General features: G+C 61.5%; 106 protein-coding genes, 2 tRNA genes, 1 other RNA gene and 3 pseudogenes (2 of these 112 only partly in view). 51 read left to right on the top strand and 61 right to left on the bottom strand.

Annotated features, from left to right (window positions below; genetic code table 11):
* The 3 genes from gyrB to AC1U7K_RS17480 form a co-directional block, all read left to right on the top strand.
* On the top strand, window positions 1–2471 hold the 3' portion of the coding sequence (gene gyrB, locus AC1U7K_RS17490) for a DNA topoisomerase (ATP-hydrolyzing) subunit B (RefSeq protein WP_480253032.1). It extends 22 nt beyond the left edge of the window; 2471 of the gene's 2493 nt are visible here — the last part of the coding sequence; its start codon lies off the left edge, out of view; it ends in the stop codon at window positions 2469–2471.
* 300 nt (window positions 2472–2771) lie between these two features.
* The gene (gyrA, locus tag AC1U7K_RS17485) at window positions 2772–5249 is read left to right on the top strand and encodes a DNA gyrase subunit A (protein WP_480253031.1); all 2478 of its coding nucleotides are present in this window, start codon (window positions 2772–2774) and stop codon (window positions 5247–5249) included.
* A gap of 129 nt (window positions 5250–5378) precedes the next feature.
* On the top strand, window positions 5379–5984 hold the full coding sequence (locus tag AC1U7K_RS17480; RefSeq protein WP_480253029.1) for a hypothetical protein: 606 nt from the start codon (window positions 5379–5381) through the stop codon (window positions 5982–5984).
* Here the strand turns inward: AC1U7K_RS17480 and AC1U7K_RS17475 are convergent.
* Complete coding sequence (locus AC1U7K_RS17475) at window positions 5917–6408, bottom strand: DciA family protein (RefSeq protein WP_480253027.1); 492 nt, start codon at window positions 6406–6408, stop codon at window positions 5917–5919. The genes AC1U7K_RS17480 and AC1U7K_RS17475 overlap by 68 nt on opposite strands.
* A 77-nt stretch (window positions 6409–6485) precedes the next feature.
* Here AC1U7K_RS17475 and smpB point away from each other — a divergent pair, with 77 nt between their 5' ends.
* A complete protein-coding gene (gene smpB / locus AC1U7K_RS17470; RefSeq protein WP_480253081.1) occupies window positions 6486–6959 on the top strand; it encodes an SsrA-binding protein SmpB in 474 nt (157 codons plus the stop codon).
* A 74-nt stretch (window positions 6960–7033) separates the two neighbouring features.
* On the opposite strand, the gene AC1U7K_RS17465 is transcribed toward smpB, so the two are convergent.
* Window positions 7034–7444 (bottom strand): PilZ domain-containing protein, encoded by a 411-nt coding sequence (locus tag AC1U7K_RS17465; protein WP_480253025.1) that lies wholly within the window; start codon window positions 7442–7444, stop codon window positions 7034–7036.
* A 318-nt stretch (window positions 7445–7762) separates the two neighbouring features.
* On the opposite strand from AC1U7K_RS17465, the gene ssrA reads away from it, so the two are divergent.
* From ssrA to AC1U7K_RS17450, 3 genes are all read left to right on the top strand, one after another.
* Window positions 7763–8113: a transfer-messenger RNA gene (ssrA, locus tag AC1U7K_RS17460) on the top strand.
* A gap of 432 nt (window positions 8114–8545) precedes the next feature.
* Window positions 8546–10144: a tetratricopeptide repeat protein gene (locus AC1U7K_RS17455; RefSeq protein WP_480253024.1), complete on the top strand. Its 1599-nt coding sequence runs from the start codon at window positions 8546–8548 to the stop codon at window positions 10142–10144.
* Window positions 10145–10186: 42 nt separating this feature from the next.
* Window positions 10187–11047 (top strand): DUF4412 domain-containing protein, encoded by an 861-nt coding sequence (locus AC1U7K_RS17450; RefSeq protein WP_480253023.1) that lies wholly within the window; start codon window positions 10187–10189, stop codon window positions 11045–11047.
* Between the two features lie 14 nt (window positions 11048–11061).
* On the opposite strand, the gene AC1U7K_RS17445 is transcribed toward AC1U7K_RS17450, so the two are convergent.
* Window positions 11062–11508: a DUF3568 family protein gene (locus AC1U7K_RS17445; RefSeq protein ID WP_480253022.1), complete on the bottom strand. Its 447-nt coding sequence runs from the start codon at window positions 11506–11508 to the stop codon at window positions 11062–11064.
* Window positions 11495–11971, bottom strand: coding sequence for a hypothetical protein (locus tag AC1U7K_RS17440; protein WP_480253020.1), 477 nt, complete (start codon window positions 11969–11971; stop codon window positions 11495–11497). Before AC1U7K_RS17440 ends, AC1U7K_RS17445 begins: the two co-directional genes overlap by 14 nt.
* A 160-nt stretch (window positions 11972–12131) precedes the next feature.
* Between AC1U7K_RS17440 and AC1U7K_RS17435 the strand changes: the two genes are divergently transcribed.
* The 6 genes from AC1U7K_RS17435 to AC1U7K_RS17410 all read left to right on the top strand — a co-directional run bounded on the left by AC1U7K_RS17435 (window position 12132) and on the right by AC1U7K_RS17410 (window position 17523).
* Window positions 12132–13634 carry an ATPase domain-containing protein gene (locus tag AC1U7K_RS17435; RefSeq protein WP_480253019.1) on the top strand — a complete coding sequence of 501 codons (1503 nt, stop codon included), beginning with the start codon at window positions 12132–12134 and terminating at the stop codon, window positions 13632–13634.
* Window positions 13631–14263, top strand: a complete 633-nt coding sequence (locus AC1U7K_RS17430) for a hypothetical protein (protein WP_480253017.1) — start codon at window positions 13631–13633, stop codon at window positions 14261–14263. The genes AC1U7K_RS17435 and AC1U7K_RS17430 overlap by 4 nt, the downstream gene beginning before the upstream one ends.
* A gap of 160 nt (window positions 14264–14423) precedes the next feature.
* Window positions 14424–15350 (top strand): chromosome partitioning protein ParB, encoded by a 927-nt coding sequence (locus AC1U7K_RS17425; protein WP_480253015.1) that lies wholly within the window; start codon window positions 14424–14426, stop codon window positions 15348–15350.
* Window positions 15351–15499: 149 nt separating this feature from the next.
* A complete protein-coding gene (locus AC1U7K_RS17420; protein ID WP_480253014.1) occupies window positions 15500–15847 on the top strand; it encodes a 4a-hydroxytetrahydrobiopterin dehydratase in 348 nt (115 codons plus the stop codon).
* An 84-nt stretch (window positions 15848–15931) separates the two neighbouring features.
* Complete coding sequence (locus AC1U7K_RS17415) at window positions 15932–16531, top strand: hypothetical protein (protein WP_480253012.1); 600 nt, start codon at window positions 15932–15934, stop codon at window positions 16529–16531.
* A complete protein-coding gene (locus AC1U7K_RS17410) occupies window positions 16528–17523 on the top strand; it encodes an NAD-dependent epimerase/dehydratase family protein (RefSeq protein ID WP_480253010.1) in 996 nt (331 codons plus the stop codon). Before AC1U7K_RS17415 ends, AC1U7K_RS17410 begins: the two co-directional genes overlap by 4 nt.
* A gap of 16 nt (window positions 17524–17539) precedes the next feature.
* Here AC1U7K_RS17410 and arsS read toward each other — a convergent pair whose 3' ends face one another.
* The 3 genes from arsS to AC1U7K_RS17395 all read right to left on the bottom strand — a co-directional run bounded on the left by arsS (window position 17540) and on the right by AC1U7K_RS17395 (window position 19548).
* Window positions 17540–18589, bottom strand: coding sequence for an arsenosugar biosynthesis radical SAM (seleno)protein ArsS (gene arsS, locus AC1U7K_RS17405; RefSeq protein WP_480253008.1), 1050 nt, complete (start codon window positions 18587–18589; stop codon window positions 17540–17542).
* Window positions 18590–18870: 281 nt separating this feature from the next.
* Entirely contained in the window at window positions 18871–19203 is a 333-nt protein-coding gene (locus AC1U7K_RS17400) for an arsenosugar biosynthesis-associated peroxidase-like protein (protein WP_480253007.1), read from the bottom strand.
* Window positions 19204–19278: 75 nt separating this feature from the next.
* The gene (locus tag AC1U7K_RS17395; protein WP_480253006.1) at window positions 19279–19548 is read right to left on the bottom strand and encodes a hypothetical protein; all 270 of its coding nucleotides are present in this window, start codon (window positions 19546–19548) and stop codon (window positions 19279–19281) included.
* A 148-nt stretch (window positions 19549–19696) separates the two neighbouring features.
* Between AC1U7K_RS17395 and AC1U7K_RS17390 the strand changes: the two genes are divergently transcribed.
* On the top strand, window positions 19697–20578 hold the full coding sequence (locus AC1U7K_RS17390; protein ID WP_480253004.1) for a pirin family protein: 882 nt from the start codon (window positions 19697–19699) through the stop codon (window positions 20576–20578).
* Between the two features lie 37 nt (window positions 20579–20615).
* Here AC1U7K_RS17390 and AC1U7K_RS17385 read toward each other — a convergent pair whose 3' ends face one another.
* On the bottom strand, window positions 20616–21842 hold the full coding sequence (locus AC1U7K_RS17385; RefSeq protein WP_480253002.1) for an NAD(P)/FAD-dependent oxidoreductase: 1227 nt from the start codon (window positions 21840–21842) through the stop codon (window positions 20616–20618).
* A gap of 100 nt (window positions 21843–21942) precedes the next feature.
* Here AC1U7K_RS17385 and AC1U7K_RS17380 point away from each other — a divergent pair, with 100 nt between their 5' ends.
* From AC1U7K_RS17380 to AC1U7K_RS17370, 3 genes are all read left to right on the top strand, one after another.
* Entirely contained in the window at window positions 21943–22905 is a 963-nt protein-coding gene (locus AC1U7K_RS17380) for an NADPH:quinone reductase (protein ID WP_480253001.1), read from the top strand.
* Window positions 22906–22908: 3 nt separating this feature from the next.
* Window positions 22909–23913 carry an MDR family oxidoreductase gene (locus tag AC1U7K_RS17375; RefSeq protein WP_480252999.1) on the top strand — a complete coding sequence of 335 codons (1005 nt, stop codon included), beginning with the start codon at window positions 22909–22911 and terminating at the stop codon, window positions 23911–23913.
* Between the two features lie 126 nt (window positions 23914–24039).
* Window positions 24040–24762 carry a Crp/Fnr family transcriptional regulator gene (locus AC1U7K_RS17370; RefSeq protein WP_480252998.1) on the top strand — a complete coding sequence of 241 codons (723 nt, stop codon included), beginning with the start codon at window positions 24040–24042 and terminating at the stop codon, window positions 24760–24762.
* On the opposite strand, the gene AC1U7K_RS17365 is transcribed toward AC1U7K_RS17370, so the two are convergent.
* The 7 genes from AC1U7K_RS17365 to AC1U7K_RS17335 all read right to left on the bottom strand — a co-directional run bounded on the left by AC1U7K_RS17365 (window position 24759) and on the right by AC1U7K_RS17335 (window position 32212).
* Window positions 24759–25571, bottom strand: coding sequence for an inositol monophosphatase family protein (locus tag AC1U7K_RS17365; protein WP_480252996.1), 813 nt, complete (start codon window positions 25569–25571; stop codon window positions 24759–24761). The two genes, AC1U7K_RS17370 and AC1U7K_RS17365, sit on opposite strands and share 4 nt — an antisense overlap.
* A 38-nt stretch (window positions 25572–25609) precedes the next feature.
* Complete coding sequence (locus tag AC1U7K_RS17360) at window positions 25610–27202, bottom strand: hypothetical protein (RefSeq protein ID WP_480252995.1); 1593 nt, start codon at window positions 27200–27202, stop codon at window positions 25610–25612.
* Window positions 27199–28017 carry an outer membrane lipoprotein-sorting protein gene (locus AC1U7K_RS17355; protein ID WP_480252994.1) on the bottom strand — a complete coding sequence of 273 codons (819 nt, stop codon included), beginning with the start codon at window positions 28015–28017 and terminating at the stop codon, window positions 27199–27201. Before AC1U7K_RS17355 ends, AC1U7K_RS17360 begins: the two co-directional genes overlap by 4 nt.
* A gap of 31 nt (window positions 28018–28048) precedes the next feature.
* A complete protein-coding gene (locus AC1U7K_RS17350; RefSeq protein WP_480252992.1) occupies window positions 28049–30412 on the bottom strand; it encodes an efflux RND transporter permease subunit in 2364 nt (787 codons plus the stop codon).
* Window positions 30413–30544: 132 nt separating this feature from the next.
* Window positions 30545–31195 (bottom strand): response regulator, encoded by a 651-nt coding sequence (locus AC1U7K_RS17345; RefSeq protein ID WP_480252990.1) that lies wholly within the window; start codon window positions 31193–31195, stop codon window positions 30545–30547.
* The gene (locus AC1U7K_RS17340) at window positions 31192–31932 is read right to left on the bottom strand and encodes a sensor histidine kinase (RefSeq protein ID WP_480252989.1); all 741 of its coding nucleotides are present in this window, start codon (window positions 31930–31932) and stop codon (window positions 31192–31194) included. The genes AC1U7K_RS17345 and AC1U7K_RS17340 overlap by 4 nt, the downstream gene beginning before the upstream one ends.
* 10 nt (window positions 31933–31942) lie before the next feature.
* The gene (locus AC1U7K_RS17335) at window positions 31943–32212 is read right to left on the bottom strand and encodes a hypothetical protein (protein WP_480252987.1); all 270 of its coding nucleotides are present in this window, start codon (window positions 32210–32212) and stop codon (window positions 31943–31945) included.
* 187 nt (window positions 32213–32399) lie between these two features.
* Between AC1U7K_RS17335 and AC1U7K_RS17330 the strand changes: the two genes are divergently transcribed.
* A complete protein-coding gene (locus AC1U7K_RS17330) occupies window positions 32400–33089 on the top strand; it encodes an acyl-homoserine-lactone synthase (RefSeq protein ID WP_480252985.1) in 690 nt (229 codons plus the stop codon).
* Between the two features lie 428 nt (window positions 33090–33517).
* On the opposite strand, the gene AC1U7K_RS17325 is transcribed toward AC1U7K_RS17330, so the two are convergent.
* A complete protein-coding gene (locus AC1U7K_RS17325; RefSeq protein WP_480252984.1) occupies window positions 33518–34300 on the bottom strand; it encodes a helix-turn-helix transcriptional regulator in 783 nt (260 codons plus the stop codon).
* 79 nt (window positions 34301–34379) lie between these two features.
* Here AC1U7K_RS17325 and AC1U7K_RS17320 point away from each other — a divergent pair, with 79 nt between their 5' ends.
* Entirely contained in the window at window positions 34380–35873 is a 1494-nt protein-coding gene (locus AC1U7K_RS17320; RefSeq protein WP_480252982.1) for an OmpP1/FadL family transporter, read from the top strand.
* A complete protein-coding gene (locus tag AC1U7K_RS17315; RefSeq protein WP_480252980.1) occupies window positions 35873–36223 on the top strand; it encodes a hypothetical protein in 351 nt (116 codons plus the stop codon). Before AC1U7K_RS17320 ends, AC1U7K_RS17315 begins: the two co-directional genes overlap by 1 nt.
* Window positions 36224–36253: 30 nt before the next feature.
* Here the strand turns inward: AC1U7K_RS17315 and AC1U7K_RS17310 are convergent, their stop codons facing one another.
* Complete coding sequence (locus tag AC1U7K_RS17310; protein WP_480252978.1) at window positions 36254–36874, bottom strand: hypothetical protein; 621 nt, start codon at window positions 36872–36874, stop codon at window positions 36254–36256.
* Window positions 36875–37168: 294 nt separating this feature from the next.
* Here AC1U7K_RS17310 and AC1U7K_RS17305 point away from each other — a divergent pair, with 294 nt between their 5' ends.
* Window positions 37169–37825 (top strand): class I SAM-dependent methyltransferase, encoded by a 657-nt coding sequence (locus tag AC1U7K_RS17305; protein WP_480252976.1) that lies wholly within the window; start codon window positions 37169–37171, stop codon window positions 37823–37825.
* A gap of 31 nt (window positions 37826–37856) precedes the next feature.
* Here the strand turns inward: AC1U7K_RS17305 and AC1U7K_RS17300 are convergent, their stop codons facing one another.
* Window positions 37857–38687, bottom strand: coding sequence for a hypothetical protein (locus AC1U7K_RS17300; protein ID WP_480252975.1), 831 nt, complete (start codon window positions 38685–38687; stop codon window positions 37857–37859).
* Window positions 38688–38876: 189 nt separating this feature from the next.
* Here AC1U7K_RS17300 and AC1U7K_RS17295 point away from each other — a divergent pair, with 189 nt between their 5' ends.
* From AC1U7K_RS17295 to panC, 3 genes are read left to right on the top strand one after another with little or no spacing between them, the layout of a single operon-like run.
* On the top strand, window positions 38877–40052 hold the full coding sequence (locus AC1U7K_RS17295; protein ID WP_480252973.1) for an LL-diaminopimelate aminotransferase: 1176 nt from the start codon (window positions 38877–38879) through the stop codon (window positions 40050–40052).
* Window positions 40053–40068: 16 nt separating this feature from the next.
* Entirely contained in the window at window positions 40069–40626 is a 558-nt protein-coding gene (gene folK / locus AC1U7K_RS17290; RefSeq protein ID WP_480252971.1) for a 2-amino-4-hydroxy-6-hydroxymethyldihydropteridine diphosphokinase, read from the top strand.
* Window positions 40626–41471 (top strand): pantoate--beta-alanine ligase, encoded by an 846-nt coding sequence (gene panC / locus AC1U7K_RS17285; RefSeq protein ID WP_480252970.1) that lies wholly within the window; start codon window positions 40626–40628, stop codon window positions 41469–41471. Before folK ends, panC begins: the two co-directional genes overlap by 1 nt.
* 7 nt (window positions 41472–41478) lie before the next feature.
* On the opposite strand, the gene AC1U7K_RS17280 is transcribed toward panC, so the two are convergent.
* The 6 genes from AC1U7K_RS17280 to AC1U7K_RS17255 are packed head-to-tail and all read right to left on the bottom strand — an operon-like array spanning window position 41479 to window position 48888.
* Complete coding sequence (locus AC1U7K_RS17280) at window positions 41479–41979, bottom strand: PilZ domain-containing protein (protein WP_480252968.1); 501 nt, start codon at window positions 41977–41979, stop codon at window positions 41479–41481.
* A 37-nt stretch (window positions 41980–42016) separates the two neighbouring features.
* The gene (locus tag AC1U7K_RS17275; RefSeq protein WP_480252967.1) at window positions 42017–42394 is read right to left on the bottom strand and encodes a pyrophosphohydrolase domain-containing protein; all 378 of its coding nucleotides are present in this window, start codon (window positions 42392–42394) and stop codon (window positions 42017–42019) included.
* Window positions 42366–43796, bottom strand: coding sequence for a DNA recombination protein RmuC (locus AC1U7K_RS17270; protein WP_480252965.1), 1431 nt, complete (start codon window positions 43794–43796; stop codon window positions 42366–42368). The genes AC1U7K_RS17275 and AC1U7K_RS17270 overlap by 29 nt, the downstream gene beginning before the upstream one ends.
* Window positions 43797–43843: 47 nt before the next feature.
* Window positions 43844–46441, bottom strand: coding sequence for a PEP/pyruvate-binding domain-containing protein (locus tag AC1U7K_RS17265; RefSeq protein WP_480252964.1), 2598 nt, complete (start codon window positions 46439–46441; stop codon window positions 43844–43846).
* Between the two features lie 4 nt (window positions 46442–46445).
* Complete coding sequence (locus tag AC1U7K_RS17260; RefSeq protein ID WP_480252962.1) at window positions 46446–47783, bottom strand: glycerate kinase type-2 family protein; 1338 nt, start codon at window positions 47781–47783, stop codon at window positions 46446–46448.
* A gap of 1 nt (window position 47784) precedes the next feature.
* Window positions 47785–48888, bottom strand: coding sequence for a lytic transglycosylase domain-containing protein (locus tag AC1U7K_RS17255; RefSeq protein WP_480252961.1), 1104 nt, complete (start codon window positions 48886–48888; stop codon window positions 47785–47787).
* An 89-nt stretch (window positions 48889–48977) separates the two neighbouring features.
* Here AC1U7K_RS17255 and AC1U7K_RS17250 point away from each other — a divergent pair, with 89 nt between their 5' ends.
* Window positions 48978–49751, top strand: a complete 774-nt coding sequence (locus AC1U7K_RS17250) for a uracil-DNA glycosylase (protein ID WP_480252960.1) — start codon at window positions 48978–48980, stop codon at window positions 49749–49751.
* Here AC1U7K_RS17250 and fsa read toward each other — a convergent pair.
* Complete coding sequence (gene fsa, locus AC1U7K_RS17245; RefSeq protein ID WP_480252958.1) at window positions 49708–50355, bottom strand: fructose-6-phosphate aldolase; 648 nt, start codon at window positions 50353–50355, stop codon at window positions 49708–49710. The two genes, AC1U7K_RS17250 and fsa, sit on opposite strands and share 44 nt — an antisense overlap.
* Before the next feature lie 115 nt (window positions 50356–50470).
* Here fsa and AC1U7K_RS17240 point away from each other — a divergent pair, with 115 nt between their 5' ends.
* A complete protein-coding gene (locus tag AC1U7K_RS17240; RefSeq protein ID WP_480252956.1) occupies window positions 50471–50791 on the top strand; it encodes a hypothetical protein in 321 nt (106 codons plus the stop codon).
* Here AC1U7K_RS17240 and AC1U7K_RS17235 read toward each other — a convergent pair whose 3' ends face one another.
* The 11 genes from AC1U7K_RS17235 to AC1U7K_RS17185 form a co-directional block, all read right to left on the bottom strand.
* Window positions 50792–51040 (bottom strand): YHS domain-containing protein, encoded by a 249-nt coding sequence (locus tag AC1U7K_RS17235; RefSeq protein WP_480252954.1) that lies wholly within the window; start codon window positions 51038–51040, stop codon window positions 50792–50794. It lies immediately after the preceding gene.
* A 716-nt stretch (window positions 51041–51756) separates the two neighbouring features.
* The gene (dapB, locus tag AC1U7K_RS17230; RefSeq protein ID WP_480252953.1) at window positions 51757–52560 is read right to left on the bottom strand and encodes a 4-hydroxy-tetrahydrodipicolinate reductase; all 804 of its coding nucleotides are present in this window, start codon (window positions 52558–52560) and stop codon (window positions 51757–51759) included.
* Window positions 52561–52586: 26 nt separating this feature from the next.
* On the bottom strand, window positions 52587–53459 hold the full coding sequence (dapA, locus tag AC1U7K_RS17225; RefSeq protein ID WP_480252951.1) for a 4-hydroxy-tetrahydrodipicolinate synthase: 873 nt from the start codon (window positions 53457–53459) through the stop codon (window positions 52587–52589).
* A gap of 63 nt (window positions 53460–53522) precedes the next feature.
* Window positions 53523–54398 carry a diaminopimelate epimerase gene (gene dapF / locus AC1U7K_RS17220; RefSeq protein ID WP_480252949.1) on the bottom strand — a complete coding sequence of 292 codons (876 nt, stop codon included), beginning with the start codon at window positions 54396–54398 and terminating at the stop codon, window positions 53523–53525.
* A 26-nt stretch (window positions 54399–54424) separates the two neighbouring features.
* Window positions 54425–55687 (bottom strand): diaminopimelate decarboxylase, encoded by a 1263-nt coding sequence (gene lysA / locus AC1U7K_RS17215; protein ID WP_480252948.1) that lies wholly within the window; start codon window positions 55685–55687, stop codon window positions 54425–54427.
* Window positions 55680–57566: a radical SAM protein gene (locus tag AC1U7K_RS17210; RefSeq protein WP_480252946.1), complete on the bottom strand. Its 1887-nt coding sequence runs from the start codon at window positions 57564–57566 to the stop codon at window positions 55680–55682. The genes lysA and AC1U7K_RS17210 overlap by 8 nt, the downstream gene beginning before the upstream one ends.
* 64 nt (window positions 57567–57630) lie before the next feature.
* Window positions 57631–57927 carry a hypothetical protein gene (locus tag AC1U7K_RS17205; protein ID WP_480252944.1) on the bottom strand — a complete coding sequence of 99 codons (297 nt, stop codon included), beginning with the start codon at window positions 57925–57927 and terminating at the stop codon, window positions 57631–57633.
* On the bottom strand, window positions 57924–59336 hold the full coding sequence (gene argH / locus AC1U7K_RS17200) for an argininosuccinate lyase (protein WP_480252943.1): 1413 nt from the start codon (window positions 59334–59336) through the stop codon (window positions 57924–57926). Before argH ends, AC1U7K_RS17205 begins: the two co-directional genes overlap by 4 nt.
* Window positions 59337–59355: 19 nt before the next feature.
* Window positions 59356–60591, bottom strand: a complete 1236-nt coding sequence (locus AC1U7K_RS17195; protein WP_480252941.1) for an argininosuccinate synthase — start codon at window positions 60589–60591, stop codon at window positions 59356–59358.
* Window positions 60588–61580, bottom strand: a complete 993-nt coding sequence (argF, locus tag AC1U7K_RS17190; RefSeq protein WP_480252940.1) for an ornithine carbamoyltransferase — start codon at window positions 61578–61580, stop codon at window positions 60588–60590. The genes AC1U7K_RS17195 and argF overlap by 4 nt, the downstream gene beginning before the upstream one ends.
* Window positions 61581–61591: 11 nt before the next feature.
* The gene (locus AC1U7K_RS17185) at window positions 61592–62785 is read right to left on the bottom strand and encodes an acetylornithine transaminase (protein WP_480252938.1); all 1194 of its coding nucleotides are present in this window, start codon (window positions 62783–62785) and stop codon (window positions 61592–61594) included.
* 76 nt (window positions 62786–62861) lie between these two features.
* Between AC1U7K_RS17185 and AC1U7K_RS17180 the strand changes: the two genes are divergently transcribed.
* Entirely contained in the window at window positions 62862–63680 is an 819-nt protein-coding gene (locus AC1U7K_RS17180; RefSeq protein WP_480252937.1) for a zinc-ribbon domain-containing protein, read from the top strand.
* 46 nt (window positions 63681–63726) lie between these two features.
* Here AC1U7K_RS17180 and AC1U7K_RS17175 read toward each other — a convergent pair whose 3' ends face one another.
* Entirely contained in the window at window positions 63727–64551 is an 825-nt protein-coding gene (locus tag AC1U7K_RS17175; RefSeq protein ID WP_480252935.1) for a hypothetical protein, read from the bottom strand.
* Between the two features lie 171 nt (window positions 64552–64722).
* Here AC1U7K_RS17175 and AC1U7K_RS17170 point away from each other — a divergent pair, with 171 nt between their 5' ends.
* Window positions 64723–65328, top strand: a complete 606-nt coding sequence (locus tag AC1U7K_RS17170) for a 2,3-bisphosphoglycerate-dependent phosphoglycerate mutase (protein WP_480252934.1) — start codon at window positions 64723–64725, stop codon at window positions 65326–65328.
* Window positions 65329–65333: 5 nt separating this feature from the next.
* Here AC1U7K_RS17170 and AC1U7K_RS17165 read toward each other — a convergent pair whose 3' ends face one another.
* Window positions 65334–65849, bottom strand: coding sequence for a hypothetical protein (locus tag AC1U7K_RS17165; RefSeq protein WP_480252932.1), 516 nt, complete (start codon window positions 65847–65849; stop codon window positions 65334–65336).
* A 118-nt stretch (window positions 65850–65967) separates the two neighbouring features.
* Between AC1U7K_RS17165 and AC1U7K_RS17160 the strand changes: the two genes are divergently transcribed.
* Both AC1U7K_RS17160 and AC1U7K_RS17155 read left to right on the top strand, forming a co-directional pair.
* On the top strand, window positions 65968–66513 hold the full coding sequence (locus tag AC1U7K_RS17160) for a hypothetical protein (RefSeq protein WP_480252931.1): 546 nt from the start codon (window positions 65968–65970) through the stop codon (window positions 66511–66513).
* A 177-nt stretch (window positions 66514–66690) separates the two neighbouring features.
* Entirely contained in the window at window positions 66691–68700 is a 2010-nt protein-coding gene (locus AC1U7K_RS17155; RefSeq protein ID WP_480252930.1) for an OmpA family protein, read from the top strand.
* Window positions 68701–68971: 271 nt separating this feature from the next.
* Here AC1U7K_RS17155 and AC1U7K_RS17150 read toward each other — a convergent pair whose 3' ends face one another.
* Both AC1U7K_RS17150 and AC1U7K_RS17145 read right to left on the bottom strand, forming a co-directional pair.
* The gene (locus AC1U7K_RS17150) at window positions 68972–69766 is read right to left on the bottom strand and encodes a hypothetical protein (RefSeq protein WP_480252929.1); all 795 of its coding nucleotides are present in this window, start codon (window positions 69764–69766) and stop codon (window positions 68972–68974) included.
* 46 nt (window positions 69767–69812) lie between these two features.
* Window positions 69813–70181 (bottom strand): hypothetical protein, encoded by a 369-nt coding sequence (locus AC1U7K_RS17145; protein ID WP_480252928.1) that lies wholly within the window; start codon window positions 70179–70181, stop codon window positions 69813–69815.
* 322 nt (window positions 70182–70503) lie between these two features.
* Between AC1U7K_RS17145 and AC1U7K_RS17140 the strand changes: the two genes are divergently transcribed.
* A complete protein-coding gene (locus AC1U7K_RS17140) occupies window positions 70504–71943 on the top strand; it encodes a DUF4118 domain-containing protein (protein ID WP_480252926.1) in 1440 nt (479 codons plus the stop codon).
* 628 nt (window positions 71944–72571) lie between these two features.
* On the opposite strand, the gene AC1U7K_RS17135 is transcribed toward AC1U7K_RS17140, so the two are convergent.
* From AC1U7K_RS17135 to AC1U7K_RS17110, 6 genes are all read right to left on the bottom strand, one after another.
* Window positions 72572–72648 (bottom strand) — tRNA-Arg (locus AC1U7K_RS17135).
* 107 nt (window positions 72649–72755) lie between these two features.
* Window positions 72756–73061 carry an RNA recognition motif domain-containing protein gene (locus AC1U7K_RS17130; protein WP_480252924.1) on the bottom strand — a complete coding sequence of 102 codons (306 nt, stop codon included), beginning with the start codon at window positions 73059–73061 and terminating at the stop codon, window positions 72756–72758.
* A gap of 243 nt (window positions 73062–73304) precedes the next feature.
* Window positions 73305–73805, bottom strand: a complete 501-nt coding sequence (locus AC1U7K_RS17125) for a shikimate kinase (RefSeq protein ID WP_480252922.1) — start codon at window positions 73803–73805, stop codon at window positions 73305–73307.
* Entirely contained in the window at window positions 73802–74653 is an 852-nt protein-coding gene (locus AC1U7K_RS17120) for a shikimate dehydrogenase (RefSeq protein WP_480252921.1), read from the bottom strand. Before AC1U7K_RS17120 ends, AC1U7K_RS17125 begins: the two co-directional genes overlap by 4 nt.
* A gap of 33 nt (window positions 74654–74686) precedes the next feature.
* Complete coding sequence (locus AC1U7K_RS17115; protein WP_480252920.1) at window positions 74687–75439, bottom strand: SDR family NAD(P)-dependent oxidoreductase; 753 nt, start codon at window positions 75437–75439, stop codon at window positions 74687–74689.
* Window positions 75430–76314, bottom strand: a complete 885-nt coding sequence (locus AC1U7K_RS17110; protein ID WP_480252918.1) for a tRNA (adenine-N1)-methyltransferase — start codon at window positions 76312–76314, stop codon at window positions 75430–75432. Before AC1U7K_RS17110 ends, AC1U7K_RS17115 begins: the two co-directional genes overlap by 10 nt.
* Before the next feature lie 130 nt (window positions 76315–76444).
* Here AC1U7K_RS17110 and AC1U7K_RS17105 point away from each other — a divergent pair, with 130 nt between their 5' ends.
* The 7 genes from AC1U7K_RS17105 to AC1U7K_RS17075 all read left to right on the top strand — a co-directional run bounded on the left by AC1U7K_RS17105 (window position 76445) and on the right by AC1U7K_RS17075 (window position 83592).
* The gene (locus AC1U7K_RS17105) at window positions 76445–77752 is read left to right on the top strand and encodes an NfeD family protein (RefSeq protein WP_480252917.1); all 1308 of its coding nucleotides are present in this window, start codon (window positions 76445–76447) and stop codon (window positions 77750–77752) included.
* Between the two features lie 20 nt (window positions 77753–77772).
* On the top strand, window positions 77773–78525 hold the full coding sequence (locus tag AC1U7K_RS17100; RefSeq protein ID WP_480253079.1) for a slipin family protein: 753 nt from the start codon (window positions 77773–77775) through the stop codon (window positions 78523–78525).
* A 136-nt stretch (window positions 78526–78661) separates the two neighbouring features.
* Window positions 78662–79918 (top strand): sigma-70 family RNA polymerase sigma factor, encoded by a 1257-nt coding sequence (locus AC1U7K_RS17095; protein WP_480252916.1) that lies wholly within the window; start codon window positions 78662–78664, stop codon window positions 79916–79918.
* 311 nt (window positions 79919–80229) lie between these two features.
* Window positions 80230–81291 (top strand): S1C family serine protease, encoded by a 1062-nt coding sequence (locus AC1U7K_RS17090; RefSeq protein ID WP_480252914.1) that lies wholly within the window; start codon window positions 80230–80232, stop codon window positions 81289–81291.
* An 8-nt stretch (window positions 81292–81299) separates the two neighbouring features.
* Window positions 81300–81992: a lipoyl(octanoyl) transferase LipB gene (lipB, locus tag AC1U7K_RS17085; protein ID WP_480252912.1), complete on the top strand. Its 693-nt coding sequence runs from the start codon at window positions 81300–81302 to the stop codon at window positions 81990–81992.
* 21 nt (window positions 81993–82013) lie between these two features.
* Window positions 82014–83270, top strand: coding sequence for a Glu/Leu/Phe/Val family dehydrogenase (locus tag AC1U7K_RS17080; protein ID WP_480252910.1), 1257 nt, complete (start codon window positions 82014–82016; stop codon window positions 83268–83270).
* Window positions 83271–83283: 13 nt separating this feature from the next.
* A complete protein-coding gene (locus tag AC1U7K_RS17075; RefSeq protein WP_480252909.1) occupies window positions 83284–83592 on the top strand; it encodes a hypothetical protein in 309 nt (102 codons plus the stop codon).
* Between the two features lie 38 nt (window positions 83593–83630).
* Here AC1U7K_RS17075 and AC1U7K_RS17070 read toward each other — a convergent pair whose 3' ends face one another.
* Complete coding sequence (locus AC1U7K_RS17070) at window positions 83631–84080, bottom strand: group I truncated hemoglobin (protein ID WP_480252907.1); 450 nt, start codon at window positions 84078–84080, stop codon at window positions 83631–83633.
* A gap of 161 nt (window positions 84081–84241) precedes the next feature.
* On the opposite strand from AC1U7K_RS17070, the gene AC1U7K_RS17065 reads away from it, so the two are divergent.
* Complete coding sequence (locus AC1U7K_RS17065) at window positions 84242–85189, top strand: LysR substrate-binding domain-containing protein (RefSeq protein WP_480252906.1); 948 nt, start codon at window positions 84242–84244, stop codon at window positions 85187–85189.
* A gap of 69 nt (window positions 85190–85258) precedes the next feature.
* A tRNA-Gly gene (locus AC1U7K_RS17060) sits at window positions 85259–85333 on the top strand.
* A 116-nt stretch (window positions 85334–85449) separates the two neighbouring features.
* On the opposite strand, the gene AC1U7K_RS17055 is transcribed toward AC1U7K_RS17060, so the two are convergent.
* Both AC1U7K_RS17055 and AC1U7K_RS17050 read right to left on the bottom strand, forming a co-directional pair.
* The gene (locus AC1U7K_RS17055) at window positions 85450–85998 is read right to left on the bottom strand and encodes a hemerythrin domain-containing protein (RefSeq protein ID WP_480252905.1); all 549 of its coding nucleotides are present in this window, start codon (window positions 85996–85998) and stop codon (window positions 85450–85452) included.
* A gap of 66 nt (window positions 85999–86064) precedes the next feature.
* Window positions 86065–86523 carry a DUF4142 domain-containing protein gene (locus tag AC1U7K_RS17050; RefSeq protein ID WP_480252903.1) on the bottom strand — a complete coding sequence of 153 codons (459 nt, stop codon included), beginning with the start codon at window positions 86521–86523 and terminating at the stop codon, window positions 86065–86067.
* Window positions 86524–87020: 497 nt separating this feature from the next.
* Here AC1U7K_RS17050 and AC1U7K_RS17045 point away from each other — a divergent pair, with 497 nt between their 5' ends.
* Window positions 87021–87878, top strand: coding sequence for an MBL fold metallo-hydrolase (locus AC1U7K_RS17045; protein WP_480252902.1), 858 nt, complete (start codon window positions 87021–87023; stop codon window positions 87876–87878).
* Between the two features lie 127 nt (window positions 87879–88005).
* On the opposite strand, the gene AC1U7K_RS17040 is transcribed toward AC1U7K_RS17045, so the two are convergent.
* The 7 genes and pseudogenes from AC1U7K_RS17040 to AC1U7K_RS17010 form a co-directional block, all read right to left on the bottom strand.
* Window positions 88006–88257, bottom strand: coding sequence for a glycine zipper family protein (locus tag AC1U7K_RS17040; RefSeq protein WP_480252901.1), 252 nt, complete (start codon window positions 88255–88257; stop codon window positions 88006–88008).
* Between the two features lie 360 nt (window positions 88258–88617).
* On the bottom strand, window positions 88618–89352 hold the full coding sequence (locus AC1U7K_RS17035) for a hypothetical protein (protein WP_480252899.1): 735 nt from the start codon (window positions 89350–89352) through the stop codon (window positions 88618–88620).
* 105 nt (window positions 89353–89457) lie between these two features.
* The gene (locus AC1U7K_RS17030; RefSeq protein ID WP_480252898.1) at window positions 89458–90840 is read right to left on the bottom strand and encodes a TAXI family TRAP transporter solute-binding subunit; all 1383 of its coding nucleotides are present in this window, start codon (window positions 90838–90840) and stop codon (window positions 89458–89460) included.
* A 181-nt stretch (window positions 90841–91021) separates the two neighbouring features.
* Entirely contained in the window at window positions 91022–94147 is a 3126-nt protein-coding gene (locus AC1U7K_RS17025) for a multidrug efflux RND transporter permease subunit (protein WP_480252896.1), read from the bottom strand.
* Window positions 94144–97261: pseudogene (locus tag AC1U7K_RS17020) on the bottom strand (multidrug efflux RND transporter permease subunit). Before AC1U7K_RS17020 ends, AC1U7K_RS17025 begins: the two are co-directional and overlap by 4 nt.
* A gap of 214 nt (window positions 97262–97475) precedes the next feature.
* Window positions 97476–97712 (bottom strand): annotated as a pseudogene (locus tag AC1U7K_RS17015) (hypothetical protein); the annotation flags it as partial.
* A gap of 125 nt (window positions 97713–97837) precedes the next feature.
* Window positions 97838–98443, bottom strand: a pseudogene (locus AC1U7K_RS17010) (efflux RND transporter periplasmic adaptor subunit); the annotation flags it as partial.
* Between the two features lie 294 nt (window positions 98444–98737).
* Between AC1U7K_RS17010 and AC1U7K_RS17005 the strand changes: the two are divergent.
* From AC1U7K_RS17005 to AC1U7K_RS16995, 3 genes are read left to right on the top strand one after another with little or no spacing between them, the layout of a single operon-like run.
* The gene (locus AC1U7K_RS17005; protein WP_480252895.1) at window positions 98738–99361 is read left to right on the top strand and encodes an RNA polymerase sigma factor; all 624 of its coding nucleotides are present in this window, start codon (window positions 98738–98740) and stop codon (window positions 99359–99361) included.
* Window positions 99358–99669, top strand: a complete 312-nt coding sequence (locus AC1U7K_RS17000; RefSeq protein WP_480252893.1) for a hypothetical protein — start codon at window positions 99358–99360, stop codon at window positions 99667–99669. Before AC1U7K_RS17005 ends, AC1U7K_RS17000 begins: the two co-directional genes overlap by 4 nt.
* Entirely contained in the window at window positions 99666–100106 is a 441-nt protein-coding gene (locus AC1U7K_RS16995) for a hypothetical protein (protein ID WP_480252891.1), read from the top strand. The genes AC1U7K_RS17000 and AC1U7K_RS16995 overlap by 4 nt, the downstream gene beginning before the upstream one ends.
* 85 nt (window positions 100107–100191) lie before the next feature.
* Here the strand turns inward: AC1U7K_RS16995 and AC1U7K_RS16990 are convergent, their stop codons facing one another.
* Window positions 100192–101427, bottom strand: a complete 1236-nt coding sequence (locus AC1U7K_RS16990; protein WP_480252890.1) for a hypothetical protein — start codon at window positions 101425–101427, stop codon at window positions 100192–100194.
* Window positions 101428–101808: 381 nt separating this feature from the next.
* Here AC1U7K_RS16990 and AC1U7K_RS16985 point away from each other — a divergent pair, with 381 nt between their 5' ends.
* The 3 genes from AC1U7K_RS16985 to AC1U7K_RS16975 all read left to right on the top strand — a co-directional run bounded on the left by AC1U7K_RS16985 (window position 101809) and on the right by AC1U7K_RS16975 (window position 105227).
* A complete protein-coding gene (locus AC1U7K_RS16985) occupies window positions 101809–102483 on the top strand; it encodes an HAD family hydrolase (protein WP_480252888.1) in 675 nt (224 codons plus the stop codon).
* 168 nt (window positions 102484–102651) lie between these two features.
* Entirely contained in the window at window positions 102652–103101 is a 450-nt protein-coding gene (locus AC1U7K_RS16980; protein WP_480252886.1) for a hypothetical protein, read from the top strand.
* Complete coding sequence (locus tag AC1U7K_RS16975; RefSeq protein WP_480252885.1) at window positions 103098–105227, top strand: amylo-alpha-1,6-glucosidase; 2130 nt, start codon at window positions 103098–103100, stop codon at window positions 105225–105227. The genes AC1U7K_RS16980 and AC1U7K_RS16975 overlap by 4 nt, the downstream gene beginning before the upstream one ends.
* Before the next feature lie 282 nt (window positions 105228–105509).
* On the opposite strand, the gene AC1U7K_RS16970 is transcribed toward AC1U7K_RS16975, so the two are convergent.
* Window positions 105510–106061: a hypothetical protein gene (locus tag AC1U7K_RS16970; RefSeq protein WP_480252883.1), complete on the bottom strand. Its 552-nt coding sequence runs from the start codon at window positions 106059–106061 to the stop codon at window positions 105510–105512.
* 529 nt (window positions 106062–106590) lie between these two features.
* Between AC1U7K_RS16970 and AC1U7K_RS16965 the strand changes: the two genes are divergently transcribed.
* From AC1U7K_RS16965 to AC1U7K_RS16950, 4 genes are all read left to right on the top strand, one after another.
* Window positions 106591–107211 (top strand): cation efflux transmembrane domain-containing protein, encoded by a 621-nt coding sequence (locus tag AC1U7K_RS16965; protein ID WP_480252882.1) that lies wholly within the window; start codon window positions 106591–106593, stop codon window positions 107209–107211.
* 297 nt (window positions 107212–107508) lie between these two features.
* Window positions 107509–108117 (top strand): DedA family protein, encoded by a 609-nt coding sequence (locus AC1U7K_RS16960; protein ID WP_480252880.1) that lies wholly within the window; start codon window positions 107509–107511, stop codon window positions 108115–108117.
* A gap of 219 nt (window positions 108118–108336) precedes the next feature.
* Entirely contained in the window at window positions 108337–108789 is a 453-nt protein-coding gene (locus AC1U7K_RS16955) for an ankyrin repeat domain-containing protein (protein WP_480252879.1), read from the top strand.
* Window positions 108790–108999: 210 nt separating this feature from the next.
* Window positions 109000–109794 carry a hypothetical protein gene (locus AC1U7K_RS16950; protein WP_480252877.1) on the top strand — a complete coding sequence of 265 codons (795 nt, stop codon included), beginning with the start codon at window positions 109000–109002 and terminating at the stop codon, window positions 109792–109794.
* A 170-nt stretch (window positions 109795–109964) separates the two neighbouring features.
* Here the strand turns inward: AC1U7K_RS16950 and AC1U7K_RS16945 are convergent, their stop codons facing one another.
* From AC1U7K_RS16945 to AC1U7K_RS16935, 3 genes are all read right to left on the bottom strand, one after another.
* Window positions 109965–110309 carry a PilZ domain-containing protein gene (locus AC1U7K_RS16945; protein ID WP_480252876.1) on the bottom strand — a complete coding sequence of 115 codons (345 nt, stop codon included), beginning with the start codon at window positions 110307–110309 and terminating at the stop codon, window positions 109965–109967.
* A 260-nt stretch (window positions 110310–110569) separates the two neighbouring features.
* Window positions 110570–111649, bottom strand: a complete 1080-nt coding sequence (locus AC1U7K_RS16940; RefSeq protein WP_480252874.1) for a diguanylate cyclase domain-containing protein — start codon at window positions 111647–111649, stop codon at window positions 110570–110572.
* Between the two features lie 189 nt (window positions 111650–111838).
* Window positions 111839–112481, bottom strand: the final stretch of a protein-coding gene (locus tag AC1U7K_RS16935; RefSeq protein ID WP_480252872.1) for a transglutaminase TgpA family protein. 1496 nt of this gene lie beyond the right edge of the window; the window shows 643 of its 2139 coding nt (coding positions 1497–2139); its start codon lies beyond the right edge, outside the window; the stop codon is at window positions 111839–111841.

Raw genomic sequence — 112481 nt, 5'->3', positions numbered from 1 at the left:
GTCAGGAGAGCGAGGCGCCGAGGAAGTCGGAGAGCTACAGCGCCGATCAGATCAAGGTGCTGGAAGGTCTCGACGCAGTGCGCAAGCGGCCGGCGATGTACATCGGCAGTACCGGCCCCGAGGGACTGCACCATCTCGTCTACGAGGTCGTCGACAACAGCGTCGATGAGCACATGGCCGGGTTCGGCGAGGCGATCGAGGTGACGATCCACATCGATGGCAGCGTGACGGTGATCGACAACGGACGCGGGATTCCGACCGGCATGCATCCGACGCAAAAGAAATCGGCCGCCGAGGTCGCCCTCACCGTCCTCCACGCGGGCGGCAAGTTCGAGCAAGGCGCCTACACCGTCTCGGGCGGCCTCCACGGCGTCGGGATCTCGGTGGTCAACGCGCTTTCGGAATGGCTTGAGTTGGAGATCTGGCAGGACGGTCAGGTGTTCGAACAACGCTACGAGCGCGGGAAGCCCCTCGCACCCTTGAAAGCGACCGGCAAGACCAAACGGCGGGGCACGAAGGTGACCTTCAAGCCGGATGGGCAAATTTTCGAGACGCTGGAATTCAGCTACGACGTGCTCGCGCAGCGGCTTCGGGAGCTCGCGTTCCTCAATAAGGGGCTCGCGATCACGCTTCAGGATGCACGCAAGGAAAAAGAACAGACCTTCCGGTACAAGGGCGGCATCAAGGAATTCGTCGAGCATTTGAACGAGGCCAAGACGCCGCTGCACAAGCCGATCTTCGTCGAAGTCGAAAAGCCCGACATGATCCTGGAGGTCGCGCTCCAGTACAACGACGGATACGCCGAGAACCTCTTCTCGTTCGCGAACAACATCAACACGCGGGAAGGCGGTACGCATCTAGTCGGGTTCAAGGCGGCGTTGACGCGCACGATCAACAACTATGCGAGCGCGAACGATCTGCTGAAGAAGGACATGGAGTCGCTGACCGGCGACGATGTGCGGGAAGGGCTCACGGCCGTCATCAGCGTCAAGGTGCGGAATCCGCAGTTCGAAGGCCAAACCAAGGCCAAGCTGGGTAACAGCGAGGTCAAGGGCATTGTCGAGGCGGCGGTCAATGAGGCGCTCGGGACCTACTTCGAAGAGAACCCACCCGTCGCGCGCAAGATTATCCAGAAGGCGATCGACGCTGCGCGGGCGCGGGAAGCGGCGCGGAAAGCCAAGGAGTTGATCCGTCGCAAGAGCGCGCTAGACGCCGGCTCGCTGCCCGGCAAGCTGGCCGATTGCTCCGAGAAGGACCCGGCGCGCAGTGAGCTCTTTATCGTCGAGGGCGACTCGGCAGGTGGGTCCGCCAAGCAGGGCCGCGACCGAAAGTTCCAAGCGATCCTGCCGATCAAGGGCAAAATTTTGAACGTCGAACGGGCCCGGTTCGACAAGATGCTTTCGAGCGAAGAGATCCGCGTGCTGATCATGGCGCTCGGCACCGGGATCGGCCGCAAGCGCGAAGATGCCGCGCCCGGCAAGGACGACAAGGAAGCCTTCGATATTGCCAAGGCCCGCTATCACAAGATCATCTTGATGACGGACGCGGACGTGGACGGGAGCCACATTCGCACGCTGCTGCTGACCTTCTTCTATCGCCAAATGGCGGAGTTGATCGACCGCGGCTACGTCTACATCGCGCAGCCGCCGCTCTTTAAGGTGAAGAAGGGCAAGACGGAGCGCTACCTGAAGGATGAGCCCGCGCTCAACGAGTATCTGTCCGACCTGGCCGTCGAGGAAGTCCAAGTCTACCTGGCCTACGCCGACGGGTACGTGACCGGGCGGCGCCTGTTGCCGTTCTTGAAAAAGCTGATTGCGTTCGAGGGGCTCTTGGGCCGACTGGGCAAGAAACAGCATGAAACCGGAATCCTCCGCGCGTTCGTGGATGAGCCGACGTTGGACCGCGAGATGCTCAAGAATCCGACCGCGCTCAAGAAGGTCATTGCCAACGCGAAGAAGACACTCACGCTCGTCTACCCGAAGGCGAAGGACGCGATTCAGATCGACATGGCGCTCGAGGAAGAGCACCAGTCGCACAAGCTGGTGTGCCGCATCCCGAGCGGGGGCATGGTCCATAGCTTGGAGATCACGCACGACCTCGTCGGCTCCGCAGATTTCCGGGAGCTACAACGCTTGGCGCCGTCCGCGATCGGCGTCGGCAGTGCGCCGTACAAGATGAAGGTGGGCGACACCGAGACCGAGTATCGCGACACCGCCGAGCTGGTGCGCGCGATCTTGGAGACCGGCAAGAAGGGCATCGGCATTCAGCGCTACAAAGGTCTCGGCGAGATGAATCCCGATCAGCTCTGGCAGACCACAATGAACCCGGATACGCGGACGCTCTTACAAGTGAAGCTGGAAGACATTGCGGGCGTCGAGGACATCTTCTCGACGCTGATGGGCGACGAAGTGGAGCCGCGCCGAAACTTCATCCAGCAGCACGCGCTCGAAGTGAAAAATCTCGACGTATAATCGTGATTCGTTGAGTCCGTGGGGTCCGTTAGTTCCCTTTGGTCCGATAGATCCTCCCAATTCGCCAGAAAGGCTGCTCAAACTGGCCATCTAACAAGGCCGCAGCCGAAGTCAACACCGCGGGCGTCGTCCTTTCTCACCCGCCCAGCCCCGAGCCTGCCAAGACAGGCTCTGTTCCCGTGGGCGCATGTTGAGGATGTTGACGACGCGAGAACGAAGCCCGGGAAGGCGCACGTCTTGGCGTGCGCGGGGTAGGGAGGGTGTGCAATGTCGCCAGTTTCAGCAGCCGTGAGGGTATAGATGCCGCAAGATGAACGCCTGATCCAAATCAACATCGAAGACGAGATGCGCTCCTCCTACCTCGATTACGCGATGAGCGTGATCGTGGGACGGGCGCTCCCTGACGTGCGCGACGGATTGAAGCCGGTGCATCGCCGCATCTTGTTCGGCATGAATGAGATGGGGCTGGCCCACAACCGCTCGTACCGCAAGTCGGCCAAGATCGTCGGCGAGATCATGGGGAATTACCATCCCCACGGCGATTCCGCGATCTATGACACGCTTGTGCGGATGGCGCAGGACTTCAACATGCGCTACCCGCTCGTCGATGGCCAGGGAAACTACGGTTCCGTGGATGGCGATCCCCCGGCCGCCATGCGGTACACCGAGGCGCGGCTCACGAAGCTCGCCGAGGAGATGCTCGCCGACATCGATATGGATACCGTCGATTTCGGACCGAACTACGATGAGTCGCGGATGGAGCCGCTGGTCCTGCCCGCGAAAGTCCCGAATCTTCTGATCAACGGCGCGAATGGCATTGCGGTCGGCTACGCCACGAATATTCCCACGCACAACTTGGCCGAGGTGATCGACGGCCTGATGCTGCTCATCGACAATCCTGAGACGACGATCGAGCAGCTCATGAAGAAGATCCCGGGGCCGGACTTTCCAACCGCGGGGTTCATCTACGGCAAGCAAGGCATCAAGGACGCGTACAAGACGGGGCGGGGCCTGCTGACGTTGCGCGCGAAGGCGGCGATCGAAACTGACGAGCGGACCGACCGGGAGCGGATCATCGTGACGGAGATCCCCTTCCAGGTGAACAAGGCTCGCCTGATCGAGAAGATCGCCGAGCTCATTCAGGACAGGAAGATCGAGGGCATCTCCGACCTGCGCGATGAGTCGGATCGCGAGGGCACCCGTATCGTCATCGAGCTCAAGCGGGGAGAGATCCCGCTGGTCGTCCTGAACAATCTGTACAAGCACACGCAGCTTCAGACGACGTTCGGCGTCATCATGCTGGCGCTCGTCCGGAACCGGCCGGAGGTACTCAACCTCAAGCAGATTTTGGAGGCGTTCGTCGATCACCGCCGCGAGGTGGTGGTCCGCCGCACGGCCTTTGAGCTTCGCAAGGCCGAGGAGCGGGCCCATATCCTCGAAGGTCTCAAGATTGCGATCGAGCATCTCGATGCCGTCATCCAGCTCATCCGCCGCTCACAGTCACCCGACGTGGCGCGGACGGGGTTGATGCGGCAATTCCAACTGAGCGAACTGCAGGCCAACGCGATCCTCGACATGCGGCTCCAACGCCTGACCCAATTGGAGCGCAACAAGCTGATCGAGGAGTACCAGGAGATTCTGAAGCGCATCGAATATCTGCGGTCGGTGCTCGGCAGCGAAGCGCTCGTCCGCAAGATCATCAAAGACGAGCTCACGGCGATCCGCGAAGAGTACAAGGACGAGCGCCGCACGCAGATCGTCCCGGAGGAAGCGGAAATCAACCTCGAGGACCTGATCGCTGAAGAAGAAGTCGTCGTGACGGTGACACATGCCGGCTATATCAAGCGCAATCCCGTGTCGCTCTATCGCGCGCAGCGACGCGGCGGCAAGGGAAAGATCGGCATGGGCGTCAAGGAAGAGGATTTCGTCGAGAGCCTCTTTACCGCGTCCACGCACGACTATCTCCTGTTCTTCACGAGTGCCGGAAAGGTCTATTGGCTGAAGGTGCACGAGATTCCCGAAGCCGGTCGTGCGGCGAAGGGCAAGGCGATGGTGAACCTGCTCGCGTTGTCCGGTGATGAGAAGGTGACGGCCTGCGTGCCGGTGGAGGAGTTCCGCGACGACCGGTTCGTCGTGATGGCGACGCGTCAGGGCATCATCAAGAAGACCGAGCTGTCGGCCTACAGTAACCCGCGCGCCGGGGGGATCATTGCCATCTCGCTCGATGACGGAGACAAGCTGATCGGCGTACAGATCACGGATGGGACACGCGAAATCCTCCTCGGCACCCGACAGGGAATCGTGATCCGGTTCAAGGAGGACGAAGTCCGCCCGATGGGCCGCACGGCTCACGGCGTCCGCGGGATTACGCTGGAGGAAGGCAACGTCGTGATCGGGATGGAGACGATCACGCCCGATTCGACGACGGCCATCCTGACCGTGACGGAAGGGGGCTACGGCAAGCGCACGCCGGTCACCGAGTACCGCGTGCAGGGCCGCGGCGGCAAGGGCATCATCAGTGTGAAGACGACGGAGCGCAACGGGCCGGCGATCGGGTTCGTGCAGGTGCGCGGGGAAGACGAAATCATGATCATGTCGGCCAAAGGCAAGATCCTGCGTTGCAAGGTCGACGACATCCGTGAGGTGGGGCGCAACACGCAAGGCGTCCGGCTCTTGGAGATGGAAGAACCGGACGACCGGGTCGTCGGCGTGGCGCGCCTGGCCGATACGGGCGACCGCGACGAGGCGGGCAACGGGGCTGCCGAGGACGAAGCGTAGTACCAGCCGCGAGAGTTCGATTCGTTGAGCCGGCCTTGTCTCTGAGGCCGGCCCTCCCGTACAGTCACTATTCAATATGAGCATTGCGGGCCGGGCGCCGAGGAAAGGGCCGGGCCCGCGGCGTGTCGTATGGCGCACCAGAAGAAGAAACTCGACACGGTCGTCAAGATGGCGCTGGGCGTGTTTTTCGGCGCCTTTGCCTTGATCTGGGGAGGCATGTTCTTGACGCGACCCGATCGCTCGATCCCCCCGTACAGCATCGGGGCTCAAGAGGGGACTGCGGTCGCGGTCCACGTGCCGGTTTACACGAGCGACACCGAGTTGGAGGCCCTCATCACCCGCTTTCAAAAGATTGCCCGCGAGAAGGACTTCGGCAAAATGAAAATCCGCCCGACGACGCCCGACGACCCGCGAGGCCGCTACGAACGGGTGACCATTTATATTTTCACCCACGATGCGTGGGCGGAGGCGGAGATGCTACACCGGTATGTCGCCGAGGGCGGGTCTGATGCACCGGATGACCGGGCACTGCGTGAAGCGTTTGAGAAAGCGGTACGAGGATACTACCGGCTGGATGAGTCAGGGGAGGAAGGCCGCATCGGCCCGATCGACCAGGTCATGGCGGGAAGGGAGAGCCCGGCGACAGCGGCGTATTCCCGGCTACTGTTCAAGGGACCGATCGTCGATGCGAAGATGAACCACGCGGAGCGAGCGCCCGCGCCATCACGTCCGTAAACTGCCGTCGCAATTCTTCATCCCCAATGCCTTCCACATGATCGGCCGCCTCAGCCAGAAGCTCAGGTGAAGGAGGCGATGCGGGCCGCTCTTTGAGCTCCTCAGCCTGAGCCTCGACGTGCGGCTCCCCTACCTCACCGACGCGCAACGCGATATCGGTGATGAGCTCCTGGCCGCTCGCGGCATTCACCTTCGTGATCAGTTCCGGCTTCAAGAACGACAGTTGTTGTAGCCAGATCGAATTGCGGGCGATGAGATAGAGTTTCTTGAATCGGATGCTCTCGGGTCGCGTATGCGCGGCAATTTGTTCGCCGACAATTTGCGGCCACGCGCGCACCAGCCGCTGCTCGGCCAGCTTCGCGCTCAGCCCTAAGCGGTTCGCTACGCCGTCGAGTGCCGCCGCCAAAGATATAAAGGACGACATGGGCCGATCTTAGGCGTGGGCGCGCAACCCGTCAAGGTTACATAGTGACGGCCGGGCTCCCGTGTTATCATGGCCGCATGGCGAAAGATGCGAGCGAAAAAGTCGTGGCGACCAACCGCAAAGCCTTTCACGACTACCACGTTGAGGACAAGTTCGAGGCGGGGATCGTGCTCAAGGGGACTGAGGTGAAGTCGTTACGCGAGGGGAAGGTCAATCTGCGGGACAGCTACGCGAGCGTGGACCACGGCGAGGTCATGCTCCATCATTGCCACATCAGCCCGTACAGTCACGGCAATATCATGAATCACGATCCGGACCGATCGCGAAAGCTGCTGCTCCATCGGAAGGAGATCAACAAGCTCTTGGGCCGGACGCAGCAGCAAGGGCTCACGCTCGTTCCCCTGAGGATTTATTTCACTGAAAAGGGCAAGGCAAAGGTGGAGCTGGCGCTCGCCAAGGGCAAGAAGCAGTACGATCGCCGGGAAGCGATCAAGACGAGAGAAGCCGGTCGGGAAGTAGAGCGGGCGATCAAAGGGCAAGCGCGACGGTAAGAGGGTGCGGCCACGCATGCACGAAATTCGAGGCAAGCCGAATCGACCGAATCGAGCGCTACCTTGTGACCGCCTCACTGATTGTTGCTCACCCACTGAAGTAACCCTCGGAGACGTTCTCGCTCGCCCGACTCAACCGACACAAATTGGAGACCAAAGTCGGTTCCGTCTGCCCAACGGACAGCGGCTCGTTCAACGGCAATCGGTACTTCACTGCCGGGTACATGCAGCTGAAGCGCGACACGTTCTCCGCGCCTCACGGTGAGCCGGCCGTTGATGCGGCAGCCGCCGAGAGAAAGATTGTGCGTGAATGCCTTCACAGACTTTCTGCCATCGACCTCAACGGGCAACAGGAGAGTATGCCGACTAAATAGGCGGCGTTGTGTGCCGCTCGTCGGTTTGACCAGGAGCCACAGCATGAGAAGAGACACAATGATGATGCCTGACGTCGTCATCTGGGCGACGAGGTATGGCACGGAATTCATAAAGCCTCCTCAGGGCGGATTCAATGTTCCAACTCGGTCTCTTACGGCCGCGGAATTCCCAATGGCCACGCAATCGCTGAGCCACTTCGGCAACGCCGTGAAAGCATTCGGCCGAGATAGTCGGGTGCGACCGGGCAAGGTGTACAGAAGTGTCTGGGAGGGGCGGAATTTTGCGGTCGCTGACCGAGGAGGTCGTTGTGCCGATCAAAAGAGCGGCTATCAACGAAACGATAGCCTTGACCGCCGCTAGGGTGACGTTATCTAATAATACCGACCGTGATATTGAACAGCGTTCGCTCCATACAGCACTCAACGAAAGGGGGCGACCGGTTTCGACGGGGATCAAGAGGTCAACGGTGCATGCCGAGCTCTCGGGGACTCGTAAAACCTCCGGGAAACAAGCAACTGCCAACCAAGAACTGGCACTCGCGGCTTAAGTGACCGCGACGTCTCTCCGCCTGAGGCCTGCGGGGGTGGAAGGGGCGCGATGCAGCAGGCTGGTCCAAGGCCGGTGCTCAGCGGCTGAGGACGAGAATGCACTGGGCTAGCGGTCGTTCTAAGCCTGCCGATGGGCGTGGGCGATCGCGAAACCAAAACGATCGGCTAAGCATGTAGGTCCGTTGCGCCGAAGGTCTTCGGACAGGGGTTCAACTCCCCTCGCCTCCACCATACCAAACTTTGCTTGAATCGTTTGCCACCGTACTTGGTGTTATTTCAATGCCGGGCAAACGGATAGTTTTTCTCTCCGCTTTCCATACTGCACTTCGAGCCGCCGCGTTCGATCAAAACGCGGCGGAGATTCAATACCGCAAGTAATTTCCCCTTCGCGTGAGCCGTTTGCCACCTTGCTCTATTGCTTTCGGATGGTGGCAACGGATAGCTTCTTTCCGATCTTTATCTGCCTCTGCTCGCTCTTGCAGTCAACCGAGCACCTTGACAGCCCGCATTCCGTCGGCCTAGCCTAGCTCTGATTCCTCGGATCGATTCCTCCTAATTCAGGCCTCCATGAACCGCGCCGAGCGACGCCGACAGGACAGACTTCAAAGACCTCCGGGCCCGCGTTCCACTTCGGCGCTCATGCCGCTCCTCCAGGAGGCCGTCATGCTGCATCGAGCGGGGCAATACGGTGAGGCCGAAGGACGATATGAAAAAATCCTTGAGGCGGATCCGGATCATGCCGAAGCCCTCCATCTGCTCGGACTCATCGCCTATCAAACCGGTCGGCTCGGGCGCGCGGCCGATCTTTTGCGGCAGGCGACGGCGGTAAATCGGGCTGCGCCGACCTATTGGTTCAACTATGGAGTCGTGCTGCAGAAGCAGGGGAAGCCACGGGAGGCAGTCACCGCCTATGAGCAGGCGCTTAGCCTCAACGCCCGCTATCCGGAGGCGCTCAGCAATCTCGGGAACGCCTATCGCGAGGACGGCCGGCTCGGTGAGGCGATTCAGGCCTATCGGCGGGCCTTGGCGGTGCGCCCCGATTATGCCGAAGCGCAGAACAATCTGGGTGTCGCCCTCAAGGAGCAAGGTCTGCTCGGTGAGGCGCAGATGGCGTATGAGCAGGCACTGCGCCTTGCGCCGGGGTACCTGGAAGCCCACTGCAATCTCGGGGCGCTGTTCATGGACCAAGGCCGGCTCGAGGAAGCCAAGGCTTGTTTTGAACGGGCGTTACAGGTGCGATCCGACTACGTCAATGCCGTGTACCACCTCGCCTTCGTCTCTCTCTGGCAGGGCCAGCGGGATACGGCACTCGCGTACTTCCGCCGTGCCGCCGACCTGAAGCACAACCGAGGACAGGCGGTGACCGAGTCGACCGTCTCACGATCACGGATTCGCCATGATGCGGAGCAGATCCGCTATTTGTTGGAGCGCCATGCGGTCGGCGACTCGGCTGGGCCGTATCTCGACGCGCTGGTCCGCCTCACCAATGAGGCCGACAACCGACGGGATGCGCTGACGAGAATCGCCGTGGATCGAGAGGAGATGGCAGCCATCGCGCCCTCGTACAATCGCATCCTCCATTATGCCGATGCGGGCGAGATCCCAACGGGTGCAATCAACCCGGCGCTCGACGTGGCGGGGATCGAAGCGCGGTATCACGCGAAGCGGCCTGAAGTCACATACATCGACGCGCTCTTGACCACGGAGGCGCTCGCCTCTCTCCGCCGCTTCTGTCTGGAATCCACGATCTGGAAGCGGGATTACGAGAACGGCTATCTCGGCGCATTTATCGGCGATGGCTTCTCGTGCCCGTTGCTGTTACAGATTGCCGAGGAGCTGCGGACGACGTTTCCCGGAATCTTTCGGGAGCATCGCCTCACGCAAGCCTGGGCCTTCAAGTACGACAGCCGTCGCACGGGACTGAACCTTCATGCCGACGCGGCGGCGGTGAACGTGAATTTCTGGCTGACGCCGGATGAGGGGAATCTCGACCCCTCGTCAGGCGGGTTGATCGTGTGGGACAAAGAAGCGCCGCGGGAGTGGAACTTCAAGGACTACAACAGCACCAAGAACGAGCCCGCCGTGCGAGAGTTCTTGAGAGCCAGCGGTGCCAAGGCGATCAATGTGCCGTATCGCGCCAACCGAGCCATCCTCTTCAACTCGGATCTCTTTCACGAGACCGACCGGTTTCAATTCCAGGACGAATACGAGTATCGCCGCCTGAATGTCACGCTGTTGTATGGACGCCGAGGGCAGGGTTGATGGTCGGAGCGCTGCGTGTCGGCGGCCGAAAGGAGACAGATCATGGTGACGCTGTATCGTGCGATGGGAGTGATAACAGTCGCGATCGGATCGACCGGAGCCGCGTATGGTGCGGGCTTCGAGGGCGTCGTGCATGTCAAGAATACCCACGAGGCGTATTCCAACGAGATGGACTGGTACGCCAAAGGTGAGCAAGGGCGGATGGAAACCCAAACGCCCGACGGCCGGAAGGTGTATTGGATTGTGGACGGCAAGAACCGCCGGTGGATCTATCCCATTCCCGAGCAGAAGATGTACCACGAGATGTCGTTCGACGACGTCGGCGATGTGAGGGGCAGGGATGTCGAGGAGGAATCGAAGTACGAGTTTACGAGAACGGGGAAGAAGGAGACGGTCGCCGGCTATCCCTGTGAGATCGTTCTGACGAAAAACAAGGACACCGGCAAGACCAAAGCGGAGAGTTGCGTGGCGACGGGCATGGGTCACTTCTTCATGGGAAACCCGAATACGGCCAAGTCCGGGCAGCGTCGGGAGCACAGATGGATGAAAGAGCTGCGCGAGCACTTCAAGGAAGGGGCCTTCCCGCTGCGAACGGTCGTGTACAACGACGACGGGAAGGAAGAGATGCGGATGGAGGTGACGAAGATCGAGAAGAAGGCGCTCGACGATAGTCTGTTTGCGATCCCGGCCGGCTACAAGAAATTCGACATGAGCACGTTTATGCAGGGCAAGCAGATGCCGGCGTCTGCGGCCCCGAAGCCCGGCCAGACGCAAACGCCGAGGGGTGCGGACGGGTCTTCCGCCGGGACAGGTGCGACGAAACCCGAAGGCGAGGATGCGAATATCGATGCGCTGATGAAGGGCCTCGGCGATATGCTGAAGCAAGGGACCGGCAAGAAGTAAGGTCGGTCCGTCAATTAGGTTCGCGGTGACAGAAGGCGACGTTTGATCGCATCGAGAATCTGCCGCGACCGAGATTCGTCCCCCACGAGTCCGACGCGGATGGTGAGCTTCGAGCGTGCTGAGCCCCGCGAGTCGACGTCGATCCAAATGTGCCGCCCATCGGCGAGTTCCGATTCGACGTGAGCGGTGAGCTTATCGGCCCTGTCTTCCGAAGGCGTTAAATCGAGATCTTTGAGACCATTCAGAACCGCCTCGTGCACCGCCGGCACGGGGTGATCGAGTTCCTCCTGTAGCTTGCCCAGCACATACACGGCGCCCGCCGTCCCTCCGGCTGCACCGATGACGACGGCTGCGCAGCCGGTTGACAGGACTGCGGCGACACACAGGGCGGCGTGAACGGCAATAGCGACCCGCCTCGATAATCCGACATGGCCGCACGCAGACACCTTACCGCCGCTCATAGTCTTTTCGATAGCGATCCGCGTATTTCTTCATCTCGTCGGTGAGCGCCTGCCATTCCTCCCGCGTCAACTGCTCCTTCAGCTTGAAGCGCAAACCGAGGATCTTGGCTCCTGAGCGCATCGAGGTATTGTTCGATTCGTCGAGGATCTTCATGAACTCTTCAGGCGTCGCGTCATAATTGCCGTTCAGTTCGTAGAGCTTGCGATGGAATTCGCGATGCTGCGTATAGGACTGCTTCGCCTCGTCGATAATGTCGTGGACCAGACCCTTGGCCCGAGCCGCCCGGTCCGGGTCCTTCACCGTCTTGTCGATCAACCCACCAACCTCCTTCATGCCCCGATCGGTAGCGGCGTCCATGTCGTCATGGTGTCCGTACGTCATCCCTTCTCCATGGTGCCGAGCACAGCCGGCTGTCAGTACTACTGCAATGCCGAGCGCCGCTATCGCCGCCAATCCTCTCATAGACGCCTCCTGGTTGTGCGCATTGTAGACGGGTCCTACCGGAATGTCATGGTGGCGTCCGCGCAAGTCTTACGTATTGGAGGAGAGCCACCTATAGTCGCTCCTCTGTCGACAGTGATAGGGTCGTGCGCTTTTGCAGGCAGATGGACAGAGGTGGGTTATGGAATCCAAAGATCTGGTGCGATGTCGAACTGGAATTCGAGGACTGGACGATATTTTGGGCGGCGGCCTCCCGCGGCATCGTCTTTACCTGATCGAGGGAGATCCCGGCGTCGGCAAGACGACCCTCGCGCTTCAATTTCTCTTAGAGGGGGTGGTCCAGAAAGAAAAGGGTCTCTACATCACGCTCTCGGAGACAAAGGAAGAGCTGTGCGATATGGCGACGTCGCATGGATGGTCGTTGGACGGCATCACGATCGTCGAGTTGTCGGCCGTCGAGAAACAACTCGAAGCAGAGGCTCAGAACACGCTGTTCCATCCCTCCGAGGTCGAACTCCATGAGACGACCCAGATTTTGCTGAACGAAGTCGAGCGGGTCAAGCCGGCGCGGGTCGTCTTCGACTCGCTCGCCGAGATGCGCCTCCTGACACAGAGTCCACTCCGGTATCGGCGCCAAATGCTCGCATTGAAGCAATTTTTCGCCGGCCGCAAGTGCACCGTGCTCCTGCTGGACGATCACAGCTCGGAAGCCGCGGGCCTTCAAGTCAAGACCATCGCCCACGGCGTGATCTCGTTGGTGCAAGCGGCGCCGATCTACGGCACCGACCGTCGGCAGATCCGGCTCTTGAAACTGCGAGGAGCCTCATACCGCGGCGGTTATCACGACTTCTGCATTGAAACCGGCGGCCTTCGCGTATTCCCACGCTTGGTGGCCGCCGAACATCGCCGGACGTATACGGCCGGCGTACTGTCGAGCGGCATCCCCGCGCTCGATGAGCTGCTGGGGGGAGGCATCGACCAAGGCAGTAGCACGCTGATCATGGGACCGGCCGGAGCCGGGAAGACATCGCTTGCCATGCACTACGCGGTGAAGGCCTGCGAGGACGGCGCGCGCGTCGCCGCCTACATCTTCGATGAAAATCGCGAGCTCTTGTTGAGGCGCCGCGGACCCATGGGCGAGCGGATCGCCGAGCAAGCCCGAGCCGGATGGTTGTACGTCCAGCAGGTCGACCCGGCGGAGCTGTCACCCGGCGCGCTGACCTTTCAAATTCGGCAGCAAGTGGAGCAACAGAACGCCGGCGTGATCATCATCGACAGCTTGAACGGCTTTCTCAAATCGATGTCGGAGGAGAACTCGCTGATTCTGCAATTGCACGAACTGTTGACGTACCTCGGTCAACAAGGCGTGATCACCATTCTGGTGATGGCGCAGCACGGGTTGGTCGGACAGATGCAGGCGCCCGCCGATCTCACGTATCTGACGGACACGGTGGTCTTGTTGAGATTTTTTGAAGCCGGGGGGGAGGTGCGGCAAGCGGTGTCCGTGGTGAAGAAACGGACCGGGCCTCATGAACGGACGATCCGCGAATTCAAAGTCGAACCCGATGGCATTCGCGTGGGTCAGCCTTTGGCCACGTTCCATGGCGTGCTGACCGGCGTGCCGACGTACACGGGCAGAGTCGAGGCCATGCTGTCCGAACGTTCGACGGCGAGCACTCCATGAAGCGGGACAGTCGAGAAGACCGGATCCTGCTGTTGACGGCCACGGGGAAAGATGCGCAACTGGCCGTCGAGCTGTTGGCCCGCGCAGGGCTGGTCGGTTATCCGTGCCGAGACCTCCCCGATATGCTGCATGAGATGACCGCGGGAGCCGCGGCGCTGCTGTTGGCGCAAGAGGCGATCGAATTGGCCGATGTGGCGACCCTCCGAGCGGCGATGCTGTCGCAGCCGCCGTGGTCGGACCTGCCGATCGTGTTGGTGGCCGCCCCCGGCGATGCGTACGAAAGAAGTCACGGGATCGTGGAACGGTTGCGCCCCACGTGCAACCTGACACTCCTGGAACGGCCCCTTCAAAAGCTCACGCTGCTGACTGCCATGCAGGTCGCGCTTCGCAGCCGCCGCCGTCAATACGAGGTGCGTGATCTCCTCAAGAAGCTCGAAGCCTCTCGGCTCGAGTTGCATGACAAGATCGTCGATCTTCAGAAGTTTGAAGAAGTGGTGGTGGGCCGGGAGCTGCGCATGATCGCGCTGGAGAAGGAGGTCGCGGATTTGAAACGCGAACTGGAACGGGCCGGCTCTGACCATCGTGGCGCGGCCGGTGGCCGTGGGGAGACGCTGGTCACCCCATCGTAACGGCTCCAGACCCTGCCTCCGGATATTCCCCTCCCTGCGGCACATGGCCTTTTCTTTTCAGCGCCGGTTGCCTACCATACCCCCGGTGGTTGGCAAGACTCCGAAGAAGCCTCGTGCAACGACCGGCACGCGACGTCGCCGCAAGGTCCCCGGCGCCGCCGTGGCCTTAGCTGCGGCCGATCTACAAGCAGCCGCCCCACCGGGCGACGTCGCGGAGGTGCATCGCCACGTCGAGGCGGATGGCGGAAAGGTGCTGGCCGTGTACCGCGACCCGTACGGCGGGCGGTGGATGATGCTCGCCGCCCTACCGCTTGATCTCGTCGCCGCAACGCCCTACCAGCGCAATCTCTCCGATACGCATGTTCGGCGCCTAGAGACGGTCATCAGCAAGATCGGCCGCTTTCTCGATCCCATTATTGCGATCCGCGCACCGACACCCGAATCCGAGCCGGTGAAGTACTGGACGCCGAACGGCCATCATCGGCTCTCCGCCATGAAGACGCTTGGCGCGAAGAGCATCACCGCGATCCTCGTGCCGGAGGCCACCGTGGCGTACCAGATTCTGGCACTGAACACAGAGAAAGCGCACAACCTCCGAGAGAAGGCGCTCGAGGTGATCCGCATGTACCGAGAGTTTGCGCGCCTCGGCGATCAAAGCGAAGAGTCGTGCGCGCTCGAATTCGAAGAGCCGGCCTTGATCACCTTGGGCCTGTGCTATGAAGCCCGCCCACGGTTCAGCGGGGGCGCCTACCATCCGGTGCTCAAACGCGTAGATGGTTTTATGTCGTGCTCCTGCCGTGAGGCGTTGGAGACACGGGAGCGCCGCGCGCAGGCGCTGCTCGCGCTGGACGACCTCGTCATCGAAAAGGTCGAGGCGCTGAAGGCGCGCGGGCTGACGAGTCCCTACCTCAAGAGCTTCGTTGTCGCCCGGATCAATCCCATTCGGTTCAGGCCGAAAGACGCCGCGCCGCTGTCTTATGACGAGGCGCTCGACCGGATGAAAAAGGCAGTCGAGAAGTTCAATCCGGAAAAAGTAAGGACCGAGGACCTGGCAAAGAGCGGCGGGGCGCCTGAGGAGGGAGACTGACACCGTTCTGCTCTCAGCGCGCGATGATTCTGACCCGATCCGCCGAACATGCCCCAAGACTACCGCGGGAATCGCACGTGCGGCGGCTGTTGCGCATGATCTGGGCACGTTGCTAGACTTGGCTCCTTCTCGCACATAAGGAGGCCGTTATGAGTCTGGCGGACAATGCGTGCATTCCGTGCCGGGGCGGTGTGCCGCCGCTGGAGCCGGCGCGGGCTCAGGAGCTTCTCGCGCAGCTCGAGCGTGGCTGGGGCTTGAACAAGGACGGCCACCTCGAACGGCTGTACACCTTCAAGAACTTCGCCGAGGCATTGGCGTTCGTCAATAAAGTGGGCGCCATTGCGGAGGCGGAGGGTCACCATCCGGACTTCTATCTTGCTTGGGGCAAATGCAAGGTCGAGATCTGGACCCATAAGATTAACGGGCTGACCGAAAGCGACTTTTACTTGGCGGCAAAGGCTGATCGGGCGTTTGACTCGATGCGATCGGCGGCATAATGCCGCGTACTAAGGAGACGGGCGTGCGGCCGAACCGCAGCGCCCGTCCCGGCATCACACCATGAAGAGTTAACGGAGGAGACCATGGGAGAGATCGGACGCGTGTTCTTGATGGTCGTGTTGTGTCTGACTGTCGGCCTACCGGCGATGGCTGCCGAGAATGGCATGAAGAAGAAAACCAAAGACGTCAAGGCCATGTCGCAGGAGGAGCAGATCAAGCTCGCACAAAGCGGCGCCCCGGCCAGGATCTCGAACGATGCCACGATCATGGTGTTTGGAAACGACGGGCAGCTGACCGAAGCGAAGAAAGGCAACAACGGCTTCACCTGTATCCCAACGGTCAATTTTCGCGAGGAGCCGGATCCCATGTGCTTTGATGCCGCCGTCGGCCAATGGGTGGACGGGCTGATGAACAAGAAGGAGAAGCCGGAGAACACCGTCCCGGGCATTTCGTACATGGCGCGGGGTGGGTACCACTGGGAGAAGGACGGGAAAATTTTAATGGAAGAGCAGCCGGGGGCCAAACTCGTGAAGGAGCCGCCGCATTGGATGATCATGTGGCCGTTCAGTTCGGCCGATACGAAGCTGCCGACACACCCGAACGCGTCAGGTACCTACATCATGTTTGATGGCAATCCTTACGCGCACGTGATGATTTACCAGGACCCGAATAAGATGAAATGACGGCGCCGTCGCTCGTCATCGGGGCCACCGGTCTTCTGGGATCGAATCTGGTTCGCGCCCTGCTCGACCAGGGCGAGTCGGTGCGCGTGCTCATTCGCCCGACCAGTCCCGCCCACACGCTGAACGGTCTGCCGCTTGATCGTGTGTACGGCGATCTCTACGATCCGGCTTCGCTACATGAGGCGTGTCGGGGTGTTGGGACGGTCTATCAGGCCGCGAGTTACTATCCGACGGAGACGACTCCCGCGAAGACGGCGACCGCGCTTGCGTTGGAGCAGACGAACAATCTGCTCAACGCCGTGCAGCAGACCTCCGTCTCCCGCCTTGTCTTCACGAGCACCTTGACGACGATCGGGAACCCAAGTGAACCCGGCCGTCTGGCCAATGAGAACTGCCCGTTCGTGCCCCGGTTTCCAGACAATCCGTATTTGGTGGCGAAGGCGGCGATGGAAGCACGGGTGCTTGAGGCTGCGCACAGTGGAGTGCCGGCCGTGGTGATCAATCCCACGGCGTGCTATGGGCCGTACGACAGCAAGCCCACCAGCGGGACTCAGGTGCTGATGATCGCGAAGCGACTGGCTCCTGCCTATGTCCAAGCGCCGGTGAACGCGATCGACGTGCGCGATGTAGCGGTCGGCATGATCCGCGCAGCCCAGCGTGGCCGCGTCGGCGAGCGCTACATTCTCGGAAATTGGAACACGACCCAGAAAGAGTTAGGGGACTTGATCGCGGACGTCGCGGGCGTTCCGCCGCCGGGCATTCCGGTGCCCTTTACCGTGGCTCGCTATGGCGCAAAATTCGGTGAGTGGGCGTTTCGCACGTTGCTGCGGAAACCCGCCCCGATTCCCGGTTTCTTTGTCGAAGTGCTCGTGTCCATGCAGCAGTATGATTGCTCAAAGGCGATCCGTGAGTTGGAGTACCCGCGCCATTCGGTCGAACGAGCGATTCGTGATGCGCTGACCTGGTTTCGTGGGAACGGGTATCTGAAATAGCCGACGAGAGAAAAGGTTACTCAGTGACGGCTCCGCCACAGGAAGAGCCCGCGCCGGCTGTGCAGCCATAGCAATGATTGCGGGTCACGATCCGCCGCGTCGCCAGCGCCTCGAATGCTTCCGGTGTGAACTCACTGATGTGCCGGATCACGTCCTCGCCGACCGGTAAGCCGAGCATCTGATTGAAGTCACAATCGTACAAGGCCCCGTCCCAGCCCACCGATAAGGTATAGCGGCACATCACGCCCGCTGCCGCCGCCGGATTGAACGCCGTCGCGAGCCGCTGCATGTACCCGTCGTAATTGCCGCTTTCGAGCAAAAAATCCAGAAAGCGGCTGATCGGCATGTTGGTGATCGTATAGAGATGATTGAAGACGACGCCGTGGTGGCGCAGGAGTTCCCGGCGAAATTGGGCTTCGATCGCGTCTTGCTTGGGCGGCAGGAATGCGCCCACCGGATTGTAGACGAGATTGAGCGTCAGTCCGCTGCCCTCATGGCCATAGCCGAGGCGATTGAGCAGCCGAAGCGCCTGAATGGATTTATCGAAGACCCCGCCTCCCCGCTGGCTGTCCGTTTGTGCCCGCCGAAAATACGGAAGCGAGGCGATGACCTCGACGTGATGCCCGGCGAGGAATTCGCCTAGGCCCGCTTGCGAGGGTAGGAGCAGCACGCTGAGATTGCACCGATCCATCACATGGCGGCCGAGCGCCTTGGCCTCCTCGATCAACCACCGAAAATTCGGGTTCAATTCGGGCGCCCCGCCGGTGATGTCGAGCGTCGGAATCGGTGTGCGGCGCAGTACCTCGATGCACTGCTGCGCGGTCTCGCGCGTCATCTGTTCCTGCCGGTCAGGCCCCGCGTCCACATGGCAATGACGGCACGTTTGATTGCACAGTTTACCGACGTTGAGTTGAAGCACCGTGATGCCGGTGGCCCGCAGCGGGTCCAAGTTGATCGACCGCAACCGTTCGTCGAACGGCGAGCAGGCGCGCGTCTCGGCCAGCACGGCGAGCTGCCGGTCGGTCGAACTGAGGGGACTGTGGCGAGCCAGCAACGTCAGCGGCATGAGGATGCTGAAAAATGGCTTATTCTCACCCGCCACCCCAGGCGCGCCAAGACGCGCCCCTTCCCGAGCTTCGTTCTCGGACTGAAAAAATCCTCAACGTACCCCAGGCGGGTAGGAGCTGTCTTGGCAGACTCGGGGTCGCTGGGTGAGAACCAATACGCCTGCGGTTTTTTCTTCCTTGCGGCCTCGCAAGGGAAGCGGCGCGTCTTGGCGCGCTGGGATGGGCGGGTGCGATGATGCCCTTTTTGAGCATCCTCTGGGACTTCATAGGCAAGCAGCATTTACATCGAGAGTTTTTCGGACACATTCCGCATCTGCACGCCATGGACGAGCGAGGCGCCACCTCGAATTGCGCAAGCGACATGGACGGCTTCGGTCATTTCCTCGACGTTGGAACCTTTCTCTAGGCACGCCTGCGTGTAAGCGTCGATACAGTACGGACACTGAACCGCATGCGCGACACCGAGTGCAATGAGCGCCTTTTCCCGCTCGGTCAACGCGCCCTCGGCGAACACGGCGGTGTAATAGCTCAAAAACTTGTCCCAGAGTTCTTTGTTGCCCTTCCCGATGTCTGCAAATTTATGCAAGTCGGGAGGATGATAGTAGGTGTCCATCGCCGTCCCACGTTAAGGTTAAGATAAAAAATTGAGCGGAATGAACTGACGACGCCCCGCCTTGCCGCCCCTGCCCTAGGCCGTTCCCGGCTTATCGGGCTCGGCTTGCGATAAGACGTGCGCGAAGCGTTTGCCGACAATGCTCGTCACTTGAGTCATCAAGTCTTTGACTTCCGCGAGCTCCTCGGGTTTCAAGTCCTGCTTGAGTTGCGGATGCAGCGCCCACTGCGCGCTGACTTGCCTGCCTTCCCGCGACACGGAGACGTGAAGGAGCTCTACTTCGCGGACCGTCTTTGCATCCGATTGAGCTGGTTCTGTCTTCTGTGGTGGTATCCCTGTCGCCATCGTGATCCTCTCAAGCCTCCGCATCATACCGTATCGAAGAATCGACTGTCATGCGCCTTGCCAACGTCACCCATGGACATGGGCGGCACACCTCCAGTATGGTCTAGGGGACCATGAATAGGTGGCACGCGCACCGGAAAGGACGACCATGACGGCCACAACGACAGCACGCAAACGAGTGCAGGGCGTGTATCGGCCTGGATCGAGCCATATGGTGGGAGACGGCTTTCCCGTCCGCAACCTGTTTCCCTCGAATGACCTGGGACGGTCCATCAGTCCATTTCTTCTGCTGGATTATGCGGGCCCGCGCGACTTCCCGCCGACCGAGCAGCCCCGCGGCGTCGGCGAACATCCCCATCGCGGGTTCGAAACCGTGACGCTCATGTACCAGGGCGCCGTCGAGCATCGGGACTCGGCAGGCAACGCCGGGACGATCTTTCCCGGTGACGTGCAATGGATGACGGCGGCATCCGGCGTCGTCCATGAAGAAATGCACGAGCGGGAGTTCGCCCGGCGCGGTGGGACGTTCGAGGCGATCCAGTTGTGGGTGAATCTGCCGAAGGTGCTGAAGATGTCCCCGCCGCGGTACCAAACGCTGCTGAACGCCGACATCCCGGCGATCGAGTTGCCGGGTGGCGCCGGCACGGTGAGGGTGATCGCGGGCGAGTACCAGGGGGTCAGAGGGCCGGCTCAGACGTTCACGCCGGTCACGCTGTATGACCTGCGTCTTGCCGCCGGTGCTCACGTAGAGCTTGCGCTGCCCGCCGGCCGGACCTCGGCGCTGTTCGTGTTGACGGGTGAGATCGCCGCCAACGGCGCCGTCGGCAAGGAGGCGGAATTGATCGTGTTCGAAGAAGACGGCGAGGTGATTGTTGTCGATGTCCCACGAGCGGCAAAAGTCCTCGTGCTCCACGGGGAGCGAATCGAGGAGCCGGTTGCGAGCTACGGCCCGTTCGTGATGAATACCAAAGCGGAGCTGGTCCAAGCGATGGCGGACTACCAGGCCGGAAAGATGGGCCATTTGGCGTAGAGCCGACGGCGGCGCGACGAGGCGCCGCCGGGTTCGGCTACAACACGCTCTTGATCGGTATCGACGGATCTTCGAGCTGTGCCTCTTTACCGCTCAGATCCTTTTTCTGTTTGATCAATCGTTGAAGCGGCGGGAACTCGCGACTGCTCCCGTTGACGGCGAAGTAAGCGGTCAGCCGATGGTCCTTCAAGTACAGTAGAAAGAAGGACCGATCCTCCAGCCTCCCGCGCCGCAATACCTGATCGTGCTCGGTTTCATCGCCGGCAAACTCCAAGTGGAGATCGAAGATATCCGACCAGACATACGTGACGAGATCGTACGCCTTTCGCTGCCCCACCATATTCTCGGCGGCTAGCTGGCCGGTGTACTCGGCGTGCCCCCAGTGCTCGACCCGGCGGCGCTTGCCGAAGATCGGGTCGAGGTAGTTCGCGACGTCACCAGCGGCGTAGATGTCGGGATGAGAGGATTGCAAATACTCATCCACCACGATGCCGTTGTCGATGTTCAGGCCGGCCCCGCGTGCCAGCTCCACGCTGGGAAGGATCCCAATCCCAATACACACAAAGTCACACGGCACTGTGCCATCCGTCTGGAGAGTCACGTGCGTGATGCGGTCGCGGCCTTGGAAAGCCGTCACGTGTTCCCGCGTGCGAAACGTCACGCCTTTTGCCGTGCAATACTCTTGAATCATGCCGGCGAGCCCGGCCTCTGCGAACCGGGGCCAAATCCGCGGCTGCGTTTCGACCACGGTGACCTGCACGCCGCGTTGCGTGAGTGAGGCCGCGACTTCCACGCCGATGAAGCCCGCGCCGATCAAGACGGCCCGCGTGCCGGGTCGTGCCTCGGCGGACAGCGCGATCGCATCGTCCAGCGTTCGGAGATAGTGCACGCCGGGCAAGTGATGTCCCGGAATCCCAAGGGGAACGGGTCGGCCGCCGGTTGCGATCAACGCCTTGTCGAAGCGCAGCGCGCGTCCATTGGACAGCGTGACCGTGTGCGCGGTGGGATCGAGGTTGGTGACGGAGCAGCCGAGATGCACGTCGATGCGTTTGCCCGTCAGCGCATCAACCGGGTCGAAGAACAGCGCGTTTCTGGCTTTCTCGCCACGCAAAAACTCCTTGCTCAGCGGCGGACGGTCGTATGGCGGATACGGCTCGCTGCCAATGAGCGTGATGCTCGCCTGCCCGTCCAGCTCGCGTAATCGTTTCGCGGCTTGACTGGCGGCGAGCCCACCCCCGATGATGACGTAACGCGTCTGCTCCATGGGCCTCCTCCAGGTGATCACAGTACTATAAGCGCCGCGAGGGCCGAAACGCGACGGCAAAGTCGGACATTGAAGACTGGTGACGGCGAGAGGGAAGGTGATGAAGGCGATACGCGTCCATGAATTTGGCGCTCCTTCCGTCATGCGGCTGGAAGAGATTCCTGATCTTCCTGTCGGAGCCGATCAGGTCTTGCTGCGCATCCATGCCGTCGGCGTGAATCCGGTCGACACGTACATCAGAGCGGGGCTGTATGCCAATCGGCCGGCACTGCCCTACACGCCGGGCACCGATGCGGCCGGCAGCGTGGTGGCCGTGGGGCCGGGTATGACGGGCATGAAGCCGGGTGATCGCGTCTATACCGCCGGGACGCTGACCGGTGCATATGCCGACCACACGCTGTGTCGCGCGACGCAGGTCTATCCGCTCCCGCCGGCTGTCTCATATGAACAAGGGGCGGCTATAGCCATCCCGTACGCTACGGCGTACCGCGCGCTGTTTCACTACGCGCACGCGCGCCCGGGCGATGTGGTGCTTGTCCACGGCGCGAGCGGCGGCGTGGGCCTCGCCGCGCTGCAGATCGCCCGAGCGGCCGGGATGACGGTCATCGGCACGGCGGGATCCGAGCGCGGGCGTGAGCTGGTGCGCGAGCAAGGCGCGCACCACGTGATCGATCACCGCGGACCGAGGTATCACGATCGGATTCTCGAAATCACCGGTGGTCGCGGCGTTAACGTCGTGCTCGAAATGTTGGCCAACGTGAATTTGGCGCAGGACCTCGGGTTGCTCGTGACCAAGGGCTGCGTGGTCGTCATCGGGAGCCGGGGCTCGGTGTCGATCGATCCGCGCGAGGCGATGGTCCGCGATGCCCGGATCCTCGGGATGTTGTTGTTCAACGCGAGCGACGAGGAGATGCGGCGCACGCATGCGGGCTTGTACGCCGGATTGGAGAGCGGCGTGCTCCGCCCGGTCGTCGGTCGGACGCTCCCCCTGGCTCAGGCCGCTGAGGCGCATGAGCTGCTCATGCAGCCGGGCGCATACGGCAAGATCGTGCTCGTGCCCTAGTCCATGATGGGGAAAGACACATCGATCAAGGCCCTTGTCGTCGAATCCACAGGCAAGGGCGTAGAGGCAGCCATTCGGGATGTCACGACCGCAGACCTCCCCAAAGGTGAGGTGCTCGTGTCCGTCCGCTACTCCAGCCTGAACTACAAGGACGGCCTCGCGGTCACCGGAGGCGGGAAGGTGATCCGGCGCTATCCGATGGTGCCGGGGATCGATCTCGCGGGTGTCGTCGTTGAATCTCGGTCGGAGTCTTTCAAGCCCGGTGATGAAGTGATTGCGACGGGATGGGGACTCGGCGAAGAACATTGGGGGGGCTACGCCCAAGCCGCGCGTCTGCCTGGAGACTGGCTCTTGCCGCTGCCGGCCGGTCTCACGTTGAAGGATGTGATGGCGATTGGGACGGCGGGATTGACCGCCATGCTCAGCGTGATGGCGCTTGAAGCGCGGAGCATGCGCAAGACCGAGCGTCCCGTCCTCGTCACCGGCGCGGGCGGCGGCGTCGGGAGTCTCGCGATCGCGTGCCTTGCGGCGCGCGGGTATCGGGTGGCGGCGTCGACCGGCCGCCGCGAGCTGCACGAGTATCTCAAGGGATTGGGTGCCCAGGAGATTCTGGATCGCGCGGAGTTGTCCTCCTCCAGCAACAAGGGGTTGGAACACGAACGATGGAGTGGCGCCATCGACACGGTGGGCGGCGAGACGCTCGCCACGATTCTCCGAACGTTGGAACGCAGGGCCGGTGTGGCCGTGTGCGGCCTTGCGGGCGGCAGCGCGCTGCACACCACCGTCTTCCCATTCCTGCTCCGCGGCGTGGCGATGATCGGCATTGCCTCAAGTAGCACACCCCGAGAAGACCGACTCGCCGCCTGGCGCCGTCTCGCGGCCGAACTTCCTCGCGAGGTCCTCCGCACAATCACTCAAGTCGCCCCGCTGAGCGACGTGCCTCGATTGAGCCGCTCGATTTTGCACGGTCAGATTCGCGGACGCGTCGTCATCGATCTGAACGCGTGACGCCCTGTTCGGCCGCCTGCCGTAATTGCGTAATTGCGCTACGACGGTCAACGCGCCGCACGGCGCGGTTGTAATGGACCGAACAGACATTTTCCAACCCTTTAGCCTAAAGTGGCCTACTTTTTTATGGCACGGCACGACATCCCTCCGGTGGAACTCCGCAATCGCCTGCTCGCGGCCTTGGCCGTCCGGGGCGGAAAAGACTTCTTCCAGTACCTCGAAATCGTCTCGCTCGCCGACAACGCGGTGCTCTACGAACAAGGAGACCGAATTAAGTACGTCTACTTTCCTGCCTCGGCCGTCATCTCGATGATCAGCGTGATGGAAGACGGGGCGAGCGTGGAGATCGCCTCGATCGGTAATGAAGGCGTCGTCGGCATCCCGGTATTTTTGGGAGTCGATACGGCCGTTGCGAAAGGCGTGGTGCAGGCGGCCGGCCAGGCGTTGCGCATCGATTCCGAAGTCTTCAAAGCGGAGGCGGGCGAAGTCGGGCCGCTCCATACGCTGCTCACCCAGTACACTCACGCGCTGTTGACCCAAATCTCCCGCTCCGGTGCCTGCAACAGCCTGCATTCTGCCGAAAAGCGGTTTGCACGGTGGCTGCTCACCATGCAGGATCGGTCGCGGAGCAGTGAGTTTCTGTTCACGCAGGAGTTTCTCTCCGAAATGCTGGGCGTGCGCCGGCCGAGCGTGAGCTTCGTCACGCGGAAATTGCAGAATGCCGGCTTGATCGTCTACGGGCGCAAGAAGATCAAGATCATCGATCGCGCGGGACTCCAGGCCGTCTCCTGCGAGTGCTACAAGATTCTGAAGGAAGAGTACGATCGCGTCTTCGCCGACGTGGGTTAGTCCTCCTCGCGCTTGGTCAAAACCTCGACCATCGCCGCATGAATCGCGCCGTTGCTCGCGAGTAATTCCGTTCCATAGATCGAAAAAGGCCCGGCGTGAAAGTCCGTGACCCGGCCGCCTGCTTCCGTGACGATCAGCGTCCCCGCCGCCATGTCCCACGGATGTAGCTTCATCTCCCAAAAGCCGTCGAAGCGGCCCGCCGCGACGTAACAGAGATCCAACGCCGCCGCCCCCGTGCGCCGGACGCCCTGCGCGCGAAGCGCGAAGCGGGAGAAATAATCGAGATTGTTGTGCGTGCTGCGGCGGACGTCGTATGCGAACCCCGTGACCACGAGCGCGCCATTCAGCGCCTCGGTGGTGGAAACGTGGATTCGGTGCCCATTGAGGGTGGCGCCGCGCCCGTGCTCCCCCACGAAGAGTTCGTCGCGCGTGGGATCGTACACCACACCCAGAATCATCTCCCCTTGGTATTCCACCGCGATCGAGACGCAGTAGACGGGAAAGCGGTGGGCAAAGTTCGTCGTGCCGTCGAGCGGGTCGATGACCCATTGATAAGGCGACTCTCCCTTGTTCTCGCGCCCGCGTTCCTCGGCCAAGATGCGATGGGACGGATAGACGGCTCGGATGGCTTCGACGATCGCCTGTTCGGCCGCCCGATCGGCATCGGTGACCAGATTGACGACGTCCTTGTGGCTGACGCGAAACCCGGTCCGCGCGTAGTCTTGCACGATGGTCCCCGCCGCCGTGGCGGCAGAGATTGCCGTCGCCTTCAGGCGGTCGCGGTCACTATTGGGCAGGAGTGAGGCCATGGTCGCGCATGATAGCACAGCGCCGCCGGACAGCGGCCTTACAGTGTGGCGCGGAGTTCGACGAAAAAGGACGTCGTGGGCTCCAGGCGTCCGAAGAACGATTCGCGGCGCCCGTTGAAGATGTCCCAGCCGATGTAGCCCTTCCACACGTCGGTGAAGGCATAGGTGAGCGAAGGGCGCAGGAAAAAGTCGGTGCGATTGGCGTTGAACACTCCGAGCAATTCGCCTTCGAGCGTCTTGTTGAACCAGGTGGCTTTGAGGCGGCCGGTCAGGCCTTCCTGGTAGCGGTCCTGCTGTTGATTGAAGATCACGTTGAGCGTGGCGATGTTCCGGAGCAGCGGGTCTTGGATCTGAAAGCGGTCGTGCCAGTTGATGATGAGCCGTTGATAGGCCTGGATATTGATGTTCAGGTCGTCGGTGATGTCCCGGTCGATCCCGAGAACGTAATAGAAGAATGGGAACTTGATGATGGGATCCGTGCCCGAAAAATTTTGCGTCTGCACGTACGCGGCTTCGCCGCGAAGTCCGTAGCGCCCGATCGGCTTCGCGAAGTCGGCGCCGATGACGTTTAACCGATTGTGGATCAGCACGGCCTCGGTCGTGGTGACCGGCCGGCCAACGGGAAAGACATCCAAGCCCTGGTAGTAGCTGACGGACCAATCGAGGTCGCCGGCCGTGCGGTCCAGCTTGATGGCGAATCCTTGATCCGGCCCCGCTCCGCTGTTGCGTTTCTCTTCCGTAATCAGGAATCCCGGAGGCCGTGCGATCGGAATCGTGTTCGGATTGAACAGCGGGAGCCAGATCAACGAGAGCGTATAAGGCCCGCTGTAATAGTTGGTCTTGATCCCGAACGTGCCGGTGCGGCGGTCTTCCTCGTCGCGGGCAGAGAGCACCGTGAAGTCTTTGGGCGTGAGGTTGTCCGTCGGGTTCAAGGCGTCGGCGCGCCCCCACGGGATGATCTGCTTGCCGATGCGCACGTCCACCGATCCGAAGTAGAGGTTCGTGTATGCTTCCAAGAGCCGGCCTTGCCTGGGCTCGCGTCCGCTGCTGACATCCTGATCGGTGAAACGGCCTTCGATTTTCGCATCCCCCCAGGATCCGAACTTCGGCATCGCCTTCGGCTGCAGGGTGAAGCCCGGGAGGCTGTGATTGTTATCGAGGCGCTTGGAGGCCGAATAGTAGTCAAAGCGACCGTGGCCGCCGATTCCCGCTTCTTCGATCCAACGCCGCCAGCGCGAAGGCTCCTCACCGGACGGTGCGGCAATAGATTCAAGCTCGGCCTCGATCATCGGCGTTGCGGGGGCGGGCGTCTCGACCGATGGATCGTGTGTAGGCGTGGGCGGTCCCTGAATCTCGGGTGACGTGCTAGGTATCCCTTGTGAAGGCGATGCGGCTGCCGGTGCGGATGGCGGCGACGGGGCCGCCGGCGGAGGGGGCGGCGGCCCTTGGATTTCAGAAGGCGCCGGCTGCGCCGGCGATGCCGCGGGTGCTTGGGCAGGTGCGGACGGCTTTACCGGTGGCTTGGTCGAGCGCGAGGCGCCCATCGCAGGGATCGCCGCGAGAAGGAACAGCAGCGCGACAGCGAGTAACGGACCGATCGTCGGCCCCGCTCCGTAGCGGCGTCCATTCATTTCTCCCGTTCCAGATACCGAGGCGTAAAGAAATCGTCCGGCACCGGTTTGGTGGCATCGAGCCCTTCGAACGTTAAGGTCGTCCGATGGCCGGTTTGGTGGTTGATGACTTCTCGACGGAGCGCCCACCACCGGTGCAGTTCGGGGTCTACCTCCTTCACCTGCGGCACCACTTGGGTTTTCAGTGGACGTCCCGCGGCATCGTCGTAGTCCACTTTCTTCTCCATGAAATTGCTCTTCCGGATCCACGCGACGCGGCGGGCGTAGCCGTAATCTTTTTTGATCTGATCGGTCGAGGGAACCGACTCGACGACATAGCAGTCCTCGCCGTCGAGCGCCTCGCTGCGAAGAAGCCGGTGCTGATACGTATCGACGACCGGGAGCAGGATATCGCCGTATGAGAAATCCGAGCCCACGAAGCTGTCCTTCTTATTGTTCGCCACGAGGCGGCGCACTTTCTTGAGCGCCGGCAAAAAAATCCACATATCGTCCTCGCCGTCGGAATGCTGGATCTGCAAGTACCCCGTGCCCTGCACGTCGCCCGGATAGAGAAAGCGGATCATGAGCTTGCTGTCGATGCCGTTCGGCTGCAGCACCGACACGCTGCGCATTTTCCGGACCCGTTGCTGGCCCTTGTCGTTGATGAGCGTCATCGTGCTCTCATTGGTGAGGCGCCGGACCTTGGCGGCGTAAAAATTCTTCTCCATGATCTCGCGCCCGGTCGGTTGGCCCGTCTCTGCCTGACCGTGTGTCATGAGCATGAGGACGCTCAGGAGGGCGAGGGATGATGAGAGGGACATCGATGTGCGCCGCACGATTGCTCCTTTCCGTTACGGGGGCTCGCCGTCACGCCGGCGCGCCGGGCGGGGTCGCGCGTTCCAGACGGGTGCCGAAGAGGTGCGCGGAAGAGAACACGAACGCCGGACGCGTGAGCACGAGCATCGCGGGGAGGACCGCCACAGCGGCGAGGCAGCTCATGGCCATTGCGGTGGCCACCAGGAAGCCAAGTCGCGCGTGCATGCCGAACCCGGTCAACATCAAGACGGAATACCCCGCGCCAACGGACAGCGCGACGTAGACGACGGCTTTCCCCGCCGTCGCCAACGTCCTCTCGATCGCGGCGGGTTCATCGGGTTGCCGGCTCATCTCTTCCCGGAACCGGTAGATCACGTAAATCGCGTAGTCGGCCCCGACCCCTACCGCCATCGCCGAGACGGCCGACGTGCCAATGTCCAGCCGGATTCCCGTCAGGCCCATGATGCCGAAGTTCACGATGACGGCCAAGACCAGCGGGATCAGCACGAACAGGCCGGCGACGGCCGATTTCAGGACGAGCGACGAGATGACATAAATGCTGACGGCGATCACGCCGATGTTGAGCAGTTTCCCCGCGACCATGACATCGTTCAGCGCCGCCCCTTGCGCCATGCCGCCGCCGATACTCACCGTGTAGTCGGCCGGGAATTCTTGAGCGATGAACGGCCGAAGCTCGCGGATGATCGCTTCAATGGCGGCCGTGCTGTCCGTCTTCAGGTAGGCCCAGATGACCGCGGACCGATAGTCGTAATCCACATAGGTGTCGAAATCGCCGGGATCGCCGGACATGGAATAGAGCAACAGATACTGCGCCGTGAGGTCCCGGCTCTCAGGAAGCCGATCGAAGGCGGGATCATCGCTGTTCATCGCGCGATGCATTTTACGAAGGAAATCGACGAGCGACTGGGTTTTGCCGACGACCGCATACCGCGTTTCCAACCGACGTTGGACGGCTTCCATGGCCTGCAGCACCGCCGGCTCCTTGATGGCGTCCGGCTCCCGTCCCTGGACCAACAGATACAGCGTATTGGTGCCGCCCATCCCGCGGTTGAGCGGGACATCGTCGACGCGCACGGGGCTATCGGGCGAGAAATTCCCCTTCAAGCTGTTGTCGATCGTGATGAGCGGGAGACCGGCGATGAGCAGCGCCAACCCGGCGGTCAGCGTGCCGAAGAGAGGCGCCCATCGACGCTCACTGATGAGCCGGGCCAGGGCCAGCAGGCGGCGATCGAGCCAGTTCGCGCGGCGCTCCTGTTCCATTTCCAAACCGCGCGGCGCCGACAGGAAAGAGCGAAAGGCCGGGATGAAGCTCATTTCGAGGATCATCGCCGATAAGATGCCGATGGCCGTGAACACGCCGAAGACTCGGATCGTCAGCGTAGGAAAGGCGGTGAGCGCGAGAAAGCTCACGACGGCGATGCTGCCGGCCGTCACCATCACCGGGCCGATCTTCACGAACGATTCGATGACCGCCGCCTGGGCGTCGCGCAAGCGTCCGTACTCTTCGTAATACCGTTTGAGAATTTGCACCGAGTGCCCGGCCGCGACGGCCATGATCAGGATAGGGGTCGTGGCGTTGAAGGTATCCATCGGAATCGAGAGCAGCCCCATCACGCCCAGGCCCCAGATCACACTCATCAGCGAGGTGACGATCGGGACGAGCATCCCTTGAAACGAGCGGAATGAGGTATACAGGATGACCATGATGACGGCGAGGGCGGCAAAAAAGAGGACCCCCATGCGCTCGGAGTAAATTTCCAGCCACGCGAGGTTGATCGAGATGCCGCTCAGATAAATACGAACGGTGGGGTCGCGGAGCGGCTCGATCACCGATTCCACCCGCTCCTTGATCGCGCGATAGCCGTGGAGCTCCGGACCGAATTTGAAATCCGCGATGACGACGGCCATCCGACCATCCTTCGAGACGATGGAATCGACGTAGATCGGATTCGCGTAGAGGGCGCGCTTGAGTTCGGCGAGTTCCGCCGGGTCGCGCGGCGGCGTCTCCATGAGTGGCCGCACCTGCATGCCCTCCTCGGTGCCGACGATGTCCTTGGCTTTGCGGGCGGACAAGCTCATAACGTTGCTGCGAACGACGCCCGGGATTTCCAAGAGCCCGTCGGTGATGCGGGCAAGCTTGTCCAGCACCGGCGGCTGGAATACATCGCCGGAGACACTCTCGACGCCGATCACGACGAGATTCCGGCCGCCGAAGATGCGCTCGATCTCGTTTGTGGCGACGACGTAGGGATGTTCCTGCGGGAGGCTGTCGTTCGGATCGACGATGACCTTGAGATTGCCGATGCGCGTGGCAAAGAAGAGCGACAGGGCGACGGACGCGAGAATGACCAGAAGCCGGTGGCGGACGATCCAGGTGATGTAACGACGAAGCATGGCCGTGCGGGTCGGCCCAGAATAGCGAAGGCGGTGAGGGCGGTCAAGGCGAGGCTGGTGTCACTCGCACCGTGCGTCGGTGCATCGGTGGACGATGTCCCTCTCGGCCATGAGGGTCGCCGCCGTCCGGGCCTATTTGGCGGCTTTTAAGTAGACCGCGGTGGCCTGCGAACGGCGCGTGACGTGCAATTTGTCGAACACGTTGGCGAGATAATTCTTTACGGTCTTGTCGCTCAGCTTCAGAGTGGCGGCGATTTCCTTGTTCGTCTGCCCTTCGGCGACGAGCTTGAGCACCCGTTCCTCTTGCGGCGAGAGCGAGACTGCTTTCTGACGCCCTCCAACGCCGTAGCGCGCTCGGATGAATGACAATGTGTGCGCGGTCACTTGCGGGTCCAGCAACGATTTCCCCGCTGCCACGGTCTGGATGGCGTTGAGCAAGGCTTTGTTGCTGATATCCTTGACCACATACCCTTGCGCTCCCGCAAGCACCGCGTCGAGGACCGTCTCATCGTCGGCATAGCTCGTCAGGAAGAGGACGCGGGTGCCGGGCGCCGCCGAAATGATATGCCGGCAGAGGTCGACGCCGCTCATATCGGGCAGGCGAATGTCGAGCAACACCAGCTCAGGGTGGAGCCGTTGGACGACGGTCAGCGCGTCCGCGCCAGTTCCCGCTTCGCCTACGACCTGTAGACCGGGGACGAGTTCGAGCATGGTCCGGAGTCCGACCCGGACGATTTCATGATCATCGACGATCACGAGCGAGAGCGTTTTGTGTTTGATCATTGGGAAACCCCCGGCCATTCGAAGACCACGCGCGTCCCGCGCCACGGCGCTGAGACGATGCGGAGGCGGCCGCCGATATGTTCGGCGCGCGCAGTCAAATTCCGTAAGCCGAACCCCGGGCGCGTCCCTCGATGGAGCCGAAAGCCGGTGCCGTTATCTTGAACTTCAATCCGGAGACGGTCGTGCAGGACTTCGACCGTGAGGCGCAGATCGGTCGCCTGTGCGTGCCGGATGGTGTTGCTGATGGCTTCCCGTACGATGTGCAGCACCTCGCGGACATGTTGCCGTGGCAGAAGCTGTTCGGCGAGCGGATGGAACGAGAGGTGCGGCGTGACCCCGCTCGCGGCGGTCATCGAGAGCGCCAGGGACCGGAGCCCGCGCTCAAGCCCCGATTCCGCGACCCGGTCGTGCCTCAAATCGGCGCGCAGGAACCCTCGCAGCTCTTCCACGGCTTCGTCCAGCTGCGCGACCGCCTGCTCGAGGTGCTCAATCGCGCGGGTAGGAGCCTCAGGATTCAGCAGTTTGGACGCGCGCAGCTTCAACCCCACGGCATAGAGGGATTGCAGCACGCTGTCATGGAGATCGCGGCTGATCCGCTCGCGTTCCTCTTCCAGTTGATGCAGCCGTGCCTCCAGCGATGGTGCGGCGCGGTTGCGCCGAGGTGGACGGGTATGGTTCAACCGCGCCACACGGGGCGCAGGCGGTTCGGTGTGGAGCATCTGTACTCGTGTGGCCATGTAAAGACCTCTACCCTGTGTGATCAGATCGTCGCACCGTGTCATCCGTGAACAAGTCCAACGCGTGCCCGATTCGGGTTTCACGACACCAAGCTGAAATGGCGGCTTTGACGTCGGGACGGAGCAGGTAGTCGCCACAGGCGGCGACGAGCGCTTCGAGGTTCAGCATCCCCCTTGGTCCCGTGAGGGGGGTGAATTTGAGCCAGACTTCTCCCGCAGTGACGTGGACGCCGAGCCCCGGCGGCTGCCGACTGTTGCCATTGTTCATTTCGTCAATCATGTACGCCTTCCATCTGAAGATTCGGTGTGTCCTGATCTCGCGCTCTCTTGGACCGCTCCGTTCTGTCGCACAAACATAGCGCGAGTCCGCCCGAGCGGCACCTGGCGGATCCGCCAGGTGACACGCAGACGAAATCCGGGGGATTCTGCCCGCGACTTCTGCACCGGACCTTTTCGGGGAGGGAGAGATGGAAACGGCAATGGTGGAGACGGGAGCGAGAGAACGTGTCCAGTTTCAGGAGGGGCCGTATCTCATCAAGACGGTTGAGAGCGATGCGGAGCACCGAGCGGCGTTTCGATTGCGCCATCGGGTATTCGCAGAAGAACTGCGATGGGTGGCGTGCCGCGTGGATGGGTTAGAGATCGATGACTACGATCGCCGTGGCGTGACGATTGCTGTCTGGGGACAGGAATCCGAGCTTGTCGGCATGGCGCGGATCTTACCGGGGCCCGGACCGTTCATGCTCGAGCGGGAATTCCGGTGCTTCGTCAGCGAAGATCACGTGATCCGGACAGAGCCGGATACGATGGAAATTACCCGATTGGCGGTGGCGCCGGAACTTCGCCGGCGTGGTGAGTCGTTGTCGGTGATGCGAGCAATTTTCAAGGGTATGTATCAATGGTGTCTCAATCAGGATGTCCGGTATTGTTACTTGGAGGTCGAGCAAAATTTCTTGCGTGTCACCCGTATGTTGGGCTTTCCGTGCGTGCCGATCGGCCCCGCGGTCATCATGCCTCCCGGCAATACCGTGTCACGCGCCGCACTTCTTGATTTGGAGCACTTCCGATCGTTGAACGCGGTACAGCGGCCGGCGTTTCTCCATTGGATGACGACCACGGAGCCCGAACCACCACGCGAGGCGCCGGCGGCCGCATGACTTTAGCGCGACAGGAACCGCCATACGGCACACTCGCCACGGTGGCGCGCCAGAGTTACCGACCGGCAGTGCCGACGCACGCTGGAAGCGGTGTCGCGGGGCGCGACTTAGATCCTAATTTTTGGACGATAAAAAGACTGCGGCATGTGCCATGACGCGTAGTGCAGTGCTGCCTGGATGTTCCTATCTGGACAAAATTGTGTCGCGCCGCGCGACACTGCTTACGGCGTTGGTGGGCCAAGCCGGGTCGGTACTCCGGCGCGTCACGGTGGCGGGTCTGCCGGACAGATGTTTCTATCGCGCCAAAAACAGGAAGGGAAAGTCGCTTGCGCGACACTGCTTCCGGTGTACTCTGCCATGGCCGGTTGGTAGGTCTGGCGCGTCACCGTGGACGGTCTGCCGGCCGAATGTTTCTATCGCGCCAAAGACTAAGCGGGTAGGAGACCGAGTTCGATCGCGCAAGCGACGGCTTGCGCGCGGGCGGTCACGTCGAGTTTGACAAAGATCCGTTCGACATGGAATCGAACGGTCCGTTCCGAGATGCCCATGATCACCGCAATCTCCGCATTCGTCTTGCCGAGCTTCACCCAGTTCAATACGGTCAGCTCCCGTGATGTCAGCGGCGCGGTGACGTTCGGCGGATTGCTCGGCGCCAGATGGAGCAGCACTTCGTGAAGCTGATCGGTGAGATAGTGCACCAACGGGACGTATCGCTGTGGGACGCCTGCCTCGGCGCCCGCAAAAGAAAAGAAGCTGATCACGCCTTGATCAGCCGCGTGTTGGCTGACGCTCACGCCATTGTCCACCCCGAACCCTTTGGCTTCTTCGATGAAGGCGAGTTGCTTCGGCGCCTTGGCCCCCTCGTAGGTGTGTGCCCAGACATGGGCGCCGGGCGCCCGCATCAATGAGACGAAGATCGGGTCCACCTCGGCATAGCCGTTCTTGGCATAGACGTACAGCCAATCGTTGGGATAACTGATGTTGAGGATTTTCGTGTACTGCCGGAAGCGGCCCTGCGCGTCTACCTGGGCGAGACCGCCGATGACCTGGGGAAATTCGAAGGAGGTTCGGATCTTGTGCAAGACCAACGTGACATCGTCGACTGTCCGTGTGCGCGCAATGTAGTGGCTGATCTCAAGAACGTCACGCAGCTCTCGCTTGCTGAGCTCCTCGAAGATATGGTCAGGAAAGACGGCAGCAGAGGGATTCATGTTCAGCCCTCGTCCGGTAAATGGCGGCCCAGAATACCACTAATCGCGGGCTAAATCTACGGGGTTTTTCCAGGCCCAAGTGGCTCGGGTCAAAGCCGACCGTTCGACGCACTATCCCAACTCGTGCTACTATCCCGCCCCGATGCTGCCACGGCCGAATGGTCCGATCCGGAACCGCGAAGGTCGTCGATGCTGCCGACTGTCCTTTGCACTCCTCACCGCCCTCGCCGTTCTGCTCGTCAAGACCGGCATTGCCGAACCCTCGGCGTTCCGCCTCTATAACCAGGGCTCGGCAGCATCAGCCCAGGCGAACGCGTTTACCGCTCAGGCCGATGACCCCTCGGCGATCCATTACAATCCCGCTGGAATGACTCAGCTCCGCGGCGTGCAATTCTACGGCGGGGCCTGGTTCGTCGGCGGGTCGACCCAGTTCACGAGCCCCACCGGCGTGACGACGTCGGGAAACTTCGGTAACAGTGTTGCGTCTCCGGTGCCGTTCAATTTTTATGCAACGGCGAATCTCGGCGATGTCGCGACGTCACGGCTCAGCGGGTTCACGGCCGGCATCGGGGTCGCCGTTCCTTTCGGCCTCGTCTACCAGTATCCGACCACGAGCCCTTTCGCCACCGCGGTGACGATGGAGCAGCTCCCGTTGATCGACATCAAGCCGACCCTGGCGTATGAAGTACTCCCCGGGCTCTCGATCGGCCTGGGAGCGGACATCTATACGTTTACGGGGATACCCGGAAGCTCGGGCGCGTTCGTGCAGCAGCTCATCTCATCGGGCGGGCCGGGGCTGCCGCCGGCCGGCACTCCTCTGGAGCTGAACGGCAAAGACACCGCGGCGGGCTTTAACGTGAGTGTTCTCTATTCGCCAATTCGCAATGAGCAAGGCAAGCCGCTGGCAAATATCGGGTTCGTCTATCGCAGCCAGGCGACGCTTCATCTGACCGGGGACTTTCTGGCCAATGGAGGGCGGATCACGAGTGCATCGACAACGGCCGTATTGCCGCAGTCGTTCACCGGGGGATTCGCGGTCTGGCCCGTGCGCACGCGCGATCGTGAGTGGAAATTGGAATTGGACGTCGACTATACGGATTGGAAGTCCTTTCGGTCGACCGATGTGCATCTCGGCACCGGCACGACGATTCTGTTCCCGCAAAACTGGCGCGGCGGCTATACCGTGATGCTCGGGACCGAATGGAAATGGTTGGAGGTCCCGCAGCTCCCCGGATGGGAAGTCGCGTTACGCAGCGGGTATTGGCATGCACAGGCCGTCGTTCCGGATGCGTCGTATAATCCTGCCGTTCCTGATGCCGATCAACATCTGATCGCCGTCGGACTGGGGACACTGTGCAAGGGGAGCGGTCGTTTCTTCGCGGTTATCCCGTGTAGCGGCGGCCATCCCCTCGCCCCGAAGAGCATTGGTTTGGACTTGGCCTACCAAGTTGCCTTGTATGAGCCACGGACGGTCGCCGGCAATCAGAATCCTGTGGCCATCCCCGGGGCGATCAACGGAGCGTATCACTCGACTCACTATGTCGGGACCTTCAACATCCGTTTGATGTTTTGATGCGGATGGAACCCGGCGGCCGTAAAGAGGTCTCCGACATTTCTTCGGCGAGAGAGGACCTTCGCCATCAGCTCGAGCAGTTCTATGCCGCGCTCCATCTCGCTCCCCCGTACGATACCGTTGAAAAGGCGCTGCAGGCACTCGGCGGCACGTTACAGTCGATGGAGCCCGATGAACGGATGCGCGTCCTTAGCGACGAGTCACGTCGCTGGAAGGCCTACCTCAATGCCGTTCGCGCTGCCGGTCTCCATCTCAAGCACCGCGGCATTATTCTCGGGCTCATCAGGACGAATCAGACCGGGCAGTTGACGGATGTGACGGCCAGATTCCTTGAAGCCTACCGGCCGTAACAGCGTTAAAGCTCAGCGGCAGAGGGCCCGTCACGGCGTGCCGACAGGGTCGCCATTCAGGAACGTCCGCAGTTCGGTATATGTCTGCATGAGGCGATGATCTTCGAGCCGGTAGGCCAATGCGACGATGATCAGTCCAAAGGCGAGGACTACAGCGCCGATCGCCGTAATGCCCACACCCATCGCGACGCCGCTGAGAGTCGCAAATCCGCCCTGGCTGATGTACGAGACCAGAAAGGCGAGGGTCCCCATCCCGACGAGCAGAAACCACACCAACGTCAGAATCGCGGAGGACCAGGGCACGCGCTTCGTGCAGATCACGTGCGTGCCTGCCCCGTCGGCCTGCCATTCGATCGTCCCCTTCAACGGCCACGCGGTGCGAAAGCGCCGGGAGAAGAGGTGGTACTGCGGGCGAAGCAGAATGCGGCGTTCGGCCTTCGCGAGGCGCGCGATGCCGTGCGAAAGTTGGAGGACGCCGTGGGCGTCAAACCCATACAGACCGAAGCAGGTCGGCGACACGTCGAGACGATCGTGAACGCGGGCCACTGGACACCCGTAGTGGCTGGCGGAGGGCGTCAAGCTCGTGAAGTGAAACCAATCCGCGATGACGAGCGCGAGAAACAGAAGCGTACCGAAGACGCCGGCGATCACGCAGTGACGTTATCACACTCTCGTTTGGCATCGCAGCTTCCTCGCGCGACGCTCGTTGGGTGTCATGCTCGCACCGACCATGCACAAGCGGCATTTCTGACAACACTCCTCTTGTAGAAAGTGTTGACTCGATCACGTACTTTCGCTACATTACGAACCGTTTCGTCAGGTGGGCCTTCCCGGCGGCTTCAATAGGGTTTCCCGCCTTAGTTCAGTTTCCCACTCGCGTGTATTGACAGTCACCGTCTCTGGCACGGAGAGCCCTCGGGGGACTGTTTTGTGGGGAGAGGACATATGGATTTAGAAAAAGTCGAACGCGTGTACAGCAGTTATGCCGGTGTCTACGATCACATCTTCGGGCCGTTCTTCAACGACTCACGCGAGGCGGCGGTGCGGCGCCTCAATGTGAAGCCCGGTGAGCATGTCTTGGAAGTCGGCGTGGGGACCGGGTGGGCGTTACCGCTCTATCCGAAGCACTGCCGGGTCGTGGCAATCGATCTCTCGACCGGCATGTTGGAGCAGGCAAGAAAGCGGATGGAAGCGCACGGGTTGACGCACGTCGAGCTGCTGCGGATGGATGCCGGGCAGATGGAATTTCCGGATAATACGTTCGATACCGTCATGGCGGCCTACGTCGTGACTGCCGTTCCCGACCATCGTAAGGTCGTCACCGAAATGATCCGCGTCTGCAAGCCGGGAGGCCGCATCATCATGCTGAATCATTTCAGCAACGGCAACAAGCTGATCGCGGCGGTGGAAAAGGTCATCTCTCCCCTGTGCAAGCACTTGGGCTTCCGTACCGATCTCTCCCTCAATACCGTCTTGGAAGGGACGTCGCTTCAAATCGCCCGGAAGGAGCGCGTCAATCCGCTCAAGTTCTGGCATCTGGTGGAGTGCGTCAATCAGAAGGCCGAAGCGGCCTTGAACGGGGCCGTGGCGGGGTCTCATTAGCGGACGCGGATGAGGCGCAGAAGCAGCGGGGTTAGAAGTCCCGTCCGAGGTGATGGGCGCCCAGCCATTCCTCTCGTTCCATCACGTGATTGCCGGCCAGGCACATCCCTGAAAATCCCCGAGCAATGACATCCGCCAGAGCGACGAGCAGTCGGCTGATCGTCTCCTCATGAGGATCCGACGCGCGCAGCGTGATGCCGAAACACGAGCCGTCGAGGGGTCCGAAGGCTTGGATCGAGACGCCGGCGCTTGCGGGCAGCCCGTGCGTCGACGCGGGGAGAAAGACGCCGGTCCAGCGAATGCCGGGATGTATCGGCGCTTGTGGCCGAACTTCCCGCCACACGCATGGTACGCCGGCCCGGTCGAGTTGTTCGAGGAACCAGTCGGCAGTCGGCAATTGTCCGGTTTCGGCTTGAAATGTCCACTCGGTCATCCCGCTGCGAATCGGCCGGACCGAGCCGGGCCGGGAAATTTCTTCGAGCACCGCTTCATCGCAAATCACGTACAGTTCGCCGCCCGGGTCGAACCAAAAGCGTAAGCGCCCGCCTGAAATTTCGGCGTGAAGCGATGCGATCTCGGAAAAATCGGCCCCTTCCTGTTCAAAGATCGAGAAATCCGTCACGCCCTTCATGGTCAGTTTCGCCACCCGGCTCACCGAGTAGAAGCCCTCGATGCCCCGAAGGGCGACGTCATAGCGGATCACGGCGCTGATGGCGGTGCCCGCCGTGATTTCACGCGCGGTCGACTCATCGAAGATCCGCTGCTTCTGAACCAGCAATTCAGTGATATGGCCGCCGGGAAATGCCTGCGTGTGGTGCAACAGCCACGCAAGATCATCGGCGCTTTTGATATGGCGAATCATCGCGAACATTGTAGCCGACGGTCACGGAAAGCGCTACCAACCGGAAGCGCACGGCAGACGAGCGAATAGCGATGCTTGACAGATGGCCTCCTCGCGGGGTGCGTGACGTTGATTCCCCGCACTTCTGTGCAGTACCCTAGGCCTCAGATTTCGGGGTCACGGGATCTGACGGAGAAAGGAGCAGCGGGAATGGCCGGATTTCCAATCGAGGTTGCCAGTCGAATCAAAACACTGCCGCCGTACTTGTTCGCCGCGATCGACGAGATGAAGCAAAAGGCGATTGCCCGTGGCGTGGACATCATTAATCTCGGCATCGGTGATCCTGACTTGCCGACACCGGCTCCGATCATCGAACGGGTCAAGCGCGCAGCGGCAAATCCCAAGAATCATCAGTATCCATCCTATGAAGGGCTACTGACCTTTCGTTCGGCCGTCGCCGACTGGTACAAGCGGCGGTTCGGCGTCTCCCTCGATCCCGCCACCGAGGTGTTGACCCTCATCGGCTCCAAAGAAGGCATCGGGCATATCCCGCTCGCCTTTGTCGACCCCGGGGATATCGTGCTCGTGCCGAGTCCGGGCTATCCCGTCTATCCTGTGGGCACGACCTTCGCCGGAGGGGTGCCATATGTGATGCCGTTGCTCAAGCAGAACGGATTTTTGCCTGACCTCACGGCGATTCCGAACGACATCGCCGGACGCGCCAAGTTGATGTTCATCAATTCGCCGAACAACCCGACCTCGGTCGTCGCCGGCCGTGAGTTCTTCACACGCGTGGTCGACTTTGCGCAGCGACATCAGATCATTGTGTGCCACGATGCGGCGTATTCGGAAATTTATTTCGACGGCCAGCGGCCCGCGAGCTTTTTGGAAGTCGATGGCGCGAAGGACGTCGGCATCGAGTTCCATTCGCTCTCGAAAACCTACAACATGACGGGCTGGCGCATCGGCTTTGCGGTCGGCCACAAGCAGGTGCTGGCCGGACTCGGTAAGGTGAAAAGCAACTTGGATTCGGGCGTTTTTCAGGCCGTCCAGGAGGCGGGGATCGCGGCGCTCCAGCTTGACGAGAAAGTGACTGACGATCTCAGGGCGATTTACCAGGAGCGACGCGATGTGCTGGTTCCCGGTCTGAGAAAGCTCGGGCTGGAAGTGGAAACACCGCGCGCCGCTTTCTATGTGTGGGTCACCGTGCCGAAAGGCTATACGTCGACCTCCTTTACGGCTCATGTCCTGGAGAAGGCCGGCGTCGTGACGACGCCCGGGAACGGCTTTGGGCAGCCGGGCGAAGGCTACATTCGGATGACGGTCACCACGTCCAAGGAGCGGTTGGCAGAGGCGGTCCAGCGACTTGAGAAAGTAGGATTGTGAGCCGGCTCTCGAACCTATGGCGGTAACCGCTTTTCTCGCATTTGGCTCAAATCAAGGGGACCGTGTGGATCTGTGCGCTCGGGCGGTCACCCTGTTGGGCCTGTTGCCACAGTCCAGGCTCGTGGCGGTGTCGTCGCTGTATGAAACGGAGCCGATCGTCGATGAGCACTCGAATCCCGGCACTGGGTGGTTTCTCAACGGAGTGGTCCAGATCGAGACGGAGCTGTCCCTTCGGCGCGTGTGGGAAATATGCCGCGAGATCGAGCGAGCGTTGGGACGCGATGAGGCGCGCCGGGGTGGGCCGCGTTCGATGGACCTCGATGTCTTGTCGTACGGTTCAGAAATAGTTGAAACCGCCGATCTCATCGTGCCCCACCCCCGGCTGCATACACGGCGGTTCGTACTGGTCCCGTTGGTCGAGTTGGCTCCCGATTGGCGTCATCCGGTGAGCGGCCGAACCGCTCGTGAGCTGCTCGACTCGCTGACCGATTCTTCCGTCGTGCGGCGATTGGAGCCGCAACCCGCCTCACGGTATGGCGCCAAGCCCGCCTGTACCGGCTCTCGTCCGTCTTGATGCGTACCATCCGAACGGTCCGCCAATTGATCGCCTGGAGAAGCGCGCTTCAGCGAGAGCGCGTTACCATAGCGCTGGTCCCAACGATGGGAGCTCTTCACGACGGCCATCGTACGCTGATCCGCGCGGCGCGTCTCGCGTGCGATGCCGTCGTGGTCAGCATCTTCGTCAATCCGACGCAGTTCGGGCCGGGCGAGGATTTGGACCGCTATCCGCGTCCCTTTCGCCGTGACGCTGCCATGTGTCGCGCCGAGGGGGTCGATGTCATCTTCGCTCCACCACGCGAGGAAATGTATCACGCCGATCACCGAACCTTGGTGATCGTGGCCGGCGTGTCACGCCGATGGGAGGGGGAAGCGCGCCCGGGGCATTTCGAAGGGGTCGCGACCGTCGTCACCAAATTGCTCAGCCTCGTCCAGCCTGATCAAACGTTCTTCGGGCAGAAGGACTACCAGCAGAGCGTGGTCGTGCGCCGCCTGGCGAGCGACTTGAATCTCCCAGGCCGCATTATCGTCTGCCCCACGGTTCGAGAGCCCGACGGGCTGGCGCTCAGCTCGCGCAACGTCTATCTGACGCCGGAAGACCGAAAGGCGGCCTCGATCCTCTATCAGGCGCTCAAGGCCGGCGAGGCGGCGGTACGGAGGGGAACGGGGGATGCGCACACGATTCGACGCGTGATGCAAGGTACGCTGAAACGCGAGCGCCGCGTTCGAATCGATTATCTTGCCGTCTGCGATCCCGAGTCACTCGAGCCGGTCGCGCGGATCGAGCGCCGCGTCGCCCTGCTCGGCGCGATTCGCCTCAGCGGCATTCGCCTCATCGACAATCTTCTCGTCGGTGTGTGATAGGCGGCTAGGCCAACGCGGCCGGGTTGGGCTGCGTCAGCAGCGAGTGCACATAATCGCGCAAGCGACGCGCATCGGTCGCGGCGAATTCCAGGAATTGCACCCCGACCGCATCCGGCCGTTGAGAGCGGACAATCGCGGTTTCCACTCGAATCGCAGTCTGCTCCTCTGGCGGAAGAAGCTGAAGGCGAACGAAGGCGCCTTTGGCCATCGGTGTCGTGGTCTCCAGACCACAGCCGGCCACGGTCAGATCGACCACGCGCGCGGGTGCGGGACCATCGACCCCCGCGACGACGGCTTGAAAACTCGTCAGCAGCCGGAGGTATTCGCGCTTGTCCTCAGGCTGCGGCTGAAGCGCGGCGGCGATCGAGAAGCGATGGAAGCGCGTGGTACACACCTGGCAGCGGAAGGGAAGGAAAAAGAACAGGCGAAGTAATCGATCCAGTAGGCCGGCCGGAGCGACCAGCCGCGCCGCACCTGCACGGCATCGTGCGCAGCGCGTGGTCATCGTGCAGCAGCCTGTAGCGCTCGTCTGGACGTCGTTCTTATCGGCAGCGTTGTTCCTCCACGATCGGGGCGACGGACGCCGGTGAGTAGTGAGCAGGTTTGACCCATTTCCCGTCATCGCGTTTGTAGCCGCCGACTTTGCTCATGTTCGAGCGATGTACTTCTCGGAAGACCGGCTCGATGTCAATCCCGTACGAAACAGCGGTGCCGTAAACGACGTACAGGAGATCGGCAAGTTCTTTCGCGATGGACGGCAAGTTCTCGTGCTCGAGGGCCTCGCGGAGTTCGGCAAATTCCTCTTCGATGAGCCGGACGCGCAGTTGTCGTGTCCGCTCATCAGCTACGCTTGGCCGCCCGTGCACCAGGATGCCGAATGTCTCATGAAACTCATGGACCATCTGCTGCTCTCGATTCATCCCGTTCCCCTTCCTTCTTGTCTTCGATCAACCGAGGCGCCACATCGAGGCCTTCCAGGACCCGAACCTCTTTCTCCGAGCCGATCCCCAGTTCTTTGAATTTTCTTGCCGCGGGCAGAATCCGTGTTTCCAGCGACCCGACGGCTCGATTGTACGCCTGCACGCTTTTCCCCAGCGCCTGTCCGATGGATTCGAGATGCTCGCTCAACATGCCCATCCGCTCGTACAGGTCCTTGCCGAGTTGGCCGGCCTGCTGAGCGTGTTCGCTCAATTGCTCTTGACGCCAGCCGTAGGCCGCCGCGTGGAGGAGCGCGATCAATGTCGTGGGTGTCGCGACAATCACACGGCGCGCGAAGCCCTCTTCCGTCAGCGTAGGATCGAGCTCGTGCGCCGCCGAGAGGAAGTGCTCACCGGGCAGGAAGAGCACGACGATCTCCGGCGCTTGGGCGAACTGGTTCCAGTAGGCCTTCCCGCTCAACTGCTCCATGCGCGTCCGGATCTGCGCGGCGTGGCGGCGAAGACGTTCCTGGCGTTGCGCGTCATCGGCGGCTTCGTGGGCGTCGAGATAGGCGGAGAGGACAGCCTTGGCATCGACGACAATGTGGCGACCACCGGGGAGACGGATGATCATGTCGGGACGGAGACGACCCTCTTCCGTCGCGATATTCTCCTGCTCGAAGAAGTCGCAGTGCGCCACCATGCCGGCGAGCTCGGCCACGCGACGGAGGGTGATCTCACCCCAGCGACCGCGAATGTTCGGCGCCCGGAGAGCCCGCACCAGATTGCTAGTTTCTTGTTGGAGCCGTTGGTGTGATTCCGCGAGCTGCTTCAAATGCTGATCCAGACCACCGTAGGCCGACTGCCGCGACTGTTCCATCGCGAGCAGGTGGTCCTCATAGCGTTTGAGGGCGTCGTGCAGCGGTTTGACGAGTTGCTCCACAGCTTGATGGCGGTGAAGGAGTTCGCCCTTCGCCTCGGCTTGAAGCGCCGAGAAGGAGGTCTTGGCGAGGTCGAGAAACGCTTCGTTGTTCGTGCGAAGCGCTTCCCCGGACAGTGCTTTGAAGGTATCCGCCAGGTCTTGGCGCGCCTGCGCGAGGAGGGCCTTCTGCTCATCGATGCTTCGGGCCGCGTCGGCGGCCCGGGTTTCGGCGACCGCCTGCGCGTGCTGAGCCGCTGTGAGCGCGTCACGGACGTGAACGAGCTCGGTCCGCTCGACGGTGAGTTGCTTGCGCAATTCGTCGGCCGCGACTTCGGCCCGTTGCGCGCGTTCCGCCGATTCGATCAGGCGACCCTGCACCCGCGCTCGCATGCGGGCGGCTGTAGCCAATGCTGCGATGAGGCTGCCGATGACGAGGCCCGCGGTTAGGCCGACCAGCACCGATGAAATATCAATAGACACCATGGCAGGCCCCAGATGCGCGGCCACCATACGGGAATTATCAGAGGTCGTCAAGAAACGGGTGCATGGGCCGCTGCTGCGGTCGTGACGCAGAGCGACACTTCGCCGCGATCCGCATCGATCTGAAGGATGTGGCCGTCCTGGACGGCTGTCGTGATGCCGGGAATGTTCGCAACAGCCGGAAGGCCGTACTCGCGGGCAATGATCGCGCCGTGTGACAGGATGCCCCCCATCTCGGCGACAAGGCCGGCGGCCAGCCCGAAAACTGAGACCATACCGGGGTCGATGACGGGAACGACGGCGATCTCGCCGTGGCGCAGCGCCGCCATATCGGCCGGCGTGCGGAGGACGCGAGCCGGTCCGGTCGCGATGCCGGCGCTCAACGTCAGGCCGTGCCAGCTTCTGAAGGATGCGACCGGCGCCGCGAGACCGCCTTCGTCTCGAAGGGTATCCGGCGCAGGTTGCCGTTGATATGCCTGATGCTGCGCCCGTCGCTCGCGCACCAAATCGGCGAAAGTTTCGGTTGTGCCGGCAACCAGCCGCCGAATTTCTTCGGGGGTGAGAAAGAAAATATCATCGGAGGTCTCGAAGAAACCGGCTTTGACGTAATGGGCACCCAGCAGCCGCGCGAGGCATCGCACGGCGGTGGAGAAATACATGAGGGCGTGGCGGTTTGCCTCGCGCAACGCCAGCGACTGGACCAGCCGGCGGTACCAGTAGTGAAAAAAGATGCGTTCGTGAATCCGCCACCCAAGCGCGCTCCTGATCGAGGCCAGCGCCTGCTGCCGTATCGCGTTCTGTTGGTGAGCGAAGGCGTCGCTCGGGACAGATGAACGGCTTCCTAAGTGGGCCCTGACGACGGCAAGGAGCGGTGTCGGGTCCTCGGAGAAGCGAGGCGACATGACATCCGATTCGCCGACCGCGCGATGGCCGTACTCGGCGAGGTAACGGTCAAAGGCCTCGAGAAAGGGCGTTCCCGCTAGGCGCTTGCGCATCTCTGAGAGCGGGCGACAGGAATCCTGGAGAACCGATCTGACTGCCGCATCCGCTCGTGCTAGGTTGGCCAGCCGCCGCAAGAGATCGATTTGCCGCGCGCTGATCACATTGCCCGCGCCTTGGAGTGCGGCATTCAGAATCGATCGCCACCCTGCCCCGAGCCGTCGTTCGAGAAGGACCCGGAGCAGCAGGAACGCCTCGGAGACGGACGAGACGATCGCGAAGGTCAGATCGCCGCGGTGGAGCCGGATTCCGAAATCTTCCATGCGAGCCAAGAGTTCGGTTGGGGGCGCGTCGTTGATGGCAAATGCCGTCTCCGCCATGCGTTGCATGATGGCAAACCAACGGTGCGCATGATGCCGCGCCTGCCACATTCGCCATTTCAACCGGACGAAGGCGCGGATCAAGACCAATGCGGGCAGTCGGTCAACCACCGGGGGCGGCGACGGTAGACCCCCCATCTGCTCAACCACCGATGCGGCATCGCCTCCGAGCTGGGCCAGCAGATGTTGGAACAACGTCACGTTGATGTAGGGCCGTCCATTCACCACTCGTACCGAAGACATGCCGTCAGGAACGCGGCACCCGAGATGTCGATAGTGTTGGAGGATGTTCCTCTCCATGAACTGATGGAGCAACGCGAGGCCGAGCGGGCTCGGGACATCGGGAAGGGTCTCCTTGAAGTTCGCCCGGGACCAGACACAGGACGCTGACAGGGCTTTGCGATCAGGCCGTGCGATGGGCCGGGCCTGCAGCAGCCAGAAGTGGTCATGCTCAAGGGCCCACTCCATATCGACCGGACGACCAAAGGTCGCCTCGACTTGCTTGATGAGGCGGGTCAGCGCGAAGACCTGCTCGTCGGTCAGCGAGAAGGCATGGCGAGCGGATGCCGGAAGAGGCACGTCCACGAGACCGGCGGCGGTCGGCTGTCGGCTCGTTCGCTTATCCGCAACTGTTCGATGGAGAATGGTCGGCCCCGTAGGTGCCACATCGACCGTGCACGTGTCGGGGCTGATCGTGCCGGCGACGAGCGGTTCGGCGAGACCGAGCACGGCATTCACAACAACGTGACCGGACTCACCTGTCACGGGATGATGCGAGTAGGCGACACCGGCGGCGTGAGGCGACAGCAGCGGTTGAATGACGACGGCCATGGCTTCGGTTGCAACGGTGCCGCGACGTACGGCGTAAGCTACGGCTGCGCGCTTCCATAATGATGCCCAACATTGCCGAATGGCGTGCGGCAGCTCGTCCCGTTGAACACCCAGGCGAGTCAGATACTGACCGGCAAACGACGCCTCGGATGCATCTTCGTGCGTGGCGGACGAGCGGACGGCCCAGAGACCATGTTCGCGTGAAGGAAGCCCATCGAGCGCGGCGTCGAGCGTTTGAAGGAGCGTTGGCGGGAGCGCCGCATTTCGAATCCCTTCAGCGACCTCAACGACGGCCGCATCGTGGATCTCCTCCAGCGTCGACGTGAGGGGTGGCACAATACCGGCAGCATGGAGAACGTCGCGATACGCACGCGTTGTTACGCAAATGCCGGCCGGAACCGAAAATCCTGCGGCGAGGAGTCGGCCGAGGCCGGCCGCTTTCCCGCCGACCAGTCGAGGGTCGGTGCACTCGGCGAGGGGAAGGATATAGGGCGGCATGCGACTATGGTGCGATCAACAGATAGAGGTCGTTGACATTCGTCCCCGTCGGGCCGGTGACGATGTGGCCGCCTGCGCGGCGAAAGAAACGGTACGAATCATTCGCACGAAGATATTCATCGGCGTTCAGGCCCAACCGAGAGGCCGATCGGACCGAGCTGCCATTGACGACTGCACCCGCCACGTCGGTGGGGCCGTCTTTGCCGTCGGTGCCGCACGCAACCACCCATACATCAGAATGGCCGGCGATTTCACGGGCCGCCGCGAGGGCGAACTCTTGGGCGCGACCGCCGCGGCCTGGCCCTGTCACCGTCACGGTCAGTTCGCCGCCGCCGATTACACATGCGGGTCGTGGAACCGGACGACCGTGTTTCGTGATCTCCCTCGCCATTGCGCCATACCAGATGGCGGCGTTTCGAGCCTCCCCAATCAGCGAGGTGGACAGGATCAGGGGGTGATAGCCGAGGCGCTTTGCTTCTCGCGCGACGGTCTCCGCTGCCGCCTGGTTGTTTCCGATAATCACATTCTGCACCCTTCGAAAGCATCGTGCCCCGGGTTTCGGAGATTCTGGCTCTCGGCCTTGCCGTCCGCGAAGAAGGTAGCGCCTCACGGCACGCGGTATCTGACTCCACAGCCCATACCGTTGAACGACGGCGATCGCATCGCCATAGGTCGTGGGATCCGGAGCAGTCGGCCCTGACCCAATCGTACCGAGATCATCGCCGATCACGTCGGACAGGACCAAGGCGATGACGGTAGCGCGAGTCGCAGCGGCGAGCCGGCCGCCTTTCATCAGGGAGAGATGCTTGCGGACGGTGTTGATTTCCTGAATCGTCGCTCCGCTCCTCAGCAGAAGGCGCGTCGTTGCCTGCTTGTCGGCAAGCGTCAGGCCGGGTGGGGGCGCCGGCCAGAGACTCGATGCGCCACCGGACAGCATAAGGATCAGGAGATCAGCCGAGGAGAGGGATTGCGCCAGAGTCAGCGCCTCTGTCGCGGCGCGCTGACCGGCAACGTTTGGAACAGGATGGCCGGCTTCCCGGATGATGAACCGGTCATCGGATGCCTGGAACTCCGCGGGGACCGTCACCTGACCATCCGTGAACCGATCGCCGAGGACATTTGCACAGGTGGAAGCCATGCGGGCGGCAGCCTTCCCGACGCTCAGCACCGCGATTCGGCGGTACCGTCGAAGATCATAACAGTGTTCGTGGACGCGCAACTCGGTCCCACGCCGGGTCATGGCACGAGCGACGGCACGGGCGGGGTCGACGGCGGCGAGAGCGGCGGTCAGCAATAGGTCGACCAGCTCACGAATGCGTGGCTGGGAGACGTTGATCCGCATGTCAGGGGGCGGTCGGCTCTTGCTTGAGGCAGCGGAACGGGCAGGCTTGCTTCGGCACCTTGATACGGTGGGTGCCTTTGGGTAGGTAGTCTTTGCGGATTTCTGGGTTGAGCATTTTCAGCTCGAGAAAGTAAGAACCGTACTCTTCGGCGATCGACGCCAGATGCCGTTGAGCTTCCTTAATCGTAACCGCAACGGTTTCGGTTTCGAGCGGGGCATAGAGATCTTTTTTCGTCAGCCCAAGATACTTCTCCGGTTGTGAATAGATTTCTTTTGCCGCGATGATCCGGGGGACGTACCGCATCGTTTCCCGCACGTAGTGCAGCTTCCAATAATCGTTGACGTGTTGTTCTTTCATCAGCCTACGGATCCGATCCTCGCCGGCATTGTAGGCTGCCATAGCGAGGAACCAGTCACCGAGCTCTTGCTTGAGAAAGCGGAGGTACTTGATTGCCGCCTCTGTCGACATCTCCAAGTCGCGACGGTCGTCCTTCCACTGGTTCGAGTAGAGCTTGTACCGTTTGCCTGTCGCGCCGATGAATTGCCACGGCCCGGACGCTTTGGCCCTGGAGAACGCCGCGGCGACACATTTGCTCTCCACGAGCAGCATGTATTTGAGATCGTCGGGCAAGCCGGCTTGCGCGAGCTGCTTTTCCACCGGCGGGAAGCAACGGCCCGTTCGCTTCGCCATGATGATGCTCTCGCCTTCTTCCGCCAGGAACTGATAGAACTCATATTCGATGCGTTCGCGGACTTGCCAGTTATCGAGGGGGATCGTGACGCCGGCGAAGGTCAGCGTCGCGGGCAGCTTGAACGAACTTAGAAAGTAGCGCTGTCCCTGACGTTCGATACCGGGGACGACGACAAGAGGCGTCTCGGTGGCCTGCGCCGGTTCCTGCTCTTCGCCGGGAGCGGGGATCAATTCTTCAGCGGGTGCGGTTTTAGTCGGGGGTGCATCGCCCGGCGCGGGCGGTGCAACTGCATGCGGCGCGGGTTCGGGAGGGACGGATGCAGTATCGGCGTTGGCCGAGGCGACGGTCAGAAACGCGGTCAGAGTGATGGTGAGTACGGAAGGCAACAGGCGGCGTGACCGAACATCTTCCATGAACTGTCCTCGCGCGAAGTATGCTAACAGGAACGACCACATCGGGCAAGTAACTGCTTAAGGGGAGTCGACATGATAGACTGCGCGGCATGACATCGTTCGAGACGCTCCACGAGACCGTTGTGGCATGTCGACGATGCCCCCGGCTGGTCGCGCACCGTGAAGCGGTCGCCCGGATCAAGCGACGCCAGTTTCAGGAATGGACGTACTGGGGCCGACCGCTGCCCGGGCTCGGCGATCCACAGGCGAGGCTCTTCGTGCTGGGTCTGGCGCCGGCCGCGCACGGCGGGAATCGGACTGGTCGGATCTTTACGGGCGATCGGAGCGGCGATTGGTTGTATGAAGCACTGCACCGCTATGGCTTTGCGAACCAGCCGCACTCACTCCATAAAGATGATGGCCTACGATTGACGGACTGTTACATCGCCGCGTCGGTCCGGTGTGCGCCGCCAGACAATAAGCCGACGCCTGAGGAGTTCAAGAAGTGTCGTGCGTATCTGGTGGACGAGCTGACGCTGTTGATTCGGCTGCGGGTCGTCGTCGCGCTTGGGAAGATCGCGTTCGACCAATACTTGAAGGCGTGCGCAGTGCTCGGTCATCCTCCCGTGCGCCCCGCGCCGCAATTCGGACATGGGGAGCGGTACGATCTGCCGTGGGGCGTCACGCTGATCGGGTCGTACCACCCAAGCCAGCAGAATACGTTTACGGGAAAGTTGACACGGCCGATGTTCCACCGCGTGTTTGCAGAGACGCGGCAGATTCTTGACGAGAAGGCGGAGCGTGGCGCGGGCCGGCGCCGGCCCGCGCTGGAGGTGAAGGCTACTTCTGTTTCTGGGCGTTCCAATCGGCCAAAAACTTCTTGAGGCCGATGTCCGTCAACGGGTGCTTGTACAACTGCTGAAAGACCGAGAAGGGCATGGTACAAATGTCGCCGCCGGCGAGCGCGGCCTCCACGACGTGCTGCGGGTGCCGGACGCTGGCGACGAGCACCTTGGTCTGATAGCCGTAATTGCGGTAAATCGTCATGATGTCCCGCACAAGTGCCATGCCGTCGCTGCTGATGTCATCCAGTCGGCCGATAAACGGGGACACGCACCAGGCGCCGGCTTTCGCGGCGAGTAAGGCTTGTGTCGGCGAGAAACAGAGAGTGACGTTTACTCGAATCCCTTCGGCAGCGAGGCGCTTGGTCGCTTTGAGGCCTTCGGGGATGAGTGGGCACTTCACGACGATATTCTTATGGAGTTTGGCGAGTTCACGGCCTTCCTTGACAATCGCATCCGCCTCGACGTTGATGACCTCGGCGCTGATAGGGCCATCGACGAGATTGCAAATCTCAAGCAGCAGCTCTTTGAAGTCGCGCCCTTCCTTTGATGCCAAGGAGGGATTGGTGGTGATGCCGTCGATGCCACCCATGTTCACGCCTTCTTGGATTTCCTTTACGTTCGCGGTATCGAGATAGATCTGCATGGTATCCTCGCGGTGAAGGTCCTTTTTCATTCTATGTACTTCATGAACTGAATGCAACGCGCTGCTTTGACACGATACCGGCCAGTGACTACAATCGTTCCATTAGGAGGACGCGATGACGCAGGTTGCGAGAACAGCGCTCTGGTCCGTACTTGTCACGGTAGTTCTGTTGGGCTGCGGTGGCAATCCTTATTTGGATGCGTCATTGAAGCCGGCAGAGATGGAAGGTCGGGACAAGGGGTGGTTCGAAAAAAACTGGGGGCCACCGACCGGAAAGGCGCCGCGTTTCTTTGGCGGGGAAGAGTGGACGTACTTCCGAATTGCCGGAGGGACATCGAGTCTACCGTTTTTCAACTTTACTCCGAATCAGTGTCAGATCACGTTGAAGTTCGATAAGGAAGGCAAACTGTCCTCGTCGAGCACCTCCGGCTGTTGATCAGCCTGCCAGTTGCTTCTGAAACGTCCTCGCGCACTGCACGCTGCAAAAATAGTAGGTCTGCCCTCCGATGCTTTGCTGGACCGCCGTCCCCTTCGGAATATACACACGACAAACCGGATCTTGAATCATGGCCTTCACGTCACCGGCCGCCCCGTCGAGTGGCGGCCGGGTCACGCCGCGAACCAGTTTGCGAACGAGGAAATAGAGCAGCAGAACCAAGCTGATGACGACGAGTAACCGGAACATGGCGTCCTTTCTCAGTGAATCCTATCACAAGTAGCTCATCTGACGTTCGCCCCAAGATATTGGGCTTGCCGTCCCAGGGTCGTCCTCGAAACCCGATGTGCTCGACGATCGTCGCGGGCCGAACGGCTCATAGATGACCGACCGGGGAAGGCTTTTTTCTAGTACGGCCGGGACTTTCGGCGGATAGTTTCGCCCTATGTTTGCATGCTATCGTACGCCGCATGAAAACCTGTGACAAATGCCAAGGCACGATGTTGGTGGAACGAGCGGTGGACTTGAACGCAGGCCTTGTTATCGCGGTGCTTGCGTGCTTGAACTGTGGCCGGCGCCGGGCGCTGGAACAGGAACCCCGACCACTAACGGCGCGTTGCTAACCGCACACGCATATGAGAGCGTAAGCCTCGCCGTACCTGGCGGGACTTTCTCGTACTGCGCCGTCCACGCTTCGCTACGATGAAGCCCACCGTGACACGACTCTCCGCTGCCCCGCTGACCGGCCTCGCCTGCTGCCCCGAGTGTTACCGACTGATCAGCTATACCACCGTCGACGGCGAAATCCGCTGCCACGCATGTAACACGATTGTGCGCACGGTCTCTGGCCTGGCCGGTCGTGACTCCCTCGGTCCTCAGGGCTGATTCTTGTGACACCAATCAGCGTCACCTTGGGAGGAAGGAGCAGAACGTGTGGCCACTGAACCGCAGACGGGAGGAGCGCGTCAGCGAAGGCCGAGCACGTCGAGCATGTCGTAGAGGCCTGGCGGCTGTTTGATCACCCACTGCGCGGCGCGCAGGGCGCCACGGGCAAATGTGTCGCGATCTTGGACGCGATGCGTCACTTCGATCCGCTCGCCCATCCCTCCGAACACGACGGTGTGGTCACCGATGATATCCCCGGCCCTGATCGTCTGAATGCCGATTTCGCCTGGCTTGCGCTCGCCGATCAAGCCTTTCCGTGCATAGACTCCCACTTGGGAGAGATCGCGATTCACCGCTCGGGCCAGCACCTCGGCCAGCTTGAGTGCAGTCCCGCTTGGAGCATCTTTCTTCAGGCGGTGATGTGCCTCGATGACCTCGATGTCGTAGTCGTCACCCAGCGCCTTCGCCATCTCAGTGATAATTTTAAAAACCAAATTTATGCCCACGCTCATATTGGGCGAGAACACGCACGGAATCTGACGGGTGAGCGCGCGAAGCTCGGTCAGGTCTTGGGAGGAGAGACCGGTCGTGCCAATGACCATGGGGCGACGGTGTTGCGCCGCCAGCCGGACGTGTTCGACGGTGGCCGAAGGCGCGGTGAAGTCGATGACGACCTCGCTGTGCGGCAGGATGGCCGAAAGATCGTCGCTAATACGGACTCCACAGTGACCGCATCCCGCGACCTCGCCCGCATCCTCGCCGATCGCCGCATGGCCCTTGCGTTCAACGGCCCCGGCCAGCGTCATTGACGCCGACTCCTTGATCAGCGCGATCAATCGGCCGCCGACCCGTCCCGCGGCTCCTGTCACTGTAGCCTTGATCATCACGAGGTGCGCGGTTCCACCAGGGCCTATGCCAGGCCGAAATCTTTCATCACACGTGCCAGCTTTTCTCGATTCTCCGACGACATCGAGCAGAGCGGGAGCCGGAGCTCGGGCGTGATTTTGCCCATCATGCCGAGCGCTTCTTTGACGGGAATTGGGTTGGTCTCGTAGAAAAGGGCGGTAAATAACGGGTGCAGCTTGTAATGCAGGCGTTGCGCTTCGGCGACATTCCCGGCGAGGTAGGCATGAACCATGGCCGCCATTTCCGCCGGCGCAATATTCGCCGTCACGGTAATCACCCCTTTGGCTCCCACCGCCATCATCGGAAGCGTGAGGGGATCGTCGCCGGACAGCACGGTGATACGGTCGCCGCACACGTGGATGATGTCCGACACTTGCTGGACCGAGCCGCTGCCTTCCTTGATCGCGACGATGTTCTTGCAGGATGCGAGTCGGGCCACAGTGGACGGCAGCATGTTGACGCTCGTACGCCCGGGGATGTTGTAGAGAACGAGTGGAAGATCGACGGCGTCCGCGATCGCCTTGTAGTGACGATAGAGGCCTTCTTGCGTCGGTTTGTTGTAGTACGGTGTGATGAGCAGCGCCCCGTCTGCGCCGCTCTCCTTCGCGTGCGCGGTCAGTTCGATCGCCTCGTCGGTACAGTTCGAGCCGGTGCCGGCAATCACGGGGACGCGACGTTTGACGACCTGGACGGTGAACTCGACGACGCGATGATGCTCTTCATGCGAGAGCGTGGCCGATTCGCCGCTTGTCCCGCAGGGGACGATGCCGTTCGTGCCGTTCGCAATCTGAAACTCGATGAGGTCGGCCAAGGCGCGTTCGTCGACTCGGCCGTTGTTAAAAGGGGTGACGATGGCGACGAGAGATCCGGTAAACATGATAGGCCCCGTGAATTTAGCGTGGTGTGGCGTGCGAGGGAGTCGTCATAGGACGTGCCGGCGCTAATAAGACCAGGCATCAGGAAGTATCTTTCCTTCATACACCGCGCGGGCATCCCCTTGCAAATACACATCGGTAAAGGAATCGCCGTTGGCATTGAAATGGACGGTCAGATTCAGTCCGCTTTGAGGGATCAAGGTCACCGGAGATTCGGCCTTACCGACAAGGTGCGCGATGAGGGCGGATGCAATCGATCCGGTTCCGCACGCCAACGTTTCATCCTCGACGCCCCGCTCATAGGTGCGGATGCGGATCCGGTGCGGATCGAGAACCGCGATGAAATTGACGTTCGTTCCAGCCGGCTGAAACAGCGGGTGATGTCGCGTCGGCCGGCCGAGCCCAACGACATCGATCTTGTCGGGGTCGTCCACGACATAAACGCAATGCGGCACGCCGGTATCGACGAAATGCGCCTCTCGTTGCTGGCCGGCGACATCGACGCGAAGATTGAGCCGCAGGTTCTTGGGATCCGGAAAGCGGATTTTCACTTCGTCCAACACGGCCTTCGTGGCGCGTGGCCGAGACGCCACCATGCTGGCCTCGATCATGCCGGCGAGCGTTTCAAAACGCATCTGCTTCGGAGCAATCCGCTTGAGGAAGGCGAACCGCGCGGCACAGCGGGCGCCGTTACCGCTGAACTCGGCTTCGCTCCCGTCCGCATTGAAGAGCCGCCACCGAAAATCAGCACGGCGTGAGCGCTCGATGAGGATCAAGCCGTCCCCGCCCACCGACATGCGGTGCGTGCAGACCTTGGCGGCAAGCGCGCTCGCCCGTTTCGGCGAGATGACGCCCTCGCGGTTGTCGATCAAAATGAAATCATTCCCGCTGCCCGACAGCTTCATGAACGGAATGGCATCGCTGCCCGCTCGTCTGGTCACGTCGGCCTCACGATTCGCTGAGCACGTTACCGGAGAAACTCCGGGATCTGTTCCCCGCGCGTCAAGTCCTGATACCGCTCGCGGGCGCGGATCACATGGATCTCGGTTCCTTTCACGAGCACCTCGGGCACGCGTGGGCGAGAGTTGTAGTTCGAGGACATAACAAAACCGTAGGCGCCGGCGCTCATGACGGCGAGCAGTTCGCCGGGCTTGGTTTCCGGCATGGTCCGGTCCTTCGCGAGAAAATCACCCGATTCGCAGACCGGCCCCACCACATCGACGGTGATGGAGGTGCGGGCTGACGAAGCTTGGACCACCAGTTTGATGTCATGGTAGGCGCTGTAGAGGCTGGGGCGGATCAAGTCGTTCATCGCGGCGTCGACGATCACGAACTTCTTGGTTTCCCCCTCCTTGGTGTACAGCACGCGCGTGAGGAGGACGCCGGCGTTTCCGACGATCACGCGGCCGGGCTCCATGATCAGCACGCACTTGAGATCGCGGAGAAGCGGCGATACCGCCTTGGCGAGATCCTTCGGCGGCGGCGGCGTCTCGTCTGAATAGGTGATCCCCAATCCGCCGCCGATATTCAGGTACCGGATGCTCGCGCCCTCGGCTTGCAGGGCTTCGACGAGACCCAGCACCTTTTTCAATGAATCGACGAACGGCGCCACGTCCGTCAGTTGCGAGCCAATGTGCGCGTGGACACCGACCACTTCGATGTGCTTGAGCGCGGATGCGCGCTTGAACTCGTCAACGGCGCGATCCGCACTGATCCCGAATTTGCTCTTCTTCAGCCCGGTGGAGATATACGGGTGCGTCTTCGGGTCGATGTCGGGATTGATCCGCAGCGCCACGCGGGCCTTCTTCTTGAACTCGCCTGCCACATCGTCCAACGTGTGCAGCTCGGCGGAGGACTCGACGTTGAACATCAGGATGTCGGCCAGCAGCGCCTCCCGAATTTCCTCCCGGCTCTTGCCCACCCCTGCGAACACGATCTTGCCGGGCGGCACGCCGGCTTGAAGCGCCCGATACAGTTCGCCGCCCGACACGATATCGGCCCCGCTGCCCTCCTTCGCCATCAAGCGAAGGATCGCGAGATTGGAATTCGCCTTCATCGCAAACGCGACGATGTGCGGTGTGTCTTGAAAGGCGCTGTCGAACGCCCGGTAGTGGCGGATCAACGTGTGATGGCTGTAGACGTAGCAGGGCGTTCCCAGTTCCTTCGCGATCCGGGAGAGCGGCACGCCCTCACAGTGCAGTTCGCCGTGGTGATAGTCGAAGTCATGCATCTTGCCAATCCTCTTCGAGGAGATCCACCCCGCTAATCGACAGTCCCTCCAGTGCGCTTTCGAAGGCGGCCTTGAACTTTCGGTAGCGGATCCTGGCGTACGGCGCGACGCCTTTCAAGGCGTCATGATCGAGGAGCGCCTGCAGGGCTTTCGGGGTCGCATGCTTGAGATGCTCGAAGTTCACGATAATATCCATTTTCGCCTTTTCGGCCGCATCGGTGATGCGCGTGAGCAATTCTTGCGCGCTCAGATGATCGAGGGTCCCCTCCAATTCCACCACCAGCGCGGCCAACCGGTCGTGCCGCTTGGCTTTCATGTTGAGCCAGAGCTGCTGCGCCGGCCCCGTCTTGGCCTCGATCCGCTGCTTCAAGGCATGAAGCGCGTTGGGAATCAGCTGATCGGTTTCGAATGTGGGCAGCTTTGCCTGCAGGCCCTTCAGCACCCCGGCGATCGGCGACAGGCTCCCTTTCGGGCAGGAGCGTTTGACGAGCTTGCGGAACTCGCGGTTCATCTCAAAGCGGGCCACGAGGCGTTGTTTGGTCCCCCGCAACCGATGCCAAATCGAGGGCCATGAATAAAACTGATGGTTCGCCCAGTAGAAGCCTTCCTGCAATTGCTCCGGCGTCATGCAGCTGGGATAGAAGACGACATGCTTGCCGTCGTACTTGGCCCAATCGCGATCGAAGATGCGGCCCGCGGTATTGTATCGCTCGTAGAGAGCCGTCCCCGGCAGCGGAGTCAAGACGTTGAAGTAGGCGAGCTCGACCTGATTCTTGACCAGGAAGTCGACGGCGCGCTCAAACACTGATTCATCGTCGTGATCGAAGCCAAACACGATCCCCGGATTCACCATGATCCCGTGGTCGTGAAACATCTTGATCTCGTCCGAAAACTTCTGCACGCGATTGAACGGCTTGTTCGTCTCTTCCAGGCAGTCCTCATCGAGCGATTCCATCCCGACGAACACGGACACGCAGCCGCTTTCCGCCGCAAGCTTTACCATCTCGCGATCATCGCCGAGGAAGAGCGTCGATTGGCAGCCCCATTTGATCTTGAGCGGCTTCAGCGCGGTCCACAGCTCGCGACAGTAGGCGCGGTTGCTGTTGTGAAGGTCGTCGACGAAGGCGAAGATCGTCCCGTCCTCGATGCCGATGCGGATGCGCAGGCCCGTGACGAAGGCGCGCCACAGGGAGTCGTTTGCGATGCGTTCGACCAATTCGCTGCGAATCCACTGCTTGATCTGGGACAGTTCCTTGACGACCTCGTCGACCGGGCGGCGGCGCGTCGTCTTCCCGTTGAACGGTGAGACGCTGCAGAACTCGCAGTCGAAATGGCAGCCACGGGTCGTAAAGCTGCACTGGCGCGTCATGTAGGCGTCGGGGCTGAGCAGCTCCACGCGCGGGCTGTTGTAGTGCTCGAGCGACGGAAACTGCTCCATCTTGTACATCCGCTTCATCGATCCGGCTTCGAAATCCTTCACGAGACGCGGCCAGAGATCCTCCGCTTCCCCGCAGACGATCGCATCGGCATAGCGAAGAGCTTCATCCGGGCAGTAGGTCGGATGAACCCCTCCCAGCACCACCGGCTTGCCCCGCTTGCGAAATTCGGTGGCGATCTCATACGCGCGCGGCGCGTAACACGTCATGATGGACAGCCCGACGAGATCGCAGGGCTGATCGAAGTCGATGTCCTGCACCGCTTCGTCCACCAGGACGACATCCCATCCCGGCGGGGTGTATGCGGCGATCACCGGAAGGCTGAGCTTGGGGAACCAGACGGCGCGCCGCTCGCTGGCCGTGAGATGATAGGGATTGTTCCGTGGGTACGGATCGAGCAAGAGCAGAATTTTGTTCTTCGTCGTCATATCAGTCGTCGCCATAGCCTTCGCTCCTCTTCATGACAGTATGCGGTTCATCGACTATCACTGGACGGCGCTGACCGTCTCACCGTGGTCTCATCAAGACGTCGCCGCTCGGGCGGAGGCCCGGACGGGACAACTCCTCCGCGGCCGTTTCCCCGGCGATGGCCTCTTCCATCGTCTCCGGCTGCTCGGCCGGCACGGTCGGAAGCACCGGTTGCTCGGACTGGGCCTTGGCGGCTTTCTCGGCCCGTTCCTTTTCCCGCTTCTCTGCTTGCCGTTTCGCGCCGACTCCGATCGTATCGGGTGGGACCGGCGGTCCCATCACGCCACATCCGACGCTCACCGAGAGCACGAGCACCGCGGTCACGATGCCGATCACGTCAACATGCGCTCCAACGCCTTCAGGCGCGCAGCCACCCGTGTGCGGGCCGTTCCCCCGATCTGGGCTTTGCGCTCCACCGCGCCTTCCACCGTCAAGACGTCGAGGGCATCCTTTTCAAAGCGATCCGAATAGGCGCGAAGATCGGTAAGGGTCAGGTCCTTGAGGTCGCGCCGCTGATCGAGACAGGAACGAACGATCCGGCCGATCACCGCATGCGCTTCCCGGAACGGCATGCCCTTCGTCACCAAGTAGTCGGCCAGCTCCGTGGCGACCAATAGGCTGGAAGATGCAGCACGCGCGACGGCCGCGCGATTCACCGTCAGACCGCGGATCAATTCGCCGTAGAGTGTGACGGCCGTGCTGACGATATCCATCGCGTCGAACAGCGCTTCCTTGTCCTCCTGAAGGTCGCGATTGTAGCTGAGCGGGAGCGCCTTCATCATGGTCAATGTGCCCATTAAATGCCCGTACACCCGGCCGGTCTTCCCGCGCACAAGCTCCGGGACGTCGGGATTCTTCTTCTGCGGCATCATGCTGCTGCCCGTGCAGAAGGAGTCGGGAAGCTCGACGAATTGAAATTCTTGGGACGACCAGAGGATCAGCTCTTCGCTCAATCGCGACAGGTGCATCATGACGATTGAGACGGCGGAGAGCGACTCGACGACGAAATCGCGATCGGAGACGGCATCCAAGCTGTTCTCGGTGACGGATGCGAACCCCAGCAGTCGTGCCGTATACACCCGGTCCACGGGATAATTGGTCCCGGCCAACGCGCCGCTGCCCAATGGAAGGACGTTCACGCGAGCCAGCGCCTCCCGCAGGCGGGCCTTGTCGCGCTCGAGCATGTCGATGTACGCCAGCATGTGATGGGCGAACAGGACCGGCTGCGCACGCTGCAAATGGGTATAGCCCGGCATGATGACATCGAGGTACTCGCGGCCTTTGGCCATCAGGGCCTGCTGAAGCTGCTTCAGCCCGGTCGTGAGCGATCCGAGCGCCTCGCGCAGGTAGAGCCGGAGGTCCGTCGCCACCTGGTCGTTTCGACTGCGGCCGGTGTGGAGCTTCCCCCCGATCGGTCCGGTCAGCTCGGTGAGGCGGCGCTCGATCGCCATGTGAATGTCTTCGTCTTCGGGCAAAAACCGAAACCGACCGCCGTCCAACTCCGCCCGTACATCTTTGAGACCGGCGACGAGCGTCGATACCTCCCGCGCCGTCAGCACGCCGGCCCGCTGAAGCGTCTTACAGTGCGCGATGCTGCCTTCGATGTCATAGGCGTACAGCCGACGATCGAACGCCAACGAAGACGTGAAGGCCTCGACCAAAGAGTTCGTCTGCTCGGTGAAGCGACCGCTCCACAGCTTTCCGTGACTTGCGGGTGCACGAGTCGGCTTACGTTTCTTGTCCATCGGATGGTGCGGTCGCCAGTTACGCACGACGCGGTCGGCGACGTTGCGCGCGAATCGCCAGCCGCAACGCGTTCAGCCGGATGAAGCCTTCCGCGTCTTTTTGCCGATACGATTCATCCTCTTCAAATGTGGCGAGATCGAGCCGGTACAGGGAACGATCGGACTTCCGGCCGACCACCGTGCAATTTCCCTTGTAGAGCTTCACGCGGACGGTCCCGGTCACGTCCTGCTGAGCTTCATCGATGGTTTTTTGAAGCATCTCCCGCTCGGGCGCATACCAATAACCATAATAGATCAACTCGGCATATCGGGGTATCAGGCTGTCGCGAAGATGGAGGACTTCCCGGTCCATCGTAATCGATTCCAGACCCCGATGAGCCGTGTGCAGAATCGTGCCGCCCGGCGTTTCGTATACGCCCCGCGACTTCATGCCGACGTAGCGGTTCTCGACGAGATCGACCCGCCCCACCCCATGCTCGCCGCCGACTTGGTTGAGATGGGCGAGTAGGACTGCCGGCGTCATGCGCTTGCCGTCCACCGCGACCGGGTCGCCGTGCTCGTAGTCGATCTCCAATTCCCGTGGCTTGTTCGGAGCCTTCTCCGGCGACACGGTTAGTTGGAAGATCTCTTCGGGCGGCGCTTCCCACGGATCTTCTAAAATGCCGCCTTCGTAACTGATGTGGAAGAGGTTCAAGTCCATGCTGTACGGCTTGGCCTTGGTCGCCGTGACCGGGATGCCGTGCGTGGACGCGTAGTCGATCAGTTCGCGACGCGAGCGAAACGTCCACTCGCGCCACGGGGCAATGATCCGAATCGTCGGCTCGAGCGCCAGATAGGTGAGTTCGAAGCGCACTTGATCATTGCCTTTGCCGGTTGCCCCGTGCGACACGGCATCCGCGCCTTCCTTCCGCGCGAGTTCGATCTGGCGGCGTGCGATGAGCGGCCGCGCGATCGACGTGCCGAGGAGATAATGGCCCTCATAGACGGCATTCCCGCGCAGCATCGGAAAGATGTGGTCCCTGACGAAAACCTCGCGGAGGTCCTCGACGTAGGCTTTCGAGGCGCCGACCGCAAGGGCCTTTGCCTTGACCGCGGTGAGATCTTCGCCCTGCCCGAGATCGGCGCAGAAGGCAACGACCTCGCAGCCGTATGTCTCCTTGAGCCATTTTAGGATCACGGAGGTGTCGAGGCCGCCCGAGTACGCGAGGACGACTTTCTTGATCGGGTGACGCTTGGCACTGGCTTTCCGGTTCACGACGATCCTTTCGGCTGGGAGCGCGCTTGCGACGCCAACAGTTCGACGAGAATCGCTTTCTGCATATGGAGGCGGTTTTCGGCCTGATCGAGCACGACGGATTGCGGTCCGTCGAGCACGGCGCCGGTGATTTCCTGCCCCCGATGGGCCGGGAGGCAATGCATGACAATCGCATCAGGCGCCGCATCTTTCAGCAGCCGCTCGTTCACTTGGTAGGGCGACAGCGTCTTGATGCGGCGTGACTGCTCCCGTTCACGGCCCATGCTGATCCAGACATCGGTGTAGATCACGTCGGCATCTTTGACGGCGACGTGCGGGTTGTCTTCCAACTCGATCATCGAGTCTGTGACCCGGGCTTCCTCCCGCGCGAGATCGATGGTGCGTTGATCGGGCTCGTACCCCGAAGGGCACGCGATGCTGATCGCCATCCCGACCTTGGCCGCCGCCTCGATCAGCGAATTCGCCACATTGTTGCCATCGCCGACGTAGGCGCATTTCAACCCCTTCAAGCGGCCTTTCTTCTCCTGAATCGTCAGCAGGTCGGACAGCGCCTGACATGGATGGTGCAGGTCGGTGAGCCCGTTGATGACCGGGATCGTCGCCTGTTGGGCCCACTCCTCGACAATGGCATGGTCGAACGTGCGCACCACCAGCCCATCGAGGTACCGCGACAGGACGCGGGCGGTGTCGGCGATCGTTTCTCCACGGCACAGTTGAATGTCGGAGGCCGAGAGAAAGAGCGATTGACCGCCCAGTTGGTTCATCCCCGTTTCGAACGACACGCGGGTTCGCGTCGATGGCTTTTCGAACAGGAGGCCAAGGGTGGTGCCCGCCAACGGTTGATGCACCAGACGTCGCCGTTGCTTGACTTTCAATTCGGCCGCCAGGCGAAGCAGGCGCGCAACCGCCGCGCGGGGAATCGCGCCGACCGTCAGAAGGTCGCGTCCAAAAAGACGGATCGCCTTGCCATGCGCAGGCTGCCGGGTCATTGCTTCTATCCTTACGCTCGTTTGGTAAGAACGTCCGCGAGTACATCGAGCAGGCGGTCGATCTCGCGTTGCGTGATGACGAGAGGTGGCACGAATCGAAGGACACGATTCATCGTGCAATTGATGAGAAGGCCGCGGCTCAAGCAATCGTCCACCACGGGCTTGCCGTCGATCGTCAGTTCCATGCCTTGCAGGAGTCCGAGCCCGCGCACGTCCTTCACGTTGGGGAGGCGTTCTTTGAGCTCGAGCAGTCCTTTGGCGAGATACTGTCCGACCGCTCGGCTTTGCGCGAGCAGCCGACCTTCGAGCAGCACCCGTAGGACGGCGAGTGCCGCGCTGCAGGCCAGCGGATTGCCGCCGAACGTGGAGGCGTGCGTGCCGGGCGTGAAGACGGAGGCGACATCGGCAGAGGCGAGGCATGCGCCGATCGGCACTCCGCCGCCCAGCCCTTTGGCCAACGTCATGATGTCCGGCTCGATGCCGAACTGCTCGTAGGCGAACAGCGTTCCGGTGCGCCCGATGCCGGTCTGCACCTCGTCGAGAATCAGAAGAACGCCCCGCTGCCGACACAGATCGCGCAGGCTCTTGATGTACGCCTGATCGGCGACGTTCACGCCGCCCTCGGCTTGAATCAATTCGAGCATCACCGCCGCAGTCTGAGGCGTGATCGCCTGCTCCACCGCCGCCAAATCATTGAACGGCACGTACGTGAAGCCGGGGACCAAGGGCTCGAACCCTTTCTGCACCTTTTCCTGTCCGGTCGCGGTCAGGGTCGCCAGGGTGCGTCCGTGAAAGGACTGGAGCATCGTAATGATCTCGAAGCGGCCGGGCCCGTGTTTCTCGTGCGCGTAACGCCGGGCAAGCTTGATGGCCGCTTCGTTCGCCTCCGCGCCGCTGTTGCAAAAGAAGACCTTCTCCGCGAACGAGTGGTCGACGAGCACCTCGGCCAGCCGTACCTGCGGCTCGGTGTAGTACAGATTGGAAGCGTGCAGGAGATGCTGCGATTGTTTTTGGATCGCCGCGATCAGATCGGGATGTCCGTGCCCCAGCACGTTCACGGCGATGCCGGCCACAAAATCCAGATACTCGCGTCCCTCCAAATCGTAGACGCGGCTCCCGCGACCTCGTACCACGGAGATCGGCGTGCGGGCGTAGGTGTTCATCAGGTACCTGTCGCCGTCGTGCCGCAGTTCTTCTGTTGGCATGGAAGTAGTTAGAGGCGCTACACCCGAATGTAGCGAACGAGCGTATCTAAATTGGTGAAAAATAGCACAAGACCTGATGATCCGCAATAAGAAACGGCATGCTGATCTAAGGATCGACCGCCTCCGCGGCAGCGCATTGCTTGAGCACCACGGGGGACAATGCTATAAGGGCACGCTGACTTTGGGGCGCGCCTTCTTGATCAAAACCTGCGAGAAGTGCGGACAAGCGAACGCGGAGGACGCGCGGTTCTGCTCGCAATGCGGGACGCCGCTCAACGCCGACGCGCCGGTTTCAACCGCTGTCTCCGACGAGACGGATCTCTGGCGCACCTTCATCGGCCCCCAACCGGCCCTCTTGTTCTCGTTCAAGTCGGGATGGTCATGGGGTCGGCCGGATGCGTACTATCTCGCCCAATTCAAGAAATTCACCGGGTCGCACCGGCCGCGCTTCGCCCTGACCTGGCACTGGCCGACTTTCCTTCTCGACCCCTTTCTCTGGTTTCTGTACCGGAAGATGTACCTGTACGCGCTGGTGTATGCGGTCGGGCCGGTGGTATCCGCCTATCTCACCAGCGACGTGACGGTCGGCATCGTCTGGCGAATCATGGCGGCGACGAGTGCCAATTACGTGTACTTTTGGCACATCCGGGAGCACGTGGCGGAGATACGGAAGCGCCCGTACATCGGCCACATGGAGTTAGAGGCCGAGATCCATGACCGGGGCGGAGTACAGCGGTACGTCATTTGGCTTGGCGTGCTGCTGCATGTCCTGCTGCTTGTGGTCGTCGCTCAACTGATCCAAGAGGGACCGCCTGCAGGAACGCCGCCGTGGCCTGGCAAGGCCAAGCCGACGGTGGCCGGTAAACCAACAACTGTAGGCGCGGCCGAGCCGTGAGGATTGCACGCCGGTATGATGCACGATCGGCCGACTGTCCGCCGCGCTAGCGCCTCGACAACTGCCAGTTGATCCAGCCCTGAAACCACGCGAAGTCTTGCTCGTACGCGGTGCCGGCGGATTGGCCTTGGGGCGTCTTCTGCTCGAGGTCGGTATAGGTCCGCGGCCAGTTCTTTTGCCACCATGACTTTAGCTCATCGGGCGGATAGGCGGTGCCACTCGGTTGCATGATGTCGGCAGCGGTCACGAGATCGGCAATCAGCGGCCAGTAGCGATCTTTCCCGAGTCCCAGGGCCTTGAAATGTTCGCGCAACAGAAAGATCACCCATAGCTCGGCGCTGTTTTTCTTGTTGTGTTTGAACGGTTGCGTCTGGCGAAGCGGGATCGGGTCGAAGGTCTTGATCACCGAGGTATAGTCCGGGCCGCCATAGCTTCCGGCGACTTCCGCAATCCCCTCGAGCATCGTCGCGAGTTCGACTTCGATCACGGGGCGCTGCGGCGAGCCGGCCGGCCGTGGCGTCTCTTCAAATGGGTTCGACGCGGTCAGCAGCTCGATCAAAGGCTTGAGCTCGCGAAGCCGTGCGACCGCCGCTCGTAGGACCTGCTCGGACTCCAGCCAATAGTCGGGATCGTTCTTGGACAGTCGTTCACGGCCCGGCGGCGGCAACACGACGGGAATCCAATACCGGAGCAGGACAAAAAGTATGTAGTGGATGTTCGCACGAAGACGCTCGATGGTCACAAGCGGGCCATCGAGGCCACGCGCGTTCTTAAAGAACGTCGTCACGCGGTCCCCGACACCGAAGCGAGCGGCCATGGCGACCCACCAGCGTTCGATTTCATCCCACGGGTGCGAGGTGCTCTTTTCCATCGTCCCTCGCGCGGCATCGTAGCGTCCGCCTGAAAGGCAATGCAAGGCAGCGCCACCATTGCGCGTGATCGATAGCGCATTTTGAAGATGACAAGGCGCCGGGCCTTTGAGTAGGCTGTCGGGCGCGCGTCTCCGGCAACGAATGCCGGTCACAGAATGGAGGTTGGACCGATGGGGCGGATGGTTCTCCTGCGCCATGGTGAATCGCAATGGAATCTCGAGAATCGCTTCACGGGTTGGGTCGATGTGCCGTTATCAGCCAAGGGCGAACAAGAAGCGCGGGCGGCCGGCGAGAAGTTGAAGGGCTATCGATTCGACCGTGCCTTCACGTCAGTTCTGACCCGGGCGAACGAGACGCTGCGCCTCGTGCTCGAGGTCATCGGCCAGACGACGATCCCGATCGAGAAGGATCAGGCGTTGAATGAGCGGATGTACGGCGATCTGCAAGGCCTCAACAAAGCCGAGACCGCAGAGAAGTACGGAGAGCAGCAAGTCAAAATTTGGCGCCGCAGCTACGACGTCCGCCCACCGGGTGGGGAAAGTTTGAAGGACACGGCGGAGCGGGTTCTCCCGTATTATCGTCGCGTCATTGAACCCTATGTCTTGAGGGGCGAGACGATCCTCATCGCCGCGCACGGGAACAGCCTTCGCGCGCTCGTCATGCACTTGGATCGTTTGACGAAGGAGGCGGTGCTCGAATTGAACATCCCGACCGGGGCGCCGTTACTCTACGAGCTCGATGCGGCCGGGCAGGTGCTTGATCGTCGCTATCTCTAGCATGTCTACCCGCCTGTCACCTCGAGGCCTTCGACGAGTTCTCCAAATTGCTCGACAGGAACGAAGTCGATGCAGAAGGCGAGAAATGCCGGCCGCCCCTCACGACCAAGAATGCCGCGGGATTCGAGGTGCTCGGCGGCTTCTTGAAACACGGCAATCGGCTCTCCGCCCTGCTGAACCACACGGGCATAGGCGTCCGCGCGCGCTCTGACCGCTTCGAGCCACACCGTTGGATTTTCACCCGGTCGGTTCAGCGACGAGCAGCGCGCTGCCACGAGACGCTCTAATCGCCCGATCACCGGTCCGGCGTCCTTCCGTAGTGCGGCCGTTACGGCCGATTCCGCCCAGTAGAGGTCCAGCGCGAGAATTTCCCGAAGGAGTTCGATCGCCGCGTCATGCGAGGGATCGAGACCGTACTCACGCAGGGCCTGGACGGACAAGGATGGCGCGATGGCATCGTAGAGGAGCGTCGCGGCCGCATCGGGCGAGAGTGCCATGGCGTATACCGTGAGTGTCAGCATACGTGAGGCCATCGTTGGGCACAACGGTGTCCCGGCGCGGTCGATCGGTTGTTGGCTACCGATTCATGTGGTACAGTGCGCGGCTCGTCGTACCCTTAGGCGGTCTTCAGGAGGTGGTATGCGGGACAGGCCGATGCGATTCAGCACGATCATGGCCTTCATAGCGATGCTGACCGTAGCGGTAGGGACCGTGTCGGCACAGGACAGTCAGAGCCGCTGGGGCTTCGGCACGGACCTCGGCTTCACGAGCGGCACAGTGAATGGAACGGTCTTCACGTTGGGATTGAATGCCGACTACTATGTCGACCGCGCCTTTTCCATCGGTCCCATGGTGCTGCTTTCACCGATTGGCGATCTGACCCAAATCGCCATCGCGGGCGTCGGTCGCTATCACTTCCGCATGGCCACGCTGAATCTCGTCCCCTTCGCCGGTTTCGGATTGGTGCACGCAGACCTGGATCGCGGCAGCGGACCGGGGCGCATCGATCGGAACGACACGAGTTGGTACATTCCCTTGGGCCTCACCGCCGAATTCCCCGTCACTGGAAAATTGGCGCTGGCCGGCACGTTAATTGTCAACCTGCACAACATCGATCTTGAGCCGTCCCTCCAACCCGACCACACGAGCGTGTCCCTGCTCTTTGGCATCCGCTTCGGCCCTTAACCCACGCGCAGTAAGCGGCGCGCAACTGTTTTTGTCGGTCTGGAGTAGAGGCTTCACCGTATTGACCGCTCGACCGACCCCGCCCATACTGACGCCGGTTTTCCATGGTTGTCCGAGTGCCTGCGCCATGCTGGACCGTCCCACACCCGCAGGTGCCATGCCTACAGGGAGGATGACATGAAAGTCACGCTTTGCACGGTTGTCGTCATGGCGGCGTTGATGGTCGGATGCGTCAGTACCGCGACGCATACGCAGACACTTGCCGAGCTTCAAGAGGCGAAAAAAGCCCGTAAGAAAACGGCGGCTGAGCTGGAGCAGGCGAAGAAGCGCGCAGAGGCGGAAGCGACGCAACACGAGGCAAGCCGAGAGGAACTCGCGAACCTTCTCAATGAGGCGAAGAAAGAGCGGGAGGCCGCTCGGAAGGAAAAGGATGCGCTAGCCGATCAGTTGGCCCAGGCGCAGCAGGAGCGGGTGCAGGCGCAGCAGGAGCAGCTCTTCACGCAACAGGCGCTGGAAGAGTTGAAGAAGCAAGCAGCGGCGGATGCCGAGGCCCAGCGTCAGAAGGCTCAAGCTGCCGAGGAGTCGGCAAGGCGCGCGCTCGAGCAGGCCGAACAGGCACGGATCTCAACGGAACGCGCCTTGGCGGACGCCCGCGAATCAGGTCGGAAGGCCGGTGACGAACTCGAGCGATTGCGACGGGAGCATGCCGACCTTCAACAGGCCCACGCCGCTACTCAGAACGCGCTTGAAAGGTCACGAGAGTCGGGGCGGCAAACGGCCGAAGAGCTTCAGCAGTTGCGCGACCAACATGCCGCACTCGGTCAGACCCATTCAGCGGTTGCCGAGGAGCGTGACAAGTTGCGCGCTGCGGAGGATCAGTTGAAGCAGCGCCTGGAGCGGCTCCAGCGCGATCTGGCGTCGGCCCAGCAGGCTGCCGCGGCCTCCGAGGGACGTGAGAATGATCTGCAGCGTGAGCGGGAGCGTCTGGCTGCGGCACTCGGTGACGCACAGCGCAGCGGCGAGGAACTCAACACGCAGTTGGCGGCGGAGCGGCAGCGCGCGGGGCAACTGGGCGAAGAGCGGCAACGGCTCCAGACTGCGCTAAATGCCGCGCAAGACCAAGTGGCGGCGCTTCAACGCCGCGGTGACGAGCTAACACGCGACGCTGAGCGTGCGCGAGCGCTGGACAAGGACATGGCCGACCTTCGAACTCAACTTGAGCAACGCGGCAAGCAGGTGCGTGAACTGGAAAATCAAGCGCGCCGTGCGGAAGAATTGACGAAGGAGCTAGCGGCCAAGGAGCAGGTACTGCAGCAAGCGGCGGCCGAACGCGATGCGCTCAAGAAGCAGATCGCCGGGATGGCCGCCGACGTCGATCGACAACGGCAACAGGCGAGCGCGTTGCAAGCACAGGCCGACAGTCTGGATACCCAGGCCGAGCAATTACGGCAGGAGCGAGACCGGCTGGCCGGTGATCTGCAACACTTACAGGAGATCGTCCAGGCGGCTGAGCCGAAGCTTGCCAGCCTCAATTCCACCCTCTCGCAGCGTGACGAAGAACTGCAGCGGCTCCGCGACGAGCACAATCGGCTTCAGGAGCAACTCAATCGTGTGCGGGACCGCGCACAGACGGAAGAGGCCGAGCGCCATCGTGTCGAGCAGGAGCGTGCAGCCAAGGAGACCGAGATCGAGCGGTTGAGGAAAACCCAGGAAGACCTCTCGCGATCGCTCCAGGACGAAATCGCCAAAGGCAATATCACCATCAAGCAGGTCCGCGATCAGCTTACGATCAACATGGTCGAGAAAGTCCTGTTTGATTCTGGGAGCGCGGACATCAAGCCAGCGGGCTTGAAAGTGCTCAAGCAGGTCAGCGATGTCTTGAAGCACATCAACGACAAGCAAATCCGGATCGAAGGCCATACCGACAACGTGCCGATTGGTCCGAAGATCAAAGACCGGTTCCCGACGAATTGGGAGCTGTCGACGGCGCGAGCTACGTCCGTCATTCGCTATCTTCTGGAGCAAGGCGGGGTGCCGCGCGAGGCGATATCGGCTGGCGGCTATGCCGATACGCGACCCGAGGCGACGAACAACACAGAAGAGGGGCGAGCCCAGAACCGGCGGATTGAAATTGTGTTGTATCCAAAGGACCTCGGCGCGATCGTGAGCCGGATGGCGCAAGAGTAGCGACGAAGTGAGAATCGCGGCCTGGTGCGGTGACGGTAACCGCCCGGTAGATTAGGCGGCGTTCGACGTCGCTCAGCGCAGCAATCCTCTACGTGCTGGCTGGCGTCGTGCGGCGCGGAGTCGACCATCCACAAGCTGCTTGGGTAGACATCATCCGCACCGCCGATGGGAACCAACCCCAGAAGCGCCGCGCACGAATCCTACCGTTGGCCTGGACGATGTTGCGCAATCGATGCGAGGATCGCACGGTAGAGTACTTGAAGTTGTGATGTTATCGACTGAAGACGGTGGTGCCCTGTACTGGTTCCTGTGTGTCGGGTCCGGTGGCTCGTTGAAAAAACCGCCGCCATAGATAGTCGGCGCAGTTTGTCGCGAGCGTGTGGAGAGAAGCTTTAGCGGCTTCTCCGTTGTCGGTGCCATCAAGATCGGCTCTTTTCAGGATCGGCGTGAGCGAACTATTTCTGTCGAATTCGCAGGTCTCCTGCCACACTACGCTTTCGTCATCGAGGTGAATGAGCCGAACTCGAGCCGCATACACGGTCCGATACCCAGGAAGTTCGCTGGCGAAAGACATCCGTGGCATTATTTGAATCATCCAACCTTCTGTCTTGAAGTCTAAGACATAGCCACTGCCGATCTGCTTCTTAAGAGCATCCACATCATCATCGTCCGCCAGTTGTGAGGGGGGCAGCGTATCGAGACCGAGTTCTTTGGACCAGGCTGGCAAGAACCGCGATTGAACTTGTCGAATTGGATCGATCAATTGTGTTTGCGAAATGAACTGGGCTCCCGCTTCTTTCGCGTCAGCCATCTGCAGCCCGCCGTCGATCGCGCCGCCAATCATCCCAAACAACAGCCCGAGCGCGATGCTGCGCGCCTTTTGCTCACCGGTCCAGATCATGAACGGTTCGGGATCATAATGAATGACAGCCAGTTTGGACTGGGCAAGCGAGGTCAGGACCGATGGTTCCACCGCAACGTGTTTCGTGCCACATCCATCAATAGCGGTGATCAGCAGCAGAGAGGTGATAACGAGGCGAGCAGTGTGGGAGGCATGAACTAACATGGAGATCCTCCGGGGTTGAACTGACATCAGAACAAGGGTGGGAATTTCATTTAAATTTTACCGCGATGCCATTCACCGTGGTGCACGTGAAGCTATAGACATTGTAGATCGGGACAAATCCATACAGGCTACTGGTGACAGTCACATTGATGAGCGCGTCGCCTCCCTTTTCGGCCAGGGCCTTTTCCACCGCCTTCGAAAAGCTCGAATTGCCAAACGGAACGACGGCGATGACAAAATGGCGGCAGGCCGTGCCTTCTGCTGGACCAAGTTCTTCAAAGGCGACGCCTGATCTGAGCATCTCTGCATTGTTCGCGGAAGGCCTCGTTACAATCCCGAGATTACCGACAGAGGTGCAGGCGGCAAAAACGAAGGGGAGAAGAGGAGCCAGTGTAAGGGTCAGAAGTCGAGGCATTATTGTCCGTAGAGAAAGAGGTTGGGATGTACTATGGGTGCTGAGGCGTCAGTTGGCAATTACACTTAAGTATGACGCGCCTACCGTCCCGCATAACTACGAACAATCCCGCCGCACGCTGCAGCGGGAGGTGCGCACCCGACCGCCCGTGAAAGGGGCCGCTCTCCACGGTCCAACGATTGCGGGCTCGCTACCGCGGATCGTCCCGGTGCAAGGGTACACGCTGTAGGTCATTGTAGTGACTCGCCGACCACATTCCTGTAGCGCGACCACCGTCCCTCGGTGTAAGGTTGTGCCTCTGCCGCGTCGGCAGCAGACCATCATGCGAGTCCCTCCTCCCTCGCTTCTCCGTCATGGAAACGCCATCGCGTGTGTGACCTTCGCGTTGGCCATTGCGTACTACCTGGATCCTCTTTCCAACCGAGCTACCTTTTTCATTTTGTTGGCCGCCGTGATCGTCAGCACATGGCTCGGGGGTCTCGGGCCGGGGGCGGTTGCGTTAGGTCTGGGCGCGCTAGGCGCCTGGTATTTCCTGCTGCCGCCTCGTTTGTCATTTGAAGTCCACAATCCTCAGGACGTCGTCCTCGTGGTCTTTTTCGTGCTGGTGTCCATGGCAGTCATGCTGCTCACCGACAGCCGTCGGCGGCTCATTGAGCAGCTGACTCGCCGGTCATGGGACCTGGGGGAGGAGGTTCGAGAACGAAGACGAATCGAAGGCGCACTGCGCGAAGCCGAGGCACACGCACGCAGCTTGTTTGAGCGGAATCCGGTTCCGACCGCCGTGGTCGATCCGCAGACGCTCCGCTATCTGGATGTCAACGAGGCCGCGGTCCGGCATTACGGGTACTCCCGCGAAGAGTTTCTCACGATGACGATCATGGATATTCGTCCACCGGAGGATCGAGTGCCTCTGGTGAACGCCATGAGCGAGGCGGCCGGGAAGCCGGTGTGGGACTACGGGATTTGGCGGCATTACAAGCGAGACGGCACGCTCGTGTTTGTCGATATCACCGCCCATGCCATGATGTTCGACGATCGTCCGGCGCTATTGGCGGTCTGCCATGATGTCACCGCACAGGTGAAAGAGCAAAACGTGCTTCACACAATGGTCGACCGCCTCTCGGACGAAGTGAGAGCGCGGTCACGCGATTTGGAGGCGAAAAAGGCGCAGTTGCAGGCGGCGACGGTCGAGTTGAGTGTGACGGAGGATCGTGAGCGGAAACGCTTGGCGCAGGCCGTCCATGACAACCTCGCGCAGTTACTCCTCTTCTCGAAGATGAAACTCGAACGGATTCAGCGGAAGAGGGACTTCAAAAAGTCGTGGCTTGCGCTGATCGAAGTGAAGCACCTCCTCGACCAAGCGCTCGAGTCGGCCCGGACGTTGACGCTCGATCTGCAGCCCCCGCTGCTTGGGGATGAAGATGATTTGACGGCGGCCTTGGCCTGGGTGGCGGAGAAGATGCGAGCTCATGGACTGACGGTGACCATTGCCGAACACGGCGTGCCCCAAGTCGTCGAGCACGATATCGTCATCATCGTGTATCGGGCGGTGCAAGAATTATTGTGGAACGTGATCAAGCATGCCGACACTCGTGAGGCGACAATGACGATTGACCGATACGACAATCATGTGGACGTCCTCGTGGAAGATTACGGAAAGGGTTTTGACTCACTGCGCCGCGGACACCATCCAAGGCGGGTGGGCTGGGGCTGTTCAGTATCAACGAGCGCGTGGGGAGTATTGGCGGTCAATTCCAGGTGACGTCGGTCCCACGTCACGGGACGCAGGTTCGTCTGCGAGTCCCGGTGCGATTAGAAAAGAAGGCAACGGGTCCCGGTGTGGATGTGGAAACAGGCACGGCGTGATCATGCATCGTGCTGTCCGGCTGCGGGTGGCTCGAAGACGGACAGGAGCCTTGGAGTCGCCGGCGGTTGAAGCTGCTCTCCGTGTAAGGAAGAACCTGTTTAACGAGACCGAGGTAGACCGATACCGCTGAAGACGCGGAACTTCTGGTCGTCCCTGCTCGGCTATCGTTCACGCAGAGAACACGGACAGCGCCAACTCAGGCTGCCGGGCGCTGTCTCGACGTTGAAGGCGGCTCCGAGGCCGGCACCGTTTCCTCTGGTAGGGTGTCTCGCCTGGCTCGGTACCGCTCAATCATGACATCGTAAACCAACAGTGCTAGGCCGAGCATGGGTCCGAGAAAGAGCAGGACCAGGGTGACGTAGAGAGTGAAGTGCTTCACCCGGGCACTGTGCGCCCTGATCGAATGCGCTAACAATGGGACCGAAAGGTAGCCGCGCGTAGGCTGTTCTTGCAATGCTCCGTCAGGTATGTGGCAGCCACCGGGTGCGCTGACAAGGACTGGATTGGTAGATTAGCGGCTAGATGGTGCGCCCGGCAGGAATTGAACCTGCGACCTGCGGGTTCGAAGCCCGACGCTCTATCCAACTGAGCTACGGGCGCACAGGGTTATTACAAGCACTCGGCAGAAACGCTTGTCAAGGTCGGCGAGGCACAAAAGAAAAAGGCCGCTGTGAAACAGCGGCCTTTGATCGATTCGTATGTTGCCGTTACCAGCGGTCCCGTCCTTCGCCGCCGCCTCCTCCTCCGCCACCAAAGGGTCGCTTCTCCTGTGGGCGGGCTTCATTCACGACGAGTGTTCGTCCGCCCAACTGCGAGCCGTTGAGCGCGGCAATGGCTTTCTGGGCTTCCTCGCCGGTTGACATTTCGACAAAGCCGAACCCCCGTGACTGCCCGGTGTAGCGGTCGGTGATCACCTTGGCCGACTGCACCGTCCCATATTGGGCGAACAGTTCGCTGAGCTGCTGTTCGGTGGTGGAATAGGGAAGGCTGCCCACATACAATTTGGTACCCACGACTGACCTCCTCACTGCTCTGATATTGTCTTGAGAAGAGGGATTGGAAAGGCGAAGGAGAGAACGGCAGGTCGCCTACTCACCGCACTATCACAAATCACTTGCGCTTTTCCGGACAGCTTCCTCTCGCAAGGCAACATCGAATCTGGGCCATCCTACCTTGCTCTCCATCGCGTGGCCCAACGCGAAGGACAGCACTTGAAGGATAGCACGGGATGGTAGGTAGATCAATCGCCGATAACCTTACAGTTGGGCCAAGATCGCCTCGGCGACGGCAGGAACGGATAGGGAATCAGTGGCAACGGTATGGTCGGCAGCCGCCTCATAGGTGGGCCGACGCTCAGCCAGAACCTCCGCGATTTCCTCAATGAAGGATTTCGTTCCAGTGAGGGACGGTCGTTGACGATCCCGACCGATCCGGGCTTGGATCGTGCTGACGTCCGCCGTCAACCAAAAGAGGCGGCCGTTGGTCTTCAGGGCCGCCACATTCTCTGGGCGGAGGACGGCTCCGCCGCCCGTATCGATGACCAGACCATCCTTTCCGCTCAGGTCCTTGCAGACCTGACTCTCAAGGTCTCGGAAATACTCCCAGCCGTGTTGCTGCACGATCTCAGGAATGGACAGGTTGGCACGCTCGACGACCAGCGCGTCGGTGGAAACGGCCTCCCGGCCCAATCGTGCCGCGAGCACCTTCGCCACCGTGCTCTTCCCTGTCCCACGGTACCCGATCAGGACGATGTTCATGCGAATCGGGACTCTAGCACGGTGCGCATGACGTCAGCGGGCGCCTGATGTCCGGTCCACAGCTCGAACTGCGCCACGGCCTGGTTTAAGAACATCTCCAGTCCGCGGATCGTCTTACAGCCGGCGGCTTTCGCTTCCCGGAGGAGACGCGTCTCGAGCGGGTTGTAGACAATGTCCATGACCGTGAGGGCCTGATGAAGGAGAGCGGCGGGGACGGCGGTTTCTTCTGTCTTGGGAGACATGCCGATTGGCGTGCACTGGAGCAGCACGTGAGCCTCGGGCAGTGTCCGATGAAGACGTTCCTCATCGAGCGGCCCCTCGTCGACCGTCAAGGCGGTCTTCTCCCGGAGATCCCGGATGAGACCGCAGCGTTCCGCTTCGTCGATACCCAGGATCGTCAGGCGTTCGAGACCGGTATTGTAAAAGGCAAACGCAATCGCCCGCGCCGCGCCCCCCGAGCCAAGGATCACCACCCGGCGGCCCTCCAAGACGACGCCGGCGTCCGTCAGGGCGCGAAGCGCCCCGGACGCATCCGTGTTGTACCCAGTCAGTTCGCCGTTCTCGACCACAATCGTATTGACCGAACCGATATGTCGAGCTGTTGGTTCGACCCGATCGAGGTGAGGAATGACCGCGACTTTATGCGGAATCGTGACACTGAGCCCCCGGACGTTGCCGAGGGCTCGAACGCCCCGCATCGCGCCAGCGACGTCCTCGACCCGAAACGCGAGATAGACGAAATTCAACCCGAGCTTCTGGAACGCGGCGTTGTGGATCGCCGGGGAGAGCGAGTGTTCAACGGGGTTGCCGATGACTCCACAGAGTTTCGTGTGGGCGTTGATTTCCATCAGGTCGATGGTCGGGCGCGAGAAGCGGGGTGACTAGTGGGCGGTCAGGCCTCCATCGATCGTAAAGGAGCTGCCCGTCACCCAAGACGCGTCGTCGGAGGCGAGATAGACGACCATCTTCGCAACTTCTTCGGGCGTCCCGACTCGGTTGATCGGGTAGGCGGCGAGGGCTTGCGCTTTCATCTCCGGATCGTTGAGCAGGGGGGCTGCCATCGGCGTATCGATCAACCCGGGGCAGACGGAATTGCACCGGATGCCGTGAGCGGCATAATCCATGGCGACGCAGCGGGTGAAGAGTTCGAGTCCGCCCTTCGTCGTCCCGTATCCGGCGCTACCCCAAAAGCCGATCAAGCCGCCGACCGATGAAATATTGATGATGGCGCCGCCCCCGGCCTTCAGCATCACGGGGACGGCCGCCCGGGTCATTCGAAACACTCCGGTCAGATTCACATCCAACAATTCATGCCATGTCGCATCGTCGATCTCGTGCAGGACGCGCCCGAAGGCCCCGATCGCGGCATTGTTGACCAGAATGTTCAGCGTCCCGAACGTGCGCACGCACTGGTCGACGGCTGCCCGGACGTGCGTTTCATCGGTGACGCTCCCCGCCACCGGAGTGGCTTTTCCGTTGGCCCGTTCAATGTTCGCGGCGACGCGCTCGAGTTGGTCCTTGCGTCGACCCGTGATGACGACAGCCGCTCCTTCAGCGGCAAACGCGTTGGCGATGGCCTCGCCGATGCCGGCGCTGGCTCCCGTAATCAATGCGACTTTGCCGGCTAAACGCATCCGTCCTCCTCGGTGGCGGCCTTGTCCCCATCACCGCGTGGTCCCGCAGGCCCCTCGGTGTTGATCTCACGCCTGCGCGGCCGCCACAGACCGGGCTCTACTTTTCGGGCGACCGTGATAAAGCCCGAATGGGCGACCATGCGATGATCGGGCCGAACGCTCCGTCCCTGAATGTTCCACGTGCGCAGCAGGGTTTCAAACGTGTGGATCAGGGCGAAGACCGTTTCGTGCTCCAGCGCGGAAACGGTTTGCATCACTTGCGGGATCGTCGGAACGAAACTCAGGTAGATGCCGCCGGATCGAAGGGCCGCAGCCGCATGCGGAACAACGCGCCATGGCTCAGGTAGATCGAGGATGATGCGATCGAACGGCGGCTGACAGTCCTCGGCCGGGATGCCGGCGTAGACGTCATGTGGCTTGAACGTGACGGTAGAGAGTGGCCCGAGGTAGCGTTCGATATTCTTGCGTGCGGTGCGTGCGAAATCGTCGCGTGTTTCATACGTCACGACATGCCCGTGAGGACCGACGGCACGGAGCAGGGCCATCGTGAGGGCACCCGAGCCCGTCCCCGCTTCTAGGACTCTCGCCCCGGGATAGATGTCGGCCCACATGGTCATCAGCGCGAGGTCCTTTGGATAGAGGACCTGGGCACCGCGTGGCATCTTCAGGACGTAGTCGCCGAACGTTGGGCGGACAGCCAGCATCCGCTTCCCTCGGGACAGCGTCACCAGCGAGCCGTCCGGACGGCCAATCAATGCATCGTGGGGGATCGTATCCCCGCTATGCTGATGGATTTCACCGGCTTTCAATGTCACCGCGTACTGCCGGCCACTCTCATCGATGAGGTGAATCCGATCACCGTTTTGAAAGACCATGCAGGCATTCTAGGAGAAGGCTTCACGGCTTTGCAACACGCGGCCCCGCAGTGGTTCCGTTCCTTGACAGGCTCGTTCGGCCGTCCGTAAGATCGAATCGGCCATGTGCCATGAATTACGTACGCGGTTGATGCGACTCGCCCGATCGGTCGCCATCGAATCGATCGTTCTCGCGGCTTGCGTGTGCGCGACGGCCGAGTCAGTAGACGCCGCCGGACCAATCGTCGTGGCAAAGTACGATGGCGTCATCAATCCAGTCGCCGCCGAGTATGTCCATGATGCGCTACTCTTCGCCGACAGCAAGCATGCGCAAGCTTTCATTCTGCGCCTTGATACGCCGGGCGGACTGGATACATCCATGCGGCTCATCATCAAAGAATTCACCGGCTCGCTGATTCCAGTCATTGTGTATGTGGCTCCCTCCGGGGGGCGAGCGGCGTCCGCCGGCGTCTTCATCACGATGGCTGCGCACGTCGCCGCCATGGCGCCGGGCACGAATATCGGCGCGGCACATCCCGTCGCGATGGGCGGCGAAATGGACAAGACGATGAAAGAGAAGGTGGAGAACGATTCCATCGCCTATATCAAATCCATCGCGGAGCAGCGTGGCCGAAACGTTGCCTGGGCCGAAGACGCCGTGCGGAAAAGCGTGTCGGCCACGGAACGGGAAGCGCTCAACCTGAAGATCATCGATCTCGTCGCGGATGATCTCACCGCCCTGCTCGGCAAACTCGATGGCCGGAGAGTCGTGCTCGGGCAGCGAACCGTCGTGTTGGACACCAAACAAGCCGAGGTGGTCGACTTTGCGATGGGTTGGCGATTGGAGTGGCTCCAGGCGGTCAGCGATCCGAACATCGCCTATCTGCTGATGACGATCGGCACGATCGGGCTGCTGGCGGAGCTGTACAATCCCGGGGCTATCCTTCCCGGGGTGGTGGGCGCGATCAGCCTCATTCTTGGGTTCTACGCACTCCAATCGTTGCCGGTGAACTATGCGGGCGTCCTGCTCTTGCTGCTCGGCGTCGTGTTCTTCGTGTTGGAGGCGACGGTGACCAGCTACGGCTTGCTCGCCATCGGGGGCGTCACGTCCATGCTGTTGGGTTCCTTGATGTTGATCAAAACCGACGCGCCATACCTTCAACTGTCGTGGGCCGTCATCCTGCCAGTCGTGTTACTGGCGGCCTTGTTCTCGCTCACGATTGTCGGCATGGGCGTACGAGCGATGCGACGACAACCGGTGACGGGACGCGAAGGGATGGTCGGATTGGTCGGCGTAGCGAAGACGGCCTTGAGCCCGCACGGGACGATCCTCGTGCGCGGAGAATTATGGGAGGCCGTGAGCGATCACCCGGTTGCGCCCGGCGATGCCGTCGAGGTGACCCGCGTCGAAGGCCTGAAAGTCTTCGTGCGAGCGGCGTCCAAAAAAGGAGCGATGTGATGAGCCTTCTCTTCAGCCCTATGATCCTCGTGCTGCTCGCCGCCGTCATCATCGGGATGGGCTTTCATGTGCTTCGTGAGTACGAGCGTGCGGTGATTTTCCGGTGGGGACGTCTGGCGCGCGGGGTGGTGGGCGGAAATGGGCCGGGCGTGATCGTGATCATTCCATTCATCGATAAGCTCGTGCGCGTCAGTCTCCGCACGGTGGCGATGGACGTGCCGTCGCAGGACGTCATTACAAAAGATAACGTCTCCGTAAAAGTGAATGCGGTGATCTATTTTCGGGTGGTCGATCAGCAGAAGGCGATCGTCGAAGTGGAAGACTATCTCTATGCGACGTCGATGATGGCGCAGACGACGTTGCGCAGCGTCCTCGGGCAGAGTCAGCTCGATGATCTCCTGGCGAAACGCGAGGAGATCAATACGGAGCTCCAGCGGATTCTGGACGAGCAGACGGAGCCCTGGGGTGTCAAGGTGTCCGCTGTCGAGGTGAAAAATGTCGACCTGCCCCAGGAGATGCAGCGGGCGATTGCGAGACAGGCAGAGGCCGAGCGAGAGCGCCGGTCCAAGATCATCCACGCGGAGGGCGAATTCCAGGCGGCTCAGCGTCTGGCGGACGCGGCGACCGTCATGGGGCAAAACCCGGTCGCACTCCAACTTCGCTACCTCCAGACGCTAGTGGAGATCGCCGCCGAAAAGAATAGTACGACGATTTTCCCGGTCCCGATCGATATCATTACCCCGCTTCTCAAGCACCTGCAGAAGAGCGACTGACGCTCGCTTGATTTCCTACGCCTGAGTCTTACCTCGTCTGACGGTGGCATCGGTCTTGAATCCTTTTGAGGGAGAGGAGTCTCTAAAGGGGTAAGGAGGCTTCCGCCTTCGAAGGGCGGACAACTAAGGATATACCATGCGAAAAGAAGAACAACTCGAGTTTGAGCAGGAAGAGCCGGTCGTGTTGGACCCTGAGGCTGACGATTCAGAAGCCAGCGACATTCTGGAGCTAATCGAGCGAGAGTCGGCCGAAAGCGAGGAGGTCGAGGCTCCTGAAACCCCGGCTGCGGCCCAGAAAGAGAAGGTCGAAGATGAGTCGTTTGCGCTCGAGTCCCTGTATTTTCGCTCGTTTGGGGAGCGACCGCTGTTGACACGAGATGAAGAGGTGGCGCTGGCCAAGCGAATTGACCAAGGAACTCGGGCGATTCGGGCCGCATTGCGGGAGGCTGTGACGATGGCCGGCCGGATGCGGAAGGATGAGGTGGTTGTGGATGCCGTGCAGAAGCTCAACGAGATCCGTCACTTGAGCGGCTTTTCTGCCACAGCATTGGACCATGCGGAGCGCCTTCTGGCCACACTGATCAAGGAGGCTCGGCAGCAGCGAGCCGGTGGCTACCGCGAGAAGCACCTGTCGCGGGCAGGGGAGCGGGTCCGGAAGGCTCGGGCGGTGCTGGAACAGGCCAAGGACGAGCTTGTGCGATGCAACCTGCGCCTCGTGGTCGATATTGCCAAGCATTACAACGGGAAGGGGCTTGGGCTCCTGGATTTGATTCAGGAGGGCAATATCGGGTTGATGAAGGCGGCTGAACGGTATCAATACCGGAAGGGATTCAAGTTCAGCACCTATGCGACGTGGTGGGTCCGACAAGGGATCACCCGAGCGCTGGCTGATCAGTCGCGCACGATTCGGATCCCGGTGCACATGACCGAGTCGTCTCATCGCATCGTCCGAACCACGCGTCGGCTGGCGCAGCAGTACGGGCGTGAGCCACGCGCCGAGGAAATCGGCAACGCGTTGCAGGTGCACCCGGACAAGATCCAGGACACCTTACAGGTCTTTCAGGAACCGGTGTCGCTGGAAAATCCCGTCGGGGATGGTGAAACGCTGTTCGGGGAATTGATTGCCGACCGCAACGCCGTGACGCCGGATTCGCACGTGCATCGTACAGAATTGACGCGAGAACTGGATCGGATTCTCAGTGCGTTGACGCCGCGCGAACAGACGGTCATTCGCATGCGGTTTGGGATCGGCCAGGACGAGGCGTTGACGCTGGAGCAAGTCGGCCAGAATTTGTCGGTCACGCGGGAGCGTATCCGACAGATCGAAGCCAAGGCGCTCAAGAAATTGAAGACGCCTGAAGTCAAGCAGATGTTCGCTGCCATCAAAGACTGAGCGCAGGGGACCGGCGAGCCGGTCCCCTGAATCAGTTCCCCCGCTCTGTGTTTCCCGCGGACGTGATGTCTTTCCTTGGACAGGCTGGGCGTCGAGCCTTGTGTTGTCTCGCACGCGGCCGCATATCGCGGCAGTGCTTGGCCCTCGGTTCGTGGCTGCCGATGTGAGGCCATGAAGGGCAGCGAGTGGATCATTGTCGGTGAAGTGCCGATCCCAGTGAGAATACGAGACGACGCATTCCATGCCTCGACACTGGCGACACCACCGACCTTTCTGTAGAATGCTGCCGCCGAGCACAAACATCTCACGCTGTGACGAACGTGAAGCCGTTGCGTCTTCTTCCCCCTTCCTTAGCGGTGGTGGCGCTGCTTGTCATCGTGCTGTCCTCCGCTCGGGACGCGGCCGGTCAACCGGATGTGGCTCAACGTGAAGACGTGCCCAAGGGCCTTTCCGTTCCCGCCGTGGTGTCGGCTGTCAAACCGTCGGTCGTGACGGTGATGACACGCATTCCCTCCACTGCTCCGTCGATGCATCCGACCGCGGGGTCCGGTTCCGGTGTCATCATTGACGAACACGGATACATCCTGACGAACAACCATCTGGTGGAGAGCGTGAAGAGCGTGGTCGTGGGACTGCCGAACGGCCGCCTGACCCCCGGGCGTGTCGTGGGGCGCGACTTCTTGCTCGACCTCGCACTGATCAAGATTCAAGCTCGTGATTTGGTCGCGGCAAAACTCGGGCGCTCCGCGACACTAGAAATCGGCGAAACGGTCGTCGCCATCGGCAATCCGTTTGCATTGAAAGGCGGGTCCACGGTGACGGTCGGGGTCGTCAGCGCATTGGATCGCGCGATTGTAGCGCCTAATGGCGAAAGCCTGTACGACCTCATTCAGACCGATGCCGCGATCAACCCGGGCAGCAGCGGCGGTCCGCTCGTCGACCTGTCAGGTCGTGTGGTGGGCTTGAACGTCGCGGTGGCTCCCTCTGCACAGGCCATCAGCTATGCGATCTCCATCGATGCGGCTTACCCGCACATTCAATCCCTGCTGGTCCGCGGTAGCGTCATGCGTCCCGATCTGGGATTCGTCCCGTTGACGGTGACCCCCAGTATCGTGGCGAGCTTTGCATTGGAAGTCGATCGAGGCGTCCTCGCGGCACAGGTGGAACCGCAGAAACTCGCCGCAACGGTCGGACTCCAATCTGGCGACGTCATCACGGGAGTCGACGGGATGCAGATTCACAATATGGGGGACTTTTGGCATGCGTTCTTGAAGGGCGGCGATCCGCTGCCCGCGCAGTTGACGGTCCACGGCAAGAATGGTCAGGCGACGATTGCGCTTCCCCGCGATCCGTTTGCCGCGTACGCTCCGTAAGGCGAGAGATGCGGCGAGCGTCCCTTCAGTTGCACGATCGCATGCCGTACCATGAGGCCTGGCGGCTTCAGCGGCAACTGCTGGAGGATCGCGCGAACGATCGATGTCCCGATACGTTGCTGCTGCTCGAGCACGAGCCGGTCTTTACCGTCGGCCGCCGCGGTGACGCGCGTCATTGGGGGGGCGATCAAAGTCTCCTGCAGGAAGCCGGCTTCCCCGTGTACCACGTGGAACGGGGTGGCTCGATCACGTACCATGGCCCGGGCCAAATCGTCGGCTACCCGATTCTGCGTCTGCAGCGCTTTTGCATGGGGCCGAAAACGTACATGCGCATGCTTGAAGATGTCATCATCCGGACCCTGGCAGAATGGGGCATTGCGGCGGTGCGCCGGGACAAGCTGACGGGGGTGTGGATTGACGGCGGATCCTTCGCGAAAATCGCTGCCATGGGCGTGAAGATCGAGCGCGGGATCACGATGCACGGGTTTGCGCTGAACGTCGCAATGGATTTGACGCCGTTTGCCCAGATCGTGCCGTGCGGGATTGAAGCCTGTCGTGTCACCTCGATGGCCGAAGTCGTCGGCCGCCCTGTTGATCTGTTCCGCGTCCGCGAGCGCCTCGCCGCGAACTTCGCCGGTGTCTTTGGCTTGACGTGGACGGAGCGTGTGGAGACTCGGCGGCCGTCCTCGTGCACGGTGTAGCTGCATGAAGAAAGGATGCGCATGAACGAGTTCGACACCCCGACGTACCGCTTGGCCGTCGCTCAATTCGATCAGGCGGCTCAAATGATGGGCTTGGATGGCAATCTCCGAGAGCGGTTGAAAATGCCGGACCGCTCGCTCATCGTCAATGTGCCGGTCAGGATGGATGACGGCACGGTAAAATGTTTTACCGGGTACCGCGTCCAACATGATTCGGCGCGGGGACCGTCGAAAGGGGGCATTCGCTATCATCCCGGCGTGAATCTGGGGGAAGTGGCAGCGCTGGCCATGTGGATGACCTGGAAGTGTGCCTTGGCTGGACTGCCGTATGGCGGCGCAAAAGGCGGCGTCCGGGTCTCCCCGGACACGCTCTCCAAAGGAGAACTCCAGCGGCTCACTCGGCGCTATGCAGCCGAGATTTTCCACATGATTGGTCCCGATCGCGATGTGCCGGCCCCCGACGTGGGGACGGACGCGCAAGTCATGGCATGGATCATGGACACCTATAGCCAGCAAGTCGGCTTTGCTGTTCCAGGCGTGGTCACCGGCAAGCCGCTGTCTATTGGGGGCTCCCTGGGACGCGAGGAGGCGACCGGTCGCGGTGTCGTCTACATCACCGGCGAGGCCCTGCGCCGTGTGAAAGTCACGCTTGATCAGGCAACGGTCGCTGTCCAGGGGTTCGGCAATGTCGGCTCGCATACTGCGCGGATCCTGCATGAGTCGGGGGCGAAAGTGATTGCGGTCAGCGATAAGGACGGGGGCTTGTATAATCCGAAGGGCCTCGGCATCCCGGAACTGCTCGTCCGTTATCAGCGAGACAAGCAACCGCTCCAGTCGATGAAGGTCGGAGAACCGATCACGAATGCCGAATTGTTGGCGTTGGAGTGCACGGTCTTGATCCCTGCCGCATTATCGGAGCAAATCACCGCCGAGAACGCCGGCGACGTGCGGTGTCGCATTCTCGTGGAGGCGGCGAACGGGCCGACGACGCTCGAAGCGGATCGTATCCTGACGGACAAAGGCGTCTTCATCATTCCCGATATCCTGGCGAATTCCGGTGGCGTCATCGTGTCATATTTTGAATGGGTCCAGGATGCGCAGCGCTTCTTCTGGAAAGCGGCCGACATCCGAGATCGACTGCACGAGATCATCACGTCGGCGTTCCAACGAACGATGGAATTCGCCGAACGACAACGCACGTCCATGCGGATGGCCGCCTTGATGAACGGGATCGACCGCGTGGCACAGGCGCATCTCGCGCGCGGACTGTACCCGTAAGGTGAGAGAGACCATGGCCGGCAGTGATGATTTACGACAGGAGTTGCTCTCCGTATGGGAGGCTCACCGGGATGCCGGGTGGCCCAAAGGATCGGGGGCGAATGAAGGCGAGCTGATGACGCTGGATACGGTGATCAGTGGTTGCATGGTGTACTTTCTCGACTCGCAAGGCACGTTGGACCCGCAGCGCGCCGATATCCTGCAAAGCTGCATTGAAGATCTGGACCTGCTCCTGCCCGATCTGACGGAAGAGAGCTGCGAGTATTTCGGCCGGCTGCGAATCCTGGCCACTCTGTTGTTGGACAGTACGAAACGACTGTAGGCAGGCGGCCAAGTGAGCCCGCCTGCCCGCACGTGGCGTTACGGGACCTCAACCACATCCTTTCGCATTGGCCCCAGCAGCCCGAGCAGCTCCTTCTGTTCGGGCTGCGGGACCTGGAATGTATTCAGGGCTGCAACCAAGTCTCCGACCAACGCATCAAAATCCGCATTCGTGATGCGCATACCGGCGTGGGTCGTTTTCATGTCGCGCCCGGTATACGTGCACGGCCCGCCTGACGCCTGACACACCTGGTCGACGAGGTTCTTTTTCAGCTTCGGGATATCGGTCGTGGCAAAACGCTGGTTGATGCGATTGTCGTTCGCGACGTTGGTCACGAATTGATCGACCACGGCGGTGATCGCCGGCTTGCCGCCGAGTCGATCATAGAGCGATGCTTTTGACGCCGTCGGTTGTGAGGGGGAACTGCAGCCCGCCACGAATGCCGCCACTCCGATCAATCCTGCCACAACCTGTCCTGTTCGCCCCATGATACATGTCCTCCTTTGGTTAAGCGCGTTGCTGACTAGGGATTCGCCCTGGCCAGGCTTGACGAAGAAAAGAGTAAGGCCTAGTATGGCATAGGTCAAATATATTATTTTGATAGTAACAATAGGTCTGACCTATAAAAGGATCGGCACAGGAGGGTGCTATGGAAGTGCGGCAGTTGCGTTATTTTCTCGCCGTCGCGGAGTGCGGGAGTTTCACGCGTGGTGCGGAAAAAGTCGCCGTGTCCCAGCCGTCCCTTTCAGTGCAGATCGCGGCATTGGAGGAAGAGTTGGGGGCGCCGCTCTTCGATCGCCTCGGGCGGCATGTCGCACTGACCGAAGCCGGACGCATGTTTCGTGAGCACGCCGAGCGAGTGCTGCGCGAAATGGAATTGGCGGCTCAATCTATTCGGGAACTGAGCGGAGCCGAGCACGGACGACTGCTTGTCGGCGCCGTATCGACCGTCAATTCGTATCTCGTTCCACCGGTTGTCTGCCGTTTCAAGCAACGGTTTCCGCGTGTGCACTTACAGGTACAGGCGTTGCCATCGTCGGCCATTGAGGCGGAGTTGGCCGCGAATCGGCTGGACCTGGGTGTGTGTCTCTTACCTGTCGCGAATGAGCGCCTGATCGTGCGTCGGTTGTTCACGGAGACGTTGACGCTGATCGCGCCTCCGCAGTTTCGATCCGGCAAGCGTCTTCGCATGCGGGAGCTGGGCAAGCTCCCGCTCGTGCTGCTGCCGACCGATTATTGTTTGCGGCGCATGATCGAGGCGGAATGTGCTGGTGTCGGGGTCAAGCCCCTGGTGTCGGTCGAGATGACGTCCCCGGAAGGCATCTTAGAAGCGGTCAAGCAAGGCGCGGGGTTGACGGTGTTGCCGGAATTGTACGTGCGGCAACGCGTGCGAGGGACAGGGCTGCGGGCTATCGAGTTGTATGATCCTGTCCCCCGGCATGGCGTCGGTATCGCACATCTCGCGCATCGACACCTCGGAAAAGCGGCGGAGGAATTCGCACGCATGTGTCGACTCACCTTGGACGAACTCCAGGTCGAGGCCGATAGCGGTGGCGCAGTCGATCGGCCGGTCGCGGCGGTCGTCCATGGACGCTGATGGAGAGGAGCAGCGGCTTGACTTGGTTCCAGCAGGGTCAGTACAATCCGCTCCTCACGATCCTTGCGAGCGGGAATAGCTCAGTGGTAGAGCATCGCCTTGCCAAGGCGAGGGTCGCGGGTTCAAATCCCGTTTCCCGCTCCATATTAAGAAAGCGCTCGCCGTGACCACTCCCGCCGCGACTTGCAGTTTCACCGCCGGGGAGACGCCATCAGGCTGTTACTAGAACGCTGGTAAAACTCCGGCGCACCTTTCCGTCCTTACGCTGCCCTCCGGTTTCTGCGCCGGCTCGCCCTGTTCCGACGTGAATTCTTCGACGACTTGGTCCTACTGTCTTTTGCCATTAGTTTTTCTTTCTGTGCCAGTGCCTTTTGCCCCAACTCAGAGAGATCTATGTCGAGTTCCTCGATTTGCGGAAGGAGCTGAGATTCCTCTTCTTCGATATGATGCTGCACGCTCTCGGCTAACACCTGAAACTTGGCACTGTAGCGCTCGTCCCGTGGCTGCATCTTGCGTAACTCTTTGATCAGGAGCGTGGCCACATGATGCTCTTCTCGGGCCTTGTCGACTAACGCCTCCTCGTTCACGACTTCCCTTATAGCGGGATAGAGCAAGCCTTCTTCCAATTTGGTATGGACTTCGAGTTCCATGAGCACTTGTTCCGCAAGACGGGGTCGAGACCGATGATCCGCATTCTCAAACTCTTCGAACAGCTCCTGAACTTTTCGATGATCCTCACGTAGCATTTCGACGGCGTTGGGTCCGTCATTGACCCCATTATTATCTTCCTGCTCCTCGTGCTTCCCCATGGTACGCTCCCTTTCCCACCGGTGCCGCCGCTAACTCTCTTGTCATCTGGCTTGGCGGCATCGCTGTCACTGTTCGTCAGCCATCAGCTTCTGCGCCGCTTTGAGATGTGCTTCAAGAATGGGGCGTGCGTTCGCGACGAGTTGTTTGAGCTGAGCGTCCTGCGTGTGACCCGCAAGCGAGGCCGCCGTCTGCAGCACCCGCTGATGTGTCTCGACCTCGTGCGACAAATACAACTGGTCAAATTTCTTGCCGGTAGCCGCTTGAAGTGCTTGCGTCCTCTTCGTCTGATCCGCCACTAGCTGCTGCGTCTCAGGTCCCATCACGGGGAGAAGTCGCAACTGGTGGGCGGCCGCCTCAGAATCCTGGAGCATCTGCATGTGGTCCGTTTCCATCTGGCGACCATAGGTCTTGACCGCTTCGCGTGTCCCTCGATCCTGCGCAAGACGACCCCCCTCCAAGTCGGCTTTGTTCGCGGCGTTGAGAAAGCCAAGGAGACGCGCTTCTGGCGTACCATGACTGGTCATTGGCTCGCTCGTCTGCCTGACCTGCTCTGAGCGCTGATCTGATGCCCCCGTCGCGCCACACGCCGCCAGCAGAACTACCCCCACGATGGCCGTGAAAGTCCGCCCAATCCACCTCATCTCTCCCTCCTTTCGTGTGCGCTATGCGAGCCTAGCTCTTAAGATCTCGATGGCGCAGGCAGCGCCATCGGTAGCGATCTGTCGACGCGCGGCGGAAGAGGCTGTCGGGAAATGAGCCGGAAGGAGGTGTGCCTGCAGCAGAACGGCACAGCAAGAGCGTTCCGAGGACGAGTTGCGCCTCAGTTCTGTCTGATCGAACCGAGGACCCGGGGGGGGGGCTGTGACTCCGCACACGGACGCAGCTGCTGCCTGACACCAGTTTCCGGCTACGCCGCACTCGATCGTCCCAGAGGTGCGTCCCGCATCAGACCGGAAGTTTGACTTGGCATTGAGGTTCTCGCTGATAGCGAGAGACCGAGGTCTATGGGAACTTGCCCAATATGCGGGTACCTCCACACGATGCCTTCGATACGCGGTCCGGGTCCATCTTCTTTATCGGCAACGCCACCGTCCTCATCCGCTATGGCGGCTTCATCATTCTCACCGATCCTACTTTCATTCATAAGCACGAACAGGTCTCGATCGGCTATGGGATGTCGAGTATTCGCTTGACGGATCCGGCGGTTGACATCCACGATCTTCCCCCACTTGATCTCGTCGTGCTCTCGCATTTCCACGGTGATCATTTTGACCAAGTGGCAGAGCGAGAATTGAATAAGGCGGTCCCTATTGTGACGACGCCAGAAGCCGTGAAGGAGCTACGGCAAAGAGGATTCGTGAATGCGACCGGGCTGGAAACGTGGGGGACCCAGACGCTGGGGAAAGACGGCGTGAGACTTCGAATTACTTCGATGCCGGGACGCCACGGACCTCCGGGGGCGAATTTTGTTCTTCCCGAGGTGATGGGGAGCCTCTTGGAGTTTCAAGCCTCGTCGACTGCCACCCTGTTCCGACTGTACATCACGGGTGATACCCTCGTGATCGACGATTTGAAAGAGATCCCCCAACGCTATCCGGACATCGATCTGGCACTCCTGCATCTCGGTGGCACCCGGGTCCTCGGGATCATGGTGACGATGGATGGCCAACAGGGGGTTGAGGCCCTGCGGATCATCAATCCGCAGAAGGCCATTCCCATTCACTACAACGATTACGACGTATTTCGGTCGCCACTCTCAGACTTTCAGCGCGCAGTGACGGAGGCCGGACTGGACGATAGAGTTCATTATCTCAGCCATGGCGAGACCTATAGCTTCCAGGCCCGCAGCCACTCGCGCGGTGCGGCACACGACACATAGCCTGCGGCATCATCGCGGACGATCAACGCACCGCACGTCTCCACGTTGCCCTGTCCTCATTCTGAGTGCGCCAGCCAGCGTGTCAGGGGCTGATCCACTTCCTCTCGCACCCGGCTGCGACTGATAGCTAGCAACCACTCATTGCGCTACTCGCGAGCCCCGAGGCCGCACCTGCGGCTGCCCCTGCCTCAGCACCTTTTCCAGGATGACCGACTACGGCTCCGCCCGCTGCTCCGCCCGCAGCCCCGACTGCGCCACCCTCAACCGTGTTGGATACCGCGCCACCGCCTCTGCAATCGCTGGATGATGCGCAGCCGGCCACCACTGAACTGATCAGGGCTAGGAAGCCAGCAGCCAGAAACAGTTTTCCTCTTCGCATATATTCCTTCTCCATTCAGCCCGTCTTTTACGGCCCCAATGGGGCGACTGACGCTTAACGAGACAATCGTCACCGGCCACGGCGTTTCAAGGGAGGTGGCGGAGCGGTTGGATGAGACCTCAGGCATCTGACAGTGGGGGCGATGGCTCGGCAGCAAGTGCGACCCAGATGAGAACCGGATGCGGCATCGATAATTGGTTGTGGCCGCCCCCAGTTTGCCCTGAATTCCTGGTTGAATACGGTGACGCGCGTGAACTATGTCATTGCCTGCAGAGATTGATTCCGTGGACGCGCTCCAGAATTCGCCGATTCTCAGCGGCGGACCAAGCAACGCGGCACCTTGATCTCGTCTGTCACGCCTCAATGACGATGGTGCCACCGCGGGCCGTAGAAGCCGTAGCCGTGCCGGTACAGTGGGACCCCGAAGTAGAGCGAGAGCCCCACGGGCGGATACACGCGCGGGTAGAGATACCCCGGATATGGATAGCCTGGGTAGAGGTACCCCGGATAGGCGGGGGCGACATAGGGCGGAACGACGGCAACCGGCGGGGAGACTTGCGCGGATTCTTTTTCCGCCAATCTTCGCTGCAGGTCGGCCGTGGCGGACGCTTGCTGATCAGTTTGTGCCTTTAACTGCGCGAGCATGTCTTGGTGGGTCTTCAATTCACTCTGGGTCTTGGCCTGCTGGATCTCGATGTAGGCATAGAGGCAATTCAGATGCGCGGCCCCGGTGTAGGCGCGGCATTCTTCCGGCCCTTGTGTGACAGGAACCGATGGGGCGGATGCTAAAGAGGGAGGAGCCACGCGGTGAGGAGCAGCAGGAGGAGCAGCAGGAGGATCGGCCGTGAGTCGATTGTCTTCATTCTCCGTTTCTGCTCCGGTTCGGGCGCTGCCCGCTTGCCCCTGAAGAGCCGCAATATAGCCATACAGACACGTCAGGTGTTCATCGCCTGTATACGGCTCGCATTCGCTGGGCGACTTAAAGCCTGCTGCACTGACCGGCGATGGGCCGGTGAGTACTGGGAACGACGCGAGAAGGATGAGGCCGATCGCCGGAATCAACCACCGCATGCCTCCGAGGTCACTGCGTACCATGGTTCCCTCCCTCGGTGTCCCGTTCCACATCTACCTCTGTTTATATGAACGTACCACACCGGTACAGGTTGACACAGCCCACTGCACAAGTCGCTGCTCGCTTCCTCATTGTCTGCTCGGTCCGGATTCCTTCTCGACGGGCGCAGCGGCATCCGGACTCTCCCGCTTGAGGCTCGCCTCCATGTATTCGTTCAGCGTCGCGTAACTTTCCCGCGTGAGCTTGCCTTGCGCGAGCAGGGTGATCGCATGCATCCGGATGTTTTCGATGGCTGCGCGATCAATCGCGCCCTGTTGTTTCAGTGAGGCGATGTGCGCCATGAGTTGCGTCACGCGGCGCCGTTGATACCACGCGTACAGCAACGCGTAGAGTGTCGGGATGCCTCCACCGACCGACAGAAGAATCTCCCGATGCTCGATCGCCAGGCGAACCTTGTCTTCGAACCAGGGCCACAGAGGCATATGGTCGCCTTTGTAGTACGCGACGGCGCCGGGATGCAGCGGAAAATAGTCGTTCTCCTTGAGCTGCGCTTCGGCAAAGTCGCCGGGCAGGAGAATCGCGGACCCCAGCTCCGGCCAGTGAGTGGCAATCGTGCGCACGATGCGGTAGGCGAGGCGGTTGCTGACCTCCCCGTTCGCGACGAGAATATCATCGGCGCCCAGGGTCGGGACGGCGACCTTCGGGAAGTCGCGATTGTAGACACCGGCCGGGATCGTGACGACCAAGAGCGCCGGGCGGAGCGTGTGGATGGCGTCGATCGCCGCCTGCTCGAGTGCCAGCAGTGTCCCATGATGCGACATGGTGACGACCGCCGGCGTCTCGATACTGACGAGCAGACACACCACGTCGATCTCGCCGTTCACGAGCGCCGCGGCCGCCTCGGTGGAGGAGCCATGCTGGATGAACTCCCAGCCCAGCCCCCGTTCATTCGACACCTTGTAATAGTTGAGGATGAGCTCAATGACGGCATGGGTGCCGCTGTGCGGAGTCCCGACGTACACACGCAGTGGGCGCCCCAGTTTCGTTGAGACCCCCTTGAGAAGATCGGTGAACGTGGTCAGTGGTTTGCCGATTTTGGTGCTGACGTGTTCGCCGACGACGATGTGCAATCGGGAGCTCGAGAGTTTCACCAGGCCGCGGATGTCGGCGGTATCCGCTGCCTTCGGCTTGACGGTCAGGCCTTCGAGAACTAAGCCAAGCTGCGCCGTGCGCGTGGCCAGGTGCTCCAAGTTCTGTTGCGGCCCGCGCGACTCGTCATGCGTGAACACGACCGGCGCTTCGAATCGTTGCTCCCGGAGATCATTGTTCAGCACCTGTTGCAATTTGATGCCCAGTTCGTAATACCCGCCCCCCGGCGTCCCGGAGGCAATGCGAATGGTTTGTGTCGCGGTCAGGGACTGGTGGGCGCCATAGGCAAAGACGAGCGCCAGCAGCATCACGATGATCAGCGGGAGAAACCGCCACTTGGTCCCTAGTGTCCGTCCGAGCATGGTCGACTCCGCGATGCGAGCGACATCAAATCATCGCCGGACCGCCACGGGCCTGCCAGCCCGCAGGTAGGTTGCGACCGTGTAGGAATCTGTGTCGTACCCGAGGATCCTTGAACCGACTACAATGGTGCTGCTGTCGGCGCGCGGTCAGCATGAGATTGGATTCTCCTCCTCCGTGCGCTTATTGAGGATGAGAGCCGAGCAGATCGCTCCTGCCCGTTGAACGAGTGGCATGGGGCGCGAGCGCACGAGCACGCAGGCGAAGACGATCGAGAAACAGGTAGACGACGGGCGTGGTGTAGAGGGTCAGAAGTTGACTCACCATCAAGCCCACGACGATCGCAATCCCCAAGGGCCGGCGGAGTTCCGCCCCCGCGCCGGTGCCAAGGGCGAGCGGCAGCGCGCCGAGCAAGGCCGCCATCGTCGTCATCATGATCGGGCGAACGCGTAACAAGCACGCCCGATAAATGGCGTCCACGGGTGCCGCCCCACGGTGCTCCATGTCCAGCGCCACGTCGATCATCATGATCGCGTTCTTTTTCACGATCCCGATCAAGAGGAAGATGCCGATCAGGGCCATGACGTTCAGGTCCATCTTGAAGAGGAGCAGGGCGAGCAAGGCCCCCACGCCCGCCGAGGGCAAGGTGGACAAGATCGTCAACGGGTGCACGTAGCTCTCATAGAGCATGCCGAGCACGATATAGACGCTGACGAGCGCGGCGAGAATCAGCGCCGGTTGGTTCGCCAGCGAAGCTTGAAAGGCTTTGGCCGTGCCCTGCAGGCTTCCGCGAATGCCGTCCGGAAGGCCGATCTCGTGCATGCTGCGCGTGATCGCATCGACGGCGTCCCCAAGGGAGGTATTGGGAGCCAAATTAAACGAGAGGGTGATGCCGGGAAACTGACCCTGGTGGTTGACCGACAGGGCCGCTGCGGTGGTCTCGTAATGTGCAAATGCGCTCAAGGGGACCTGCGTGCCGCGGGGTGATCGGACATAGAGATCCTGGAGGGTATCGGGATGTTGCCAGTATTGCGGCGCGACGCCCATCACGACGTGATATTGGTTCAACGGTGTGTAGAGCACGGACACTTGCCGCTGACCGAACGCGTCGTAGAGCGTATCGTCGATCAACTGCGGCGTGATGCCGAGGCGCGACGCCGTGCCGCGGTCGAACACAATCGACGATTGCACGCCTTTGTCTTGCTGATCGCTATTGACGTCCACGAGCGCCGGGGGCGTGCGCAGTTTCTGCTCGACGCGAGGCGCCCAGCGGTTCAGTTCCGCGAGGTCGTCCGCCTGCAACGTGTACTGGTACTGGCTGCTGCTGGCGCGGCCCCCGATCCGAAGGTCTTGCACCGCTTGGAGGTAGGTGGGCGCCCCCGGGACCTTGGACAGTTTGCCTCGCAGCCGAGTGATCACCTGGTCGGCGCTCAGCTGCCGTTCCTCCAACGGCTTCAGCCCAATGAACATCCGCCCCGTATTCGTCGTGGAACTCGGACCTCCGCCTCCCGCAAATCCAATCACCGTGTCGACGGCAGGATCGGTCGCGATGATCTCCGTAACCTCGGTGAGCTTCTGCCGCATCGCCTGAAACGAGATATCCTGCGCGGCCTGAATTGTTCCACTCAGCCGCCCCACATCTTGCTGCGGGAAGAACCCCTTCGGAATGACGAGGAACAACGAGATACTGACGACCAGGGTCGCAAGGGTGAGTGCCAGCATGACGTTTGGATGACGGAGGGCGGCTGAGAGACTCGTCTCATAGCGTGACAGCATCCAGCCTGCGGTTCGTTCTGCCATGCGGGACACGGCGCCTCGCCGGTGCCACGGCTTCCGGTCGAGCAGCCAAGCACACATCATCGGCGTGGTGGTCAGGGAGATGAGCAGCGAAAGAAGAATCGCGACCGAGAGCGTGACCGCGAACTCGCGGAAGAGGCGACCGACCATGCCGCCCATCAGAAGGATCGGGATGAACACGGCAACGAGCGAGACGCTCATCGAGAGGACGGTAAAGCCGATCTCTCTCGCGCCCCGAAGCGCCGCCTCCAAGAGAGAGACCCCCTGTTCGCGGTACCGTACGATGTTCTCGAGGACCACGATCGCATCGTCCACCACGAAGCCGGTCGCGACGGTCAGCGCCATCAACGAGACGTTGTCGAGGCTGTACCCGAGCAGGTACATGGCGCCGAAGGTACCGATGAGCGAGACGGGGACCGCGACGGTGGGGATCAGCGTCGCGCGCCCATCGCGCAAGAAGGCAAAGACCACCAGGACCACGAGGAAGACGGACAGCAGGAGCGTCCGTTCGACGTCGCGCAGCGAGGCGCGGATCATCGGTGTGCGATCCAACACGACGGACAGCGACATGCTCCCGGGGATCGCGGCTTCTAAGTGCGGAAGGATGGCGCGTACGCGATCGACAGTTTCGATGATGTTGGCACCCGGCTGGCGATAGATGATCACGAGCACGGCGGGCTTGCCGTTGGCCAAGCCGGTCGTCCGAATGTCCTCGACCGACTCCGCTACGTTCGCGACATCGCCGAGTCGCACGGCCCGATCGCCCGTATAGGCCACCACCAACGGCAAATAGTCCTCCGCCTTCCGAAGCTGATCGTTCGTGTCGATCTCCCAGGTGCGTGTGCCGTCGGTGAGCTGGCCCGTCGGACGATTGACATTCGTGCTACTCAGGACACGCCGGACGTCTTCAAGGCCGATCCCATAGTGATTCAACGCGGTGAGATTTACATCGATTCGGACCGCGGGAAGCGAGCCGCCGCCCACGCTGACCTGGCCCACGCCCTCGACTTGGGAGAGCTTTTGCTGGAGCATCGTCGAGGCGGCATCGTACATCCGGCCGCGATCGACGAGGTCCGACGTCAGCGCGAGGATCAGAATCGGCGCGTCGGCCGGATTCACTTTTCGATGGGTCGGGTTGTTGGGCAACGTCGCCGGGAGCGACCCGCGGGCCGCGGTGATCGCGCCCTGGACATCGCGCGCCGCCCCGTCGATGTCGCGCTCCAAGTCGAATTGCAACGTGATGTTCGTGGAGCCCAAGGTGCTCGTCGAGGTCATTTCCGTCACGCCCGCGATCCGACCCAATTGCCGTTCGAGGGGGGCGGCGACCGACGTGGCCATGGTCTCGGGACTCGCGCCCGGCAGTGTCGCGGACACCGTGATGGTCGGATATTCGATTTGCGGAAGCGAGGCCACAGGGAGGAGCCGAAACGCGAGCAGCCCAATGAGGGCCACCGCAATCGTCAGCAGCGTCGTCGCCACGGGCCGGCGAATGAACGGAGCGGCGAGATTCACGGCTGCTCAGCCTCGAGGCTGGAAGTGGCCGTCAAGTACGACCCCTGTCTCCGGAACCGTTTCGCGAGCCGGTCGAAGGCGAGATACATCACCGGCGTCGTATAGAGCGTGAGCAATTGGCTCACGACGAGGCCGCCGACGATCGCGAGTCCCAACGGGCGGCGAAGCTCAGCGCCCACGCCTGTGCTCATGGCGAGAGGAAGGGCACCGAGCAGGGCCGCCATCGTCGTCATCATGATCGGCCGGAACCGCAACAGGCACGCCTCATAGATGGCCTCCGTCGGCGACCGTCCCTGCTCGTGCTCGGCCTGCAAGGCGAAGTCGATCATCATGATCGCATTCTTCTTCACGATGCCGATCAACAGGATGATGCCGATTAGCGCGATCACGGTGAACTCCGTTCGTGCGAGCAAGAGCGCGAGCAGGGCCCCGACCCCGGCCGACGGCAGCGTCGACAGGATCGTCAAGGGGTGGATATAGCTTTCATACAGAATTCCCAAGACGAGATAGACGGCGACGAGGGCCGCAAGAATCAAGAACGGCTGATTGGCGAGTGCGGCTTGAAACGCTTCGGCCGTTCCTTGAAAACTCCCGCGGATGCTGGCCGGAAGCCGCACCTCATCGGTCGCGCGTTCAATGGCCTCCACCGCGTCACCCAAGGAGCTGCCCCGCGACAGATTGAACGAGAGCGTGACGGCAGGAAACTGACCCTGGTGCGTGACGGTCAGCGGTGTCGTCGTCTCGGTGAGGGCCGTGAAGGCGCTGAGCGGCACCTGACCGCCGAAGGCGGAGCGGATGTAGAGGTGGTCGAAGGCCTGCGGCCCGGTCTGGAATTCCGGCTTCACTTCCAGCACCACTCGGTACTGATTGAGCTGCGTGAAGATCGTGGAGACGAGCCGCTGGCCGAAGGCGTCGTACAACGTCTCATCGATGAGCTGCGGCGTGATTCCCAGCCTCGCGGCCGTACTGCGATCAATCGTCAAGAACGCCTGCAGTCCATGATCCTGGTGGTCGCTGCTCACGTCCTGGAGTTGCGGGAGCTGGCGCAACTGATCCACCAGCTTCGGGGCCCACTCGGTCAGCTCCTTGGCATCCGGGTCTTCCAGTGTGTACTGGAATTGCGTCCGGCTGATCCGGTCCTCGACGGTGAGGTCTTGGACCGGCTGCATGAAGAGCCGGATGCCGTCCACCGCGGCGACGTGCCGTTGCAGGCGCCGGATGACCTCCGTCGCGCTGAGCTTCCGCTCCGCGAGGGGGCTGAGGTTGATCAGGATGCGACCGCTGTTGAGCGTGGTATTCATGCCATCCACACCGATAAAGGATGAGAGGCTCTGCACCGCCGGATCTTGAAGGATCACCCGAGCAATCTCCTGCTGCCGTCGGGCCATCTCGGCGAAGGAGACCGAGGGAGCGGCTTCCGAGATGCCGAGGATCAGCCCCGTGTCCTGAATCGGGAAGAAGCCCTTCGGCACGACCAGGTACAGGAGAATCGTCAGGACGAGCGTGACGACGGCGACGATCAGGGTGGCGCTCTGGTGGGCCAACACCCACCGAAGCGTGCCGGCATAGCGGTCCAGTAGGCACGACAGCGCGTGCTGCAACAGGTTGGCGACAGCGCCCTCCCGCGATGCCGGTGTGCGCCTGAGGAGCTTGGCCGCCATCATGGGCGTGAGGGTGAGCGAGACGAGGGCCGACACGAGAATCGTGACGCCGAGCGTGATGGCAAATTCACGGAAGAGGCGCCCGACGACGTCGCCCATGAAGAGCAGTGGAATCAGGACCGCGATGAGCGAGACCGTGAGGGACAGGATCGTGAAGGCGATCTGCTGCGAGCCCTTGAGCGCCGCCTGGAGCGGCGGCTCTCCGGCTTCGATGTAGCGGGCAATGTTCTCGACCATCACGATCGCATCGTCCACGACAAAGCCGGTGGCAATCGTCAGCGCCATCAACGTGAGGTTGTTGAGACTGAAGCCCATGAGATACATGGCCCCGAAGGTCCCGACGAGCGATAGCGGGACCGCCGCAGCGGGGATCATGGTCGCAGACAGGGTGCGCAAGAAGAGGAACATGACCATCACGACCAGCGCGACTGCCAGCATCAACTCGAACTGCACGTCTCTGATCGATGCCCGGATGGTGGTCGTCCGGTCGGTGAGCACGGTCACGTGCACCGCCGCGGGTAGCGAGCTCGCGAGTTGAGGGAGCACCTGCTTGATCCGATCGGCGACTTCGATGACATTGGCGCCGGGTTGCCGCTGAATGTTGAGGATCACGGCCGGTCGCTCGTTCATCCACGCGGCCTGCTTCACGTTCTCCACGTCGTCGATGGCCTCGGCCACGTCCCCGAGCTGGACCGGGGCACCGTTGCGATAGGCGACGATCAGCGGGCGATACTCCGCGCTGGTCAACAATTGATCGGTCGCGGCAATAATCGAGGCACGTCGGGCACCGTCGAACGCGCCTTTCGCCTGATTGACGTTGGCCGCGGCGATGGCGATGCGACGTTCTTCCAACGTGAGCCCATAGGCCGCCAAGGCCGCGGGGTTGGCCCGAATCCGGACCGCCGGCCGCTGGCCGCCGCTGAGGCTGACCAGTCCGACGCCGGAGAGCTGCGACAGTTTCTGCGCCAGTCGCGTATCGGCGAGATCCTCCACCTGTGGGAGCGGTAGCGTGTCGGACGTCAACGCGAGCGTCAGAATGGGCACATCCGCGGGATTGACTTTTATTGTAGACGGGCGGGTTGGGGAGGTCGCGGGGCAGGAACGTGCCGGCGGCATTGATCGCGGCCTGCACTTGTTGCTCCGCGACATCCAGGCTCAGGCCCAACGTGAACTGCAACGTGACAATCGAACTGCCGCTCGAACTCGTCGAGGTCATTTGCTTGAGCCCCGGCATTTGGCCGAACTGCCGCTCCAACGGCGCGGTGACCGAGGAGGCCATGACGTCGGGACTGGCGCCAGGATAAAAGGTCAGAACTTGGATCGTGGGATAGTCGACCTGCGGGAGCGCCGAGACCGGCAACTGACGATAGGCCAGCGCCCCGGCGAGCAAGATGGCGACCATGAGCAGCGCAGTCGCGACGGGGCGCACAATGAACAAGCGTGAAGGATTCATGAACGGCGCGCGTCCCCTGGGGGGCCCCGTCGGATCGATGGTGAATCCGGTTTTCCGGGCTCGCCCTGCCGACCGCCGGTGTCCTGGCCGCGAAGTTCGACCTTGCTGCCCTCCCGCAGCTTTTCCGTTCCATCGAGGACGATGAGATCACGGGGGCAACCCCGGCCTCAATCGAGGCCTCATCCCCCTCCGTCGTGCCCACGGTGACGGGCCTGACCGTCACGCTGCGATCGTCCTGCACCACATAGACGAAGGCGCCTTTTGGCCCCCGCTGAATGGCGGCCGAGGGAATGATGGTCGCCTGCTGCTTCTTTTCGATGAGGAGCCGCGCATTGACGAACTGGTTGGGGAAGAGCGCATGGTCGGTGTTTGGGAACAGGGCCTTGAGGCGAACGGTGCCGGTGTTCGGGGCAATTTGGTTGTCGACGGTGACGAGCTTCCCGACCGCCACCCGGTGCTTCTGTTCCCGATCGAAGGCCTCCACGGCAGCTCTTCGCCCGCCTCCAATTTCGGGAGCACGCGCGGCAGCGCATCTTCCGGGATCGTAAAGATCACCGTGATCGGTTGAAGTTGCGTAATGACGAGCAAGCCGTTGGGCTCACCGGCGCGCACCATATTCCCGGGATCGACGAGCCGCAAGCCGACGCGCCCACTGATCGGTGCGGTGATGCGGCTGTAGGCCAATTGCAGTCTCGCGTTGTCGATCTGGCCTTGGTCGGTTTTGAGAATTCCTTCATACTGGGCAATCAGCGCTTCTTGTGTATCCACTTGCTGCTTGGGCACGAACCCTTGCCGGTAGAGATCGCGGTACTGAACCAGGTCCAGCTGCGCATTCTTTAATTGGGCCTGATCGCGGGCAAGCTGTCCCTCGGCTTGTTTGAGCTGGACTTCAAAGGGTCGAGGATCGATCTCGGCGAGGAGATCGCCGGCACGGACCAGTTGACCCTCCTGAAAGAGCACCCGCATCAGTTGGCCATCGACACGGCTTTTCACGGTCACGGTATTCAACGGCGTGACCGAGCCCAGCCCATGGAGGTAGAGGCCGATCTCACCGGATTTGGCGGGGAGTGCCACCACGGGGATGACCCGGACGCCGGTTGAGGCAGGTCCCGCGACCCGGGGTTGGGCCTCTCCGGACCGCGTCAGCGCCGCGTAGCCGGCTACACCGAGCAGGCCGAGCATGACTCCGACGATCAGCGCACGTTTGAGCCCGCGCATCCCCGCGGTCGAGTCCGTCGGTGGCATGGGGACCTTGCGGACATCTTCACCAAACGGCATCATCATGCTCGACAGGCTCCCTCTTGGTTAATCGCTGCTTCGATGGCAGCTCATGCTCTGCACGGACTCGGCAGAATCCGTCGCTTACTAAGTCGGTCGGGAGGTGAGAGAGGTTACAAGGCCGACGTGATGTAACCTCCTCGACCGCCAGGGCGACTGTTATGGTAGCGAGCATGCCTCACTGGTGATGAACGCTGGATGGTCGAACAGTATGAGGACGCATCCGGGGAGGATCGCCAACGTTCCGAAACCGATGAAGCGATCATCGGACGTGTCATTGCCGGCGACGTGGAGGTGTTTGAAAATCTGATCATTCGTCACCAAGCGCATGTTCGGCGGATTGTGGGAGGCCATGTTCGGCCGGACATGATCGACGAGGTGGCACATCAGGTGTTCGTCCGGGCCTATGTGTCGCTGCCTACGTTTTCGTTCCGCGTGCCGTTTCAGCATTGGTTGGCGACGATTGCCGTCCGGACCTGCTACGACACGTGGCGCCGACAAGGGGCGCATCGGGAGGTGCCGGCCAGCGCTATCGCAGACTCCGAGCAGCAATGGGCCGATGCGGTCTTGGCGCAGGAATCGGCCGAGCGCTTCCAGGCGTTGGTGCGGCAACGGGAAGCGGCGGAAGTTGTGGAGGTCGCTTTGAGCCGCCTGTCTCCGGAAAATCGGATGGTTCTCACCCTCGTGCACCTCGAAGGGCGATCGGTGCGTGAAGCCGCGTCCCTGCTCGGCTGGAGCGTCGTGAATGTGAAGGTGCGGGCGCATCGCGCCCGGCAACAGTTACGGAAGGTGATCGAAGGATTGGTGAAGGAGGCGGAATGAAGCGGCAGGATGCGGTCGAGAAGCTCGAGCGGGCCTTGCGACTTGCCTGGCAACGGCGGGAGATACCGCCGCCGAACGAAACCTGGCTGTATGGAGTGATGGTAGACGTGCGGCGACAGGCGAGCAGGGGCCGGGTGTTTAGCGATGCCCCGCGCGTGTTGTGGCGCGCGGCGGCTGTCGTCGCCGTCGTCTCCGCGCTGTTGGTCGGGTCAGCCTTGACGTGGCACCACGGCGCGAGCGGCGCCGCCGTGGAACTGTCTGCCTTGATCACCGGCGTCGATGACTCGTTTGTAACAGGAGAACTATGAGGATCGACTCGGTCAGCCCGGTCAAGTCGTGGCGCATTTGGACAGCGGTCGCGGTCGTCTTTGTCTGTGGGGTACTGGTCGGGATCATCGGCGCGCGGACGTACGATCAGCTACAGCGACAACACACATGGGAGCAGGGGCTGGCGCGGTTGAAGCCGCGCATCATCACGCATCTGACGCGTGAACTCCGGTTGTCGGAGGAGCAGCGCCGCGAGGCCGAGCGCATCATCGGCACCGCCGAATTGGAGTTGTTACGACTCAGACTGGCCCAGCAGCCGCGGGTCGAAGAGATTGTCGGACGTACCACCGAGACGTTGAAGACCGTCTTAACGCCCGAGCAACAAGCGCGACTGCATGAATTGCACGACCGGCTGACGAGACGATGGGCCGCGGACCGTGCGTACCTGGACAAGCTCGAATCCGTCCCTCGGCCGTAACTGCTGGCGCGCGGCCACACCGTCTCCTGTGCTTCGTACGCCTCCTCCCTGTGATCCTTCCTCACGCTTCCTTCTCGTCGGGCTTTTATGGTTTGCTGTGCCCCTCGAAGAGGCTCTGGACCGGGAAGCTGCGCGCGCGTTGTTCAGCGGTCAGGACCTCCCTCGATTTCATGTAGCCTTCCAGCCGCGTCGTCATGATCTTTAGCCGGATATCTTCCAGCTGTCGCAGCTGAGAGTTGAAGGAGTCGCCCCCCGCGGCACGGTTACGGTCGTAGAGTTGGTCAGTCAGATCCAGCTCCATCCCTCGCAGCCTGGCCTCCTCGAGCAGGATCGTCTTGCGCGTCTCTTCCTTCAGCGAGACGAGCTGCGCGACCTGGTCGCCGGAGAGGTGGAGCGCATCAATTTGATCCAAGAAAAAATCAAAGCGCCGGGGTTCCGCGGGGTCGCTCGGAGGCCGATTGCCCGTGTGCCCGTATCCATGAGTGGAGGCCTGTTCCGCGCGGCGCTGCTTCAGTTGATGCAGTCGGGCTCGTTGGTCCGCCGCCAGGAGGCGCTCAACCCGGTCGGATAGGTCGAACAGTTTTGCAAAGAGCTCGGCCTCCATGTCCCCGGTCTTGGTCATCTTTTCACGAAGCTGCTCAGGGCGCACGTCGGGAGTCAGGGCCAGCTCATCCCCTTCGACTCGATTGAGATCGACGACCGTGCCCATTCGGATGAGATCGGCCCGTCCTTCTGCGAGCAGGGTTCGCAACGCCTCGGCCTGCTCGTCGGTGAGCCGGAGATCGTCCTGCCAGGTGTAGGGTTGCGCAATACCTTCGAGGGACAACAACGCAATTTTGATCGTCGCGCCCTGAGACATCTGGACGGTCAGGGGTGGATGCCACAGGTCTCGCAGGCGCTGGCGTTGGCCGTCGGTCAGAATGCCCTGCAGTTTGGTGAGCGTCTCGATGAAGAGGGAGAGCTCGTCCGTCTCGATTCCACCCGTTAACGTGTTTGCGGTCCGATAATCGGCTTGAGGCGCGAGCAGACCGTAACGGCGCTTGTCCTCCAGTTCCTGAAAGATGCCGATGAGGATCGCCTCCTTCAGCCACATGTCCTTCTTGAATGCGCGGAGCAGATCCGCGATGGCCTCTTGTTGTGTTTCGCTCAAGTGTAATGTGCTGTCATGCCCTTCGTATTCGTGCGCGATCCGTTCGATGAATCGAATCATGCGCGGTCCGGGAGTAAATTCCATGGACGCCGTCCGGGCACGCGCGACATCCGCAGCCCCCACGCACGCGATCACCATCGCGATCATCAGGTGTCGTATCCCTCGGCTCATGGTCGACCTCCGCATGAAAAATATGGATGGCATTGAGAGCGCTGACTGTACATCACATTCTGGCGGCAGCCGGCGTTGAGCTCAAGAAGAGGAGGGCCTGATGGGAGCGTGTCGGGGGCGGCGGTGCCGTTCCGTCACGACCAAACATAACATCGGCTGATCTCTGCTGATCGGCGAGGCGCTCGACCACTGACGCTGTATGGTAGGATGCCGCTGAGCGGTCGGCCCATCCGGTACGTGCCGGACGCGCCGCGGAGATGGCAGCTGTGGCGATTTCCGGCCCCTGACGTGGTCCATGCAGGGCAGGCTTGGCCGCCTTGCGACCGGCGTTGGCCCTTCCCGGCAGAGCCAAGAAGCTGATTTCGAACATCCAATGGGAGCATGAGCGTGACTCGCGTCGGCGCCGTGGTGTTCGATCTGGACGGCGTGCTGATCGATTCGGAGTCGGTGTGGGACGCCGTGCGTCGAGCCCTGACAGAAGAATGGGGCGGCCAGTGGCACGGCAATGCTCACCGCGACATGATGGGAATGAGCGCGCCGGAGTGGTCTTGCTATATGCACGAGCGCTTGCGGGTGCCGCGGTCGCCAGGGGAAATCAATGTCGAAGTCGTGCGCCGGATGGCCGATGCCTATGCCACTCATCTGCCGCTGCTCCCGGGCGCAGTCGACTGTGTGCGTCGCCTGGCACTGCACTGGCCGCTGGCCGTTGCGTCCTCGTCCAATCAAGAATTGATTGATGTCGTGCTGAGGGAAGCCGGCCTGCAGCAGTGCTTTCGAATCGTGCTGTCCAGTGAAGAGGTAAAGAGCGGGAAGCCGGCGCCCGACGTGTATTTGGAGGCGGCGAACCGGCTGGGCGTACGTCCGATGGCGTGCGTGGCAATCGAGGATTCAGCCAACGGGATTCGGTCGGCCATCGCCGCCGGCATGCGTGTCGTAGCGGTGCCGAACCGGCAGTATCCGCCGGGTCACGAGGCGCTTGACCTCGCGCAGGCCGTCGTTCCGTCGTTAAGGGAGATCACGCCGGAGCTCGTCACTCGCGTCGGATCGGCACAGTGAGCGAAGCGGGTGGGAACGACCGAGGACCTGCTCTCTTTCCCTCACGCCATCGCCGCGTTGGTCTCTGGTGCCGCGTGATCCAAGATCGATCTGCCAACGTCCGCGGCGGCGCGAAGGACCGTGTGTCGGTGGTTGCCCGCGGCTGGTACGATAACAGCAGGACTTAGCATGGAGATTTTGTCGTGGCGGGAGGTCGATCTGCTTGGAGTCATGCTCGCCGGCTTCATCGCAGGCTACGTCATGGCCGTGGCGGGGCTCTGGGCGGGAAGTGTGCCGGGCCTTGTGGCTGTCGATATCGCGGACTTGGGCCGGCGCTACATGGTGTCTGATAGTCCCATGGCTTGGCTCATCGGCATCGCCTCGCATCTCATCAACAGCATCCTGCTCGTGCTGGTGTGGGCGGCGGTCATCGAGCCGAATCTCGCATGGCCAAGACCGCTAGAAGGCATCGTGTGGGGAGTCGCGCTGGCCGTGTTCTTTGCCGGTGCTCTGGTCGCTCCGGTCTCGGGTCTCGGGTTGATGGGCTGGAAGACGCGCAGTCCTCGGTTTGCCGTGACGAACCTCCTGCTGCACGTGCTGTGGGGCGCGATCGTTGGGATCGTGTACGTGCCGCGATGACCGGCGAAGTGCGGGTGCTCACGCCGGTAACGGTGTTGCACGGCGGCCGGGTCGCATTGGCATGTGCCGTGGACGGACAGCTCCGCTCCCATCAGCTGCATGGATTGTTTGCCGGTGATACGCGGGTCTTGTCGACCTACCGCCTTGCAATCGGTGGGAAGTCGTGGCAGTTGTTGGGACGGTCTCTGCAGGGTCGTGCAACGGCACAGTGGGAATTTCAAAATCCCGGTCTCCGATGCGTCCAAGATGAAATTCCCTCCGGGCGCTTGTTGCTGAGCCTGCGCCGTCGGGTCGATGGCATCCTGCATGACTGTCTTACCATTCGCGGCTTTTATCCGAAACCCGTGACCGTCCGGTTCGCGATCCAGCTCGATGCGGATTTTGCCGACATCTTCGAAGTACGGCGCCGTATCATTCGCCCCCGCCTGAACGTGCGTCGGGACGGCCGGCTTTGCGGCGGGGTCCTCGCCTACGAGTACGGCGGGTTCAGCCGAAAGCTCCACATTGAGTGCGCCGGTCCACACGCCGGCCCTTCCTATGCAGGCTCACAATTGCTCTTTGATGTCCAACTCGAGCCCAACACTGAATGGATGTGCTGCCTCGACGCCATTCCGGAGATCGATGGAGAGCGGTTCGCTCTCTCCGGTGATCCGCATGGGCCTGAGCCGAGCCCAGCCAGGGACTATTGCCGGGTGACGGTGCGGACGGCCCCCATACTCGAGCGCCCGCTTACGCGCGGGCGTGAGGATTTTTATTCGCTCGCCGTCACGCGAGGCGGCCGACCCCCCTATGTGGCGGCCGGAGTCCCATGGTTCCTGGCACTGTTCGGTCGCGACACGCTGGTCAGCGCGTTGATGGCCGGGCTGGACGGCGTCTGGCCCGCGCTCGGCGCGCTGGAAGCGCTCGGCGCACTTCAGGCGACACGCCGCGATGACTTTCGGGATGCGGAGCCCGGTAAGCTCCCGCACGAGGTTCGGCACGGAGAGCTGGCGACCCGAGGCGAGATCCCGCATGCAGCCTACTATGGCGCGCACGATGTTCCGGCGTTGTACTGTCTTGGTCTATGGCATGCCTGGCGCTGGACCGGTGACCGAAGCCTCTTGGATGCGCACCTGCAGACCGCTCGAATGGCGTTACGATGGTGTGAGGAACTCGGTGATCGCGACCATGACGGCTTGCTCGAGTACGCGACTCGCGGCCGTCAGGGCTACTACAATCAGGGTTGGAAGGACGCAGGTGATGCCATCGTCGATGAAGAAGGCCGGCTCGCGCCGTTGCCACTCGCGACCATCGAGCTACAAGGCTATTGGTTCGCCGCCCAATTGGCGATGGCCGAACTCTTGGAAGAGACGGACCAGACGGCTGACGCGAGCCGCCTCCGCAAGGCGGCCTCGGACCTCTACCGTCGCATCGACGAGCGGTTTTGGATGCCGGAGCGGCAGTTCTACGCCATGGCCCTCGACGGACAGAAACGACAGGTCCCGAGCATCTCATCCAACCCCGGCCATCTCCTTTGGACCGGCGCGGCACATCCCAGCCGCGCGGCAGCAGTCGCGGCGCGATTGTTGGAACCCGATATGTTCTCGGGGTGGGGGCTCCGCACGCTGTCCGCGAAACATCGCGCGTATAATCCGCTCTCCTATCAACTGGGGTCGGTCTGGCCGCACGATACGATCTTGGCCGCGGCCGGTCTCTGGCGCTACGGATTCAAGGAGCCGGCCTCGCAGATGATCCTCGCGTTACTTGAGGCGGCTGCCGCCTTTGAGGCCGAGCGGCTCCCCGAGCTGTTCTGCGGCCTGGACCGAACGCATGGCTTGCCGGTTCCGTACGAAGAAGCGAATAGTCCGCAGGCCTGGGCGGCCGTCGTGCCGATTCTGGCCGTGCAGCTCTTTCTCGGGCTCGTCCCCGACGCGCCTCGGCGACGCTGCGTCATCGCGCCCTTCCTCCCGCCGTGGTTGCCGCGGTTGGAAGTGCACGGCATCGCTATCGGCGAGGGGCGGATCGATGTCACTGTCAGTCGCCGCGGGGCAGAAACATTCGTCGATCATCTCAACGCGAAGGATGTTGAGGTCCTTCACACGTCGAGTCCGGCTCCACTGTGGGGCCTGCCTCCCACCATCTCGTGACGACCTTCATTGTGTCGGCAACGGGTCAGTGACTTGTGTCGACCCCGCTGGCGTATCGGTGCTCCACGCATCGAATCGGCGTTGACTCTGATCTGCAGCGACGTCCCCGTAATCCCCTCCATCACCAGTGATCACGGCAGAGTGATCGCACTCGCATGGCTTCATCCGCGCAGCCGTATGTATCCCTGCGGTCCGCGTCCTGCCGTCCGGTGGGCTCGCTGCTTGCGCCTTCATCAGCCTGATAAAGAGATTTGTCATGAATTGGCTTCACGGGTTTGACCGTCACGGCCGTGCCGATCCACCGCTTGAGCCTTCATCGACAGTGCTCTGATTCAGTGAACGCCCGTCCGTTGGAGACTCTTCACTGGTCCCGCTGTCCACTCGGGAGCCGCTCGCAACCTGCCGCGCTCTGTCAGCATGACGTTGCGCATCCGTGCCCATCTGCTCGACATCCTGTGCCGCCTGTCTCAGATCACGAACAGCGCGGGGATCGTTCGTATCGGACGCCTCTTGTATTTTGTTGGCCTTCGCTCTTGCCGCTTGCGCCTTCTGGCGCGCATCCTGCGCTGCCTGTTGGGCGTCGCTCTTGGCGCTACCGAAGAGCTGATCGGCAAGCTGTTGGGCTTGTTGGGCCGCCTGCTCGGCCTTCTTGGCGTGCTCGCTCGCTTTGGCCCCAAGTTGCTGAAGCTCTTGCTTGGCTTTTTCGACGGACCCCTCCGCGCCCTGCAGAAATCCCTGTGCATGCGCGCGCGATGGCAGGCTTCCGCCGGCGAGCAAGCAGAGCATTAATACCGCGATTCCAACCAGCTTAATCGAGTGTCCCTCTGTCCTCATGACCGCCTCCGTTCGGTGTGAGTGTGGCTCGTCCAAAGATATGGCATGACCGTGTGTTTCGCAGTCGGCCGGTGTGATGCCACCGTGCCGACGAAACACATACTGACCCGCAAGACCGACTCCGACGCTGAACACGACGAACGGTCCTTCGCGTCCGAGACAGCGGGACCGTCGACTCACGGATGTCAGTATGCGCTTTCTCTTCCGCACGACGCTTTTGCGTACGCGGTCGGTCTAGATATCAAACGCCTTTTGTAAGGACAGCGCTTCGCCCTATCGCCCCTAGTCGGTCACGTACCTCTCGACGTACTGTGGAGTCGAAAGAGGTGACACATGGCCGCTCTTCGGCGTCCGATTCGGAACGTGATTCATTGTTGCGATGCCGTGCTGAAGAAACTCCGAGAAGGCGAACCGCTCAATGTGGCAGAACGTCTCGTACTCCAGTCGTGCGCGATGAAGCTGCGTCGGAAGCTCGTGCAGACTCAATTCATCGACGGGCCTACGACGTCAGCCGAGAGGGGGCGCGGGAATGGAGTGTAGTGCCGATGCGTCCAACGGCCGGGGGCAATGGCTCCAGTATGTGACGATCGGGTGGAACGTCCTCGAGTGCAGCGTCGCGTTCGTGGCGGCGCTCCTCGCGGGAAGCATCGCCCTTCTCGGATTTGCCTTCGATTCGGCCATTGAGGTCATCAGTAGTCTCGCCGCTCTCCGGCGGTTGCGATCCGAGCACGACGGGAAGGCCAAGCGGCATGTTGAACGGAAGGCGCACAAGATCATCGGCCTCAGCTTCCTGGTGTTCGCCGCCTATGTCTCGTATGAGGCGATCGCGGCACTGCACGGGCATCGCACGATGGCAGAGAGTTGGATCGGCATCATCCTGGCCATCGGCTCGCTGGCCCTATTGCCGTGGCTTACGGCCGCGAAGCGCCGTGTTGCGGAATGTCTGGGGAGCGCAGCCTTGCAGGCGGAAACTCGCCAAACGCAAATCGCCCTGTACTTGTCGGGAACCCTCCTGATCGGCCTGGTCCTCAACGCCACGTTGGGATGGTGGTGGGCCGATCCTGTGGCAGCGCTGTTCATGGTGCCTGTGATGCTTCAGGAGGCCTCCCGTGCCCTCTTGCCAGCGCGGTCCTTCGTGCAGATCCGATAAGGGGCATCGTCGGCTTGGCGGTGCGAAGTGTCGGGGTCTCCCAACGACGGCGGCTGACGCGGCGCATCGAGCCCGCCCGTTGTCCGACGACCTTCGTCGAATCTGAACCGCTGGAAGCCGACGTGCCGCATCAACGAAGACGGCGTTGGAGCATCGAGGGCAACGGAGCGGGCCACACGGAGTAGCGAGAGTCGAGGAGGCTGACACCACGCCGTGACTCGTGCTAAACACTGTCGCGGGGTCGGTCAGTCAGCGGTGGCGGCGCGAAAACGGCACTTCCGAGCTGTGGTGGAGAGAATGGACTTTGCTGTCGACTTGATCTCTCATCATGGATACGCCGCACTCTTTGGGCTGTTGGTGCTCGGGATCGTCGGGTTGCCGATCCCCGACGAGGCGCTCCTTACCTTCGTCGGCTATGTGTGTTTTCGAGGTGAGTTGCATCCGCTTCCGGCGGTGATCACGGCGTTCCTTGGTACGGCATGCGGCATTACAATCAGCTACGGACTGGGGCGGGCCCTTGGCCTGCCGGCCTTGAATAAAATGGGTCGACTCCTGCACGCACAGCCACACCATATCATGCGCGCCCAACGGGCGATTCAGCGGTGGGGTGCCTACGCCTTGCCGGTCGCGTATTTTCTGCCGGGCGTCCGGCATCTTGCGGCGTTGCTTGCCGGCACGGCACGTGTCTCCTTGAAGCACTTCGCGGAATTTGCCTATCCCGGTGCCCTGGTGTGGTGCGGCACTTTCATCGGGATCGGATATGGCCTGGGAGCTGAGTGGAGCCGATTCTCGCCTCCGATCCATCGCGCCGTCGTACTCGTGGCATTGACTGTGGTAGCCGGGATCGTCGTGGCTCTTGTCCTGATCCGATGGCACGAGCGACGAAAGGCGGAGCCGGCGAACTAGCAATGCCCTTTGCCGACACGCGGAATCAAGGCAAACGGAGGATCAAGTGAACCATGGCTCGGTGCGATCACCGACAGGAATAGCTGACGGGAATGTCTCACGCGAGTGAAGTACCGAGAGTGGTGGCATGAGAGCGGCTATTCAGGGACAACGGCGCACCTGACCTCCATAAGGATTGCCGCCGGAAGGATTGCCGCCGGCTATGCTTCTACACGTGCTATGAATTATTTTGTCGGCAGGCTCTGCGCGTTGGCCGCGCTCGCGCTTTTGCTCCAAGGCTGCGCAGTCCCCCTCTGGAGTGCGGCGAGCGCCGGTGATGCCGAATCACTGCGGCAGATGCTTGAAAGCGGGCGCAATGCCGACATCGCTCTGCCCGTGTTCCGGACGACGCCGCTTATATTGGCCGCTGCGCATGGAAACGGAGAAACGGTGGGACTGCTACTGGATGCTGGGGCGAATATCGATGCCGAGGACCTCACCGGATGGACGGCGCTTCATGCCGCCGCATTCAAGGGCAACACGGCGACGCTTCGCGTGCTCCTCGAGCGTGGCGCTCGTCTGCCGGCTGGGAAATGGTATCTGCCGACGCCGCTTGCGATCGCGCAACACCTTGGGCACACCGAGGCGACGGATCTGCTCCGGCACGCTCACATCTCCCTGACGGAACGGTGACTGGGCCGATTCGCGCCCGGCTGGTCCACCTTAGATTACGTCTCGTGAGCGTGAGGTGTGCGCGAGCGCGAATTTGCACCTGCGTGCGAACGCCCGCCGCTCGCGGTACAATCCCGCGATGCGATGAACGACGACGGAACACGAGAGGTAGGCCGAGCGACTTCACTGTTTGCCTACACCAGGAACGAGTTCAGGACTGCGAGTGATGCGATGAGATATTGGGCCCAATGGGGAGTTGTGATTGCGATGATGGTAGTAATCCTGCGAGCGGCCACTGGGCTCGCTGGCGATCAGCCCTCGACGTCGAAGCTCCTCGATGAGGCCGTCCGTTTGGCCAAGACTATCCCGGACCTCGCTGACCGAAATGATGCGTTGCGGCTTGTCGCGAAGGCGCAAGCCATGACCGGCGACGTCAGAGCGGCGTTAAGAACGATCACGGCGATTGAAGATGCCGACGATCGCAATGAAGCGCTGGCGACGGCGGCCGCGATGCAAGCCAAGGCCGGCGATATTGAGGGCGCGTTTGCGATGGCGGAAAGCATTACGGACCCGGAAGATAAATATACCGCGCTATGGGGTCTGACAGTCGCGCGTGCGGAGGCGGGCGATGTGAAGGGCGCTCTGGAGTTGACGACACGTTTGCCGAACGCGTTGACTGTCGAGCGCGCCCTGGCCGGGATTGCTGAAGCTCAAGCAGCATCAGGAGACATCAAGGGTGCTCGTCACACTGCAGAGAAAATAACGGCGTCCCTGTCTCGCGACGCGGTGCTCCAAGGACTTGTCGAGCAACAAGCTAGGAGTGGTGATGTCCGAGGGGGGCTGGAAACAGTCGAGCACATCCACAGTCACGGCGTCCGAGCGGAAGCCTTAAAGGCAATCGCGCTACAGCAGGCGAGGCAAGGGGACGTCCAAGGAGCCCTACAGTGGACAGCGACGGTCAGCGGATCGCTCGAAAAAGTGCATGCGCTGCTCGGCATTGTGGGAGGCATGAACAACCACCGCTAGCAAAGGCGTTTGCAAACGGGTGCGCGTGGTATTCCCGACGCTTCTACTCGAATGTCCGGCTACCCTTGCAGAGAGTCGAGCGAGTGACCGGCGTGCGGATCGTTGGCTCGGCGTGGGAAGACGATGAGGGAGATGGGCAAAATGCTTAGACAAGGGCCAATGTGATAACGTCATCCCTCGGCGCCGGCGTTCTGTTTCGAGAGGGCGTCGGCGCGCATCTTTCGCAACCATCGTTCCAAGCGCGAACGGCCCTCCCCCCGCATCTGAAGAAACTTAAGGCCAAATTCACCCCGCGTGGACCATCGTACTGAGGCAAAGTCAATGTTGACCGGCGGCCCTCCATCGGGGACCGGAACCCGCAGACGGACGTACGCCTGCTCGGGCACGTGGGACGTCGTCTGTACAGCGCACCCGCCTTCCGAAATGTTATAGATCGTTCCCTCTCCCGGTCCTTCTTCGCTGACAAATGACACGGGCAGGTCAACAGTGATGCGAGGAGCGGCACGCGCTTCCATCTCGGTTCGCCTTGTTCTGACGGTGAGAACTTTTCCTCTTCCTATCGGCCGTAATGGAGTATTCCTGAAGTCTCACCGATACTCCAAAGGCGAATGGACGCGAAGAGGCATGGCGGTTTCCTGCCCTCTGTGGATAGGCGACAGATGAAGCGGTAACGGTCAAAACGCTGTGCTTGGTGGAGGGCCGGACTGCCGAGGGGAAGCAAGAGCCCGAAGGACCGAACTGCCGCGTCAGATAAAGCGGATGTAGTGACTGGTAGTTATTCGCCGGGTGCGAGCTCCGTCCTCAGGGTAATGGGCTGCTTATAGTCCGTGAGCTGATTGCTCACCGCGACCCCGTTTTTCCCGCCTTGCTTGACGCGGTACATCGCGGCATCGGCATCCCGGACCAGTTCTTCAGGGCGAGTGTGGATATTCGTGCTAAGGGCGATCCCAATGCTCGCGCCCACGTTGACGGTGTGGCCGCTCACGGATACCGGTGCTTTGATTTTCTCCAACAATCGTTCGGCCGCCCGGATGGCCTCGGTTTTCGATTGCACTCGGCTCAGCAGCACACAAAATTCATCGCCGCCATAGCGGGCGACGCAGTCCCCTTTTCGAAGCGCCAGGCGAAGGCGGCTGGCGATGGCTTTGAGCAATTCATCTCCCGCGCGGTGTCCGAATTGGTCGTTGACCGGTTTGAAGCCGTCGAGATCGATGAACAAGACCGCAAACAATTCATCTTCGAATCGTCTGGCGAAATGAATCGCGTCCCAAACGCGGTCGAGAAAGGCCGCGCGATTCGGCAGCCCGGTGAGCACATCGACCGACACGTGCTGTGCGACCCGGGAGGCCCGTGAGGCAAACGCCTCGGCGCGAAACACGTGGCAACTCACCAGGGCAGCCAAGAGCAGCAGGACTGGCACCATCAGCAGATGGGGCATCGTTACCGTCTTCTGCACAAAAAGCACGGCGATATACCCCGCGCACGGAAACGCCACGCCGGCCGCAACATACCGGACATGATGGTTCAACAACGCCAGCATGACGAGGATGAAATACGGGTAGGGTAAAAAGGCGTCATCGGTCGAGAGGGTCGCAAAGATGAAGGTGACGACGACCGTATCGGCGAACACGAGCCCGAGGATGACTTGCGGCTGTCGCGCCGAGGCCGACGCGAGCAGGAGGAGGATCAGCGTTCCGACGAGTAGATGTTCTTTGGTCAGCGGCTGCGCCGGAAAGCCCGGCAAGGCGAGATACGGCAGGAGGGTGACAAAGAGGACCAGCTGAAGGGACATTGGAATCCATCGCGCCAACAGTCCGTCGGTCCTTGCCGGAATCTCATCGAGTGGGTCACTCATCGTTGCTGGTCCTACGTCGATGACACGGGGTCCGGTCCCTTACACGGATTAATGATAGCGTATCCCGCGCGGCCTCCTGTCTCCGTGCGGAAACTCCAGGCTTTGAGACGACTTCTTCGAAGGCTGGCTCCGTTTGACCTATCGGGTCTGCTGCCGTTGCTGCTACAGTCCTGTTCGGCCCGTTCTTCGCTATCGAGAGGACGTTCGGTCAACGTCTGTGGGACGCTGTGCCGCTTCAAGGCCTTCAAGCAGGCTTTGCAGTCGTTGGTTGTCCTCCTGCGACAGCGCTTCCCCTCCATACCGGAGTCGATGATAGAGCTCCGTGAGCGGCGCCACATACTCGCGGAGATCGATACGCGTATCGCTGATCGACCGTGAGAATTCCCCTAGTGTCCGCCCGGGGGGCTTGGAGAAGCCTTGCCGCCGTAATGCGGCCAGCATCCGCACGTAGATCTCACCGCCCAATATCCCGGCCGGGCAGATGGGTGGCCGTGCTCGCCGCAAGTAACGTGAGAGAAGGACGGCCGCTCCTATGAGGACGATGAGAGCGGCAACAAGAAGCAGTGAAGTGCGCCAATTGCCTGTAGTTCGGTGCGACCACAGAGAGGTCCTTTGCAGCAGCTTCGAGAGTTCTCCGTGGAGGGTTTCGGCCTGTCTTCGGACGTCCTGAGCCGCGGCCATTTGGTCGCGAAAGCTGTAATGGATGATGAAGCGATCCCACTTGAGACGCAGGGAATCGAGGAGACTGACGAGTTGTTTGAACACCGCCGTCCGCGCCGCCGGGCTCACGGACGGGGTGGGATCGAATGTGATCCAACCGGAGTGGGGAAAA

The sequence above is a fragment of the Nitrospira sp. Vd2 genome (assembly GCF_979581665.1).
This window is presented reverse-complemented; position numbering and strand designations above follow the sequence as displayed.

Coding starts and splice junctions, on each gene's coding strand:
- AC1U7K_RS17160 (WP_480252931.1), top strand. CDS start 65,968: ATGCGGGACAGGCCGATGCGATTCAGCACGATCATGGCCTTCATAGCG.
- lipB (WP_480252912.1), top strand. CDS start 81,300: ATGCGGCGAGCGTCCCTTCAGTTGCACGATCGCATGCCGTACCATGAG.
- AC1U7K_RS17210 (WP_480252946.1), bottom strand. CDS start 57,566: ATGGCGACGACTGATATGACGACGAAGAACAAAATTCTGCTCTTGCTC.
- AC1U7K_RS17145 (WP_480252928.1), bottom strand. CDS start 70,181: ATGCCTCGACTTCTGACCCTTACACTGGCTCCTCTTCTCCCCTTCGTT.
- AC1U7K_RS17395 (WP_480253006.1), bottom strand. CDS start 19,548: ATGGCGACAGGGATACCACCACAGAAGACAGAACCAGCTCAATCGGAT.
- AC1U7K_RS16940 (WP_480252874.1), bottom strand. CDS start 111,649: ATGAGTGACCCACTCGATGAGATTCCGGCAAGGACCGACGGACTGTTG.
- AC1U7K_RS16950 (WP_480252877.1), top strand. CDS start 109,000: ATGAGATATTGGGCCCAATGGGGAGTTGTGATTGCGATGATGGTAGTA.
- AC1U7K_RS17100 (WP_480253079.1), top strand. CDS start 77,773: ATGATCCTCGTGCTGCTCGCCGCCGTCATCATCGGGATGGGCTTTCAT.
- AC1U7K_RS17480 (WP_480253029.1), top strand. CDS start 5,379: ATGGCGCACCAGAAGAAGAAACTCGACACGGTCGTCAAGATGGCGCTG.
- AC1U7K_RS17335 (WP_480252987.1), bottom strand. CDS start 32,212: ATGATTGACGAAATGAACAATGGCAACAGTCGGCAGCCGCCGGGGCTC.
- AC1U7K_RS17175 (WP_480252935.1), bottom strand. CDS start 64,551: ATGGAAAAGAGCACCTCGCACCCGTGGGATGAAATCGAACGCTGGTGG.
- AC1U7K_RS17260 (WP_480252962.1), bottom strand. CDS start 47,783: ATGCGGATCAACGTCTCCCAGCCACGCATTCGTGAGCTGGTCGACCTA.
- AC1U7K_RS17120 (WP_480252921.1), bottom strand. CDS start 74,653: ATGGAAATCAACGCCCACACGAAACTCTGTGGAGTCATCGGCAACCCC.
- AC1U7K_RS16975 (WP_480252885.1), top strand. CDS start 103,098: ATGACCGGCGAAGTGCGGGTGCTCACGCCGGTAACGGTGTTGCACGGC.
- AC1U7K_RS17400 (WP_480253007.1), bottom strand. CDS start 19,203: ATGGACACCTACTATCATCCTCCCGACTTGCATAAATTTGCAGACATC.
- AC1U7K_RS17420 (WP_480253014.1), top strand. CDS start 15,500: ATGAGTCTGGCGGACAATGCGTGCATTCCGTGCCGGGGCGGTGTGCCG.
- AC1U7K_RS17240 (WP_480252956.1), top strand. CDS start 50,471: ATGACGCAGGTTGCGAGAACAGCGCTCTGGTCCGTACTTGTCACGGTA.
- AC1U7K_RS17035 (WP_480252899.1), bottom strand. CDS start 89,352: ATGGTACGCAGTGACCTCGGAGGCATGCGGTGGTTGATTCCGGCGATC.
- AC1U7K_RS17365 (WP_480252996.1), bottom strand. CDS start 25,571: ATGGCCTCACTCCTGCCCAATAGTGACCGCGACCGCCTGAAGGCGACG.
- AC1U7K_RS17435 (WP_480253019.1), top strand. CDS start 12,132: ATGGAATCCAAAGATCTGGTGCGATGTCGAACTGGAATTCGAGGACTG.
- AC1U7K_RS17375 (WP_480252999.1), top strand. CDS start 22,909: ATGATGGGGAAAGACACATCGATCAAGGCCCTTGTCGTCGAATCCACA.
- AC1U7K_RS17050 (WP_480252903.1), bottom strand. CDS start 86,523: ATGACCAGTCATGGTACGCCAGAAGCGCGTCTCCTTGGCTTTCTCAAC.
- AC1U7K_RS17350 (WP_480252992.1), bottom strand. CDS start 30,412: ATGCTTCGTCGTTACATCACCTGGATCGTCCGCCACCGGCTTCTGGTC.
- AC1U7K_RS17250 (WP_480252960.1), top strand. CDS start 48,978: ATGACATCGTTCGAGACGCTCCACGAGACCGTTGTGGCATGTCGACGA.
- AC1U7K_RS17385 (WP_480253002.1), bottom strand. CDS start 21,842: ATGGAGCAGACGCGTTACGTCATCATCGGGGGTGGGCTCGCCGCCAGT.
- AC1U7K_RS17185 (WP_480252938.1), bottom strand. CDS start 62,785: ATGCCAACAGAAGAACTGCGGCACGACGGCGACAGGTACCTGATGAAC.
- argF (WP_480252940.1), bottom strand. CDS start 61,580: ATGACCCGGCAGCCTGCGCATGGCAAGGCGATCCGTCTTTTTGGACGC.
- AC1U7K_RS17345 (WP_480252990.1), bottom strand. CDS start 31,195: ATGATCAAACACAAAACGCTCTCGCTCGTGATCGTCGATGATCATGAA.
- AC1U7K_RS17370 (WP_480252998.1), top strand. CDS start 24,040: ATGGCACGGCACGACATCCCTCCGGTGGAACTCCGCAATCGCCTGCTC.
- AC1U7K_RS17325 (WP_480252984.1), bottom strand. CDS start 34,300: ATGAATCCCTCTGCTGCCGTCTTTCCTGACCATATCTTCGAGGAGCTC.
- lysA (WP_480252948.1), bottom strand. CDS start 55,687: ATGCATGACTTCGACTATCACCACGGCGAACTGCACTGTGAGGGCGTG.
- AC1U7K_RS17030 (WP_480252898.1), bottom strand. CDS start 90,840: ATGCTCGGACGGACACTAGGGACCAAGTGGCGGTTTCTCCCGCTGATC.
- dapA (WP_480252951.1), bottom strand. CDS start 53,459: ATGTTTACCGGATCTCTCGTCGCCATCGTCACCCCTTTTAACAACGGC.
- AC1U7K_RS17040 (WP_480252901.1), bottom strand. CDS start 88,257: ATGCGAAGAGGAAAACTGTTTCTGGCTGCTGGCTTCCTAGCCCTGATC.
- dapB (WP_480252953.1), bottom strand. CDS start 52,560: ATGATCAAGGCTACAGTGACAGGAGCCGCGGGACGGGTCGGCGGCCGA.
- AC1U7K_RS17070 (WP_480252907.1), bottom strand. CDS start 84,080: ATGGGGCGAACAGGACAGGTTGTGGCAGGATTGATCGGAGTGGCGGCA.
- fsa (WP_480252958.1), bottom strand. CDS start 50,355: ATGCAGATCTATCTCGATACCGCGAACGTAAAGGAAATCCAAGAAGGC.
- AC1U7K_RS16970 (WP_480252883.1), bottom strand. CDS start 106,061: ATGAGGACAGAGGGACACTCGATTAAGCTGGTTGGAATCGCGGTATTA.
- AC1U7K_RS17450 (WP_480253023.1), top strand. CDS start 10,187: ATGGTGACGCTGTATCGTGCGATGGGAGTGATAACAGTCGCGATCGGA.
- AC1U7K_RS17180 (WP_480252937.1), top strand. CDS start 62,862: ATGATCCGCAATAAGAAACGGCATGCTGATCTAAGGATCGACCGCCTC.
- AC1U7K_RS17475 (WP_480253027.1), bottom strand. CDS start 6,408: ATGTCGTCCTTTATATCTTTGGCGGCGGCACTCGACGGCGTAGCGAAC.
- AC1U7K_RS17170 (WP_480252934.1), top strand. CDS start 64,723: ATGGGGCGGATGGTTCTCCTGCGCCATGGTGAATCGCAATGGAATCTC.
- AC1U7K_RS17275 (WP_480252967.1), bottom strand. CDS start 42,394: ATGAATCGAGAGCAGCAGATGGTCCATGAGTTTCATGAGACATTCGGC.
- AC1U7K_RS17155 (WP_480252930.1), top strand. CDS start 66,691: ATGAAAGTCACGCTTTGCACGGTTGTCGTCATGGCGGCGTTGATGGTC.
- AC1U7K_RS17140 (WP_480252926.1), top strand. CDS start 70,504: ATGCGAGTCCCTCCTCCCTCGCTTCTCCGTCATGGAAACGCCATCGCG.
- AC1U7K_RS17360 (WP_480252995.1), bottom strand. CDS start 27,202: ATGAATGGACGCCGCTACGGAGCGGGGCCGACGATCGGTCCGTTACTC.
- AC1U7K_RS17125 (WP_480252922.1), bottom strand. CDS start 73,805: ATGAACATCGTCCTGATCGGGTACCGTGGGACAGGGAAGAGCACGGTG.
- gyrA (WP_480253031.1), top strand. CDS start 2,772: ATGCCGCAAGATGAACGCCTGATCCAAATCAACATCGAAGACGAGATG.
- AC1U7K_RS16985 (WP_480252888.1), top strand. CDS start 101,809: ATGAGCGTGACTCGCGTCGGCGCCGTGGTGTTCGATCTGGACGGCGTG.
- AC1U7K_RS16995 (WP_480252891.1), top strand. CDS start 99,666: ATGAGGATCGACTCGGTCAGCCCGGTCAAGTCGTGGCGCATTTGGACA.
- folK (WP_480252971.1), top strand. CDS start 40,069: ATGGCGGTAACCGCTTTTCTCGCATTTGGCTCAAATCAAGGGGACCGT.
- AC1U7K_RS17305 (WP_480252976.1), top strand. CDS start 37,169: ATGGATTTAGAAAAAGTCGAACGCGTGTACAGCAGTTATGCCGGTGTC.
- AC1U7K_RS17380 (WP_480253001.1), top strand. CDS start 21,943: ATGAAGGCGATACGCGTCCATGAATTTGGCGCTCCTTCCGTCATGCGG.
- AC1U7K_RS17255 (WP_480252961.1), bottom strand. CDS start 48,888: ATGGAAGATGTTCGGTCACGCCGCCTGTTGCCTTCCGTACTCACCATC.
- panC (WP_480252970.1), top strand. CDS start 40,626: ATGCGTACCATCCGAACGGTCCGCCAATTGATCGCCTGGAGAAGCGCG.
- AC1U7K_RS17055 (WP_480252905.1), bottom strand. CDS start 85,998: ATGGGGAAGCACGAGGAGCAGGAAGATAATAATGGGGTCAATGACGGA.
- AC1U7K_RS17165 (WP_480252932.1), bottom strand. CDS start 65,849: ATGCTGACACTCACGGTATACGCCATGGCACTCTCGCCCGATGCGGCC.
- AC1U7K_RS17110 (WP_480252918.1), bottom strand. CDS start 76,314: ATGGTCTTTCAAAACGGTGATCGGATTCACCTCATCGATGAGAGTGGC.
- AC1U7K_RS17445 (WP_480253022.1), bottom strand. CDS start 11,508: ATGAGCGGCGGTAAGGTGTCTGCGTGCGGCCATGTCGGATTATCGAGG.
- AC1U7K_RS16960 (WP_480252880.1), top strand. CDS start 107,509: ATGGACTTTGCTGTCGACTTGATCTCTCATCATGGATACGCCGCACTC.
- AC1U7K_RS17065 (WP_480252906.1), top strand. CDS start 84,242: ATGGAAGTGCGGCAGTTGCGTTATTTTCTCGCCGTCGCGGAGTGCGGG.
- AC1U7K_RS17045 (WP_480252902.1), top strand. CDS start 87,021: ATGCGGGTACCTCCACACGATGCCTTCGATACGCGGTCCGGGTCCATC.
- AC1U7K_RS16955 (WP_480252879.1), top strand. CDS start 108,337: ATGAATTATTTTGTCGGCAGGCTCTGCGCGTTGGCCGCGCTCGCGCTT.
- AC1U7K_RS17280 (WP_480252968.1), bottom strand. CDS start 41,979: ATGACCACGCGCTGCGCACGATGCCGTGCAGGTGCGGCGCGGCTGGTC.
- AC1U7K_RS17265 (WP_480252964.1), bottom strand. CDS start 46,441: ATGCCGCCCTATATCCTTCCCCTCGCCGAGTGCACCGACCCTCGACTG.
- AC1U7K_RS17075 (WP_480252909.1), top strand. CDS start 83,284: ATGGCCGGCAGTGATGATTTACGACAGGAGTTGCTCTCCGTATGGGAG.
- AC1U7K_RS17235 (WP_480252954.1), bottom strand. CDS start 51,040: ATGTTCCGGTTACTCGTCGTCATCAGCTTGGTTCTGCTGCTCTATTTC.
- AC1U7K_RS17095 (WP_480252916.1), top strand. CDS start 78,662: ATGCGAAAAGAAGAACAACTCGAGTTTGAGCAGGAAGAGCCGGTCGTG.
- AC1U7K_RS17000 (WP_480252893.1), top strand. CDS start 99,358: ATGAAGCGGCAGGATGCGGTCGAGAAGCTCGAGCGGGCCTTGCGACTT.
- AC1U7K_RS17455 (WP_480253024.1), top strand. CDS start 8,546: ATGCTGCATCGAGCGGGGCAATACGGTGAGGCCGAAGGACGATATGAA.
- argH (WP_480252943.1), bottom strand. CDS start 59,336: ATGGACAAGAAACGTAAGCCGACTCGTGCACCCGCAAGTCACGGAAAG.
- AC1U7K_RS17150 (WP_480252929.1), bottom strand. CDS start 69,766: ATGTTAGTTCATGCCTCCCACACTGCTCGCCTCGTTATCACCTCTCTG.
- AC1U7K_RS17105 (WP_480252917.1), top strand. CDS start 76,445: ATGCGACTCGCCCGATCGGTCGCCATCGAATCGATCGTTCTCGCGGCT.
- AC1U7K_RS16980 (WP_480252886.1), top strand. CDS start 102,652: ATGGAGATTTTGTCGTGGCGGGAGGTCGATCTGCTTGGAGTCATGCTC.
- AC1U7K_RS16945 (WP_480252876.1), bottom strand. CDS start 110,309: ATGGAAGCGCGTGCCGCTCCTCGCATCACTGTTGACCTGCCCGTGTCA.
- AC1U7K_RS17005 (WP_480252895.1), top strand. CDS start 98,738: ATGGTCGAACAGTATGAGGACGCATCCGGGGAGGATCGCCAACGTTCC.
- AC1U7K_RS16965 (WP_480252882.1), top strand. CDS start 106,591: ATGGAGTGTAGTGCCGATGCGTCCAACGGCCGGGGGCAATGGCTCCAG.
- AC1U7K_RS17465 (WP_480253025.1), bottom strand. CDS start 7,444: ATGAATTCCGTGCCATACCTCGTCGCCCAGATGACGACGTCAGGCATC.
- smpB (WP_480253081.1), top strand. CDS start 6,486: ATGGCGAAAGATGCGAGCGAAAAAGTCGTGGCGACCAACCGCAAAGCC.
- AC1U7K_RS17315 (WP_480252980.1), top strand. CDS start 35,873: ATGCGGATGGAACCCGGCGGCCGTAAAGAGGTCTCCGACATTTCTTCG.
- AC1U7K_RS17390 (WP_480253004.1), top strand. CDS start 19,697: ATGACGGCCACAACGACAGCACGCAAACGAGTGCAGGGCGTGTATCGG.
- AC1U7K_RS17270 (WP_480252965.1), bottom strand. CDS start 43,796: ATGGTGTCTATTGATATTTCATCGGTGCTGGTCGGCCTAACCGCGGGC.
- AC1U7K_RS17410 (WP_480253010.1), top strand. CDS start 16,528: ATGACGGCGCCGTCGCTCGTCATCGGGGCCACCGGTCTTCTGGGATCG.
- AC1U7K_RS17115 (WP_480252920.1), bottom strand. CDS start 75,439: ATGCGTTTAGCCGGCAAAGTCGCATTGATTACGGGAGCCAGCGCCGGC.
- AC1U7K_RS17300 (WP_480252975.1), bottom strand. CDS start 38,687: ATGATTCGCCATATCAAAAGCGCCGATGATCTTGCGTGGCTGTTGCAC.
- AC1U7K_RS17440 (WP_480253020.1), bottom strand. CDS start 11,971: ATGAGAGGATTGGCGGCGATAGCGGCGCTCGGCATTGCAGTAGTACTG.
- AC1U7K_RS17340 (WP_480252989.1), bottom strand. CDS start 31,932: ATGGCCACACGAGTACAGATGCTCCACACCGAACCGCCTGCGCCCCGT.
- AC1U7K_RS17080 (WP_480252910.1), top strand. CDS start 82,014: ATGAACGAGTTCGACACCCCGACGTACCGCTTGGCCGTCGCTCAATTC.
- arsS (WP_480253008.1), bottom strand. CDS start 18,589: ATGCCGCTGACGTTGCTGGCTCGCCACAGTCCCCTCAGTTCGACCGAC.
- AC1U7K_RS16990 (WP_480252890.1), bottom strand. CDS start 101,427: ATGAGCCGAGGGATACGACACCTGATGATCGCGATGGTGATCGCGTGC.
- AC1U7K_RS17430 (WP_480253017.1), top strand. CDS start 13,631: ATGAAGCGGGACAGTCGAGAAGACCGGATCCTGCTGTTGACGGCCACG.
- AC1U7K_RS17415 (WP_480253012.1), top strand. CDS start 15,932: ATGGGAGAGATCGGACGCGTGTTCTTGATGGTCGTGTTGTGTCTGACT.
- AC1U7K_RS17330 (WP_480252985.1), top strand. CDS start 32,400: ATGGAAACGGCAATGGTGGAGACGGGAGCGAGAGAACGTGTCCAGTTT.
- AC1U7K_RS17295 (WP_480252973.1), top strand. CDS start 38,877: ATGGCCGGATTTCCAATCGAGGTTGCCAGTCGAATCAAAACACTGCCG.